The sequence below is a fragment of the Streptomyces sp. NPDC042638 genome (genome assembly GCF_040647235.1).
Classification (GTDB): Bacteria; Actinomycetota; Actinomycetes; order Streptomycetales; family Streptomycetaceae; genus Streptomyces; species Streptomyces rameus.
In genome coordinates this window covers 57,672-142,391 of the sequence record NZ_JBEZBT010000014.1, presented here as the reverse complement: position 1 = coordinate 142,391, position 84,720 = coordinate 57,672, and the positions used below count along the sequence as shown (strand labels likewise).

Annotated in this window: 78 protein-coding genes and 1 riboswitch (1 of these 79 cut by a window edge); of the genes, 58 read left to right on the top strand and 20 right to left on the bottom strand. The window is 72.1% G+C overall.

Going from position 1 to position 84,720, the window contains the following annotated elements; genetic code table 11:
- Positions 1–106 precede the first annotated feature (106 nt).
- Positions 107–754 (bottom strand): MerR family transcriptional regulator, encoded by a 648-nt coding sequence (locus AB0B40_RS14805; protein WP_362264040.1) that lies wholly within the window; start codon positions 752–754, stop codon positions 107–109.
- Between the two features lie 105 nt (positions 755–859).
- On the opposite strand from AB0B40_RS14805, the gene AB0B40_RS14800 reads away from it, so the two are divergent.
- Positions 860–1,345 (top strand): DUF4188 domain-containing protein, encoded by a 486-nt coding sequence (locus tag AB0B40_RS14800; RefSeq protein ID WP_362264039.1) that lies wholly within the window; start codon positions 860–862, stop codon positions 1,343–1,345.
- A gap of 626 nt (positions 1,346–1,971) precedes the next feature.
- Here AB0B40_RS14800 and ndgR read toward each other — a convergent pair.
- Positions 1,972–2,688 (bottom strand): IclR family transcriptional regulator NdgR, encoded by a 717-nt coding sequence (ndgR, locus tag AB0B40_RS14795; RefSeq protein WP_009320373.1) that lies wholly within the window; start codon positions 2,686–2,688, stop codon positions 1,972–1,974.
- A 208-nt stretch (positions 2,689–2,896) separates the two neighbouring features.
- Here ndgR and leuC point away from each other — a divergent pair, with 208 nt between their 5' ends.
- The 4 genes from leuC (at position 2,897) to AB0B40_RS14775 (ending at position 6,222) form a co-directional block, all read left to right on the top strand.
- A complete protein-coding gene (gene leuC, locus AB0B40_RS14790) occupies positions 2,897–4,321 on the top strand; it encodes a 3-isopropylmalate dehydratase large subunit (protein WP_345051012.1) in 1,425 nt (474 codons plus the stop codon).
- 5 nt (positions 4,322–4,326) lie between these two features.
- Positions 4,327–4,920, top strand: coding sequence for a 3-isopropylmalate dehydratase small subunit (gene leuD, locus AB0B40_RS14785; RefSeq protein ID WP_345051014.1), 594 nt, complete (start codon positions 4,327–4,329; stop codon positions 4,918–4,920).
- A gap of 275 nt (positions 4,921–5,195) precedes the next feature.
- Positions 5,196–5,426, top strand: coding sequence for a hypothetical protein (locus AB0B40_RS14780; protein WP_362264038.1), 231 nt, complete (start codon positions 5,196–5,198; stop codon positions 5,424–5,426).
- 136 nt (positions 5,427–5,562) lie between these two features.
- Entirely contained in the window at positions 5,563–6,222 is a 660-nt protein-coding gene (locus AB0B40_RS14775; RefSeq protein WP_345051019.1) for an HU family DNA-binding protein, read from the top strand.
- A 73-nt stretch (positions 6,223–6,295) separates the two neighbouring features.
- On the opposite strand, the gene AB0B40_RS14770 is transcribed toward AB0B40_RS14775, so the two are convergent.
- Together AB0B40_RS14770 and cofC are read right to left on the bottom strand one after the other, a co-directional pair.
- Complete coding sequence (locus tag AB0B40_RS14770; protein ID WP_161294781.1) at positions 6,296–6,499, bottom strand: hypothetical protein; 204 nt, start codon at positions 6,497–6,499, stop codon at positions 6,296–6,298.
- Between the two features lie 157 nt (positions 6,500–6,656).
- Positions 6,657–7,316 carry a 2-phospho-L-lactate guanylyltransferase gene (gene cofC / locus AB0B40_RS14765; RefSeq protein WP_362264037.1) on the bottom strand — a complete coding sequence of 220 codons (660 nt, stop codon included), beginning with the start codon at positions 7,314–7,316 and terminating at the stop codon, positions 6,657–6,659.
- 198 nt (positions 7,317–7,514) lie between these two features.
- Between cofC and AB0B40_RS14760 the strand changes: the two genes are divergently transcribed.
- From AB0B40_RS14760 to AB0B40_RS14750, 3 genes are all read left to right on the top strand, one after another.
- Entirely contained in the window at positions 7,515–8,321 is an 807-nt protein-coding gene (locus AB0B40_RS14760) for a lysophospholipid acyltransferase family protein (RefSeq protein ID WP_362264036.1), read from the top strand.
- Positions 8,318–9,328: an NAD(P)H-dependent glycerol-3-phosphate dehydrogenase gene (locus tag AB0B40_RS14755; RefSeq protein ID WP_345051028.1), complete on the top strand. Its 1,011-nt coding sequence runs from the start codon at positions 8,318–8,320 to the stop codon at positions 9,326–9,328. Before AB0B40_RS14760 ends, AB0B40_RS14755 begins: the two co-directional genes overlap by 4 nt.
- A 127-nt stretch (positions 9,329–9,455) precedes the next feature.
- Positions 9,456–10,613 (top strand): D-alanine--D-alanine ligase family protein, encoded by a 1,158-nt coding sequence (locus tag AB0B40_RS14750; protein ID WP_345051031.1) that lies wholly within the window; start codon positions 9,456–9,458, stop codon positions 10,611–10,613.
- Positions 10,614–10,625: 12 nt separating this feature from the next.
- Here AB0B40_RS14750 and AB0B40_RS14745 read toward each other — a convergent pair whose 3' ends face one another.
- Together AB0B40_RS14745 and AB0B40_RS14740 are read right to left on the bottom strand one after the other, a co-directional pair.
- Positions 10,626–11,150: a DUF3515 domain-containing protein gene (locus AB0B40_RS14745; RefSeq protein ID WP_362264035.1), complete on the bottom strand. Its 525-nt coding sequence runs from the start codon at positions 11,148–11,150 to the stop codon at positions 10,626–10,628.
- A 20-nt stretch (positions 11,151–11,170) separates the two neighbouring features.
- On the bottom strand, positions 11,171–11,404 hold the full coding sequence (locus AB0B40_RS14740; protein ID WP_345051035.1) for an Lrp/AsnC ligand binding domain-containing protein: 234 nt from the start codon (positions 11,402–11,404) through the stop codon (positions 11,171–11,173).
- 268 nt (positions 11,405–11,672) lie between these two features.
- On the opposite strand from AB0B40_RS14740, the gene AB0B40_RS14735 reads away from it, so the two are divergent.
- Together AB0B40_RS14735 and thiD are read left to right on the top strand one after the other, a co-directional pair.
- Positions 11,673–12,638, top strand: a complete 966-nt coding sequence (locus AB0B40_RS14735; RefSeq protein ID WP_345051038.1) for a thiamine-phosphate kinase — start codon at positions 11,673–11,675, stop codon at positions 12,636–12,638.
- Positions 12,635–13,444: a bifunctional hydroxymethylpyrimidine kinase/phosphomethylpyrimidine kinase gene (gene thiD, locus AB0B40_RS14730; protein WP_345051040.1), complete on the top strand. Its 810-nt coding sequence runs from the start codon at positions 12,635–12,637 to the stop codon at positions 13,442–13,444. The genes AB0B40_RS14735 and thiD overlap by 4 nt, the downstream gene beginning before the upstream one ends.
- 231 nt (positions 13,445–13,675) lie before the next feature.
- Here the strand turns inward: thiD and rpmB are convergent, their stop codons facing one another.
- Positions 13,676–13,861, bottom strand: a complete 186-nt coding sequence (rpmB, locus tag AB0B40_RS14725) for a 50S ribosomal protein L28 (RefSeq protein WP_003973430.1) — start codon at positions 13,859–13,861, stop codon at positions 13,676–13,678.
- Positions 13,862–14,118: 257 nt separating this feature from the next.
- Between rpmB and AB0B40_RS14720 the strand changes: the two genes are divergently transcribed.
- Positions 14,119–15,834: a DAK2 domain-containing protein gene (locus AB0B40_RS14720; RefSeq protein ID WP_362264034.1), complete on the top strand. Its 1,716-nt coding sequence runs from the start codon at positions 14,119–14,121 to the stop codon at positions 15,832–15,834.
- Between the two features lie 308 nt (positions 15,835–16,142).
- Here the strand turns inward: AB0B40_RS14720 and AB0B40_RS14715 are convergent, their stop codons facing one another.
- Together AB0B40_RS14715 and AB0B40_RS14710 are read right to left on the bottom strand one after the other, a co-directional pair.
- Positions 16,143–19,175 carry a tetratricopeptide repeat protein gene (locus tag AB0B40_RS14715; RefSeq protein ID WP_362264033.1) on the bottom strand — a complete coding sequence of 1,011 codons (3,033 nt, stop codon included), beginning with the start codon at positions 19,173–19,175 and terminating at the stop codon, positions 16,143–16,145.
- Positions 19,172–21,010, bottom strand: coding sequence for an HSP90 family protein (locus tag AB0B40_RS14710; RefSeq protein WP_362264032.1), 1,839 nt, complete (start codon positions 21,008–21,010; stop codon positions 19,172–19,174). The genes AB0B40_RS14715 and AB0B40_RS14710 overlap by 4 nt, the downstream gene beginning before the upstream one ends.
- Positions 21,011–21,208: 198 nt before the next feature.
- Between AB0B40_RS14710 and recG the strand changes: the two genes are divergently transcribed.
- The 8 genes from recG to mutM all read left to right on the top strand — a co-directional run bounded on the left by recG (position 21,209) and on the right by mutM (position 28,505).
- Positions 21,209–23,428 carry an ATP-dependent DNA helicase RecG gene (recG, locus tag AB0B40_RS14705; protein ID WP_362264031.1) on the top strand — a complete coding sequence of 740 codons (2,220 nt, stop codon included), beginning with the start codon at positions 21,209–21,211 and terminating at the stop codon, positions 23,426–23,428.
- 82 nt (positions 23,429–23,510) lie between these two features.
- Positions 23,511–24,098, top strand: coding sequence for a 16S rRNA (guanine(966)-N(2))-methyltransferase RsmD (rsmD, locus tag AB0B40_RS14700; protein WP_345059584.1), 588 nt, complete (start codon positions 23,511–23,513; stop codon positions 24,096–24,098).
- Positions 24,099–24,124: 26 nt separating this feature from the next.
- Positions 24,125–24,604, top strand: coding sequence for a pantetheine-phosphate adenylyltransferase (gene coaD / locus AB0B40_RS14695; RefSeq protein ID WP_345059595.1), 480 nt, complete (start codon positions 24,125–24,127; stop codon positions 24,602–24,604).
- Positions 24,605–24,661: 57 nt separating this feature from the next.
- Positions 24,662–25,792 carry an ATP synthase F0 subunit B gene (locus tag AB0B40_RS14690; RefSeq protein WP_362264030.1) on the top strand — a complete coding sequence of 377 codons (1,131 nt, stop codon included), beginning with the start codon at positions 24,662–24,664 and terminating at the stop codon, positions 25,790–25,792.
- Positions 25,793–25,926: 134 nt separating this feature from the next.
- On the top strand, positions 25,927–26,571 hold the full coding sequence (locus AB0B40_RS14685) for a YceD family protein (RefSeq protein WP_345059580.1): 645 nt from the start codon (positions 25,927–25,929) through the stop codon (positions 26,569–26,571).
- 2 nt (positions 26,572–26,573) lie between these two features.
- Complete coding sequence (gene rpmF, locus AB0B40_RS14680; protein WP_003951102.1) at positions 26,574–26,747, top strand: 50S ribosomal protein L32; 174 nt, start codon at positions 26,574–26,576, stop codon at positions 26,745–26,747.
- A gap of 19 nt (positions 26,748–26,766) precedes the next feature.
- On the top strand, positions 26,767–27,552 hold the full coding sequence (gene rnc / locus AB0B40_RS14675; RefSeq protein WP_362264047.1) for a ribonuclease III: 786 nt from the start codon (positions 26,767–26,769) through the stop codon (positions 27,550–27,552).
- Between the two features lie 92 nt (positions 27,553–27,644).
- On the top strand, positions 27,645–28,505 hold the full coding sequence (gene mutM / locus AB0B40_RS14670; protein WP_362264029.1) for a bifunctional DNA-formamidopyrimidine glycosylase/DNA-(apurinic or apyrimidinic site) lyase: 861 nt from the start codon (positions 27,645–27,647) through the stop codon (positions 28,503–28,505).
- On the opposite strand, the gene AB0B40_RS14665 is transcribed toward mutM, so the two are convergent.
- Positions 28,478–28,873 carry a helix-turn-helix domain-containing protein gene (locus AB0B40_RS14665; protein WP_345059575.1) on the bottom strand — a complete coding sequence of 132 codons (396 nt, stop codon included), beginning with the start codon at positions 28,871–28,873 and terminating at the stop codon, positions 28,478–28,480. The two genes, mutM and AB0B40_RS14665, sit on opposite strands and share 28 nt — an antisense overlap.
- Before the next feature lie 134 nt (positions 28,874–29,007).
- On the opposite strand from AB0B40_RS14665, the gene AB0B40_RS14660 reads away from it, so the two are divergent.
- The gene (locus tag AB0B40_RS14660) at positions 29,008–29,592 is read left to right on the top strand and encodes a flavodoxin family protein (RefSeq protein WP_345059573.1); all 585 of its coding nucleotides are present in this window, start codon (positions 29,008–29,010) and stop codon (positions 29,590–29,592) included.
- A 20-nt stretch (positions 29,593–29,612) separates the two neighbouring features.
- Here the strand turns inward: AB0B40_RS14660 and AB0B40_RS14655 are convergent, their stop codons facing one another.
- A complete protein-coding gene (locus tag AB0B40_RS14655) occupies positions 29,613–30,977 on the bottom strand; it encodes a CAP domain-containing protein (protein ID WP_362264028.1) in 1,365 nt (454 codons plus the stop codon).
- Positions 30,978–31,175: 198 nt separating this feature from the next.
- On the opposite strand from AB0B40_RS14655, the gene AB0B40_RS14650 reads away from it, so the two are divergent.
- From AB0B40_RS14650 to AB0B40_RS14635, 4 genes are all read left to right on the top strand, one after another.
- A complete protein-coding gene (locus AB0B40_RS14650; protein WP_345059569.1) occupies positions 31,176–31,457 on the top strand; it encodes an acylphosphatase in 282 nt (93 codons plus the stop codon).
- Between the two features lie 379 nt (positions 31,458–31,836).
- Positions 31,837–32,040: a hypothetical protein gene (locus AB0B40_RS14645; RefSeq protein WP_031167290.1), complete on the top strand. Its 204-nt coding sequence runs from the start codon at positions 31,837–31,839 to the stop codon at positions 32,038–32,040.
- A gap of 244 nt (positions 32,041–32,284) precedes the next feature.
- The gene (locus AB0B40_RS14640; protein WP_362264027.1) at positions 32,285–36,028 is read left to right on the top strand and encodes an AAA family ATPase; all 3,744 of its coding nucleotides are present in this window, start codon (positions 32,285–32,287) and stop codon (positions 36,026–36,028) included.
- A gap of 226 nt (positions 36,029–36,254) precedes the next feature.
- Positions 36,255–37,673 (top strand): sugar porter family MFS transporter, encoded by a 1,419-nt coding sequence (locus tag AB0B40_RS14635; protein WP_345059560.1) that lies wholly within the window; start codon positions 36,255–36,257, stop codon positions 37,671–37,673.
- Between the two features lie 157 nt (positions 37,674–37,830).
- On the opposite strand, the gene AB0B40_RS14630 is transcribed toward AB0B40_RS14635, so the two are convergent.
- Entirely contained in the window at positions 37,831–38,802 is a 972-nt protein-coding gene (locus AB0B40_RS14630; RefSeq protein WP_345059558.1) for an LLM class flavin-dependent oxidoreductase, read from the bottom strand.
- A gap of 314 nt (positions 38,803–39,116) precedes the next feature.
- The gene (locus AB0B40_RS14625) at positions 39,117–40,583 is read right to left on the bottom strand and encodes a cytosine permease (RefSeq protein WP_345059556.1); all 1,467 of its coding nucleotides are present in this window, start codon (positions 40,581–40,583) and stop codon (positions 39,117–39,119) included.
- Positions 40,584–40,754: 171 nt separating this feature from the next.
- Between AB0B40_RS14625 and ftsY the strand changes: the two genes are divergently transcribed.
- Positions 40,755–41,966 carry a signal recognition particle-docking protein FtsY gene (gene ftsY / locus AB0B40_RS14620; RefSeq protein WP_345059554.1) on the top strand — a complete coding sequence of 404 codons (1,212 nt, stop codon included), beginning with the start codon at positions 40,755–40,757 and terminating at the stop codon, positions 41,964–41,966.
- Positions 41,967–42,083: 117 nt separating this feature from the next.
- On the opposite strand, the gene AB0B40_RS14615 is transcribed toward ftsY, so the two are convergent.
- Entirely contained in the window at positions 42,084–42,740 is a 657-nt protein-coding gene (locus AB0B40_RS14615; RefSeq protein WP_345059552.1) for a bifunctional DNA primase/polymerase, read from the bottom strand.
- A gap of 458 nt (positions 42,741–43,198) precedes the next feature.
- On the opposite strand from AB0B40_RS14615, the gene AB0B40_RS14610 reads away from it, so the two are divergent.
- From AB0B40_RS14610 to ftsH, 6 genes are all read left to right on the top strand, one after another.
- Positions 43,199–44,677: a hypothetical protein gene (locus tag AB0B40_RS14610; protein ID WP_362264026.1), complete on the top strand. Its 1,479-nt coding sequence runs from the start codon at positions 43,199–43,201 to the stop codon at positions 44,675–44,677.
- 360 nt (positions 44,678–45,037) lie between these two features.
- Complete coding sequence (locus AB0B40_RS14605; RefSeq protein ID WP_345059548.1) at positions 45,038–46,384, top strand: ammonium transporter; 1,347 nt, start codon at positions 45,038–45,040, stop codon at positions 46,382–46,384.
- The gene (locus AB0B40_RS14600) at positions 46,381–46,719 is read left to right on the top strand and encodes a P-II family nitrogen regulator (RefSeq protein WP_039656487.1); all 339 of its coding nucleotides are present in this window, start codon (positions 46,381–46,383) and stop codon (positions 46,717–46,719) included. Before AB0B40_RS14605 ends, AB0B40_RS14600 begins: the two co-directional genes overlap by 4 nt.
- Positions 46,720–46,747: 28 nt before the next feature.
- The gene (locus tag AB0B40_RS14595) at positions 46,748–49,237 is read left to right on the top strand and encodes a [protein-PII] uridylyltransferase (RefSeq protein WP_362264025.1); all 2,490 of its coding nucleotides are present in this window, start codon (positions 46,748–46,750) and stop codon (positions 49,235–49,237) included.
- A 905-nt stretch (positions 49,238–50,142) separates the two neighbouring features.
- On the top strand, positions 50,143–51,693 hold the full coding sequence (gene ffh / locus AB0B40_RS14590; RefSeq protein ID WP_345059543.1) for a signal recognition particle protein: 1,551 nt from the start codon (positions 50,143–50,145) through the stop codon (positions 51,691–51,693).
- 88 nt (positions 51,694–51,781) lie between these two features.
- The gene (ftsH, locus tag AB0B40_RS14585) at positions 51,782–53,722 is read left to right on the top strand and encodes an ATP-dependent zinc metalloprotease FtsH (RefSeq protein WP_362264024.1); all 1,941 of its coding nucleotides are present in this window, start codon (positions 51,782–51,784) and stop codon (positions 53,720–53,722) included.
- Here the strand turns inward: ftsH and AB0B40_RS14580 are convergent.
- Positions 53,719–54,675 (bottom strand): SAM-dependent methyltransferase, encoded by a 957-nt coding sequence (locus tag AB0B40_RS14580; protein ID WP_362264023.1) that lies wholly within the window; start codon positions 54,673–54,675, stop codon positions 53,719–53,721. The two genes, ftsH and AB0B40_RS14580, sit on opposite strands and share 4 nt — an antisense overlap.
- Before the next feature lie 519 nt (positions 54,676–55,194).
- On the opposite strand from AB0B40_RS14580, the gene AB0B40_RS14575 reads away from it, so the two are divergent.
- The 17 genes from AB0B40_RS14575 to AB0B40_RS14495 all read left to right on the top strand — a co-directional run bounded on the left by AB0B40_RS14575 (position 55,195) and on the right by AB0B40_RS14495 (position 68,712).
- The gene (locus AB0B40_RS14575; protein ID WP_345059537.1) at positions 55,195–55,791 is read left to right on the top strand and encodes a hypothetical protein; all 597 of its coding nucleotides are present in this window, start codon (positions 55,195–55,197) and stop codon (positions 55,789–55,791) included.
- A 329-nt stretch (positions 55,792–56,120) separates the two neighbouring features.
- A complete protein-coding gene (gene rpsP, locus AB0B40_RS14570) occupies positions 56,121–56,549 on the top strand; it encodes a 30S ribosomal protein S16 (RefSeq protein ID WP_345059535.1) in 429 nt (142 codons plus the stop codon).
- A gap of 5 nt (positions 56,550–56,554) precedes the next feature.
- Complete coding sequence (locus AB0B40_RS14565) at positions 56,555–56,794, top strand: RNA-binding protein (RefSeq protein ID WP_005479813.1); 240 nt, start codon at positions 56,555–56,557, stop codon at positions 56,792–56,794.
- Positions 56,795–56,955: 161 nt separating this feature from the next.
- Positions 56,956–57,537 (top strand): ribosome maturation factor RimM, encoded by a 582-nt coding sequence (gene rimM, locus AB0B40_RS14560; protein WP_362264022.1) that lies wholly within the window; start codon positions 56,956–56,958, stop codon positions 57,535–57,537.
- The gene (gene trmD, locus AB0B40_RS14555) at positions 57,534–58,367 is read left to right on the top strand and encodes a tRNA (guanosine(37)-N1)-methyltransferase TrmD (RefSeq protein ID WP_345059531.1); all 834 of its coding nucleotides are present in this window, start codon (positions 57,534–57,536) and stop codon (positions 58,365–58,367) included. Before rimM ends, trmD begins: the two co-directional genes overlap by 4 nt.
- A gap of 135 nt (positions 58,368–58,502) precedes the next feature.
- Positions 58,503–58,853: a 50S ribosomal protein L19 gene (gene rplS, locus AB0B40_RS14550; RefSeq protein WP_345059529.1), complete on the top strand. Its 351-nt coding sequence runs from the start codon at positions 58,503–58,505 to the stop codon at positions 58,851–58,853.
- A gap of 46 nt (positions 58,854–58,899) precedes the next feature.
- Entirely contained in the window at positions 58,900–59,601 is a 702-nt protein-coding gene (gene lepB, locus AB0B40_RS14545) for a signal peptidase I (RefSeq protein ID WP_345059527.1), read from the top strand.
- Positions 59,594–60,685 (top strand): signal peptidase I, encoded by a 1,092-nt coding sequence (gene lepB, locus AB0B40_RS14540; protein WP_345059525.1) that lies wholly within the window; start codon positions 59,594–59,596, stop codon positions 60,683–60,685. Before lepB (AB0B40_RS14545) ends, lepB (AB0B40_RS14540) begins: the two co-directional genes overlap by 8 nt.
- On the top strand, positions 60,573–61,586 hold the full coding sequence (gene lepB / locus AB0B40_RS14535) for a signal peptidase I (protein ID WP_345059523.1): 1,014 nt from the start codon (positions 60,573–60,575) through the stop codon (positions 61,584–61,586). Before lepB (AB0B40_RS14540) ends, lepB (AB0B40_RS14535) begins: the two co-directional genes overlap by 113 nt.
- 379 nt (positions 61,587–61,965) lie before the next feature.
- On the top strand, positions 61,966–62,745 hold the full coding sequence (gene lepB, locus AB0B40_RS14530; RefSeq protein ID WP_345059521.1) for a signal peptidase I: 780 nt from the start codon (positions 61,966–61,968) through the stop codon (positions 62,743–62,745).
- Positions 62,735–63,265: an NUDIX hydrolase gene (locus AB0B40_RS14525; protein WP_345059519.1), complete on the top strand. Its 531-nt coding sequence runs from the start codon at positions 62,735–62,737 to the stop codon at positions 63,263–63,265. The genes lepB (AB0B40_RS14530) and AB0B40_RS14525 overlap by 11 nt, the downstream gene beginning before the upstream one ends.
- 56 nt (positions 63,266–63,321) lie before the next feature.
- Positions 63,322–63,630 (top strand): DUF2469 domain-containing protein, encoded by a 309-nt coding sequence (locus AB0B40_RS14520; protein ID WP_014675276.1) that lies wholly within the window; start codon positions 63,322–63,324, stop codon positions 63,628–63,630.
- 96 nt (positions 63,631–63,726) lie between these two features.
- On the top strand, positions 63,727–64,119 hold the full coding sequence (locus tag AB0B40_RS14515; RefSeq protein ID WP_345059516.1) for a YraN family protein: 393 nt from the start codon (positions 63,727–63,729) through the stop codon (positions 64,117–64,119).
- A complete protein-coding gene (locus AB0B40_RS14510; RefSeq protein ID WP_362264021.1) occupies positions 64,120–65,745 on the top strand; it encodes a YifB family Mg chelatase-like AAA ATPase in 1,626 nt (541 codons plus the stop codon).
- Positions 65,746–65,750: 5 nt separating this feature from the next.
- A complete protein-coding gene (dprA, locus tag AB0B40_RS14505; protein ID WP_345059512.1) occupies positions 65,751–66,911 on the top strand; it encodes a DNA-processing protein DprA in 1,161 nt (386 codons plus the stop codon).
- 333 nt (positions 66,912–67,244) lie between these two features.
- Positions 67,245–68,090, top strand: coding sequence for an RNA polymerase sigma factor WhiG (gene whiG, locus AB0B40_RS14500; RefSeq protein ID WP_345059510.1), 846 nt, complete (start codon positions 67,245–67,247; stop codon positions 68,088–68,090).
- A gap of 64 nt (positions 68,091–68,154) precedes the next feature.
- Entirely contained in the window at positions 68,155–68,712 is a 558-nt protein-coding gene (locus AB0B40_RS14495) for a helix-turn-helix domain-containing protein (protein ID WP_362264046.1), read from the top strand.
- 126 nt (positions 68,713–68,838) lie between these two features.
- Here AB0B40_RS14495 and AB0B40_RS14490 read toward each other — a convergent pair whose 3' ends face one another.
- A complete protein-coding gene (locus AB0B40_RS14490) occupies positions 68,839–69,342 on the bottom strand; it encodes a M23 family metallopeptidase (RefSeq protein WP_362264045.1) in 504 nt (167 codons plus the stop codon).
- Between the two features lie 360 nt (positions 69,343–69,702).
- Between AB0B40_RS14490 and rpsB the strand changes: the two genes are divergently transcribed.
- From rpsB to AB0B40_RS14440, 10 genes are all read left to right on the top strand, one after another.
- A complete protein-coding gene (gene rpsB / locus AB0B40_RS14485) occupies positions 69,703–70,617 on the top strand; it encodes a 30S ribosomal protein S2 (RefSeq protein ID WP_345059506.1) in 915 nt (304 codons plus the stop codon).
- A gap of 162 nt (positions 70,618–70,779) precedes the next feature.
- Entirely contained in the window at positions 70,780–71,616 is an 837-nt protein-coding gene (tsf, locus tag AB0B40_RS14480; RefSeq protein WP_345059504.1) for a translation elongation factor Ts, read from the top strand.
- A 216-nt stretch (positions 71,617–71,832) separates the two neighbouring features.
- The gene (pyrH, locus tag AB0B40_RS14475) at positions 71,833–72,588 is read left to right on the top strand and encodes a UMP kinase (RefSeq protein WP_345059502.1); all 756 of its coding nucleotides are present in this window, start codon (positions 71,833–71,835) and stop codon (positions 72,586–72,588) included.
- A 185-nt stretch (positions 72,589–72,773) separates the two neighbouring features.
- Positions 72,774–73,331, top strand: coding sequence for a ribosome recycling factor (gene frr / locus AB0B40_RS14470; protein ID WP_055706853.1), 558 nt, complete (start codon positions 72,774–72,776; stop codon positions 73,329–73,331).
- The gene (locus AB0B40_RS14465) at positions 73,331–74,473 is read left to right on the top strand and encodes a phosphatidate cytidylyltransferase (RefSeq protein ID WP_345059495.1); all 1,143 of its coding nucleotides are present in this window, start codon (positions 73,331–73,333) and stop codon (positions 74,471–74,473) included. The genes frr and AB0B40_RS14465 overlap by 1 nt, the downstream gene beginning before the upstream one ends.
- A 372-nt stretch (positions 74,474–74,845) precedes the next feature.
- Positions 74,846–76,144: a cytochrome P450 gene (locus AB0B40_RS14460; RefSeq protein ID WP_362264020.1), complete on the top strand. Its 1,299-nt coding sequence runs from the start codon at positions 74,846–74,848 to the stop codon at positions 76,142–76,144.
- 97 nt (positions 76,145–76,241) lie between these two features.
- Positions 76,242–77,348 carry a 23S rRNA (adenine(2503)-C(2))-methyltransferase RlmN gene (gene rlmN, locus AB0B40_RS14455; protein WP_345059035.1) on the top strand — a complete coding sequence of 369 codons (1,107 nt, stop codon included), beginning with the start codon at positions 76,242–76,244 and terminating at the stop codon, positions 77,346–77,348.
- A gap of 23 nt (positions 77,349–77,371) precedes the next feature.
- A riboswitch (TPP riboswitch) is annotated at positions 77,372–77,479 on the top strand.
- Positions 77,480–77,558: 79 nt separating this feature from the next.
- A complete protein-coding gene (locus tag AB0B40_RS14450; RefSeq protein ID WP_362264019.1) occupies positions 77,559–78,641 on the top strand; it encodes a thiamine ABC transporter substrate-binding protein in 1,083 nt (360 codons plus the stop codon).
- 47 nt (positions 78,642–78,688) lie between these two features.
- Positions 78,689–80,290 (top strand): iron ABC transporter permease, encoded by a 1,602-nt coding sequence (locus AB0B40_RS14445; protein WP_345059039.1) that lies wholly within the window; start codon positions 78,689–78,691, stop codon positions 80,288–80,290.
- Complete coding sequence (locus AB0B40_RS14440) at positions 80,290–81,309, top strand: ABC transporter ATP-binding protein (RefSeq protein WP_345059031.1); 1,020 nt, start codon at positions 80,290–80,292, stop codon at positions 81,307–81,309. The genes AB0B40_RS14445 and AB0B40_RS14440 overlap by 1 nt, the downstream gene beginning before the upstream one ends.
- 268 nt (positions 81,310–81,577) lie before the next feature.
- On the opposite strand, the gene AB0B40_RS14435 is transcribed toward AB0B40_RS14440, so the two are convergent.
- The 4 genes from AB0B40_RS14435 to AB0B40_RS14420 all read right to left on the bottom strand — a co-directional run.
- The gene (locus AB0B40_RS14435) at positions 81,578–82,291 is read right to left on the bottom strand and encodes an LAETG motif-containing sortase-dependent surface protein (protein ID WP_345055226.1); all 714 of its coding nucleotides are present in this window, start codon (positions 82,289–82,291) and stop codon (positions 81,578–81,580) included.
- Positions 82,292–82,456: 165 nt separating this feature from the next.
- Entirely contained in the window at positions 82,457–83,581 is a 1,125-nt protein-coding gene (locus tag AB0B40_RS14430; protein ID WP_345055223.1) for a Rossmann fold nucleotide-binding protein, read from the bottom strand.
- 36 nt (positions 83,582–83,617) lie between these two features.
- Positions 83,618–84,025: a VOC family protein gene (locus AB0B40_RS14425; protein ID WP_345055220.1), complete on the bottom strand. Its 408-nt coding sequence runs from the start codon at positions 84,023–84,025 to the stop codon at positions 83,618–83,620.
- 134 nt (positions 84,026–84,159) lie between these two features.
- Positions 84,160–84,720 carry the 3' portion of a hypothetical protein gene (locus AB0B40_RS14420; RefSeq protein ID WP_362264018.1) on the bottom strand. The gene runs 954 nt beyond the window's last position, so only the last 561 of its 1,515 coding nucleotides appear in the window; the start codon falls outside the window, past its right edge — the gene reads right to left on this strand; it ends in the stop codon at positions 84,160–84,162.

Genomic DNA, 84,720 nt, shown 5'->3' with positions numbered 1-84,720 from the left:
CCTAGCACGCCGCCCTCTCAAGGCGGTAGCGCCGGTTCGAATCCGGTCGGGGGTACGTACAGGAAGGCCCTCCACTTCGGTGGGGGGCCTTCCTCGTGTCCGGGGATCAGTCCGCCTCGAAGCGCCGGTGTGACTCCCGGGCCTGAGCCAGCCGGCGCAGGCCCATGAGGACCGGTTCGTACAGGACGGTCAGCGCCACGGCCACCTCCACCTGCTCATCCGGCGCATAGCGTTCCACCAGGTCCAGATCGTCGACGGCGATCCGCTCCATGGCCCGGGCGTACGGCTCCAAGTCCGCAGCGGAACAGGGGTATCCGAGCCGGGTCAGCGTGGTGATCGCGGTCACCAGCATCTGGTACGGGGGCGAGTCCGGGGCGTCCGGGGGTTCGCCGCCATGGCTCCAGCCCACGCGTTCGAGCAGCTCGTCGGCGGTGCGCCGGGCGGACGCGGTGGCCGGGTCGGTGTCGTCGGGCGCGGGACCGTGCGGCAGCGCCCACACCGCCGTGCCCAGCTGCCGGTTGCGGCTGAGTCCCTCCTCGTGCAGAGCGGCGAGCACCTCCCGGGCCGAGTTCACGGGGAGCCGGCCCACCTGGATGAGCGCCCGGACCAGCCGCAGCCGGCGCAGGTGCTCCTCGTCGTACTCGGCCAGGGTTGCCGTGATCCGCCGCCCCGGCTGCAGCAGCCCTTCGCGCAGGTAGTACTTGATCGTCGCCATGGAAACCCCGCTGCGAGCGCTCAGCTCCGCAAGTCGCATGCCGTGCCGTGTCCCTTCCCTCTTGCGCTCCCGGTAGGGGAGTGCCACTATCCAAGCATGGATAGCGACACTATCCGCCAAGGGTCGAGAGGGCTGGGGGAGCTCATGGGAGACACGCTGAACGAGGGGCGCACGACCGCCGCGCGCGAGGACGGCGTCGTCGTCTTCCTCATCGGTATGCGCGTCAACAGCTTCGCCGCGGTGCGCAGTTGGTGGCCGGTCGCGAAGGCGATGGGGCCGATGCTCGCGGAACTCCGCCGGGACCGGGACAGCGGACTGCTCGGCTTCAAGGCGCTGCGGGGCGGGCTGCGCGAGGCCTACATCGTGCAGTACTGGGAGTCGCGGGAGAAGCTTCTCGCCTACGCCTCGGCGCCGGACCGGCACCACCGCCCCGCCTGGGCGGCCTTCAACCGGCGCCTGCGGGAGGGGAGGGGCAAGGTGGGCTTCTGGCACGAGACGTACATCGTCCCGGCGGGGGCCCACGAGTCCGTGTACATGAACATGCCCGCCTACGGGCTGGGGGCCGCCACCGGGGTCCTCCCCGTCGGCCGCCGGGGCGAGCGGGCGGCCGACCGCTTGCGCGCCTCCTGACGGGCGGCGCCGACGCCGGCGATCCGGTCGCGGGAGTGCACGGTAGCCGGGCCCGCGACCGGCCGTGCACCGGCGCCGGGCCGGAGCTGAAGGCCGCCCACAGCTCCGGCGCGACGTCCGCCGGCGCCGGGTCGTCGGCCGGCCGGGTCCGCTGGGCTTCGGCGGTTCGCCGGTGTCCTCGACACCGGGTCCCCCTGGGCTCCGGCAGCTCGCCGGTGTCCTCGACCGGGTGTTTGCCGTGCCGGGGTGCCGTGCGCGGGTCCTGGTGCTGGGTTGTCGGCAGGCGGGGTCCGCGTGGGCTTCGGCGGTTCGCTGGCGTCCTCGACCGGGTGTTTGCCGTGCCGGGGTGCCGTGCGCGGGTCCTGGTGCCGGGTTGTCGGTCGGCGGGGTCCGCGTGGGCTTCGGCGGTGCGCCGGTGTCCTCGACCGGGTGTTTGCCGTGCCGGGGTGCCGTGCGCGGGTCCTGGTGCCGGGTTGTCGGTCGGCGGGGTCCCCCTGGGCTCCGGCAGCTCGCCGGTGTCCTCGACCGGGTGTTTGCCGTGCCGGGGTGCCTGCACGCGTCGGAAACGCACGGAGGGCCTGCCGCGGCGCTGGGGCAGGCCCTCTGGGTGTTCCGGGAGTCCGGGCTCAGCCCGAGCGGCGCAGGGCCTCGGAGAGGCGGGCCGCGGCGTCGATGACCGCCTGGGCGTGCATCCGGCCCGGGTGGCGCGTCAGGCGCTCGATGGGGCCGGAGACGGACACGGCGGCCACCACGCGGTTGGACGGGCCGCGCACGGGCGCCGAGACGGACGCGACGCCCGGTTCGCGTTCACCGATGGACTGGGCCCAGCCGCGCCGCCGTACGCCCGACAGGGCCGTCGCCGTGAAGCGGGCGCCCTGCAGGCCCCGGTGCAGGCGCTCCGGCTCCTCCCAGGCCATCAGGATCTGTGCCGAGGAGCCCGCCTTCATCGTGAGCGTGGAGCCGACGGGGACCGTGTCCCGCAGACCGGACAGACGCTCCGCCGCGGCCACGCAGATCCGCATGTCACCCTGGCGCCGGTAGAGCTGCGCGCTCTCGCCGGTGACATCACGTAGGTGGGTGAGCACCGGGCCCGCCGTCGCGAGCAGGCGGTCCTCGCCCGCCGCGGCCGCGAGCTCCGCGAGGCGCGGGCCGAGGATGAAGCGGCCCTGCATGTCGCGTGCCACCATGCGGTGGTGTTCCAAAGCCACGGCCAGGCGGTGGGCCGTGGGTCGTGCCAGTCCGGTGGCCCCGACCAGACCCGCGAGGGTGGCCGGACCGGACTCCAGAGCGCTCAGGACGAGGGCCGCCTTGTCCAGAACGCCGACGCCGCTACTGTTGTCCATGCAACGATACTCACGTCTCACTCTGTGAAACGCAAGTTCAATTTTCGGTGGAACGCGCCACCCTGGAACCACACAGCGGCCCGCAGACCAACGGGCCCGGCGGTGGACGCCCGGAATCACGACTTTCAGGGGCCCCCAAGAAGGGCAGCCACCGCCTCCCAAGATCTCTAGTTGGGTCGGCGGACGTTTGCCGGCCGGAGGGAAAGCGATGGGTAGGACACTCGCGGAGAAGGTCTGGGACGACCACGTCGTCCGGCGCGCCGAGGGCGAGCCCGACCTCCTCTACATCGATCTGCACCTGCTGCACGAGGTGACCAGCCCCCAGGCCTTCGACGGGCTCCGCAAGAGCGGCCGCGCGGTGCGCCGTCTCGACCTCACCATCGCGACCGAGGACCACAACACCCCGACCCTCGACATCGACAAGCCCATCGCCGACCCGGTCTCCCGCGCCCAGCTGGAGACCCTGCGCAAGAACTGCGCCGATTTCGGGGTGCGGCTGCACCCGCTGGGCGACGTCGAGCAGGGCGTCGTGCACGTCGTCGGCCCGCAGCTGGGCCTGACCCAGCCGGGCACCACCGTCGTCTGCGGTGACTCGCACACCTCCACGCACGGTGCCTTCGGTGCCCTGGCGTTCGGTATCGGCACCTCCCAGGTGGAGCACGTGCTGGCCACCCAGACGCTGCCGATGGCCCGTCCCAAGACCATGGCCATCACGGTCGAGGGCGAGCTGCCCGAGGGCGTCACCGCCAAGGACCTGATCCTGGCGATCATCGCCAGGATCGGTACGGGCGGCGGCCAGGGCTACGTCCTGGAGTACCGCGGCTCCGCCATCGAGAAGCTCTCGATGGAGGCCCGGATGACCATCTGCAACATGTCGATCGAGGCGGGCGCCCGCGCCGGCATGATCGCCCCCGACGAGACCACCTTCGACTACCTCAAGGGCCGCCCCCACGCCCCCGAGGGCGCCGACTGGGACGCCGCCGTCGAGTACTGGAAGACGCTGCGCACCGACGAGGACGCCGTCTTCGACGCCGAGGTCGTCATCGACGCCGCCGCACTGTCGCCGTTCGTCACCTGGGGGACCAACCCCGGGCAGGGCGCTCCGCTTTCGGCGTCCGTCCCCGACCCGGCTTCGTACGAAGACGCTTCGGAGCGGTTCGCCGCGGAAAAGGCCCTGGAGTACATGGGGTTGGAGGCCGGCCAGCCGCTGCGCTCCATCGAGGTGGACACCGTCTTCGTAGGCTCCTGCACCAACGGCCGCATCGAGGACCTGCGCGCCGCCGCGGACCTGCTGCGAGGCCGCAAAGTCGCCGACGGGGTACGGATGCTGGTCGTCCCGGGCTCCGCGCGCGTGGGTCTGCAGGCCGTCTCCGAGGGCCTGGACGTGGTCTTCAAGGAGGCCGGCGCCGAATGGCGGCACGCGGGCTGCTCGATGTGCCTCGGCATGAACCCCGACCAGCTGGCCCCGGGCGAGCGCTCCGCCTCGACGTCCAACCGCAACTTCGAGGGCCGGCAGGGCAAGGGCGGCCGTACCCACCTGGTGTCGCCGCAGGTCGCGGCGGCCACCGCCGTCCTCGGCCACCTGGCCTCCCCCGCCGACCTGACCGACGCCCCCGCGCCCGCTGGAGTCTGAGAATCATGGAAGCCTTCACCACCCACACCGGCCGGGCCGTCCCGCTGCGCCGCAGCAACGTCGACACCGACCAGATCATCCCCGCTCACTGGCTCAAGAAGGTCACCCGCGACGGCTTCGAGGACGGGCTGTTCGAGGCCTGGCGCAAGGACGACTCCTTCATCCTCAACCAGCCCGAGCGGCAGGGCGCGACCGTCCTGGTCGCCGGCCCCGACTTCGGCACCGGCTCCTCCCGCGAGCACGCCGTCTGGGCGCTGCAGAACTACGGCTTCAAGGCCGTGATCTCCGCCCGCTTCGCCGACATCTTCCGGGGCAACTCGCTGAAGAACGGCCTGCTCACGGTGGTCCTGGACCAGAAGATCGTGGACGCGCTGTGGGAGCTGACCGAGCAGGATCCCACTGCTGAGGTCACTGTGGACCTCGAGGCGCGTGAGGTGCGTGCCGAGGGCATCACCGCCTCCTTCGAGCTGGACGAGAACTCCCGCTGGCGGCTGCTGAACGGCCTGGACGACATCTCCATCACGCTCCGGAACGAGCCCGACATCGCCGCCTACGAGGGCAAGCGGCCCGCCTACAAACCGCGGACGCTCCAGCTCTGACCCGGACACCGGCCCGGCCCCCGAAGCGGGTCGGGTTTCGGCCACCTCCCACCCCCTCTGTACCCCCGGTCGCCACGATTGGGGGTACAGCCATGTCTGCACCCGAACGGACCTGCGGTGCTGCGGGGAACCGCTCAACTGCCCATGTTACGAAGCATGTTGTTCGGGTAAGTGAGTGCTGTGTTCGCGGTCTCCGCAAGTGCCTGGAAGGCCATTTGAGGCGGTAGTTGCCCCCTGCGCAGGCGACAACTCGCCCCAGATGGCACAATCTGTGCATGGAACACGACGGCCAACTCCAGCTCTATGCGGCGGTCGCGAACCAGCTCAAGGAAGCGCACGCAAAAGTGCGCGCACTGCAAGTCCCGGAGGGCGTACGGATGGCGCTGACCCGGAAGCTGCTGGTCATTACGGCCGCGGCCAAGCACGATCTGGCCGCTGCGGCAAGGCGGCTCGAGCGGTTCAACGCGGACCTCGACGAGGGTCGGATCCCCGACGAGGACCACTGAACAGCCCGAGACCACCGAGTCCGTTGCGGCACAAGGGTGATAAGCCCGTTTCGTGTTTGATTTGCGGTATATATCTGCCTAACGTGCGAAAAAGCTTGAACACTTTCGTTCTGGCGAGGTCTCCGAAGGGGAAGACGTGAACAAGGCGCAGCTCGTAGAAGCGATTGCCGACAGGGTGGGCGGCCGCCAGCAGGCCGCCGAGGCTGTCGATCATGTCCTGGACGCCATCGTCCGCGCGGTCGTCGCGGGCGAGCGGGTCTCGGTCACCGGCTTCGGGTCCTTCGAGAAGGTGGACCGCCCCGCCCGCTACGCCCGCAATCCCCAGACGGGCGAGCGGGTTCGGGTCAAGAAGACCTCCGTGCCGCGCTTCCGTGCCGGTCAGGGCTTCAAGGACCTGGTGAGCGGCTCGAAGAAGCTGCCGCGCGGCGGGGAGGTCTCGGTCAAGAAGGCGCCCAAGGGCAGCCTGACCGGTGGCGCCGCGGCGACGGTCAAGAAGGCCGCCGCGAAGAAGACCACCAAGGCCGCCGCGAAGAAGACCACGGCCAAGAAGGCGACGCCGGCGAAGAAGACGACGACCGCCGCCGCCGCGAAGAAGACCACGGCCAAGAAGGCGACGCCGGCGAAGAAGACCACGGCCACCGCCAAGACCACCGCGGCGAAGAAGACCACCGCCAAGAAGGCGACGGCCAAGAAGGCCCCGGCGAAGAAGGTCACCGCCAAGAAGGCTCCGGCCAAGAAGTCGACGGCCCGCAAGACCACCGCCAAGAAGACCACCGCCCGCAAGGCGACGTCGTAAGGCCGCCGGAGCCGTCACACGCGCCGGGCCGGACTCCCCAGGGGAGCCCGGCCCGCGGCGTGTGTAAGGGCAGTTAGAGGGTTTGAAGGGTTACGAGGGTGATCCGCAGGCCGGTCCCGGCGCCCTCGGTCTCGATCCGCACGCGCTGCCCGGGCCGGAGCAGCCGCAACCCGCCCGCGTCGAACGCCGCGGTGCCGAAGGGCACGGGGGTTCCGTCGTCGAGGAGCACCTGCCCGCTGCGGGTTTCCGGGTCGTACGTGTACGCGGTGGCCTGCATGTGAGCCAGCGTAGTGCCTGCGGCGGCTCACCGTCGGGGCCGCCCACCGCCCGCCCGCCCTCGCCGGTCCCCGGTCGGCCGCGCTCTGCGCGCGATTCCCGCCGCCTGTCAGGACGCGGGGCGTTCGCGCAGGCCCCGCCGCTTTCCGGCGCACTGCTCAGCCACGGGCGCTCGTGCCCTCCCCGAGCGCTTCGAGCAGACCCGCCGACGCCGCGGCCGTGTACCGCCCCACCCCCAGCGCCAGCGCCGCGCGCAGGTCGGCACCGGTGTCCACGTCCTGCCGTACGGAATCGACCCCGGTCAGCAGGAGTTCCACCGCGCCCGAGGCCCGGTGCCGGGCGCGGGAATCGACGCCGAACGCGGGCCGCAATGCGCGATCGCCGGCCGCCGCCAGCAAAGTCGTGCCCAGCTCCGCCGTATCCGCGAGAAAGGCCCGCGGGAATTCCGCGGCGGCTGCCAGCACCCGGGAGAGTTCCGCCGGACGCAGGGCCGGCAGATCGGCGTTCAGTGCCGCGACCGGAGCGCCCGGGCGGATTTCCCGTACCACCGCGGTGCCGTGGAGCAGGGCGGCGTTCAGGCCCCCACGGGGGGCGTCCGGAACGATGCGCGCGCCCAGGGCGGCCAGTTCCCGGCCGGCCAGTTCGTCGTCCGTGACGACCGCCACATCCGACACCGCCCCGCAGGCCAGCGCCGCGCACACCGTGTCCTGAGCGAACGCCAGGGCCAGGCCCGGGCGCACCCCGTCGCCGGCGGCGTCCGCGAGCCTGCTCTTGGCCCGCGTCAGGGGCTTCAGGGGGATGATCAAGGTCCACTGCACCGGCGTACCGTCCCTCTCTCGTTCCGCTCATTGTCACCCGGGCCGTCCGGCGCGGTGCGTATCGGCAGCCGGGCGAAGCGCATTGTGAGGGTGGGGGCGGGTGACGGGCGGGCGTACGGTGTTCTCGACAGACCGGCGGCCCGGGGCCAGACTTGTGCGGCCCCCGCCGGGGTGGCAGTCCTAGAGGAAGGTGTCCTTGTGCCCCGCCGCAGAATCGGCTTCTGGTACCGCTTCGCCGCGGTGATCTGCAAACCGCCGCTGGTGGTTCTGATCAAGCGGGACTGGCGTGGAATGGAGCACATTCCGGCCGAGGGCGGATTTATCACCGTGGTGAACCACAATTCCCACGTGGACCCCTTCGCGTACGCGCACTATCAGTACAACACGGGACGGGTCCCGCGATTCCTGGCGAAGAGCGGCCTTTTCAAGAAGGGATTCGTCGGCGCCGCCATGCGCGGCACCGGGCAGATCCCCGTCTACCGCGAGTCCACGGACGCGCTCAGCGCCTTCCGGGCCGCGATCGACGCCGTGGAGCGCGGCGAGTGCGTGGCCTTCTACCCCGAGGGCACCCTGACCCGCGACCCGGACGGCTGGCCCATGACCGGCAAGACCGGCGCCGCGCGGGTCGCCCTGCAGACCAAGTGCCCGGTCATCCCGGTCGCCCAGTGGGGCGCCAACGAACTGCTGCCGCCGTACGCCAAGAAGCCGAACCTCTTCCCGCGCAAGACCCACCACGTGCTGGCGGGGCCGCCCGTGGACCTCTCCCGGTTCTACGGCCGGGAGATGACCCCGGAGGTGCTGAAGGAGGCCACCGAGGTCATCATGGCCGCCATCACGCGCCGGCTGGAGGACATCCGCGGCGAGAAGGCGCCGGAGACGCCGTACGACCCGCGCCGCGAGCGGATCGAGCAGCGGCGCCGCACCCAGGCGCAGGCGAAGGCGAAGGCGCAGGCACGGGCGCAGGCGCAGGCGCAGAGCAGGCAAGCGGAAGGGCAGAGCAAGTGAGCAAGCCTGTGCGGGCGGCCGTCATGGGCACCGGTTCGTGGGGCACGGCCTTCGGCATGGTGCTCGCCGACGCCGGCTGTGACGTGACCCTGTGGGCCCGCCGGCCGGAGCTGGCCGAGGCGGTCAACTCCACCCGGACCAACCCCGACTACCTGCCCGGCGTGGAACTCCCCGAGAACCTGCGCGCCACCGCCGACGCGGCCGGGGCGCTGCGCGACGCGGACTTCACGGTCCTCGCGGTCCCCTCCCAGACGCTGCGCGCCAATCTCGCCGAGTGGGCCCCGCTGCTCGCCCCGGACACCGTCCTGGTCTCCCTGATGAAGGGCGTCGAACTCGGCTCCACCATGCGGATGAGCGAGGTCATCGAGGACGTCGCCAAGGTCGGCGCCGACCGCGTCGCGGTGGTCACCGGCCCCAACCTGGCCCGCGAGATCGCCGCCCGCATGCCCGCCCTCGCCGTCGTGGCCTGCACCGACGAGCGGGTCGCCCAGCGGCTCCAGGCCGCCTGCCACACGCCCTACTTCCGGCCGTACACCAACACCGACGTGGTCGGCTGCGAACTCGCGGGCGCCGTCAAGAACGTCATCGGGCTCGCGGTCGGTATCGCCGACGGCATGGGGCTCGGCGACAACGCCAAGGGCTCGCTGATCACCCGCGGCCTCGCCGAGACCACCCGGCTCGGCCTCGCCATGGGCGCCGACCCGCTGACCTTCTCCGGACTCGCGGGCCTGGGCGACCTGGTGGCGACCTGCTCCTCGCCGCTGTCCCGCAACCACACCTTCGGCACCAACCTCGGCAGGGGCATGACCCTGGAGGAGACCATCGCGGTCACCCGGCAGACCGCCGAGGGCGTCAAGTCCTGCGAGTCCGTGCTCGGTCTCGCCCGCCGGCACGGCGTCGACATGCCCATCACCGAGACGGTCGTCGGCATCGTGCACGAGGGCAAGTCGCCGGTCGTCGCGCTCAAGGAGCTGATGGCGCGCAGCGCCAAGCCCGAGCGGCGCTGAGAACCGCCCCGCGAGGCCCTGTCCCGGGCCTGCCGGGCAACGCTGTGCGACCGTCCGCGCGACGCTGAGCGACGGCCCGGGAGCGCGCGCTGACTTGGGCGCTACCTCCGGGTACTCTCAACCCGATATGAGCACCGAGAACCTTCCCCAGAGCCCTGAGCAGCCTTCGCGCAAGCCGCGCGTGGCCGTCGTGTTCGGTGGGCGCAGCTCCGAACACGGGATCTCCGTGGTCACCGCCGGCGCCGTCCTGGCGGCCATCGACCGGACGAAGTACGACGTCCTGCCGATCGGCATCACCACGGACGGCCGCTGGGCGCTGACGGCCGACGAGCCGGAGCGGATGGCCATCACCGACCGCCGCACCCCCAGCGTGGAGGAGCTGGCGGAGTCGAGCGAGGGCGGCGTGGTGCTCCCCGTCGACCCGGCCAGCCGCGAGGTCGTCTACACCGAGCCCGGCTCCGTGCCCAAGGCGCTCGGCGAGGTCGACGTGGTCTTCCCGGTGCTGCACGGCCCCTACGGCGAGGACGGCACCCTGCAGGGCCTGCTGGAGCTGTCCGGGGTGCCGTACGTGGGCTCGGGCGTGCTCGCCTCGGCCGTCGGCCAGGACAAGGAGTACATGAAGCGGGTGTTCACCTCCTTCGGGCTCCGGGTGGGCCCGTACGTGGTGATCCGGCCGCGCGAGTGGGCGCAGGACGAGTCCGCCGCCCGCAAGAGGATCGTCGAGTTCGCGGGCGAGCACGGCTGGCCGCTGTTCGTGAAGCCCGCGCGCGCGGGTTCGTCGATCGGCATCACCAAGGTCGACGACCTGTCCGGACTGGACGAGGCGATCGCCGAGGCGCAGCGGCACGACCCGAAGATCCTGGTCGAGGCGGCGCTGCGGGGCCGCGAGATCGAGTGCGGGGTGCTGGAGTTCGAGGACGGGCCGCGCGCCTCCGTCCCGGCCGAGATCCCGCCGCCGGACGCGCACGCGTACTACGACTTCGAGGCCAAGTACATCGACTCCACGCCCGGCGTCGTCCCCGCCCCGCTCACCGAGGAGCAGACCGCCGAGGTGCGCGGGCTCGCCGTCGAGGCGTTCGAGGCGGCCTCCTGCGAGGGCCTGGTCCGCGCGGACTTCTTCCTCACCGAGGACGGCGAGTTCGTGATCAACGAGATCAACACCATGCCCGGCTTCACGCCGATCTCGATGTACCCGAAGATGTGGCAGGAGAGCGGGATCGCCTATCCCGAACTGGTCGACCGCCTGGTGCAGGCGGCGCTGCGCCGCTCGACGGGCCTGCGCTGACCCCGTGGCGGGTCAGTGCCGCATGGAGGCGACCCCCTCCGGGATCGCCTTCTTGACGGCCGACGCCAGATCCATCAGCACCTGGGCGCTGTCGTCCGAGCCGGACAGCTTCTTCGGCAGCGTCACCTGCACATACGCGAGGCGACCGGACGTGGTGAACCGCCACGTTCCGTCGTCCTCCTTCTCCATCAGCCAGTCGACGCCGTTCACTCCGCCGCCGATCGCGTTCGGGTCGTCACCCAGAGCCACTTTGGGATCGACCATCTTCGGCGGCCGGACGATGCCGCAGCGCAGTATGATCGCCGGGCTTCCCCAGCCCGCCGTGTAGGCGGACCGGGGTTCGGGATCCTGGCGGCTCTGCCCGTTCACCGTGCGCGGCAGCACCTTGTCCAGGGCCCGGCAGAGCGGGGCGGTCCTCTTGTCGGGGGTGGGGACCGCCACGGCGTCGCTGTTGTCCGCCGTGGAGCAGCCCGCGACCGCGACGAGCAGGGCGGCCGGCGCGAGCAGGACGAAAGGCCGGTGACGGAAGAAGTTCACCGGCCAAGCGTAGACGGGGGCTACAGATGCACGACCGGACAGGTCAGGGTGCGCGTGATGCCGTCCACTTGCTGGACCTTCGCGACCACCATGCGGCCGAGTTCGTCGACCGTCTCGGCCTGGGCGCGCACGATGACGTCGTACGGCCCCGTCACGTCCTCGGCCTGGATCACTCCAGGGATCTTGCCGATCGTCTCGGCGACTGTCGACGCCTTGCCGACCTCGGTCTGGATCAGGATGTACGCCTGTACCACGGAACCTCCAGAGCGGCCACGAGGATCATGTGGGGGAAAGGAACGCCACGGTATCGCGTCGCCGCTCCCCACGGGGAGACCTGCGGGAACCGGGCTTGCGCGCCAGGGTGCAGGCACCGCGGACGTTGACGGTCACCCGGACCGTGTCGACGGTCGTCACGGCCGCGCGGACGGTCGTGACGACCGCGACGACAGACACCTCGACCGTATCGGGGACACTGATGACGCGCGACTGGGCACGGCAAGGCAGAGAAGGGGAGCAAGGGACATGAAGGGCACTGTTGGTGAGCTCGGGGAGTTCGGGCTCATCAGGGAGCTCACCTCCCGTCTCACCACCACCCCGGCGGTCCGGGTCGGCCCCGGCGACGACGCCGCGGTGGTCGCCGCGCCCGACCGCCGGGTGGTGGCGAGCACCGACATCCTGCTGGAGGGCCGGCACTTCCGCCGTGACTGGTCCACGGCCTACGACGTCGGCCGCAAGGCCGCCGCGCAGAACCTCGCGGACATCGCCGCGATGGGCGCCGTACCGACCGCGCTGCTGCTCGGCCTGGTCGTCCCGGCCGAACTGCCGGTCACCTGGCCCACCGAGATGATGGACGGCCTGCGCGACGAGTGCCAGGTCGCCGGCGCCTCCGTGGTCGGCGGGGACGTCGTACGCGGCGACACGATCATGGTGTCGATCACCGCGCTCGGCGATCTGCGCAACCACGAACCCGTCACGCGCGCGGGCGCCCAGCCCGGCGACCTCGTGGCCGTCACCGGCTGGCTGGGCTGGTCCGCGGCCGGATACGCGGTGCTCGCCCGCGGCTTCCGCTCACCGCGCGCCTTCGTGGAGGCCCACCGGCGGCCCGAGCCGCCCTACCACGCGGGTCCGGCCGCCGCCGGGCTCGGCGCCACCGCGATGTGCGACGTGAGCGACGGCCTGATCGCCGACCTCGGGCACATCGCCGAGGCCAGCAAGGTCCGCATCGACATCCGCTCCGGCGCGATCGACATCCCTACGCAGATGAACGACATCGGGCAGGCCGTCGGCGTGGACCCGCTCCAGTGGGTGCTGACCGGGGGAGAGGACCACGCGATCGTGGCGACCTTCCCGGCCGACACCAAGCTCCCGGCCCGCTGGAAGGTCATCGGCGAGGTCCTCAACCCCTCCGCGCTGCCCCAGGTCACGGTCGACGGGGCGCCCTGGACCAGCAAGGGCGGATGGGACCACTTCGGGGACATCGAGTCATGAGCGCTGTGCGGGTGCCTCCCCGCGTACTGACCGTGGCCGGCTCCGACTCCGGCGGCGGCGCCGGCATCCAGGCCGATCTGAAGACCATGCTCGCGCTCGGTGTGCACGGCATGAGCGTGCTCACCGCGGTGACCGCGCAGAACTCCCTGGGCGTCCAGGGCGCCTGGGAACTGCCCGTGGAGGCGGTCCGGGCCCAGTACCGCAGCGTGGTCGACGACATCGGCGTCCAGGCCGTGAAGACCGGCATGCTGGCCTCCGCCGAACTGGTCGAGGCGGTCGCCGAGTTGATCTCCGGTACGGACGCGCCGGCCGTGGTGGACCCGGTGGGCGTCTCCAAGCACGGCGACCCGCTGCTGGCCGCCTCCGCCCTGGACTCCGTACGCACCAGGCTGCTGCCGGTGGCCACCGTGGCCACCCCGAACCTCGACGAGGTGGCGCAACTCACCGGAGTGCGCGTCGAGTCCGAGGACGACCTGCGGCGGGCCGCGGCGGCCGTGCTGGAGTACGGGCCGCGGTGGGTGCTGATCAAGGGCGGCCACCTGTCCGGGGAGGCCACGGACCTGCTCACCGACGGCTCCGAGGAACTCCTGCTCAGGGCTCCCCGCCACGACAACCGGCACACCCACGGCACCGGCTGCACCCTCGCCTCCGCGATCGCCTGCGGCCTGGCGAAGGGGTGCTCCGTGCCGGAGGCGGTCACAGCGGCCAAGGAGTACGTGACCGGCGCGATCGCCGCCGGGTTCGCCCTCGGCGCCGGCATCGGGCCCGTGGACCACGGCTGGGCCCTCAGGCGGGACACCCCCTGATGCCGAGGGCGGTCGCGGCCCTCACCGCCGGCCGCCCCGGATCCGGCTCCCGTGCGGGCCCGGCGGGGCCCGGTGGCCGTGGATCCCGACCGCTCCCAGGGCGCCGAAACGCATCGCGTGGGATCCCGGCAGGCGGCGGCTGCCTCCGGGTACGGCAAAAAGCCGGCCCACCCTGAGGTGGACCGGCTCAGTGCAGCGAACCAGGCAGTGGCCGCGCGCTCAGCTGTAGCGTCAGCGCGAGACCTTGCCCGCCTTGATGCACGAGGTGCAAGCGTTCACGCGCTTCGGCGTCCCGCTCACCACGGTACGCACACGCTGGATGTTCGGGTTCCAGCGGCGGGACGTACGGCGGTGCGAGTGCGAGATGTTGTTGCCGAAGCCCGGCCCCTTGCCGCAGACGTCGCAGTTGGCAGCCACGGGTCACTCCAAAGACTTCAGATGCACTTACGGTTGATCCCGGCATGCCGGGATCGAGATCTAAGACCTGAGATCTTGAGTGGCGCTGCCAGGGGAATGGCCCGATCAGATCGGGCAACCGGAGCAGCATACAACGGCTGCTCCCGTTCCACGAAACTACCACGGCAGCTCAGGGACCCGCTCCCGGCCCTCTTCCGGAGGACACCCCTCCGGGGTCTACGCTGCGTCCCACGTCCAGCCAGCTCAGGGAGGCGCAGGTGGCGCAGGTGCCGCAGACATTCTTCGATGCTCTCGCGGTGCGCACCTGGTGCGGTCTGGCGCTCAGGGCACTGGGGCGGGCGCGTGAGGAGATCGACGCGATCAACGTCTATCCGGTGGCGGACGGCGACACGGGCACCAACCTGTATCTGACCCTGGAGTCGGCGGCGACGGCCGTGGAGGCGGTGTTCGCGGGCTACGAGACGGGCTGCGCGGAGCCTTCCCTGGCGGACGCGGTACGGGCCATGGCCCACGGTGCGCTCATCGGGGCCCGCGGCAACTCCGGGACGATCCTGGCGCAGCTGCTGCGGGGGATGGCACAGGTGCTCGCGGAGACGGGCGACGCCTCTCACGTCGACGGCTCGGGGCTGCGGCTTGCCCTGCGCCGGGCCGCCGACTCCGCCCGGCAGGCCGTCGCCCACCCCGTCGAGGGCACGGTGCTGACGGTCGCGTCGGCCGCCGCCGAGGCCGCCGAGGGAGCCGAGGGCGACTGCGGGACGGTCGCCAGGGCCGCCTACGAGGGCGCGCGGGCGGCCCTGGCGGCGACCCCGGGCCAGCTGGCCGTGCTGGAGCGGGCCGGCGTGGTCGACGCGGGCGGACGGGGACTGGTGGCGGTGCTGGGGGCGCTGGTGGAGGCGTTCACGGGGGAGGCGGCACGAGAGGCTCCGCTGCGGGCGGCTTCGCACGCGCGCGGGGCGGCGCGAGCGGACTGTGCCGGGCACGCGCGCGCGGAGAGCGATTGCGGTGCCGGTCCGGCCGAGGCCGGACCCTGCGCCGACCCGGCCGGGACCGGCGGGCCCGCCTTCGAGGTGATCTACCTGCTGGAGGCCGACGACGCGGCCGTCACCCGGCTGCGCGCGCGTCTCGACGCCCTCGGGGACTCCCTGGTCGTGGTCGGCGGCGACGGCCTGTGGAACGTCCACGTGCACGTCGACGACGCCGGTGCCGCCGTGGAGGCCGGGGTGGAGGCCGGGCGCCCGTACCGGATCCGGATCACCCACTTCGGGCTCGGCGACGCGCACGCCGGCCGCGGGCGCCCGCCGCGCGAACGCGCCCAGCGGGCGGTCGTCGCCGTCGTGCCGGGGGAGGGACTGGCCGGGCTGTACGGCGAGGCCGGCGCGACCGCGGTCCTGGCCCGCCCCGGGGAGCCGCCGGCCAGCGGGGAGCTGGTGCAGGCGGTACGGCGGGCCCACGCGCGCGAGGTCGTCCTGCTGCCCAACGACGCCGAACTGCGCCACACGGCCGCCGCCGCGGCGGAACAGGCCCGCACCGAGGGCATCCGCGTGGCACTGATCCCGACCCGCTCCGCGGTCCAGGGCATCGCCGCGCTCGCCGTGCACGAGCCGGGGCGACGGTTCGACGAGGACGTCGTCCAGATGACCTCGGCGGCGGGCGCCACCCGCCATGGAGAGGTCGTCGTGGCCGAGCACCGGTCCTGGACCACGGCCGGCATCTGCCAGGCCGGCGACGTGCTCGGCCTGATCGACGGCGACGTGGCGGTGATCGGCGCGGACGTCACCGCGACCGCGCGGATCGTTCTGGACCGCATGCTCCAGGCCGGCGGCGAGCTGGTCACGCTCGTCGTCGGCGACGAGGCACCCCCAGCCGTCGCCGCGCACCTGGAGGCACACGTACGGGAGTCCTACCTCGCCGTGGACACGGTGGTGTACCGCGGCGGCCGACAGGGAGCGCTGCTGCTCATAGGCGTGGAGTGACGGTGGCGTGACGAGCGTGGGGCCGGCGGGGCGTGACCGGCGTCGGCGACTCGGTCCCGCGGCGCCGACCGCACGTCCGGCCGCGCCCCGCGCCCGTCCGGCCCCGCCTCCCTGGCTGTCCCGGCCCCCTGAGCCGCCTGCGCCTGCTGCACCTGCTGCGCCTCATCCGCCTGCTGCGCCGCCTGGGCCGCCTCCCCCCGCGCCGCCTGTGTTCCTTACGCCGCCAACGTCCCCTGGCGCCCCCCGGCGTCGTCTCGCCTCCTGTGCCGCCTGGGGCCCCCGCGTCGCCTGCACCCCCTGCGCCGCTCCTATCTCGCCTCCGCCCCCTGTCCTTCCTCCGTCTCCCGCGCCGCCTCCAGCAGCTGGGCCGCCTCCGTCCGCCGCGCGCGGATGGTCTCGTCGCCTTCGTCGGCGCCCTCGTAGGCCGCGAGCACGTCACGCGCGCGGGACGCCGCCCGCGCCGGGCGGCCCAGGTCCGCCTCCAGCCAGCCCGCGGCCAGTTCGGCGCCGGTACGGCCGTGCAGCCCGGCCGCGCCGAGTGCGGCGAACACCGCCACGGCCCGGGTCATCTGCTCCAGCGCCGCCTCGAACGCGGCCCGGATCGCCGCGTCCTCGGCCTCCTCCGACGCCGAACGGGCCAGCAGCTCCGCGCACTGGCGGTGGGTGCCGCCGAGTTCCTCCGACAGCTGCTCCCGGTCCGCCGGGTCCGCCGCCGTCAGCGCCCTCTCGCACTCCCGCACCGCACGCGCCATCAGCTCGCGCGCGTCCGCCGCACCGGATTCCCGGCCCAGCGCGAGCCAGGCGCGGGCGCGCAGCGAGCGGACCAGGAACTGCGTGTTGCCGAGCGAGCGCCACAGGCCGCCCGCGCGCGCGTAGGCCCTGTCCGCCTCCTGTGCCAGGCCGGCGTTGGCCAGCGACTCGGCGGCGAGGTGGGCGAGCGTGGCGTGGTCCTGCTGCTCGGGCCAGTGCCGGGCCAGCTCGGCGGCCTTCAGGCGCTGTTCGGCGGCGGCCCGGTGCTCGCCCAGCTCGCCCAGGCAGTCCCCGAGCCACCAGCGGGCCTGGACGACCACCCCGTCGCCGTGCGTGTCGGCGCTCAGGTCGGCCAGCGCGGACTCCAGCACCTCGGCGGCCTCCGCGAACCGGCCCCGGCGCAGCAGGAACCCGCCGAGCTGCTGACGCGCCCAGGCGCCCAGGGTGCCGCTCTCGCCGGCCTCGTCGGCCCAGTGCGCGGCCTCCAGCGCGTGCTCGGCCGCCTCGCCGGCCGCGTCCCGGCCGCCGAGCACCTCGGCGAGCTGGAGGTGCAGCTGGGCCCGCCCGACCGGCTCGACGTAGGGCCCGCCGTGCTCCAGGGCCGCTCGCAGCGCCCGCTCGGCTCCGGCCAGGTCACCGGCCTGGTGGGCCAGGGCGGCGACCTGCACCTGGTACTCCACCGAGAACCAGGGGAGCCCGGCGGCCACGTAGGCACCGGCGGCCCGCCGGAACAGCTCCGCCGCCCGTTCCGCGTCCCCGGTGAGTCCGGCCAGCTCGGCGAGCATCGCCCGCGCCTCGGCGGCCCGCGCCGCCAGCCGCACGTCGTCCCCACCGCGTCCGTCGACGAGCGCGAGCACCTCTCGCACAGCCGCCTCGGCGTCCAGGACGGCCCGGCGGGTGTCCGTGGCGTCCCGGTCGGCGTCGCCGGCGGCCGTCCCGGCGGAGGTGTCGGTGCCGGTGCCGGTGTACACCGCGTTCTGTCCGGCGGCCCCGTGGACCCGCCGCATCAGGATCCGCGCCCGGCTCATCACCACCGCCGCGGTCTGGCGCACCCCGGTGCCCTCGTCGGCGTACAGCGCGAGCACCTCGTCGTACAGGCCCGTGACCGCCGTCAGGGCCGCGTCCACCTCGCCCGTCAGGGCGCGGACGTACGCCCCGCGCGCGCGTGCCGCCAGCGCCTCCCCGGGATCGCCCGCCTCCGCGTACAGCTCCGCCGCCCGCTCGAAGAGGGCGAGCCCCTCGGGGCCGCGGGCCATCGCCTCGTGGTCGGTGAGCTCTGCGCGGTCCCGCGGCGCCAGCCCGGCGCCGTCCGGCGCGGCCCGGGCGACCGCCGCCCACGCCTCCAGCGCGTGCGGCCGCAGCGTGTCCGACAGCCGCCGCGCCTCGGCGAGCAGGGCGGCCAGGCCGGGCCCGGCGGCCGGCGCGCCGGTCCCCACGGCGGGCGGGGGCGGGGCGGCCGTCGGTATCACCGGGGGCCGTACCGCCCGCACTCCCAGCGGCAGCCGCTCCGCCAGCGGGCGCTGGGCCATCCGCGCGCGGATCCGGTCCCCGACGGAGCCGGTGCCGTTGCGGCGGTCGAACCGCTCGGCGAGTTCCGTCGCCTCCGCGCGGGCGTGCGCGGCCAGTTCCCGAGCCGTCCAGGTCCGCCCGGCCGGCCCCGGCACCCGCTGGCCGCCGAGGCCCAGCTCGGTCAGCCGGTCCGTCAGCAGGGTCACCACGGCCATGAAGTCGAGCCTGCTGCGCGGCTGCCCGGTGTCCGTGAAGTAGGCGGGCCGCTCGGCCAGCAGCTCGAGGCCGCGCGCCTCGTTCCCGGTCAGCGCGCAGAACTCCACATGGTCGGCGTACGCGCCCCGCATGCTCTCCATGGGACGGACCAGACGCAGCCCGCGCAGGTGGTGGGCGCGCGCCTCGTCCAGGCGGCCGAGGCGCAGCAGCGGGGCCAGCGAGGAGGCGAGCACGGTGTGCGGCTCGTGCGCGCAGGCGAACTCGCCCTCCAGGACCGGCCGCCACAGCTCGAGCGCCTCCGCGTCCCGCCCGCACCGGACCTGCCAGGCGCCCTGCCCCTGCAGCTCGCAGGCGTGGCAGTCGGCCATCCGGTCCCGGTCCGCGGCCAGCCACGCCGCGTACGCCCGCTCCGCGCGCGCGAGGTCCCCGGTGTGCGCGGCCACACTGAACTCGGCGCTGCGCACCGCCCGTTCGGAGTGCCCGGCGAGCCGGTAGCGGTGTGCCATCTCGCCGAGCCACTTCTCGATCGAGGCGAGGGGAATGTGCGGCTGGTCCAGCATGCCCGCCGACATCCACTTGAAGACCCAGTGCAGCGAGTGCGCCTCGTCCTCGTCGAAGTCCTCCGGCCGTTCGTCCCACATGCGCAGCAGCCGCGCGAACGGGACGAACATCTTGTCCTTCTCGGAGCTGTAGTTGTAGACCTTCAGCTGGTGCCCGAGCGCCTCGATCACGGCGAGCGGGACGTCCAGCCGCTCGGCCTCGGCGAGCAGCCGCTCCGCGCGCGCGTTGCGGGCCGGGCCCTCCGGCTGCTCGGAGTTGTCGGCCAGCGCCCGGCGCAGCGAGTCGAAGTCCGTGATCTCACTCATCGTCCGTCCCCCTCCCCGTGGGTCGCCCATTCGAGCAGCCCGATGAACGCCCGGTTGAGCAGTGCCGAGTCGGCCGGCCGCAGCGGGCGCTGCGCCATCAGCAGCGCCTGCCCGTACAGCGACTCGGTCGCGGTGCCGATCAGTTCCGGGTCGCCGATCGAGCCGATGCGCCGGACGAGCGGGTTGAGATGGTTGAGCACCAGACGCGCGCGCGGGGCGCTGCCGCGCAGCGAGCCCAGGATGCCCGCCCACAGGTCGTCGGCCCCCTCCTCGGCCGCCGCACGGGCCTGCTCGTGCCGGGCGGCCCGGTCGTCCAGGTGCAGCGCGGGCACGGACAGCGGGTGGAAGGCCCGCAGGACGACGTCACAGCCCAGCGGGTCGAGCCGGTCCCGGGCGGCGGCCAGGAACCCGGACAGCGCCAGCTCCTCGCCCGGGTCGACGGCGTCCAGGTGCGCCGTCACGGTGTCCGCGTCCAGCTCGGCGACCACCGTCCCGGGCCGCACCCGCGGCAGCGCCTCGACCAGCTCGGTGTCGTACGTGTAGCCGCCGTTGACCACGCCGACGCCCTGCGCCGAGGCGATCGGGGCGACCTGCCGGTACTCCTCGACGGTCCGCGTGAAGTGCACCACGGGATGCCGCCGCGCGAACTCCTCCAGGGAGACCCGCCCGTCGGTGGTCTCGAACGGCAGCCACGGCAGCATCGTGCGCAGCATCTCCCGGTCGTGCCGGGCGAGGGACTTCACGCCCAGGTGGTGCACGGAGAGGAAGGCCGACAGGCGCTCCGGGTCACCGGCGGCGAGCCCGGTGAGCCAGGACCGAATCCGTTCGCCCAGCGCCTCCCGTACCGCGGCCAGGGTCTCGTCCTCGTACAGCGACTCGCGCGAGGCGGTGGGCCGCAGGCTGTCGGTGTCCAGGACGCAGCGCACGAAGAACGCCCAGTCCGGCAGCAGCTGCTCGGCCCGTTCGGTGAGCAGCATGCCCTTCAGGTGCACGCGGTGGGTCGCCCGCTGGGCCGGACTGACCGCCGACGGCAGCACGTAGGCCACCCCGCGGACCCCGGCCAGCGGTACGTGCAGGTCGATCGAGTCCAGCGGCGTGAACCCGAACAGCTCGTGGCAGTGCCGGGCCAGCGCCACCCGCCGGCCGGCCGGACTCGGATGGGCGCGGTCCCAGGGTGCCGGCAGCTCGGTGACCGGCTCGTCGCCGACCCGGACGTCGTAGGGCAGCAGGGAACCGAAGTCCCGGGCCAGGGCGCGGACCCGCTCGGGCGCGAGCCACTCGGCCGCTCCGGCCCGTGCCGTCAGGTACACGGTCGTACCCGGCTCGGGCCGCTCCGCCCCGGACAGCGTCCGCACGGTGTACGACCCGTCGTCCCGGGCCGTCCACTCCACCGGCGGGGCGTCGGGCGTACGGGCGCTGCGGCTGACGACTCTGATCCGCTCGGCGACCACGAAGCAGGCGAGCAGGCCGATACCGAACTGGCCGAGGAAGTCCGAGCGGGCCTCCTGCAGGCCCTCGGCCCGCTTGGAGCTGCGGCCGATGGTCGCCAGCAGGCTGTGCACGTCCGACTCGGTGAGTCCGACGCCGGTGTCCTCCACCCGCAGCCCGCCGTCCCCCGCGTAGAGCCGCACCCGCGCCGGGGCGTCCGGATCGGCGGCCCGCCGGGCGGTGATGGCGTCCACGGCGTTCTGCAGCAGCTCGCGCAGATAGACCTTGGGGCTGGAGTACAGGTGCTGGGAGAGCAGGTCCACCAGACCGCGCAGGTCGACCTGGAACGTGTGTGGTTGTTGAGGTGACTGGGATGCGTGGGGTGCCTGAGGGGTCTGGGAGTCCATCGTCACTGCGCCGGAGGGGGAGTGCGTGCGGCGCGGGGTCGGGCGGTCCCGGCGTGGCGGTGACCGCGAAGGATGGCCGGAGCGCGTCATCCTAGAGCCGGAACAGCCCGCCTGACCAGGGGTTTCCCCGATGTTTACGGCACTTCGCCGGGAAGGCCCAGGGCGGCGTCTACGGCATTGTCAGTGCCGTGGTGTGCAATGGATCCCGTGCCCGCACTGGAAGAATCACTGAAACAGCCGCTGAAGTCAGTGCTCGGCCCCGCCACCGCGAAGGTGATGGCCGAACACCTCGGCCTGCACACCGCCGGCGACCTCCTGCACCACTACCCGCGCAGATACGAGGAGCGCGGCCAGCTCACCCACCTCGCCGACCTCCCCATGGACGAGCACGTCACGGTGGTCGCCCAGGTCGCCGACGCGCGTCTGCACACCTTCGCCTCGGCCAAGGCCCCCCGGGGCAAGGGCCAGCGTCTCGAGGTCACGATCACCGACGGCAGCGGCCGGCTCCAGCTGGTCTTCTTCGGCGCCGGCGTGCACAAGCCCCACAAGGAGCTGCTGCCGGGCACCCGCGCGATGTTCGCCGGCAAGGTCTCCGTCTTCAACCGCCGTCTCCAGCTCGCCCACCCCGCCTACGAGTTGCTGCGCGGAGACGGCGAGGAGGCGGTGGAGACCTGGGCCGGCGCCCTCATCCCGATCTACCCCGCCACCGCCAAACTGGAGTCCTGGAAGATCGGCAAGGCGGTCCAGACGGTGCTGCCCAGCGCCCGGGAGGCCCTGGACCCCCTCCCGGACTCCCTGCGCGAGGGCCGCGGCCTGCTGCCGCTGCCCGAGGCCCTGCTCAAGATCCACCGCCCGCACACCAAGGCGGACATCGCCGACGCCCGCGCCCGCCTGAAGTGGGACGAGGCCTTCGTGCTCCAGGTCGCCCTGGCCCGCCGCCGCCACGCCGACACCCAGCTTCCCGCCGTACCCCGCGTGCCCAGGCCGGACGGCATCCTCGCGGCCTTCGACGGCCGCCTCCCCTTCACCCTCACCGAGGGCCAGCGGAAGGTCTCGAAGGAGATCTTCGACGACCTGGCCACCGACCACCCCATGCACCGCCTGCTGCAGGGCGAGGTCGGCTCCGGGAAGACGCTCGTGGCCCTGCGCGCCATGCTCGCCGTGGTCGACGCGGGCGGCCAGGCGGCGATGCTCGCGCCCACGGAGGTCCTCGCCCAGCAGCACCACCGCTCGATCACCGAGATGATGGGGGAGCTGGCCGAGGGCGGCATGCTGGGCGGCGCCGAACACGCCACCAAGGTGACCCTGCTCACCGGTTCCATGGGCGCGGCCGCCCGCCGCCACGCCCTGCTGGACCTGGCCACCGGCGAGGCCGGCGTCGTCATCGGCACGCACGCCCTGATCGAGGACCGGATCCAGTTCCACGACCTGGGACTGGTGGTGGTCGACGAGCAGCACCGCTTCGGCGTCGAACAGCGCGACGCCCTGCGCGGCAAGGGCAAGCAGCCCCCTCATCTGCTCGTCATGACGGCCACCCCGATCCCGCGCACGGTGGCCATGACGGTCTTCGGCGACCTGGAGACCTCGGTCCTCGACCAGCTGCCCGCCGGCCGGTCCCCGATCGCCAGCCATGTCGTCCCCGCCGCCGACAAGCCCCACTTCCTCGCCCGCGCCTGGGAGCGGGTCCGCGAGGAGGTCGAGAACGGCCACCAGGCGTACGTCGTCTGCCCGAGGATCGGTGACGAGGAGGACGACCCGAAGAAGGCCGGCAAGAAGAAGTCCCCCGAGGACGAGGCCGAGAAGCGGCCCCCGCTCGCGGTCCTCGACGTGGCCGGCCAGCTGGCCGAGGGCCCCCTGAAGGGCCTCCGGGTGGAGGTCCTGCACGGCCGTATGCACCCCGACGACAAGGACGCCGTGATGCGCCGCTTCGCGGCCGGCGAGACCGACGTCCTGGTCGCCACCACCGTCATCGAGGTCGGCGTGAACGTCCCCAACGCCACGGCCATGGTCATCATGGACGCCGACCGTTTCGGCGTCTCCCAGCTCCACCAGCTGCGCGGCCGGGTCGGCCGTGGCTCCGCGCCCGGCCTGTGCCTCCTGGTCAGTGAGATGCCCGAGGCGAGCCCCGCCCGCCAGCGCCTGAACGCGGTCGCCGCCACCCTCGACGGCTTCGAACTCTCCCGCATCGACCTCGAACAGCGCCGCGAGGGCGACGTCCTGGGGCAGGCCCAGTCCGGTGCCCGCTCCAGCCTCCGGGTCCTGGCCGTCATCGAGGACGAGGAGGTCATCGCGGAGGCCAGACAGGAAGCGGCGGCGGTCGTCGCGGCGGACCCGGAACTGGAGCGGCTGCCGGGACTCCGTACGGCCCTGGACGCACTCCTGGACGAGGAACGGGAGCAGTACCTGGAGAAGGGCTGACGAGCAGCGCCCCCACAGGGGCGCGGGGAACCGCGCGACCAGCCACAATGAACGTAAACTCGCCCACCAGAAGGACCAGCACATGACCCGCGTGATCGCCGGCCGGGCCGGCGGACGGCGCCTCGCAGTACCTCCCGGCACCGGAACCCGCCCCACCTCCGACCGCGCACGCGAAGGCCTCTTCTCCACCTGGCAGTCCCTGCTGGGCGGTCCCCTGGACGGCGAACGGGTCCTCGACCTCTACGCCGGCTCCGGCGCCGTGGGCCTGGAGGCACTCTCCCGGGGCGCGAGCCACACCCTCCTCGTCGAGGCCGACGCCCGCGCGGCGAGGATCGTCCGCGAGAACGTGAAGAACCTGGGCCTCCCGGGCGCCGAGGTCAGAGCGGGCAAAGCGGAACAGATCATCCGGACCCCGGCACCGGAAGAGCCGTACGACCTCGTCTTCCTCGACCCGCCGTACGCCGTCACGGACGACGATCTTCGGGAGATCCTGCTCACACTCCGTTCGGAGGGCTGGCTCACCGGGGAAGCCCTCGTCACCGTGGAGCGCAGCACCAGAGGCGGCGAATTCCACTGGCCGGACGGTTTCGAGGCGATCCGGTCCCGTCGCTACGGCGAGGGAACGTTTTGGTACGGTCGCGCCGCCTCTACGTGCGAAGACGCACGATGACCGGACCGGAGAGCGAGGGATCACAAGTGCGCCGCGCCGTCTGTCCCGGGTCGTTCGACCCGATCACCAACGGACATCTCGACATCATCGCCCGAGCCTCCCGTCTGTACGACGAGGTCTACGTCGCGGTGATGATCAACAAGTCCAAGAAGGGCCTGTTCGAGATCGAGGAGCGGATCGAGCTGATCCGCGAGGTCACCTCCGAATACGCCAACGTCCGCGTGGAGGCCTTCCACGGTCTCCTCGTCGACTTCTGCAAGCAGCGCGACATCCCCGCCATCGTCAAGGGCCTCCGCGCCGTCAGCGACTTCGACTACGAGCTCCAGATGGCCCAGATGAACATCGGACTCACCGGTGTCGAAACGCTGTTCGTGCCCACCAACCCCACCTACAGCTTCCTGTCGTCCTCCCTCGTCAAGGAGGTCGCCGCCTGGGGCGGAGACGTCTCCCACCTGGTGCCGTCGCAGGTCCTGGAGGCCCTGAACGGGCGCCTGCGCAAGGACTGATGGGGCTACAGTCGTCCCGTCCGTCTCCAACCCGGCAGTAGAGAGTGGCGAGCACAGGTGGACGTGCAGAAGAAGCTCGACGAGATCGTCTCCGCGGTCTCCGGTGCCCGGGCGATGCCCATGTCGGCGTCGTGCGTGATCAACCGCGCCGAACTGCTCGCGATGCTCGAAGAGGTCCGCCAGGCGCTGCCCGGTTCCCTGGCCCAGGCCCAGGAGCTGATCGGCGGCCGTGAGCAGATGGTCGAGCAGGCCCGGCTGGAGGCCGAGCGGATCATCGAGAACGCCCACGCCGAGCGCGGCTCACTGATCTCCGACACCGAGATCGCCCGCCGCTCCCAGTCCGAGGCCGACCGGGTCCTCGCCGAGGCCCGCCGGGAGGCCGAGGAGATCCGCGCCGAGGCCGACGACTACGTCGACTCCAAGCTCGCCAACTTCGAGGTCGTCCTCACCAAGACCCTCGGCTCCGTCGGCCGTGGCCGCGAGAAGCTCCTCGGCACCGGCCCCGGCCTGGACGAGAACGGCTACGAGGACGAGGACGCCCCCGAGCGCAGCCACGACCCGGAGACCCTGCGCCACAACGCCGACCAGTACGTCGACGTCAAGCTGGGCGCCTTCGAGGCGGTCCTCGCCAAGACCCTGGAGGCCGTCGGCCGCGGCCGGCAGAAGCTGCACGGCCGGATCGCCACCGACGACCTCGGCGCGCTCGCCGACGACACCACGACCTTCCAGCACTCCAGCGACGCCGACTACCTCGCCGACCTCGCGGCCCTCGCGGACAGCGACCGCACGGCCCAGTCGCAGCCGCAGCCGCAGCCGCAGTCGCAGCCGCAGCCGCAGTCGCAGCCGCAGCCCGAGCGGACCGAGCGGCCGGAGCCCTCGTACGAGCCGCAGCCCGCCTACGGCTACCAGCAGCAGCCGGACCCCTACGCCGGCTTCCCGCAGCAGCCGGAGTACGCGCCGCAGCAGGACCCCTACGGCTATCAGCAGGCCGACCCCTACGCCTACCAGGGCTACGACGTCCAGCAGGCCGCCTACGACCCCCAGCAGGCCCACCAGCCGCAGCAGCCCCAGCACCAGCCGCAGCCCCACGCCCAGCAGGACTACGCTCTGGACGAGACCAGCCTCTTCGACACGGGCATGATCAGCGCGGAGCAGCTGAGGGCCTACGAGCAGGGCCGGGGCCTGTAGCCGGGGCACCGGATTGGGCGCTGAGCGAAAGGTCCAGTATCCTGGCTCTTCGGTCGCGCGTATGCCCCGCGATCACCGCTGCCCGGGACTAGCGTCGGGCGGCGTCCCTTCGAGTACGTAGATCGAAAGCAGGAATGGCTTCCAACGCCCGCCTCGACCACCGCAACCCCCTCGTGATCGACACGCACGAGCTGGGTCGGCGTCCGGGTGCGCTGCAGCGCCTGACCCGCGAGATCGACGCTCCCAGGGATCTCGGCATCCAGGGGGTCATCGGAGTGCCGGAAGGCGCGCCGGTGGAGCTCGACCTCCGTCTCGAGTCGGTCATGGAAGGGGTGCTTGTCACAGGCACCGCCCGTGCGGCGACCGAGGGGGAGTGCGTAAGGTGTCTGGAGCCGGTCGAGCTGGAGCTCGAAGCGGACTTCCAGGAGATGTTCTCGTACCCTGACGCCGATGACCGGGGCCGCGTGATCGCGGAACCGGGCGACGACGCCGAGGACGACGAGGACAGGCTCTACATCGAGGACGGTCTGATCGACCTCGAACCTGTGCTGCGTGATGCGGTGGTGCTCGCACTGCCGATGCAGCCGGTGTGCCAGGACGACTGCCCCGGCCTGTGCTCCGAGTGCGGAGTGCGGCTCGCGGACGACCCGGAACACCACCACGACGCCGTCGACATCCGTTGGGCGGCTTTGCAGGGACTCGCCGGTCCGATGACGGACGGCGAGAAGGACGAGATGAGCGGCGCCGATGCGGGCGTCGACGAGAAGCAGGAGAAGTAGCCGTGGCTGTTCCGAAGCGGAAGATGTCGCGCAGCAACACGCGCCACCGCCGGTCGCAGTGGAAGGCTGCGGTCCCCACCCTGGTTGCGTGCGAGCGCTGCCACGAGCCCAAGCAGCAGCACATCGCGTGCCCGTCTTGCGGCACCTACAACAAGCGCCAGGTCCTCGAGGTCTGAGCGGCTGGTGAGAGGCACTGTGTCCACGCCGAAGAAGAACTCTGCGGACCCTCAGGCCTCGTCCCACACGCTTCTGGAAGGGCGGCTCGGCTACCAGGTCGAGTCCGCCCTTCTGGTGCGAGCGCTGACCCACCGTTCCTACGCGTACGAGAACGGCGGTCTGCCGACGAACGAGCGGCTGGAGTTCCTCGGGGACTCCGTGCTCGGTCTCGTCGTCACGGACACGCTGTACCGCACCCACCCCGACCTGCCCGAAGGCCAGCTGGCCAAGTTGCGGGCCGCGGTGGTCAACTCGCGTGCGCTGGCGGAGGTCGGCCGCGGCCTCGACCTGGGCTCCTTCATCCGGCTCGGCCGTGGTGAAGAGGGCACGGGCGGCCGGGACAAGGCGTCCATCCTCGCCGACACCCTTGAAGCGGTGATCGGCGCGGTCTATCTCGACCAGGGCCTCGACGCGGCCTCCGAACTGGTGCACCGCCTGTTCGACCCGCTGATCGAGAAGTCCTCCAACCTCGGCGCCGGCCTGGACTGGAAGACATCCCTGCAGGAGCTGACCGCGATCGAGGGACTCGGCGTACCCGAGTACCTGGTCACGGAGACCGGCCCCGACCACGAGAAGACCTTCACTGCTGCCGCCCGCGTCGGAGGCGTCTCGTACGGCACCGGCACCGGCCGCAGCAAGAAGGAGGCGGAGCAGCAGGCCGCCGAGTCCGCCTGGCGGTCCATCCGGACCGCGGCGGACGAGCGCGCCAAGGCGGCCGAGATGGCCGCCGCGGCGGACGGCGACCCGTCGTCCGCCACCGCCTGAGCAAGACGCAGTACACGAGCGCCCGCCCGGCCGTCGACGCCGGCGCGGGCGCTCGGTTCATCCACCGGTCCGCAGTTCCGACGGGGGTCCCGATGCCCGAGTTGCCCGAGGTCGAGGTCGTCCGGCGGGGCCTGGAGCGCTGGGTCGCCCACCGGACCGTCGCCGACACCGCGGTGCTGCACCCACGTGCCGTACGCCGGCACCTCGCCGGGCCCGACGACTTCGCGCACCGGCTCAAGGGCCACCACATCGGCGTGCCCTCCCGGCGCGGCAAGTACCTGTGGCTGCCGCTGGAGGAGACGAACCAGTCCGTCCTCGCCCACCTCGGTATGAGCGGCCAGCTGCTGGTCCAGCCGCACGACGCTCCGGACGAGAGGCACCTGCGCATCCGCCTCCGGTTCGCCGACTCCCTCGGCACGGAGCTGCGCTTCGTCGACCAGCGCACGTTCGGCGGGCTGTCGTTGCACGACAACACCCCCGAAGGCCTGCCCGACGTCATCGCGCACATCGCCAGGGACCCGCTGGACCCGCTCTTCGACGACGAGGCGTTCCACCAGGCGCTGCGCCGCAAGCGGACCACCATCAAGCGGGCCCTGCTGGACCAGTCGCTGATCAGCGGGGTCGGCAACATCTACGCGGACGAGGCCCTGTGGCGGGCCCGGGTCCACTACGAGCGCCCGACGGCGAACTTCACCCGCCCGGTCACGGCGGAACTCCTCGGCCATGTCCGGGACGTGATGAACGCGGCCCTCGCCGTCGGCGGCACCAGCTTCGACAGCCTGTACGTCAACGTCAACGGCGAGTCCGGCTACTTCGACCGGTCCCTGGACGCCTACGGCCGTGAGGGACTGCCGTGCAAGCGCTGCGGCACCCCGATGCGGCGCCGGCCCTGGATGAACCGGTCCAGTTACTTCTGCCCGAAGTGTCAGAGGCCGCCGCGCGTCTCGTCGTAGCGTGCGCGGGCCGCGAGGACGTCGTCCATCGCGTCCTCCACGCAGTGGATGAGCGACAGCAGGCGCTCGGCGACCTGACGGCCCAGGGCGGTCAGCTCGTAGTCCACGCGGGGCGGGTTCGTGGGCTGGGCCTCGCGGTGCACCAGGCCGTCGCGCTCCAGCGCGTGCAGCGTCTGGGACAGCATCTTCTCGCTCACTCCGTCGACGCGGCGGCGCAGCTCGTTGAAGCGCAGCGAACCCTCGTACAGCGCGCCGAGCGTCAGCCCGCCCCAGCGGCCCGTGACGTGCTCCAGCGTGCCGCGTGACGGGCACGCCTTGGCGAAGACGTCGTACGCGAGGTCGTCGTGGTCCCGGGTGGTGGCGGTCATGGCACCAGGATACGCCCGCACAGCGCTTGCCACCAGGTTGCACTAACTAGAAGTTAGTGCTTTCCTGTGGTTACTGCTTCGGGCTGCTCTCGCGGCCGGGCAGCCTCTTTCCGTTGTCCTTCCGAGGAGTTCTCATGACCGCGCCCGTCGTCTCCATCGCCTATCACTCCGGTTACGGCCACACCACCGTCCTCGCCGAGGCCGTCCGCGCCGGTGCCGCCGACGCGGGGGCCGAGGTGCACCTGATCAAGGTGGACGAGATCACCGACGAGCAGTGGGAGATCCTGGACCGCTCCGATGCGATCGTCTTCGGCTCGCCCACCTACATGGGCACCGCGTCGGGCGCGTTCCACGTGTTCGCCGAGGCGACCTCGAAGCGCTGGTTCGGCCAGGACTGGAAGGACAAGCTGGCCGCGGGCTTCACCAACTCCGCCTCCAAGAGCGGGGACAAGCTGCACACCCTGCAGTTCTTCCAGACGCTCGCCGCCCAGCACGGCATGCACTGGGTCAACCTCGGGCTGCTCCCCGGCTGGAACAGCACCACCGCCTCCGAGAACGACCTCAACCGCCTCGGCTTCTTCGCCGGCGCCGCCGCCCAGAGCAACACCGACGAGGGACCCGAGGGCGTCCACAAGGCCGACATGGCCACCGCCGAGCACCTGGGCCGCCGGGTGACGGAGACGGCGAAGGTGTTCGCGCGGGGGCGCGTCACCGCGTAGGGCGCGGACCCGCGGAGCGTCTAGAACCCGAAGTCCGCGGTCCACCAAGGGCCGCCCGGGCCGAAGTGGACGCCGACGCCGAGGGTCTTGAAACCGCAGTTCAGTATGTTGGCGCGGTGGCCGGGGCTGTTCATCCAGGCGTTGGTCACGGCAGCCGCGTCGGCCTGGCCGCGGGCTATGTTCTCGCCGCCGAGGCCGGTGATGCCCGCCTTCGCCGCCCGGTCCCAGGGCGTCCTGCCGTCGGGGTCGGTGTGGTCGAAGAAGCCCCGCGCGGCCATGTCGTCGCTGAACGCCCCGGCCAGCCCGGTCAGCGAGGAGTTCGCGGCCAGCGGGGTGCAGCCGGCCTTCGCCCGCTCGTCGTCGACCAGCTTCAGCACCTCGGCCGCGGCGGCGGCCTCCCGCGACACCGTCACCGGCGGTGAGGTCGGCGCCGGCGCCTTCGTGGCCGTACGGGACGGGGTGGGCTCGGGCTCGGGCACGGCGGACGTGGCGGACGCGGACGGCTTGGGCGCCTTGGACGGCGAGGACGGCTTGGACGGCGAGGACGGCTTGGGCGGGGAGGCCGGCAGGGACGGCTGGGGAGGCCGGGCGGACCGGGACGGCAGGGGGGACTTGGACGGCTTCGGCGCCGTGGTCCTCGGCGCCGGCTTCACGGCGGCCGTCTTCGACGGAGCCGGCTCGGACGCGGCGGACCCGGCTCGCGCCGGCTTGTGGGACGCCGGCTCGGAGGGGGAAGGGGAGGCGGACGCGGAGGACGACGGGCTCGGGGAGGCGGTCCGCCCGGTGCCGCCGACGGCCGGGCCGCTCGTGCGGCCGCCGGTGTCGCCGGTGGCGCTGCCCGAGGTGCCGCCCTGCGGGCTCGCCGAGTTGCTCGGAGCCGCCGCGGTCTGCACACGGTCCCCGCCGGTGACGTGCGAACCGCCGCCGAGCCGGTAGTTCTCCAGGCCCGGCACCACCCCCGTGGCCACCGCGATCACGCCGAGGGCGACGGCGACGGACACGCCGAGCAGGCCCGCGCGCACGGGTCGGAGGGGTCGTACGACCTTGTTCCGCCGCCGGAGGCCGCCGGACGGCCCGCCGTCCGGGGTGAACCCACCACCCGCGAAGCCACCGCTCCCGGAGCCGGAGCCCGTGTCCGGGTCGGACCCGGGCGGGGCCGGCGCCGCGTCGGCGTCCGTCGCGAAGAGGTAGGCGCGGGCCCTGGCCGTGGCCTCGGCGTACGCCTCGGGGTTCAGGTAGGGCGCTGTGCCCATCGGTATCGGGCGGTGCCCCGGGGACGAGTGCTGGGGGTCTTCGCTCCCCGTGCCGGAGCTTTGCGTATGCGTAACCCCCGTGGAGCGGCCCTTGGCGGCGCGGCCGGCGGCGGAGCGTCGGTGGCGTCCCATGTCCTTGCCCTCTTCCTCGTACGCGCGGTCGGCCCGTTGCCCGCACGGCGAGTGACCCGCCGACGAGTCACTCCCGATGGCCGACCCGACCCACTCGATCGAGTGAGTTTTCATATGCGATGCACTGGGTCCGGACGGTACCTCATGCCACCGGCGGACGGCGTGTCCCGGACCGCACCGGCCGGTTAGGTTGCACCCATGAGTGAGGATGTACGACTGGTCGCCTGGGTACGTGGACGCGTGCAGGGTGTGGGTTTCCGCTGGTTCACGCGTGCCAAGGCGCTGGAGATCGGCGGCCTGAGTGGTTTTGCTCTCAATTTGGCCGACGGTCGCGTCCAGGTGGTCGCGGAGGGGGCGCGGGAGGGCTGCGAGGGGCTGCTGGACTGGCTCCAGGGCGGCGACACGCCCGGACACGTGGACGGTGTCACCGAGATCTGGGACACACCCCGCGGCGGCTACGACGGCTTCGCCATCCGCTGAGGCGGGCGTGCCGAACCCCGGGCGCCGGAACGCGGTGATCTGCCAGCGGCACGTGCGGGAAGCAGAAACGCCCTGGTGGTTGCCAAGACGAGCGTGGCATGGCAGGCTCCGCAGGTACTGCTGGTCGCCACGCCCTGAGGGTCCGGACACGGCGCAGCGCCGCCGTTTTTCCGGCCGCGTGCCCCGGTTACCCACCAATACAGGGCGTGATCGTGTTGACCGTCAAACTTTTTGGTGAGACGCTGAAAGCCCCGCGCACCTTAGCTGTTTGGCATGGAGCAACAGCAGAGCAACACCCGGATGTGCCAAGCACCGCGGGTGCGAATCCCTCACGACCCAACCGCATCGGTCGGTCACTCAGTGTGGAGGACCATCCATCATGGCAAAGGCGCTTCTCGGTTACGTCGGCGGCTCCGACCCTCGACTCCTCGCCGAGATGCGACGGCTGCAACAGCGTGTCCAGGACCTGGAGTCCGAGCTCGTACGGATCCAGGCGGAGAACGAAGCGCTGTCGGCTGCCGCCTCTCAGGACAGGATCATGGAGAGCATCGACGCACACCAGGCGGAGCCTGCGCTGACCTGATCGCTGCATCGCTCCACGACAGCAGTCACAGCGATCGGGCTGCCCGTATCAACCGCTCAGTTGATCCATCCGACTGGAACGCAGTCATCAGAGTTGCAAGGGACGCTTCGGCGTCCCTTCGTCTTTTCCCCCGCATCTTTTCACCTTCTTTAACGTCTGGTGTGCCCTGCGCGTTCAGTGGCGAAACCGTGGGGTTGCGAGTGTTCGTGGAGTGAGATAGCGGCGCCGGGTAGAGTCCAGCGGCGTGCACCTCAAGGCCCTGACCCTCCGCGGCTTCAAGTCGTTCGCCTCTGCGACCACCCTCCGCTTCGAACCGGGGATCACGTGTGTCGTCGGTCCGAACGGCTCGGGCAAGTCCAACGTGGTGGACGCGCTCAGCTGGGTCATGGGCGAACAGGGCGCCAAGTCGCTGCGCGGCGGCAAGATGGAGGACGTCATCTTCGCGGGCACCACCGGCCGCCCGCCGCTGGGCCGCGCCGAGGTGTCCCTGACCATCGACAACTCCGACGGGGCCCTGCCCATCGAGTACGCCGAGGTGACCATCACGCGGATCATGTTCCGCAACGGCGGCAGCGAGTACCAGATCAACGGCGACACCTGCCGTCTGCTGGACATCCAGGAACTGCTCTCCGACTCCGGCATCGGCCGTGAGATGCACGTCATCGTCGGCCAGGGCCAGCTCGACTCCGTCCTGCACGCCGACCCGATGGGCCGCCGCGCCTTCATCGAAGAGGCGGCCGGGGTCCTCAAGCATCGCAAGCGCAAGGAGAAGGCGCTGCGCAAGCTGGACGCGATGCAGGCCAACCTCGCGCGCGTGCAGGACCTCACCGACGAACTGCGCCGTCAGCTCAAGCCGCTGGGCCGCCAGGCGGCGGTGGCGCGCAGGGCCGCCGTCATCCAGGCCGACCTGCGCGACGCCCGGCTTCGCCTCCTCGCCGACGACCTGGTGCGTCTGCGCGAGGCCCTCCAGGCGGAGATCGCCGACGAGGCGGCCCTGAAGGAACGCAAGGAGACGGCCGGGCAGGAACTGAAGAAGGCCCTCCACCGCGAGGCCCTGCTGGAGGACGAGGTCCGCCGGCTCACCCCGCGCCTCCAGCGCGCCCAGCAGACCTGGTACGAGCTGTCCCAGCTGGCCGAGCGCGTACGCGGCACCGTCTCGCTGGCCGACGCCCGGGTCAAGAGCGCCACCTCCGCGCCCCTTGAGGAGCGCCGCGGCCGGGACCCCGAGGACCTGGAGCGGGAGGCCGCCCGCATCCGCGAGCAGGAGGCCGAGCTGGAGGCCGCCCTGGAAGCGGCCCAGCGTGCGCTGGACGACACCGTCGCCCACCGCGCCGAACTGGAGCGCGAGCTGGCCCTGGAGGAGCGCCGGCTGAAGGACGTCGCCCGCGCCATCGCCGACCGCCGCGAAGGTCTGGCCCGGCTGACCGGGCAGGTCAACGCGGCCCGCTCGCGTGCCGCCTCCGCGCAGGCGGAGATCGACCGGCTGGCGACGGCCCGCGACGAGGCACAGGAACGGGCGGTGCACGCGCAGGAGGAGTACGCGGCCCTGCAGGCGGAGGTCGACGGCCTGGACGCCGGCGACGCCGACCTGGCCGGACAGCACGAGGCCGCCAAGCGGCAGCTCGCCGAGGCCGAGGCCGCCCTGAGCGCGGCCCGCGAGGAAGTCACTGCGGCCGAACGCCGGCGCGCCGCGACCCAGGCCCGCCATGAGGCGCTGGCGCTGGGACTGCGCCGCAAGGACGGCACCGGGATACTGCTCGGCGCCCGCGACCGGCTCACCGGCATCCTCGGCCCCGCCGCCGAACTGCTGACGGTCACCCCCGGCTACGAGGTCCCGCTGGCCGCCGCGTTCGGTGCGGCGGCGGACGCGATCGCCGTGACGACCCCCGCGGCGGCGGCCGAGGCCATCACGCTCCTGCGCAAACAGGACGGCGGCCGAGCGGCCCTGCTCCTGGCAGGCCCCCCGGACGACGCCCCCCGCAGGCCCACGCCCACCCCCGACGGGCCGGCGTCCCCACGGTCTGTGGGCAACGGCTTGCCTGGCCCCGACGGGTCGGCGTCCCCACGGGCTGTGGGCAACGGCGCGCCCGGCCCCGACGGGCCGGCGTCCCCACGGGCTGTGGGCAACGGCGCGCCCGGCCAAGACGGCGCCGCCGACGAGGACCCGCCCGGTACCCGCGCACGCGCCCCCCTCTTCGCCGCCGACCTCCTGCGCGGCCCCGCCGAGCTCATGCCCGCCGTACGCCGGCTGCTGGCCGGAACCGTCGTCGTGGACACCCTGGAGGACGCCGAGACGCTGGTCTACGCCCAGCCGGAGCTGACCGCTGTGACCGCCGAGGGGGACCTCCTCGGCGCCCACTTCGCACACGGCGGGTCCGCCGGCGCGCCCAGCCTGCTGGAGGTGCAGGCCTCTGTGGACGAGGCCGCCGCCGAGCTGGCCGAGCTGGCGGTCCGCTGTGCGGAGCTGGCCGAGGCGCAGCACACGGCGGCCGAACACCGCAGGCGTACCGCGGCGCTCGTCGAGGAGCTCGGCGAGCGCCGGCGGGCCGCCGACCGGGAGAAGTCGGCCGTGGCCCAGCAGCTCGGGCGGCTCGCCGGGCAGGCGCGGGGCGCCGCGGGCGAGGCCGAACGGTCGGCCGCGGCGGCGGCGCGCGCACAGGAGGCGCTGGAGAAGGCCGTGCAGGAGGCCGAGGAGCTGGCCGAGCGGCTGGCGGTGGCCGAGGAGATGCCGGTGGAGGAGGAGCCGGACACCTCGGTGCGGGACCGGCTCGCCGCCGACGGGGCCAACGCCCGGCAGACCGAGATGGAGGCCCGCCTCCAGGCCCGTACGCATGAGGAGCGGGTCAAGGGGCTCGCCGGGCGCGCCGACTCGCTCGACCGGGCGGCCCGCGCCGAGCGGGAGGCGCGGGCGCGTGCCGAGCAGCGCCGGGCCCGGCTGCGGCACGAGGCGGCCGTGGCCGAGGCGGTCGCCTCCGGAGCCCGGCAGCTGCTCGCGCACGTCGAGGTGTCCCTGGTCCGGGCCGAGGAGGAGCGTTCCGCCGCCGAGGCGGCCAAGGCCCGGGGCGAGCAGGAGCTGGCCACCGCCCGTACGGCCGGCCGCGAACTGAAGGCCGAGCTCGACAAGTTGACGGATTCGGTGCACCGGGGCGAGGTGCTCGGCGCCGAGAAGCGGCTGCGCATCGAGCAGCTGGAGACCAAGGCGCTGGAGGAGCTGGGTGTCGAACCGGAGGGGCTGGTGGCGGAGTACGGTCCGCGCCGGCTCGTGCCGCCCTCGCCCCCCGCCGACGGCGAGCGGCTGCCGGACGACCCCGAGCACCCCCGCAACCAGCCCCGCCCCTTCGTGCGCGCCGAACAGGAGAAACGGCTCAAGGCCGCCGAGCGGGCGTACCAGCAGCTGGGCAAGGTCAACCCGCTGGCGCTGGAGGAGTACGCGGCGCTGGAGGAGCGGCACAAGTTCCTCAGCGAGCAGCTGGAGGACCTGAAGAAGACCCGCGCCGACCTCCTTCAAGTGGTGAAGGAGGTCGACGAGCGGGTCGAGCAGGTGTTCACCGAGGCGTACCGGGACACCGCCCGCGAGTTCGAGGGTGTCTTCAGCCGGCTGTTCCCGGGCGGAGAGGGCCGCCTGGTGCTCACCGACCCCGACAACATGCTCGCCACGGGTGTGGACGTCGAGGCGCGTCCGCCGGGCAAGAAGGTCAAGCGGCTCTCCCTGCTCTCGGGCGGTGAGCGCTCGCTGACGGCCGTCGCGCTGCTGGTGTCGATCTTCAAGGCCCGGCCGAGCCCCTTCTACGTCATGGACGAGGTCGAGGCCGCGCTGGACGACACCAACCTCCAGCGGCTGATCCGGATCATGCAGGAGCTGCAGGAGGCGTCGCAGCTGATCGTGATCACGCACCAGAAGCGCACGATGGAGGTCGCCGACGCGCTGTACGGCGTGTCCATGCAGGGCGACGGGGTGTCGAAGGTCATCTCGCAGCGGCTGCGCTGATCTCCACCCAAGATCAACTCACTCTGAGTTCACTTCTTGAACACGGAGTGGCTGCTCCTATCGAAAAACTCACAGCCGTTGAACTATTGACTTCGAAACTTGAAGGCATAGTCTCTGCAACGTTGCTTTTACCTTCAGGGGTAAGTGGTGTGAACCTGTGCGCCACTGGATACCTGAAAGGGATCACCCCACCCCGGCAGCGTTGCCGCGGCCCGAGGAGTTTTTCGTGACCAGCACTGCGCAGGCACCTCAGCCAGGAGCCAGGACGGCTCATCCCGAGCATCTCGGGCATGTCATCTTCATCGCTGCGGCGGCCGCCATGGGCGGTTTCCTCTTCGGCTACGACAGCTCCGTGATCAACGGCGCCGTCGAGGCCATCCGCGGCCGCTACGACATCGGCTCCGCGGCCCTCGCGCAGGTCATCGCGATCGCGCTGATCGGCTGTGCCATCGGCGCCGCCACGGCCGGCCGCATAGCCGACCGGATCGGCCGCATCCGCTGTATGCAGATCGCCGCCGTCCTCTTCACGATCAGCGCCGTCGGCTCCGCGCTGCCCTTCGCGCTGTGGGACCTCGCCTTCTGGCGCATCATCGGCGGCTTCGCCATCGGCATGGCCTCCGTCATCGGCCCCGCCTACATCGCCGAGGTCGCCCCGCCGGCCTACCGCGGCCGGCTCGGCTCCTTCCAGCAGGCCGCGATCGTGGTCGGCATCGCCGTCTCCCAGCTCGTCAACTGGGCCATCCTGAACGCCGCTGGCGGTGACCAGCGCGGCAAGCTGCTGGGCCTGGAGGCCTGGCAGGTCATGCTCGGCGTCATGGTGATCCCGGCCGTCCTCTACGGTCTGCTCTCCTTCGCGATCCCCGAGTCGCCGCGCTTCCTGATCGAGGTCGGCCGCAAGGAGCGCGCCCGCGAGGTGCTCAAGGAGGTCGAGGGCGACAAGATCGACCTGGACGCCCGGATCGCCGAGATCGAGCACGCCATGAAGCGGGAGCACAAGTCCTCCTTCAAGGACCTCCTGGGCGGCTCCTTCTTCTTCAAGCCGATCGTCTGGGTGGGTATCGGCCTGTCGGTCTTCCAGCAGTTCGTCGGCATCAACGTGGCGTTCTACTACTCCTCGACGTTGTGGCAGTCGGTCGGTGTCGACCCGACGGACTCGTTCCTCTACTCCTTCACCACCTCGATCATCAACATCGTCGGCACCGTGATCGCGATGATCTTCGTGGACCGCATCGGCCGCAAGCCCCTCGCCCTCATCGGTTCGGTCGGCATGGTCGTCGGTCTCGCCCTGGAGGCCTGGGCGTTCTCCTACGACCTGGTGGACGGCAAGCTCCCCGCCACCCAGGGCTGGGTCGCCCTGATCGCCGCCCACCTGTTCGTGCTGTTCTTCGCCCTGTCCTGGGGTGTCGTGGTCTGGGTCTTCCTCGGCGAGATGTTCCCGAACCGGATCCGCGCCGCCGCCCTGGGCGTGGCCGCCTCCGCGCAGTGGATCGCCAACTGGGCCATCACCGCGAGCTTCCCGTCGCTGGCCGACTGGAACCTCTCCGGCACCTACGTGATCTACACGGTCTTCGCCGCGCTCTCCATCCCGTTCGTCCTGAAGTTCGTCAAGGAGACGAAGGGCAAGTCCCTGGAAGAGATGGGCTGACCCGCGTAGCGAGGACCCCGAGAACTCGGGGAGAAGGGCCAAGTCCCCGCTGCCCCTCTCCTCGTACCGTCCGCCGCCCCCGCCCGGCCACTGCCCGGGCGGGGGCGGCGGTCTCGTTCGCGGTCACCGGACGAGCCCGCCGGACGTCGGTTCCGGTTCAGCCCTCCAGGGCCGGCAGCACCCGCTCGGCGAACAGCCGCAGGCTCCGCCATCCCTCCTCCACCGGCATCCCGCCGGCCAGCGGATGCAGCACCAGGCTGTCGAGGCCCTGCGCCACGCACTGCTCCGGCGTGAGGATCCGGTACACGCCCTCCGCGCGCAGCTGCTCCACGGAGGTGGCGGCCGACCTCACCGCCGAGCGGATCTGCTCCGACTGCCAGGAGGCGTAGGTCCGGGCCTCGTGCAGGAAGTGGCCGCCGTACTCGGCCCACGCCCGGTCCGGGTCCTCGGCGACGTGGAGGAGCGGGGTCTCGGCGGCCGGCATCATCGTCCAGCCCTCGGTCCCGTACTCGGTGAGCTTCTCCTTGTAGTACGCCTCCAGCTCCGGCAGGTGCGCGCTCGGGAAGAACGGCAGGCCGAGCCGGGCGGCCCGGCGGGCGGCGGCCTTCGACGAGCCGCCGACCAGCAGCAGCGGGTGCGGGTCGGTGTACGGCCGCGGGGTGAGCCGCACCCTGCGGCCCCGGTATACGAACTCCTCGCCGCTCCACGCCGTCAGCAGCGTCTCCAGCAACTCGTCCTGGAGCCGGCCCCGGCGCTTCCAGTCGACGCCGAACAGGGCGTACTCCTCGGGCCGGTAACCGATCCCGGCCACGGTGACGAGCCGCCCGCCGCTCAGCAGGTCCAGTACGGCGATGTCCTCCGCCAGCCGCAGCGGGTCGTGCAGCGGGCCGATCACCGCCGACACCGTGACCGCGATCCGCCGGGTGGCCCCGAACACCGCGCCGGCGAAGGTGAAGGGCGAGGGCAGCCAGTTGTTCCCGGCGCCGTGGTGTTCCTCCGTCTGCACGGTGCTGATCCCGTGCTCGTCCGCGTACGCCGCCATCTCCAGCGCGGCCCGGTAGCGGGCGGACAGGGCTGCGGGAGGGGCGCCGGGTGCGACGAGATTGAAACGTACGACCGTGACGGGCATGGGAAGTCCCCCTCCGGTGCGAAGCGGTGGAGAGGGACGGTAACTGACGAAGCGTCAGATGGCCATGGGGACACGAGGGCGGGCCAGGTGTACTGACCCGTGAGGCAGAGGCGGGCCGGGGAAGCGCGGCCCGGGGAGACGCGGGACCGGCCGACGCGGGGCCGGGGAGAGGTTGGTCGGCAGACGCACGGCCGGCGCCGACGGGGAACCGGCGGGCGCGGGCCAGGAGGCGCAGGGGCGCTGCGGGTGCCGCCGCTTGCGGCCGGGCGCCGTCCTGTACCGCAGCGGCACGGACGCGTCGGCTCGGCCCGCGGTCAGACGTCGGCGGTCGCCCGCACCTCGGCGCTCTCCTCGGCGCTCTCCTCGGCGGCCTGCGCCGGAACCGTCACCGCCGGCTTGGGCAGCACCAGGTACAGCACACCCGAGATCACGATCGTCGCGACCCAGCCGAGGCCGTACTCGCCGATCACGTTGTTCGCGGCGAGCGGGCCGGTGAACCAGTCCGAGGTGGTGAACATCAGGCCCGCCAGCAGGCCGATCGCCCAGGCGGCCACGGCCGCGGGGGAGAAGCCGCCCCGGTACCAGTAGGCGCTGGTGCGGGTGGTGTCGGCCATGGCCCGGCCGTCGTACTCGGTGCGGCGCAGCATGTCCGCGCCGAAGACGCCGACCCAGGCGGAGAAGGCGACCGCCAGCAGCGACAGGAAGGCGATGAACGAGCCCATGAAGCTCGTCGCCACCAGCATCAGCACCCCGCCGAAGATCAGCGAGATCACGGCGTTGACCGAGACCGCCCAGTGCCGCGGCACCTTGAAGCCCAGGGTCTGCGCGGTGAAGCCCGCCGAGTACATCGACATCGAGTTGATCAGCAGCATGCCGATCAGCGCGATGCACAGGTACGGCACCGCGATCCACGTCGGCAGGATCTCGCCGAGGAAGGAGACCGGGTCGGTCGCCGAGGCCAGGTCCGGCGTCGAGACCGCCATCACCGCGCCCATCAGGACCATCGGCAGCACGACCACACCGGCACCGCCCACCGCCGTGCCCACGATCGCCTTCGAGGACGCCGTGCGCGGCAGATAGCGGGTGAAGTCCGGCGCGGACGGGATCCAGCTGACACCGCCGGCCGCGATCATGCCGACGCCGGTGATCACCGCGGCCGTGGAGCCGGCGCTGTGGTCCATCACCTTCGACCAGTCGGTGTTCGCCACCAGATACCCCAGGACGAGCACCGAGAAGACGGCGAAGAGGTAGGTCGCGTACTTGTTGCACTTCTGTACGGCGCTGATGCCGAGCCCGGAGATCGCGAAGGTCGCCACGACGAAGACCAGCAGGGTCACCATGTCCAGCACGCTGTTCGTCTTGATGCCGAACAGGATGTCCAGGATGGTGAGCAGCGCGTAGGCGCCGGTCACCGCGTTGATCGTCTCCCAGCCCCAGCGGGCGACCCAGATCAGCGAACCGGGCAGCAGATTGCCGCGCTGGCCGAAGACCGCGCGCGAGAGTGCCATGCCCGGCGCGCCGCCGCGCTTGCCCGCGATGCCGATCAGGCCGACCAGGCCGTACGACACGATCGGCGCGGCCACGGCGACGACCAGCGCCTGCCAGATGTTCAGGTGGTACGCCACGACGAGGCTCGCGCCCATCGTCAGCAGCAGCACGCTGATGTTCGCGCCGACCCACGTGGGGAACAGCTCCCGGGTCCTCGCGGTGCGCTCGTGGTCGGGGACCTGCTCGATACCGCGGGTTTCGAGAGCGCCTTCGGTCTCGACGGATTTGCTCATGAAAGAAGGTGCCAGACGTGGGGGAACAGAGTGACGTGGGGACTCTACGCGCGTGGATAGAGCAGCCACCATCGTACTTTGCTCCGAGTCCTGTCGCTACGTGGCCTTTGTCTCTCAGAGGAACCCACAAACGGCCCTCCGGCGGACCCCATGGCCGATACTGGTCGGGTTATGGAAACCGTCATCCTTGCTGTAGTCATCGCCGTGGTCGTGCTCGGTGCGCTCGGCGGGCTGATCGTGGGCAGCCGACGCAAGAAGTCGCTGCCTCCGCCGCCCCCGAAGACCCCCGACATCACCGCGCCCCCGGCCGAGCCGCACGTCGGCGACGAGGCCGAGACGCCGCGCGACGAACCGCGCCGGACGATCGAGGAGGTGGATCTCCCGGGCGGCCCCGCACCGGTCGTCGTCGAGGAGCCCCCCGCCGTTCCGCCCGTCGAGGTTCCCGAACTCGAGATTCCGGAGCCCACCGCCGGCCGCCTGGTCCGCCTGCGCGCCCGGCTGTCCCGCTCGCAGAACGCCCTCGGACAGGGTCTGCTCACCCTGCTCTCCCGTGAGCACCTGGACGACGACACGTGGGAGGAGATCGAGGACACGCTGCTCACCGCCGATGTCGGCGTGCAGCCCACCCAGGAACTGGTCGAGCGCCTGCGCGAACGCGTCAAGGTCCTCGGCACCCGCACCCCCGACGAACTGCGCGGTCTGCTCCGCGAGGAACTCCTCAAGCTGGTCGGCACCGACGTCGACCGCACCGTGAAGACCGAGCCCGAGGGCCGCAAGCCCGGCATCGTGATGGTCGTCGGTGTCAACGGCACCGGCAAGACCACCACCACCGGCAAGCTCGCCCGCGTCCTGATCGCCGACGGCCGCACCGTCGTCCTCGGCGCCGCCGACACCTTCCGTGCCGCCGCGGCCGACCAGCTCCAGACCTGGGGCGAGCGCGTCGGCGCCTACACCGTGCGCGGGCCGGAAGCCGGCGACCCCGCCTCCGTCGCCTTCGACGCGGTCAAGGAGGGCAAGGAGATGGGGGTCGACGTGGTCCTCATCGACACCGCCGGCCGGCTGCACACCAAGACCGGTCTCATGGACGAGCTGGGCAAGGTCAAGCGCGTGGTGGAGAAGCACGCGCCGCTGGACGAGGTGCTCCTCGTCCTGGACGCCACCACCGGCCAGAACGGTCTGGTGCAGGCCCGGGTGTTCGCCGAGGTCGTGGACATCACCGGCATCGTGCTGACCAAGCTGGACGGCACGGCCAAGGGCGGCATCGTGGTCGCGGTCCAGCGTGAGCTGGGCGTGCCGGTCAAGCTCGTCGGGCTCGGCGAGGGCGCGGACGATCTCGCGCCGTTCGAGCCGGAAGCGTTCGTGGATGCCCTTATCGGTGAGTGACCCCGCCTCCGGCCGCGGAGGTGTCCCACTCATCCTCGGAACCTTTCCAGGATCAAGCGAGAAGCGCCCGCCCCCGAGGTGCAGTCGGGGACGGGCGCTTCGCTTTTCGGCGGCCGGTCACCTGCGCGACCGGTGGGCGACGTACGCCAGCGTGCCGAGCAGCAGCCGCGCCGCCGGCGGCCGGGTCGCCGAGTCCAGCGCGGGCGGACGCAGCCAGCGCACCGGCCCGAGACCGCCGCGGTCGGAGGGCGGGGCGGTGATGTGCGTGCCGGGACCGAGGCCGCGCAGGTCCAGCGCGGCCGGGTCGTCCCAGCCCATGCGGTAGAGCAGCCGGGGGAGGTCGGCGGCGGCGCCGGGTGCGACGAAGAAGTGGGCGCGGCCCTCCGGCGTGGCGGTGACCGGGCCGAGGGGAAGGCCCATGCGCTCCAGGCGGACCAGGGCGCGACGGCCGGCCGACTCCGAGACCTCGATGACGTCGAAGGCCTGCCCGACCGGCAGCATGACCGAGGCGCCCGGGAAGTCGGACCAGGCCTTGCTCACCTCGTCCAGCGTGGCCCCGGCCGGCACGTGGGGGGCGAAACCCAGCGGATGCGCGCCTGGCGCCGGGCAGCCGGACCGCCCGCACGAGCAGACGCTCCCGGCGGCCCGCGCCCCCGGCACCACGTCCCATCCCCACAGCCCGGTGAACTCGGCGACGGCGGTGCACTCCGCGGAGCGGCCGCGCCGACGCGTGCCGGAACGGATCTCGCGGATGCCGCCGATCGTGAAGCCCATGCCCCCTCCAACGGGTCCGGCGCGCCGGTGGTTACGACGCGGAACGGGACGGAAGCGGAACGTAACGCTAGGGCTCCGCCTTCCCAGGCGGTCGCGCGGCCAAGGCGGCGCCTTGGAGCACACCGGGGGGAACGCCGGGAGCCACGCGCCCCCGCGTGCATCACTCCACCGACTTCCAGTCGTCCTATGTCAAGTGAATCGCGCGGAGCCGACCGTGAGTTCATTCGAAGGGGTGGCGAATGGTGGCGTTTCCGGGATCCCCGTGGCTGGACGGGTGATCGTAGAATTACTGTGAGTGTGCGAGTTCTGGCGGCACATGCACATGTGGGTATGCCGGAGGCAAGTCGTCGGCTCGTTCGAAGAGTGAGAACCGGCGGACGGGGAGCCGTATTTACCGGCATTCTGATAGGGCTTGACGCATCAGGGCGACAAGTGGTCTCAGGAATGGGGGCGTTCCAGTGGGCGGCAACGGCGGTAGCGGGACGAACGCTGACAAGCGCCCCAACGAGCTGCTCGGCTCGTGGTTCGTGCGCAGCGGCTGGTCCAAGGGCGAGCTGGCCCGCCAGGTGAACCGCAGGGCACGCCAGTTGGGTGCGAACCACATCTCCACCGACACCTCGCGGGTGCGCCGCTGGCTGGACGGGGAGAACCCGCGCGAACCGATTCCGCGCATCCTCTCGGAGCTGTTCTCCGAGCGATTCGGCTGTGTGGTCTCCATCGAGGACCTCGGCCTGCGCGCGGCCCGCCAGTCGCCCGCCGCCTCCGGTGTCGACCTGCCCTGGACCGGCCCGCGGACGGTGGCGCTGCTCGGTGAGTTCTCCCGCAGCGACCTCATGCTCGCCCGGCGCGGCTTCCTCGGGACCTCGCTCGCCCTGGCCGCCGGTCCCTCCCTGGTCGAGCCCATGCAGCGCTGGCTCGTGCCCACTCCGGCCTCCCCGGTCCCGGCCGAGCCCCAGTCCGCGCTGGACGCGCGCAGGCCGGGCCGGCTGTCCCGGCCCGAGCTGGACCTGCTGGAGTCGACCACGCGGATGTTCCGCCAGTGGGATGCCCAGTGCGGCGGCGGCCTGCGCCGCAAGGCGGTCGTCGGCCAACTGCACGAGGTCACCGATCTGCTCCAGGAGCCCCAACCCGCGGCCACCACGCGCACGTTGTTCCAGGTCGCCGCCGAACTGGCCGAACTCGCCGGCTGGATGTCGTACGACGTCGGCCTCCAGCCCACCGCCCAGAAGTACTTCGTGCTCGCGCTGCACGCGGCCAAGGAAGCCGGCGACAAGCCGCTCGGCTCCTACATCCTCTCCAGCATGAGCCGCCAGATGATCCACCTCGGCCGGCCCGACGACGCCCTGGAACTGATCCACCTCGCCCAGTACGGCAGCCGTGACTGCGCGAGCCCGCGCACCCAGTCCATGCTGTATGCGATGGAGGCCCGCGCGTACGCCAACATGGGCCAGCCCGCCAAGACCAAGCGTGCCGTCCGCATGGCCGAGGACACCTTCGCCGATGCCGACGAGTGGGACGAGCCGGACCCCGACTGGATCCGCTTCTTCTCCGAGGCCGAGCTGTACGGCGAGAACTCCCACTCCTTCCGCGACCTGGCCTACGTCGCCGGGCGCAGCCCCACCTACGCCTCCCTCGCCGAGCCCCTCATGCAGCGGGCGGTGGAGCTGTTCGCCAAGGACTCCGAGCACCAGCGGTCGTACGCGCTCAATCTCATCGGCATGGCCACCGTGCACCTCCTCCAGCGCGAGCCCGAGCACAGCACCCAGTACGCCGCGCGGGCCATGGAGATCGCCAAGAAGGTCCGTTCCGAGCGGGTGAACACCCGTATCCGAAAGACCGTCGACACGGCCGTGCGCGACTACGGCGACCTCGCCGCCGTCGTCGACCTCTCCGACAAGCTCGCCGTCGACCTGCCGGAGTCCGCGGAAGCGGTCTGACGTCCGGCCCGCCCACGCCCACCCCGAGCACCACATGCCCCGGCCGCGGCCGGGCCTCCCGAACTGCCCGACTCGGCTCCCCCATGCCAGGTCATCGAGAGGCCCGCCGCGGCCGGCCCGTCTCCCCGCGGAGATCCCCGCGGAAGGTTGCGCCACGATAACGATCGCCCGGTCCCGTATCCGGCACTTCATCCACGCGTAACACGCCAGGCTCCTTCGTCACCCCGGCGAAACAACGAGGGGCTTCCACCGAAACCGCGCTGCGCCAGTCTCAGGGCGCATAACCGGCCACCCCCTCCACCGACCGGACCGCTCAGGCACCGCCCGCACGGGGCCGCACCAACCGACGAGGAGACGCCGATGGCACCAGCCATCATGCTTGCGGCGGACGCACCCAAGCTGTCGTCCGCCAACACAGGCTTCATGCTCATCTGTTCCGCCCTGGTGATGCTCATGACCCCGGGCCTGGCCTTCTTCTACGGAGGAATGGTCCGCGTCAAGAGCACCCTGAACATGCTGATGATGAGCTTCATCAGCCTCGGGATCGTCACCATTCTGTGGGTGCTCTACGGCTTCTCCCTCGCCTTCGGCACGGGCAACAGCCTCCTCGGCTGGAACGCCGACTGGATCGGCCTCAACAACGTCGGGCTGACGCAGCTCTGGGACGGCTACACCATCCCGATCTACGTCTTCATGGTCTTCCAGATGATGTTCGCGATCATCACACCGGCCCTGATAAGCGGCGCCCTCGCCGACCGGGTCAAGTTCTCCGCCTGGGCGCTCTTCGTCGCCCTGTGGGTCACGATCGTCTACGTCCCGGTCGCCCACTGGGTCTGGGGCGCCGACGGCTGGGCCTACAAGCTCGGCGTGATCGACTTCGCGGGCGGTACCGCGGTCCACATCAACGCGGGTGCGGCGGCGCTCGGTGTCATCCTCGTCATCGGCAAACGCGTCGGCTTCAAGCGGGACCCGATGCGCCCGCACAGCCTGCCGCTGGTCATGCTCGGCGCCGGTCTGCTCTGGTTCGGCTGGTTCGGCTTCAACGCCGGCTCCTGGCTCGGCAACGACGACGGCGTCGGCGCGCTGATGTTCGTCAACACGCAGGTCGCCACCGCCGCCGCGATGCTGGCCTGGCTCGCCTACGAGAAGATCCGGCACGGCGCGTTCACCACACTCGGCGCCGCCTCCGGCGCGGTCGCCGGTCTGGTCGCGATCACCCCGTCCGGCGGCGCGGTCTCCCCGCTCGGCGCGATCGCCGTCGGCGCCGTCGCCGGTGTCGCCTGCGCCGCGGCCGTCGGCCTGAAGTTCCGGTTCGGCTACGACGACTCGCTCGACGTCGTCGGCGTCCACATGGTCGGCGGCATCATCGGCTCCCTGCTCATCGGCTTCTTCGCCACCGGCAAGGGCCAGTCCGCGGCGACCGGTGTCTTCTACGGCGACCACTCCTTCGACCAGCTGTGGAAGCAGTGCGCGGGGGTCTTCGCGGTCCTCGCCTACTCCCTGGTCGTCTCCGCAGTCCTCGCCTTCCTGCTCGACAAGACCCTCGGCATGCGGGTCAGCGAGGACAAGGAGGTCTCCGGCATCGACCAGGCCGAGCACGCCGAGACCGCGTACGACTTCAGCGGCACCGGCGGCGGTGTCATCGGCTCCACCGCCCCCGCCCCGGCCCCGGCCGCCCCGCAGAAGAACAAGAAGGTGGATGCATGAAGCTCATCACCGCGGTCGTCAAGCCCCACCGGCTGGACGAGATCAAGGAGGCCCTGCAGGCCTTCGGCGTCCACGGGCTGACGGTCACCGAGGCCAGCGGCTACGGCCGGCAGCGCGGCCACACCGAGGTCTACCGCGGCGCCGAGTACACCGTCGACCTCGTCCCCAAGATCCGCATCGAGGTGCTGGCCGAGGACGACGACGCCGAGCAGCTGATCGAAGTCGTCGTCAAGGCGGCCCGCACCGGCAAGATCGGAGACGGCAAGGTGTGGTCCCTGCCCGTCGAGACGGCCGTACGGGTGCGCACCGGCGAGCGCGGCCCGGACGCGCTCTGAGCGGGAGCAACGGAACAGGAGTCACTGGGTGACCGGTACGGATGTGCGGAAAGAGACCGAAGACTCGGGACCCGGCGGCTACGCGGCGGCCCGGCTGCGCCTCCTCACCGAGGGGGCGCGGTCCGGGCCGCCGCGCCGTACCGCCCTCGCCGAACTGACCGACGGCTGGCTCGCCGGACTGTTCGGCGCGGCGGTGGAGCGGCTGCCGCGCGGCGACGACGGACGGGGGGAGGGGGGACCGGGCGGGGTCTCCCTCGTCGCCGTCGGCGGTTACGGCCGGGGCGAACTGTCCCCGCGCAGCGACCTCGACCTCGTCCTGCTGCACGACGGCTCCGACCCCGGTGCCGTCGCCGCCCTCGCCGACCGCCTCTGGTACCCCGTGTGGGACCTCGGCGTCGCCCTCGACCACTCCGTGCGCACCCCCGCCGAGGCCCGCAGGACGGCCGGCGAGGACCTGAAGGTCCACCTCGGCCTGCTGGACGCCCGCCATCTCACCGGGGACGCCGGACTCACCGCCGGCCTGCGCACCGCCGCCCTCGCCGACTGGCGCAACCAGGCCCCCAGACGCCTGCCCGAGCTGCGGGAACTGTGCGCCGACCGCGCCGCCCGCCAGGGCGAGCTGCAGTACCTGCTGGAACCCGACCTCAAGGAGGCCCGGGGCGGCCTGCGGGACGCCACCGCCCTGCGCGCCGTGGCCGCCTCCTGGCTCGCCGACGCCCCGCGCGAGGGCCTGGCCGACGCCCGACGCCGTCTGCTCGACGTACGCGACGCCCTCCACCTGGCCACCGGCCGCGCCACCGACCGGCTCGCGCTGCAGGAGCAGGACCAGGTGGCCGCCGAGCTGGGCCTGCTCGACGCGGACGCCCTGCTCCGGCAGGTCTACGAGGCCGCGCGGGTCATCGCCTACGCCAGCGACGTCACCTGGCGCGAAGTGGGGCGCGTACTGCGCTCGCGCGCCGTGCGTCCGCGCCTGCGCGCCATGCTGGGCGGCGGCAGGTCCGTCACCGAGCGCTCTCCGCTCGCCGAGGGCGTGGTCGAGCAGGACGGCGAGGTGGTGCTCGCCCGCGCCGCCCGCCCCGAGCGCGACCCGGTCCTCCCGCTGCGGGCCGCTGCCGCCGCCGCGCAGGCGGGCCTCCCGCTCTCCCTGCACGCCGTACGGCGCATGGCCGCCACCGTGCGCCCGCTGCCCGCGCCCTGGCCCGCCGAAGCCCGTGAACAACTGGTCACCCTGCTCGGCTCCGGCCGTCCGACGGTCGACGTCTGGGAGGCCCTGGAGGCGGAGGGCCTGATCACCGGCCTGCTCCCCGACTGGGAACGGGTCCGCTGCCGCCCCCAGCGCAACGCCGTCCACCTCTGGACGGTGGACCGGCATCTGATCGAGACCGCCGTCCGCGCCTGCGAGTTCACCCGCCGGGTCAGCCGTCCCGACCTGCTCCTGGTCGCCGCCCTGCTGCACGACATCGGCAAGGGCTGGCCCGGCGACCACTCGCTGGCCGGCGAGATCATCGCCAAGGACGTCGCCGCCCGGATCGGCTTCGACCGCGCCGACGTGGCCGTCCTGTCGGCACTCGTCCGCCACCACCTGCTGCTGATCGAGACGGCCACCCGCCGCGACCTGGACGACCCCGCCACCGTCCGCTCGGTCGCCGAAGCGGTCGGCACCCTGAGCACCCTGGAGCTGCTGCACGCCCTCACGGAGGCGGACGCCCTCGCGACCGGCCCGGCCGCCTGGTCCTCCTGGCGCGCCTCCCTCGTCGCCGACCTCGTACGGCGCGTGCGTGCCGTCCTCGCCGGAGACGTCCCCGACGAGCCGGAGCCGGCCGCGCCCACCGCCGAGCAGGAGCGCCTCACCATCGAGGCCCACCGCACCGGCGGGCCCGTCCTCGCGCTGCGCGCCCAGACCGAACCGGTGCCGGACGAGGAGCGGTCCGGCGATCCGGAACCGCTGGGCGTCGAACTCCTCATCGCCGTCCCCGACCAGCCGGGCGTCCTGCCCGCGGTCGCCGGCGTCCTCGCCGTGCACCGCCTCACCGTCCGCACGGCGGAACTGCGCGCCCTGCGCCTGCCGGACGACGTGGACGACGAGGGCACGGTGCTCCTGCTCAACTGGCGGGTCGCCGCCGAGTACGGCTCCCTGCCGCAGGCGACCCGCCTGCGCGCCGACCTCGTCCGCGCCCTGGACGGCTCCCTGGACATCGCCGGCCGGCTGGCCGAGCGGGACGCGGCCTACCCGCGCCGCCGCGGCTGGACCGCCCCGCCGCCCCGGGTGACGGTGGCCCCGGCGGCCTCCCACCACGCCACGGTGATCGAGGTCCGCGCCCAGGACGCGCCGGGCCTGCTGCACCGCATCGGGACGGCCCTGGAGAAGGCGGGCGTGCGGGTGCGGAGCATGCACGTGAGCACGCTGGGCTCCAACGCGGTGGACGCGTTCTACGTCACGACGGGGGCGGGCGCGCCGCTGCCGGTGGAGGACGCGGGGTCGCTCGCGGGGGTGCTGGAGGAGACGCTGCGGGCGTGACCCCCGCGGCAGCCCTCGCCGACCGGGCGAGGCGTGTTCCCCGCGGCCGCGGAGGCGACCCGGGGCGGTCCTCAGAGCCGGTCCGAGGTGGTCGGCGGCGGCCCGGCGCGTTCCGGGGCGGTCCGGGGTGGTCCGAGACGGTCCGGGGTGACCCGGGGGTGGCCCGGGGGTGGCCCGGGGGTGGCCCGGGGTGACCCGGGGTGACCCGGGGTGGCCCGGGGGGTCCGTGGTGGTCCAGGGGTCGCCTGCGGGCGGTCCGGGGTGACCCGGGGGCAGTCCGGGGTGACCCGGGGGTGGCCCGGGGTAGCCCGAGGCGGTCCGGGGTGGCCCGGGGGTGGTCCGAGGCGGTCCGGGATGACCCCGGGGCGGCCCGAGGCGGTCCAGGGTGGCCCGGGGTGACCCGGGGGCGGTCCGAGGCGGTCCGGGGTGGCCCGGGGGTGGTCCGGGGTGACCCGGGGTGGCCCGGGGGGTCCGTGGTGGTCCAGGGGTCGCCTGCGGGCAGTCCGGGGTGACCCGGGGGTGGCCCGGGGGTGGTCCGAGGCGGTCCGGGGGCGGTCCGGGATGACCCCGGGGCGGCCCGAGGCGGTCCGGGGTGGCCCGGGGGTGGTCCGAGGCGGTCCGGGGTGGCCCGGGGGTGGTCCGAGCTGGTCGGGGGTGAGACCCGGGGGTGGTCCGAGCTGGTCGGGGGTGAGACCCGGGGGTGGTCCGGGGGGTCCGTGGCGGTCCGGGGTGGCCCGCGGGCGGTCCGGGGCGTCCCTGTCGCCGCCGGACCGGACGCCTCGTGTCCATGAGGCCGTGGGGAACGGCCCGTCCGCCGATTGCGCCGGGCGGGGACCGTTGCCTTGTCGGGCCAGATACCCTGGAAGACGCTCAGACCGCCCCCGACTCCGAGGACCGAAGCCGCCGTGTTCGATACTCTCTCCGACCGCCTCAGCGCGACTTTCAAAAACCTCCGCGGGAAGGGCCGGCTGAGCGAAGCGGACATCGACGCCACGGCCCGTGAAATCCGCATCGCACTCCTCGAGGCGGACGTGGCCCTGCCCGTCGTCCGCACGTTCATCAAGAACCTCAAGGAGCGCGCACTCGGCGCCGAGGTCTCCCGGGCGCTGAACCCGGCCCAGCAGGTCCTCAAGATCGTCAACGAGGAACTGATCACCATCCTCGGCGGCGAGACCCGGCGCCTGCGCTTCGCCAAGCAGCCGCCGACCGTGATCATGCTGGCCGGTCTCCAGGGTGCCGGTAAGACCACCCTCGCGGGCAAGCTCGGCCGCTGGCTGAAGGAGCAGGGCCACTCCCCGCTGCTGGTCGCCTGTGACCTCCAGCGCCCCAACGCCGTGAACCAGCTGAGCGTCGTCGCCGAGCGCGCCGGCGTCGCGGTGTACGCGCCGGAGCCGGGCAACGGCGTCGGCGACCCGGTGAAGGTCGCCAAGGACTCCATCGACTTCGCCAGGTCCAAGGTCCACGACATCGTGATCGTGGACACCGCCGGCCGCCTCGGTATCGACGCCGAGATGATGCAGCAGGCCGCGGACATCCGGGACGCGGTCTCCCCGGACGAGATCATGTTCGTGGTCGACGCCATGATCGGTCAGGACGCCGTCAACACCGCCGAGGCCTTCCGCGACGGCGTCGGCTTCGACGGCGTGGTCCTCTCCAAGCTCGACGGTGACGCCCGCGGTGGCGCGGCCCTGTCCATCCGGCAGATCACCGGCAAGCCGATCATGTTCGCGTCGAACGGCGAGAAGCTGGACGACTTCGACGCGTTCCACCCGGACCGGATGGCCTCCCGCATCCTCGACATGGGTGACCTGCTCACCCTGATCGAGCAGGCGGAGAAGACGTTCAGCCAGGAAGAGGCCCAGAAGATGGCCTCCAAGCTGGCGTCCAAGAAGGGCCAGGACTTCACCCTGGACGACTTCCTGTCCCAGATGGAGCAGGTCAGGAAGATGGGCAGCATCAGCAAGCTGCTCGGCATGCTCCCGGGCATGGGCCAGATCAAGGACCAGATCAACAACCTGGACGAGCGGGAGGTCGACCGCATCGCCGCGATGATCAAGTCGATGACCCCGGGCGAGCGCCAGGACCCGACGATCATCAACGGCTCGCGCCGCGCCCGTATCGCCAAGGGTTCCGGTGTCGAGGTCAGCGCGGTGAAGGGCCTGGTCGAGCGGTTCTTCGAGGCCCGCAAGATGATGGCCCGCATGGCCCAGGGCGGCGGTATGCCGGGCATGCCGGGGATCCCGGGCATGGGCGGCGGCCCCGGCCGGCAGAAGAAGCAGCAGAAGAAGGCCAAGGGCAAGCAGCGCTCCGGCAACCCGATGAAGCGCAAGCAGCAGGAGCTGGAGGAGGCCCAGCGCCGTGCCGCCGCCGCCGAGAGCGGAGGCGCCTTCGGACTGCCGCAGCAGGGCGGCGAGGACTTCGAGCTGCCGGACGAGTTCAAGAAGTTCATGGGCTGACCGGGCCCGTACGTCACCAGGGGCGCCCCTCCGCCGGAGGGGCGCCCCTGCGCATGCCGGTGCCGGGGCGGTGTCGTACCGTCCGGATATGACCGACCCCGCTCCGCCGCGCAAGTCGCCGGACCAGCCCTGGCGTACCGAGGGCGCCCCGGAGGAGCCGCCGCAGCAGACACCCGGCGGCGGGAGGATGCGGGGCGGCTGGTGGCGGCTCGCCCTCACCGCGCTGATCGTGTACCTGATCGCGAACCTGGTGCTGTCGTACTTCGACCAGGCGAACGAGCCGACGATCTCCTACACCGAGTTCAGCAAGCAGGTGAACGACGGCAACGTCGACAAGATCTACGCCAAGGGCGACTCCATCCAGGGCCAGCTCAAGAAGGAGCGGAAGAACCCGGAGGGCGGCGGGCAGTACACCAAGTTCGACACCGAGCGGCCGTCGTTCGCGGCCGACGACCTGTGGGCGAACCTGACCAGGCACAAGGTCAACGTCACCGCCGAGCCGGTCGTCCAGCACCGGAGTTTTCTCGCCAACCTGCTGATCTCGCTGGCGCCGATGCTGCTGCTGATCGCCGTGTGGGTGTTCATCGCGCGGCGGATGAGCGCGGGGCTCGGCGGCGCGGGCGGCATGCTCGGCCGCAAGGCGCCACCGAAGCCGGTGGAGCTGGTGCCGGGGGAGAAACGCACCACGTTCGCCGACGTCGCCGGGATCGACGAGGTCGAGGGCGAGCTGAACGACGTCGTCGACTTCCTGAAGAACCCCGACGCCTATCGCCGGATGGGCGCCAAGATGCCGCGCGGTGTGCTGCTCGCGGGTCCGCCCGGCACGGGGAAGACGCTGCTGGCGCGGGCGGTCGCCGGAGAGGCGGGGGTGCCGTTCTTCTCCGCCTCGGCCTCCGAGTTCATCGAGATGATCGTGGGTGTGGGCGCCTCCCGGGTGCGGGAGCTGTTCGCCGAGGCCCGCAAGGTGGCCCCGTCGATCATCTTCATCGACGAGATCGACACCATCGGGCGGGCGCGCGGCGGCGGCGCGTCCGTGGGCGGGCACGACGAGCGAGAGCAGACGCTGAACCAGATCCTCACCGAGATGGACGGATTCTCGGGCTCGGAGGGAGTCATCGTGATCGCGGCCACCAACCGCGCCGACATCCTCGACCCGGCCCTGACCCGCCCCGGCCGGTTCGACCGGGTGGTCCAGGTCTCGCCGCCGGACCGCGGCGGCCGCGAGGCCATCCTGGAGATCCACACCCGCGACATGCCGCTCGCCGACGACGTCGATCTCGCGCAGGTGGCCCGTACGACCCCGGGTATGACGGGCGCGGATCTGGCCAATCTCGCCAACGAGGCGGCGCTGCTCGCGGTCAAGCGGAAACAGCAACGGGTGACCCGCTCCGACATGTCCGACGCGCTGGAGAAGGTCCAGCTGGGTGCGGAGCGGCCGCTGGTGATGCCCGACGAGGAGCGCCGGCGCACCGCCTACCACGAGAGCGGGCACGCCCTGCTGGGCATGCTCCAGCCCGGTGCCGACCCGGTCCGCAAGATCACGATCGTGCCGCGCGGCCGGGCGCTCGGGGTCACCCTGTCGACCCCGGACGCGGACAAGTACGCGTACACCGAGGAGTACCTGCGCGGCCGGATCATCGGCGCGCTGGGCGGCATGGCGGCCGAGCACGTCGTCTACGACGTGATCACCACCGGCTCCGAGAGCGACCTGGAACAGGTCACCAGCATCGCGCGCGGCATGGTGTCGCGCTGGGGCATGAGCAAGGTGGTCGGCCGGCTCTCCGCGCTCCCGAACGACGCCCAGCAGGCGTACGGCCTCGCCGCCGCTCCGCAGACCCTCGACGTGATCGACACCGAGATGCGGCGGATCGTGGACGAGTGCTACGAGGAGGCCTGCCGCAAACTCCGCGACCACCGGGGACAGCTCGACGCTCTGGCCCAGGCCCTGCTGGAGAGGGAGACGCTGGAGGAGGCGGACGCGTACCGGATCGCCGGGATCCCCCGCCTGACCAAGGACCGCGACGCCTAGGGCCCTGCGTCTGGACCAGGCTCGCTCCGGGCCCCGCCGGCCCGGCATGATCCGGACGAGGGGCCCTGGGGCACCCGGGCGATCAGATAGCGGAAGACGTTCGGCATCCACACGGTGCCGTCCGGGCGGCGGTGCGGGTGCAGGGCTTCCGCCAGTTCCTTGTCGACCTGCTTGGCGTCGGTCGCCGCGATCGCCGCGTCGAACAGACCGGTCGACAGCAGCCCCCGTACGGCGCTGTCGAGATCGGCGTACCCGAAGGGGCAGGAGACGCGGCCCGAGCCGTCCGGTTTCAGCCCGGCCCGTCCGGCGACCTCCTCCAGGTCGTCCCGCCGGGCGGGCCGCCAGCTGCGCGCGCTGCGCAGCGGATCGGCCAGCCGGGTGGCGACCCGCAGCACCGCGGAGGTGGCGCAGCGCTCCGGCGGACCCCAGCCGGTCAGCACCACGGCGGTCCCGGGCGCGGCGGGCGCGAGCGCGCCGGTGAGCAGTTCCCCGAGGCCCTCGAAGTCGCCCGCGAGGCTGCCGATCGGCTCGAAGACGGTCACCAGCGTGTACGGGGCGGTCCCCGGGCCGGCCGCGTCCGCGGGCGGACCATCGAGGAGTGTCACGGGCGTACCCGCGCGCGTGCCACGCCGTGCGCCGCCGCCCCTGCCGCGCCGGGCGTCCGGCAGCAGCCGCTCGCGGGCGAGGGCGAGCCGTTCCGGGGCGGCGGGGTCGGCACCGGTGACCGCGGCGCCCCTGGCGGCCGCCATCAGCAGGGCCAGCCCGGAACCGCAGCGCAGGCCCAGCAGCCGGGTGGCCGGGCCCACTTCGAGCCGGTCGTACACGGCGTCGAAGAGCGGCACGAGCATCCGCTCCTGGATCTCGGACCAGTCACGCGCGCGTGCGTATCTGTCCACGCGGGGTGGTGCGGAGTCCGCGTGAGACACGTGCTGCCGCACGAGCGTAGGTGTCATAGAAGCGCCCCAATCCGCCGACAGTTCGCCGCTGTGCCCGGTCGTGTGGCCCCCGTGCCGTGCGCGCGCACTTCCCACGTATGCCAGGTAACTCCCGGCTCGCGGTGCCGTCCAGGGGTCGTGGGCCCCCGCTTGGGGCCACGACGCGGGTGTGGCGAGATTTCACATCCCGGCAACCTGGGTGGCCCTACGGTGTCCGCGCCCCGGGACGGGCCGGTGGCAGGGGTCGGAGCGGTGCGCGGTAACGTCACGGAGGCCCGGGACGCTGATCGGGATGAGAACGCGCGCCGAGAGCGGCCGAAACACCTCTTGCGCAGCAGTCGGCCACCGTCGCATCAGGGCTCACGGGCGGTGCGTAGCGCGGACTACGCACCAGCTTGATATGAGCTGTGACGCTTCTCCGCAGATCAGCGCACCCGCCCTCGTCAGGACGCATCAGTGGCAACTGACGGGTACGTGCAAAATATTTGGGATGCCCCGGAATCGGAACACAGCGGCACCTCCGCTCGTTGTCATTACGTGAGCACGACACAGACACCACCTGTCCTCGCCGCAGAGCTGGCGCAGGCGTGGGCCGACATTCAGCGGCACCACCCCGAGCTGCCGGACCTCGCCGCGCCGGAGTCCCTGATCGGAGAGTCGTCGTCCGCGTGCGGTCACGAACTCTCCTTCGAGCGACTGCTCCACGAGGCCGTCCACGGCATCGCCGCCGCCCGCGGCATCCGTGACACCTCCCGGGCCGGCCGCTACCACAACCGTCGTTTCCTCGCGATCGCCGAGGAGCTGGGCCTGAACCACCCCGAGGAGCCGCACCCGAGCAGCGGTTTCTCGCTGGTCACGCTCAACCCGGAGGCGAAGCGGCGCTACCGCCCCACCATCGAGCGACTGCAGCGGGCTCTGAAGGCCCACACCGCGGCCACCTCCGCCGACACCTCCCGTACCTTCCGCGGGCCGGCCGCCCGGCACGGTTCCTCCGGCGGCGGCGTCCGGGTCAAGGCGGTGTGCGACTGCGGGCGCAACGTCCGGGTGGTGCCCTCGGTCCTGGCCCAGGCCCCCATCGTCTGCGGCGGCTGCGGCAAGCCGTTCCGGATCCCGGAGGTCGTGGGGGCGGCATAGGCGCGGACCGCGCACGTACCGGCATCTCGTGGGTGCCGGGGCTGCGGACGACGAGGGGCGCCGATGCCGCGGCGGCCTGCCGGTGCCGGGCAGCGCACCCGACGTGACCTCACCTCCACGCCGGGTGCCGGACCGGCGTGCCCGGGCGCGGTTCACCACCCTCGGCCCGAAGCGACCCGCGGGGTGTGGCAGAATGGCAAGCTGTACTCGACAGTCGCACAGGACCCCTCTCTCCTCCGGCTGACGCGTCCATCGGGCACTCGGGTACCGCAACCCCACGCGGCAACTCGCCGTGCCCAACCACGTCAAAACCAGGAGAACCCACTCCCGTGGCAGTCAAGATCAAGCTGAAGCGTCTGGGCAAGATCCGTTCGCCTCACTACCGCATCGTCGTCGCCGACTCCCGTACCCGCCGTGACGGCCGGGCCATCGAGGAGATCGGCAAGTACCACCCGACCTACAACCCGTCGGTCATCGAGGTGGACGCCGACCGCGTGGCGTACTGGCTGGGTGTCGGCGCGCAGCCGACCGAGCCCGTGCTCGCCATCCTGAAGAAGACCGGCGACTGGCAGAAGTTCAAGGGCGAGCCCGCCCCGGCGCCGCTGCTCGTCGCCGAGCCGAAGGCCACGCGTCCGTCGTTCGAGGCTCTCGGCGGCGACGACGAGGGCAAGGGTGAGGCCATCACCCAGAAGAAGAAGGCCGAGAAGAAGGACGAGGCGGCTGCTGAGTCCTCTGCGGCTGAGTCGACCGAGGCCTGAGCAGCATGCTCGAAGAGGCGCTTGAGCACCTCGTGAAGGGCATCGTCGACAACCCTGACGATGTGCAGGTCGCCTCGCGTGACCTGCGCCGCGGGCGCGTGCTGGAGGTCCGGGTCCATCCCGACGACCTCGGCAAGGTGATCGGCCGCAACGGCCGCACCGCGCGCGCCCTGCGTACCGTCGTGGGCGCCATCGGCGGTCGCGGTGTCCGCGTCGACCTGGTCGACGTGGATCACGTCCGCTGACGCTTCACCGCAACCGGCTCGGGCCGGGGAGGGCCACTGGCCGTCCCCGGCCCGCAGTCGTATGAGCAGGCCGCGTGGCCGTACAAGGTCACAGTCGTACGAGATGCACGACCTGCCACGGGCAACATGCGCGAGCAGCAGATGACAGGAGAATTGGACACGTGCAGCTGGTAGTCGCACGGATCGGCCGTGCCCACGGCATCAAGGGCGAGGTCACCGTCGAGGTACGTACCGACGAGCCCGAGCTGCGGCTCGCCCCGGGCGCCGTCCTGGCCACCGACCCGGCCTCCACCGGGCCGCTCACCATCGCCACCGGCCGCGTCCACAGCGGCCGGCTCCTCCTGCGCTTCGAGGGCGTCACCGACCGCACCGCCGCCGAGGCCCTGCGCAACACCCTGCTGATCGCCGAGATCGACCCCGAGGAACTCCCCGAGGGCGAGGACGAGTACTACGACCACCAGCTGATCGACCTCGACGTGGTCACCGAGGACGGCACGGAGGTCGGCCGGATCACCGAGATCTCACACCTGCCCTCCCAGGACCTGTTCATCGTGGAGCGCCCGGACGGCAGCGAGGTGATGGTCCCCTTCGTGGAGGAGATCGTCAGTGAGATCGACCTGGAGGAGCAGCGGGCGGTCATCACGCCCCCGCCGGGCCTGATCGACGACCGGGCCGAGATCGCGTCCTCCAGGGAAGAATCCGGAGAAGAGCCCGGGGAAGAATCCGGGGACGGCAGCGCATGAGGCTCGACGTCGTCACGATCTTCCCCGAGTACCTCGAACCCCTGAACGTCTCCCTCGTGGGCAAGGCCCGCGCGCGTGGGCAGCTCGACGTCCAGGTGCACGACCTGCGCGCGTGGACGTACGACCGCCACAACACGGTCGACGACACCCCGTACGGCGGCGGCCCCGGCATGGTCATGAAGACCGACCCCTGGGGCGACGCCCTGGACACCGTCCTCGCCGACGGCTACGAGAGCGGCGCCCAGGCGCCCGCGCTGATCGTCCCCACGCCCAGCGGCCGTCCCTTTACCCAGGAACTCGCCGTCGAGCTGTCCGAACGCCCCTGGCTGATCTTCACGCCGGCCCGCTACGAGGGCATCGACCGGCGCGTGACGGACGAGTACGCGACGCGCATGCCGGTCTACGAGGTCTCCATCGGCGACTACGTACTGGCCGGCGGCGAGGCGGCCGTACTCGTCGTCACGGAGGCCGTGGCCCGGCTGCTGCCCGGCGTCCTCGGCAACGCGGAGTCCCACCGCGACGACTCCTTCGCCCCCGGCGCGATGGCCGCCCTCCTCGAGGGCCCCGTCTACACCAAGCCGCCCGTCTGGCGCGGCCGGGACATCCCCGAGGTACTGCTCAGCGGGCACCACGGGAAGATCGCCCGCTGGCGCCGGGACGAGGCCCTCCGGCGTACCACCGCCCACCGGCCCGACCTGATCGAGCACTGCGATCCCAAGGCCTTCGACAAGAAGGACCGCGAGATGCTCTCCATCCTGGGCTGGGAACCGGACCCCGAGGGGGAGCGGTACGGCCGATTTTGGCGCCGGGCCGAGGGCGTGGAAGAATAGACCGCTGTTGTGCGTCCGTCCGGCGTGCGCCCCTGCCACAGGGGGACACGACGCCCGCACCGACCCGCACGGCAGTCCTCCTGAAACCCTAGTTTCCGTTGATGACCTGTGGCATCAGCGAAGAAAGCAGACGAAATGTCTCACCTGCTCGACTCCGTCGACGCCACGTCGCTGCGCAGCGACATCCCGGCCTTCCGTCCGGGTGACACCGTCAACGTCCACGTCCGCGTCATCGAGGGCAACCGCTCCCGTGTGCAGCAGTTCAAGGGCGTTGTGATCCGCCGCCAGGGCTCCGGTGTCCGCGAGACCTTCACGGTCCGCAAGGTCTCGTTCTCCGTCGGCGTCGAGCGCACCTTCCCGGTGCACACCCCGATCGTCGAGAAGATCGAGCTCGTCACCCGCGGTGACGTGCGCCGCGCCAAGCTGTACTACCTCCGTGACCTGCGCGGCAAGGCCGCGAAGATCAAGGAGAAGCGCGACAGCTGAGCGCGCTGAAGGAGTCCATGGCGGGTCGGGATAGCATCTCGCCCCGATGGACACCGAAGCACAGCCGACGGAACGCGACCGCTCCTCCCACCCGGGTACACCGGGGACGGAGGGCCGGTCGCGTTTCGCGTTGGTGGCACGGGCCGCCGACCGGCTCCCGGGCGGCCGGCTCACCCTCTCGATCCTGACCGTCCTGGCGTTCCTGCTGGTCCTCAACGTCTTCGTGGCGCAGCCGTTCCAGATCCCGAGCGGATCCATGGAGCAGGGTTTGAGGATCGGGGACCGCGTTCTCGTAAATAAGTTGGCGTACCGTTTCGGTGCCCAGCCGCGCCGCGGCGACGTGATTGTGTTCGACGGCACCGGGTATTTCGGGGACGCCGACTACATCAAGCGTGTGGTCGGGGTGGGGGGAGACCATGTGGTCTGCTGCGACAGGAAGCGGAGGATCGAGGTGAACGGCCGGGCGGTCGACGAGACGGCGTTCCTCCATCCCGGGGACAGCGCCTCCAGCGTGCCCTTCGACGTCGTGGTGCCCCCGGGCCGCCTGTTCGTCCTCGGTGACCACCGCAGCGACTCCAGCGACTCCCGCGACCACCTCGGCTCGCCCGGCGGTGGCATGATTCCCGTCGGCGACGTCGTCGGCCGGGCCGATTGGATCGTGTGGCCGTACCGCCACTGGACACATCTGACCCGGCCGTCCGCCTACGCGCGCGTGCCCGCCGTCCCGGCGGAGGGCGTCCATGGGTAACCGCGGCAAACCACGCGGGGTGTCCGGCGACCCCGCCGACAACCTGCTGCCCACCGGGGCCCGCCGCACTGCCGCGCCGGGCGGCGGGCGCACGCGCGCGGAGCGCCGCAGACTGCAGCGCAAGGTCAAGCGCAAGCGCAGGCGCTCGGCGGTCCGGGAGATCCCTCTGCTGGTCGGTGTCGCCGTCCTCATCGCGCTCGTCCTGAAGACGTTCCTCGTCCAGGCCTTCGTGATCCCGTCCGGGTCCATGGAGCAGACGATCCGGATCGGCGACCGGGTCCTGGTCGACAAGTTCACCCCCTGGTTCGGCTCCAAGCCGCAGCGCGGGGACGTCGTCGTCTTCCACGACCCGGGCGGCTGGCTCCAGGACGAGCAGACCGCCAAGAAGAACGACCCCGTCGTGGTCAAGCAGGTCAAGGAAGGGCTCACCTTCATCGGCCTGCTGCCCTCCGACAACGAGAAGGACCTGATCAAACGGGTCGTCGGGGTCGGCGGGGACCACGTCAAGTGCTGCGACGCGCAGGGCCGCGTCACGGTCAACGGAGTACCGCTCACCGAGGGCGACTACCTCTACCCCGGGAACTCCCCCTCCTCCACCCCCTTCGACATCACCGTGCCCAAGGGCCGGATGTGGATGATGGGCGACCACCGGGACAACTCGGCGGACTCCCGTGCCCACCAGGACACGCCCTACGGCGGCACGGTCTCCGAGGACTCGGTGGTCGGCCGGGCCATGGTCATCGGCTGGCCGCTCGGCCACTGGACGCGCCTGGACGAACCTAAAACCTTCGCAAGCGTCCCCGACGCGGCGTCGGGGGCGACCGCTGCTCCGCGGCTGTCGCATAGGGTTGAGCCCGAGAATCCGAACGGAATGACACAGCTCCCGACCCCTGCGGAACTCCCGCTCGTTATGGGAGTGGTGGGCCTGCGTCGTGTGTGGGGCAGGCGGCGGCACAGAGTGAGGAGTTGGCGTGGGGGATGTGGCGGTTGGCGCACGGTCGGGACACGACGGCGAGGAGCACCGCGGGCACCCCGTGGGACCGGACGTTCCCGTACCGGACGGCGCCATGACCTCCGGGAATGACGCGGCGGCGGGCGACGAGGGCGAGCCACGGCCCCGCGCCGGCGCCGCGGACGCGGACACGGACGGCGACGAGGGGACACATCGGCCGAGGAAGCCGCGCTCCTTCTGGAAGGAGCTCCCCATCCTGATCGGCATCGCGCTGGTCCTGGCGCTGCTGATCAAGACCTTCCTGGTGCAGGCGTTCTCGATCCCGTCCGACTCGATGCAGAACACCCTCCAGGAGGGTGACCGCGTCCTGGTCGACAAGCTCACCCCGTGGTTCGGCTCCGAGCCCGAGCGAGGCGAGGTCGTCGTCTTCCACGACCCGGACAACTGGCTGGCGGGCGAGCCGACGCCGAACCCGAACCCGGTGCAGAAGGTCCTCAGCTGGATCGGCCTGATGCCGTCGGCGGAGGAGAAGGACCTCATCAAGCGGGTGATCGGGGTCGGCGGTGACACGGTCGAGTGCAAGAACAGCGGCCCGCTGAAGGTCAACGGCAAGGCGCTGAACGAGCCCTACGTCTACCCGGGCAACACCCCGTGCAGCGTGGACGACCAGGGCGGCCAGTTCACGGTGAAGGTCCCCAAGGGCTACATCTGGGTGATGGGCGACCACCGCCAGAACTCCCGTGACTCGCGGTACAACCAGTCCGACAAGCACCACGGCATGGTCCCGGTCAAGGACGTCGTGGGCCGCGCGATCGTCAAGGCCTGGCCGGTCAACCGCTGGGGCACCCTGCCGATCCCGGACACCTTCGACCAGCCCGGCCTGGACCGGCAGTCCTCCTCCGCCGCGTCCCTGACGGTGGCCCCGCAGGGCGTGGCCGTCGCCGCGGTGCTGCCGCTCGCGGTGTGGCGGCGCAGGCGCACGGACCGGACCGGGACCGGGACGGCCCGGACGACGCCCGCCGGCCGCCCCTGACCCACGGCTGCCCGCCGACCGCCTGTGACCCCGGGGTGCGTCGGCCGCCTGTTGACGCACGGGCTGTGTCTGCCGCCTGTTGACGCACGGGTGTGTCGGCCGCCTGTGACCCACGGGGTGTGCCGGCCCCCTGTGACCCACGGGTGCCCGGCGATCGTCTGTGACCCGCGGGGTGTGCCGGCCGTGCCGGGCAGGCACGGCCCCGGCGTGGCAGCGCGGCGCCGACGGGGCGGACGGGGCGGACGCTCGTACACCCGCTCGGGCGACTCCCGTGCCGAATCCCTCCCCACGGCCGTGAGGCGCACGTCCCGGCCCTGCCGGCCGCGGTCGGGCAGGAGGGGCTGCCCCCGTTCGGAACCGCCGGGTAGGGTGCGGGTCCATGGGTGGCGAGAGCATGACGCGTACGGCCCCGCAGGGCGCCGGCACGGCACAGGCCGGCCGCGGCCGGCTCGGGCAGCGGCTGTCCGGACTGGCCGTGGCGCTGGGTCTGGTGTTGTTCCTGGGCGGATTCGTATGGGGAGCGGTGGTCTACCGGCCGTACACCGTGCCCACCAGCTCCATGACCCCCACCATCGACGCCGGCGACCGCGTGCTGGCCCAGCGCGTCGACGGCGGCGAGGTGCGGCGCGGTGACGTGGTCGTCTTCGAGGACAAGACCTGGGTCACCAACGCCAAGGTGGTCAAGCGCGTGGTCGCCGTGGGCGGGGACACCGTCTCCTGCTGCACCGACGGCAAGCTGACCGTCGACGGCAAGCAGATCGACGAGCCGTACCTGCCCAAGGGCAGCCTGGCCGAGCTCAAGGGCTTCGGCACGGTGACCGTTCCCGAGGGCCGGCTGTTCCTCCTCGGCGACGAACGCCAGGGTTCCCTCGACTCCACCGCCCACCTCACGGACGCGGCCAAGGGAACCGTCTCCCGCGGCGCCGTCTCCGCCCGCGTGGAAGCCGTGATCTGGCCGTGGAAGGGCACGCTCAAGAGCCCCACCGGCTTCGAGACGCTCGGCGCCCTCTCCCCGCCCGGGCCGCTGCGCACGATCGAGCTGATGGTCGTGGCCGGTGCGGTCCTGGTCCTCGGCGGCGGCGCCTACGGCCCCGTCGCGGGGCGGCTGAGCCGCTCGCGCGCCCGCACGGCCCGCCCGGAGGCGGCCGGTGCCCGCTGAGACCGCGCGGCCGGCGCAGGAGTCGTACGACGGCGCGGACCGCCCGCGCCGGGTGGCCCGCGTGGTGCTGCTCGACCCCGCGGACCGCATCCTGCTCCTGCACGGCCACGAGCCGGACGACCCGGCCGACGACTGGTGGTTCACGCCCGGCGGCGGCCTGGAAGGCACCGAGACGCGCGAGGAGGCCGCGCTGCGGGAACTCGCCGAGGAGACCGGCATCACCGACGTCGAACTCGGCCCCGTGCTCTGGCGGCGGCGGTGCTCGTTCCCGTTCGCGGGCCGCCGCTGGGACCAGGACGAGTGGTACTACCTGGCCCGTACGAGCCAGACGGCCACCGCGGCGACGGGGCTGACGGAGCTGGAGCGGCGCAGCGTCGCCGGAGCGCGCTGGTGGACGTGTCAGGAACTGACCCGGGCACATGAGACGGTGTATCCGACCAGACTCGCCGAGCTGCTGCGCACGCTGCTCGTCGAAGGTCCCCCGGCCACGCCCGTGACCCTCGACACGGAAATCGTCTGAGGGCCCCGGGGACTGGCGCACAATGGTGGGATCGCACGGCTGAAGGGGAACATGCCATGAGCGCCGAGGACCTCGAGAAGTACGAGACCGAGATGGAGCTGAAGCTCTACCGGGAGTACCGAGACGTCGTCGGTCTGTTCAAATACGTGATCGAGACCGAGCGTCGTTTCTACCTCACCAACGACTACGAGATGCAGGTGCACTCGGTCCAGGGCGAGGTGTTCTTCGAGGTGACCATGGCCGATGCCTGGGTCTGGGACATGTACCGGCCGGCTCGCTTCGTCAAGCAGGTTCGCGTACTGACGTTCAAGGACGTGAACATCGAGGAGCTGAACAAGAGCGACCTGGAGCTGCCGGGCGGCTGATGACCTGCGGCTTCGCATGGCGTTACCCGCCCGGGTGACGGGGTTTTCCACAACCGCCGAACCGTCCACCAAGATCAACATGTGGTGGCGGGACGCGTGACGGTTGGCGCCGGAGGTGGTGCCGACATGAACGCACGAGAGGCAATCGGCAAGTACGGCGAGGACTTGGCCGCGCGGCGGCTCGCCGAGGCCGGCATGACGATCCTGGAGCGCAACTGGCGCAGCGGACGGTCCGGCGAGATCGACATCGTGGCGCGGGACGGTGACGCGCTCGTCGTCTGCGAGGTGAAGACCCGCCGGGGTGGTGAGTACGAACACCCGATGGCCGCGGTGACCCCAGAGAAGGCGGCCAGGCTCCGCCGACTCGCCGAGCACTGGATCCAGGCCCACGGAGGAGCCCCGCCGGGCGGCGTCCGCATCGACCTGGTCGGCGTCCTCGTGCCCCGCCGTGGCGCCGCGTCCGTCGAGCACGCGCGGGGGGTGGCCTGAATGGCGTTCGCCCGTACGTGCTCGGTGGCCCTCGTGGGCGTCGAGGGAGTGGTCGTCGAGGTCCAGGCCGACCTCGAACCCGGCGTGGCGGCCTTCACCCTGGTCGGCCTGCCGGACAAGAGCCTGACGGAGAGCCGGGACCGGGTCCGGGCGGCGGTGGTGAACTCGGGCGGCGAGTGGCCGCAGAAGAAGCTCACCGTCGGACTCAGCCCGGCCTCGGTCCCCAAGGCCGGCTCGGGGTTCGACCTGGCCGTCGCCTGCGCGGTGCTCGGTGCCGCCGAGCGGATCGATCCCCGGGTCCTCGCCGACATCGTCATGATCGGCGAGCTGGGACTGGACGGCAGGGTGCGGCCGGTACGGGGCATCCTGCCGGCCGTCCTCGCCGCGGCCGATGCGGGGTACGAACAGGTGGTCGTACCCGAGTGCGCCGCCGCCGAGGCCGCGCTGGTTCCCGGTGTGTCCGTCCTCGGTGTGCGCAGCCTGCGGCAGCTCGTCGCGGTTCTGACGGAGGAGCCCGTCCCCGACGAGGCCCCGCGGGAGCAGGGGCGGCCCGACCCCCTGCTGGCCGGGCTGCGGGTACCGGGAACGGGCGCCGCCACCGGCATGCACAGCATCGGCGCCGCTCAGCACGACCACGATCACGACCTGGTGGATGTCGTGGGTCAGACCTCCGCCCGAACGGCCGTCGAGGTGGCCGCCGCCGGCGGACACCACCTGTTCCTGGAGGGGCCGCCCGGTGCGGGCAAGACCATGCTCGCCGAACGCCTGCCCGCCGTCCTTCCCCCGCTCACCCGGGAGGACTCACTCGAAGTCACGGCGGTGCACTCGGTAGCCGGGTTGCTGCCCCCGGGCAAGCCGCTGATCGACATCGCGCCCTACTGCGCCCCGCACCACTCCGCCACGATGCAGTCGCTCGTCGGCGGCGGCCCGGGCATCGCCCGGCCCGGCGCGGTCTCCCTCGCCCATCGCGGCGTGCTGTTCCTGGACGAGGCCCCCGAGTTCCGCAGCCAGACCCTGGACGCCCTGCGACAGCCACTGGAGTCGGGGCACGTCGTCATCGCGCGCAGTGCCGGCGTGGTCCGCTTCCCGGCGCGGTTCCTGATGGTGCTCGCCGCCAACCCCTGTCCCTGCGGACGCTTCTCCCTCCGCGACTCGCTGTGCGAATGCCCGCCCTCGGCGATCCGCCGCTACCAGTCCCGGCTGTCCGGCCCCCTGCTGGACCGTGTGGACCTGCGCGTCGAGGTCGATCCCGTCACCCGGGCGCAGCTCACCGAGCCCGGCGCCCGCGGAGAGTCCACGGCGACCGTGGCCCACCGGGTCCGGCAGGCCCGCGGGCGGGCGGCGGCCCGCCTCGCCGGCACCCCGTGGCGCACCAACAGCGAAGTGCCCGGACGCGAGCTGCGGAGCCGGTACCACGCCGCCGCCGGTGCGATGGACGAGGCCGAACGCAACCTGGAGCGGGGTCTGCTCACCGCCCGCGGCATCGACCGGGTCCTGCGCGTCGCCTGGACGGTCGCCGACCTGGCCGGGCACGACCGCCCGGACGCGGGCGACGTGGCCCTGGCACTGCAACTGCGCACCGGTGTACCCCGGGGGGTGCCTATGGCCATCGGGGTGCTGACATGACCGGCATGTCCGGAGCACAGGATCCCGGCGACGAGAGGCTCGGGCGTGTCTTCCTCGGCCGGGTGATCGAACCGGGGGACGAGGCCGGCGGGCGATGGGTGCGGGAACTCGGGGTGGGGGAGGTGGTGCGGCGGCTGCGGTGCGGCGGGGACCCGCTGCCCGGTGTGAGCGCAGGCCGGTGGGCGGGGCTCGCCGCGCGGGCCCGGCGGGCCGAGCCGGAGCGGGACCTCGCGGTGGCCCGGGCCGCGGGGGCGCGGTTCGTGTGCCCGGGGGACGGCGAGTGGCCGCGACAGCTCGACGACCTCGAAGACGCCCGGCCCCTCGGCCTGTGGGTGCGCGGCCGGCCGAACCTGCGGATGTGGGCGCTGCGCTCCGTGGCCGTGGTCGGCGCCCGCGCCTGCACCGGGTACGGCACCCACACGGCGGCCACCCTCGCCTCCGGCCTCGCCGAGCGCGGGTGGGTCGTGGTGTCGGGCGGTGCGTACGGCATCGACGGCGCCGCCCATCGAGGCGCCCTGGCCGCCCGCGGCGCCACCGTCGCCGTCCTGGCCTGCGGCGTCGACCAGCCCTACCCCCGCGGCCACGCCGCGTTGCTCACCCGCATCGCGGAACAGGGACTGGTGGTGGGCGAGTTGCCGCCCGGCGACCACCCCACGCCCAGCCGGTTCATCCTCCGCAACCGTGTGATCGCCGCCCTGACCAGGGGCACCGTCGTCGTGGAGGCCGCCCGCCGCAGCGGCTCGCTGGCCACCGCCCGGGCCGCCCAGCGCCTCGGCCGGTTCACCATGGGCGTACCGGGCCCGGTCACCAGCGTCCTCTCCGCCGGCGTCCACGAACTGCTGCGCGGCGAGGCCGCCCTGGTCACCGACGCCGCGGAAGTCGTCGAACTCGTGGGCGACATGGGTGACCTGGCACCGGCCCGGCGGGGTCCGGTCCTCCCGCGCGACCTGCTGGAACCGGCCACCCGTGACGTGCTCGCCGCCCTGCCCGGCGACCGCGCGGCCCCTGCGGAGGAGATCGCGCTCTGTGCCCGCACCACACGGGACGAGGCGATCGCGAGACTGTACGAACTCCGCGCACTTGGTTACGTCGAACGACACGGCGATGGCTGGAAGTTGACACGCCAGGCGATGATCTCGGTCCGGGGTGGTCGCCGCCCATGCTGACCGACCGTGTTCGGCCGTCCGGGGGAACTCCCGACGCCCTTGGCGTTTCCCGGAGTTGGCGTTTCGAGCCGGTCACGCAGAGCGAGCCGCGGGGCGCGGGCGCACGCCCTGCGCGAGCCCCTCGCGCCGGGGTGGTGCCTCGCTGTTCGCACACCGCGACTCCTCAGTCACGCTACGCTCACGACGGTGGTGGCGCAGAACGCGTCAACCCGGCACGAGACAGACACCTCACCCAGTCGGCCCACGTCAACCGAACGAATCCCCTCCCATCCACCTCTCACCCGCTTCACAGCACTTCACGGCACTTCACGGCAGAACGGCACAAGGCGACGAATGCCCCAGCACACCTCCGGGTCCGATCGGGCGGCGGCGATCCCCCCAACCGCCCGCGACGGTGGCAGCGTGCGACCGCCCGCCCCCTCGACACTCGACGAGCTGTGGCGGTCGTACAAGGCGACGGGGGACGAACGGCTCCGGGAGCAGCTGATCCTGCACTACTCGCCGCTGGTCAAGTACGTGGCGGGCCGGGTCAGCGTCGGGCTGCCGCCCAACGTGGAGCAGGCCGATTTCGTCTCCTCGGGAGTGTTCGGGCTGATCGACGCGATCGAGAAGTTCGACATCGACCGGGAGATCAAGTTCGAGACGTACGCGATCACCCGGATCCGCGGCGCGATGATCGACGAGCTGCGGGCGCTGGACTGGATCCCCCGCTCGGTCCGGCAGAAGGCGCGCAACGTCGAGCGCGCCTACGCCACCCTGGAGGCGCGGCTGCGCCGGACGCCGACGGAGGGGGAGGTCGCCGCCGAGCTGGGCATGGAGGTCGACGAACTCCATGCCGTGTTCAGCCAGTTGTCGCTGGCCAACGTGGTCGCCCTGGAGGAGCTGCTGCACGTCGGCGGCGACGGCGGGGACCGGCTCAGCCTGATGGACACCCTGGAGGACACCGCCGCCGACAACCCGGTGGAGGTGGCCGAGGACCGGGAGCTGCGCCGGTTCCTGGCCCGGGCGATCAACACGCTGCCCGAGCGGGAGAAGACCGTGGTCACCCTGTACTACTACGAGGGGCTCACCCTCGCCGAGATCGGCAATGTGCTCGGTGTCACCGAGAGCCGGGTGAGCCAGATCCACACCAAGTCGGTGCTCCAGCTGCGGGCCAAGCTGGCGAGCTTCGGACGGTGAGTCCTCCCTTTCGGCATGGCGCGTCCGTAAAGTGGTCGACGTGCCAAGGATTCGAGCGGCCTCCGTGGCCGAACACCGGTCGATGCAGCGAGCCGCCCTGCTGGACGCGGCTCGGTCCCTGCTGTCCGAGGGCGGAACGGAAGCGCTGACCTTCCCCGCGCTGGCCGAGCGGACCGGGCTGGCCAGGTCGAGCGTGTACGAGTACTTCCGGTCGCGCGCCGCCGTGGTCGAGGAACTGTGCGAGGTCGACTTCCCGGCGTGGGCCGCGGAGGTCGCGGCCGCGATGGAGCGCGCCGACTCGGCCGAGGGCAAGGTCGAGGCGTATGTGCGCCGGCAGCTGGCGCTGGTCGGGGACCGACGGCACCGGGCGGTCGTGGCCATCTCCGCGAGTGAGCTGGACGCCGGGGCGCGCGAGAAGATCCGGGCGGCGCACGGCGGTCTGGTCGCGATGATCGCGGAGGCGTTGGGGGAGATGGGGCACGGGCAGCCCCGGCTGGCGGCGATGCTGCTGCAGGGGGTCGTGGACGCGGCGGTGCGCAGGATCGAACTGGGGGCGGCCGAGGATCCCACGGCCATCACCGACGCCGCCGTGGCCATGGCCTTGCGGGGTGTGAAGGGCTGAAGGCCGCGCCCCCTCTCACCACCGGACACCTTCTGTCACTCACCGCCTGTCACCCCTTGCCACCCCTGCCACCCCTGCCACCCCTGCCACCCCTGTCACCTCCCGCCACCCGCCGCGGCCCGCGGTTCAGGAAGCCGGTACGGGCAGCAGTCTCGACGGGCCCCTCCCCAGCAGCCAGGGAGGCAGCAGGGACAGGGGGTCCAGGTAGGCCGCGCCTCGGAGCAGTCCCCAGTGCACGCACGTCGCGGTCCCGCAGTGGGAGCCGGCCGGTTCGACCGTACCCACCACATCACCCGGCCCCACCTCCTCGCCCTTGCGCACCGAGGCCCGCACCGGCTCGTACGTCGTCCGCAGATCCGTGCCGGCCAGTTCCACCGACACCACGCCCCGCCCCGCCACCCGTCCGGCGAACAGCACCCGGCCCGGCGCCACCGCACGCACCGGTGACCCGGCCGGTGCCGCCAGGTCCACGCCCCGGTGGCCGGGGCCGTACGCCGTCGCCGGAGGCTCCCAGCCCCGCAGGACCGGCGGGCGGAGACCGACCGGCCAGCCGCGGCCGACGGCCGGAACCGGTGCCCCCGCAGCCGGAGCCGGCGCAGGAGCCGGGAGGGGGACGTCCGCCCAGGCCAGAGGCGTGAGCGTGATCACCGGCAAGCCCAGCAGCAAGACCACCCACAGGGTGGCTGATCGCACCCCTCGTCGCATCACTCGTCGCATGACGGAACCGTCCCGCACATCCGCCGACCGCGGCCGGGCCTGTGGACCACTCGCCGGTTGTGGACAGTGGCGTCACCCGGCGCCTCGCCGGTCCCGTACACTTCTTCTGGCGATCCGGGTCACCGGGTCGACTTCGCACGCCCCGGTACGGCACCCGGCAACGGTTCGTACCAAGCGCCCCTCGGTCCTTCGCGGCACGGCGCATCGCGGGCGTCAGGCGCGACCGCCGTCCGGCGGACGCGGCACAACCGAGAACACCAAGGAGATACGGCCATGGCCGTCGTCACGATGCGGGAGCTGCTGGAGAGCGGCGTCCACTTCGGTCACCAGACCCGTCGCTGGAACCCGAAGATGAAGCGCTTCATCTTCACCGAGCGCAACGGCATCTACATCATCGACCTGCTCCAGTCGCTGTCGTACATCGACCGCGCCTACGAGTTCGTCAAGGAGACCGTGGCCCACGGCGGCACGGTCATGTTCGTCGGCACGAAGAAGCAGGCGCAGGAGGCCATCGCCGAGCAGGCCACCCGCGTCGGCATGCCCTACGTCAACCAGCGCTGGCTGGGCGGCATGCTCACCAACTTCTCGACCGTCTACAAGCGTCTGCAGCGCCTCAAGGAGCTCGAGCAGATCGACTTCGAGGACGTCGCGGCCTCGGGTCTGACCAAGAAGGAGCTCCTGGTCCTCTCCCGCGAGAAGGCCAAGCTGGAGAAGACCCTCGGTGGTATCCGCGAGATGCAGAAGGTGCCCAGCGCCGTCTGGATCGTGGACACCAAGAAGGAGCACATCGCCGTTGGTGAGGCCCGGAAGCTGAACATTCCGGTCGTCGCGATCCTCGACACCAACTGCGACCCCGACGAGGTCGACTACAAGATCCCGGGCAACGACGACGCGATCCGCTCCGTCACCCTGCTCACCCGCGTGATCGCCGACGCCGTCGCGGAGGGCCTCATCTCCCGCTCGCGCGTCGCCACCGGTGACAAGGGCGAGAAGGCCGCTGCCGAGCCGCTGGCCGAGTGGGAGCGCGACCTGCTCGAGGGTGAGAAGAAGGACGAGGCTCCGGCTGCCGAGGCCGCCCCGGCCGCCGAGGCTGCTCCGGCCGCCGAGGCCACCCCCGCCGAGGCCGCTCCGGCCGCCGAGGCCGCCCCCGCGGAGGCCGCTCCGGCCGCCGAGGGCGAGCAGGCCTGACGACAGTCCGTCAGCGTTCGAACGGCGGGGGCGGTGCCATCAAGTCCGCCCCCGCTGTTCACCCGTAGGTCGGCACGCCGTCCGTGATCCGCGGCTACATGTGGATCGACAGACCGTGCGGATCAGAAGATCTTCCAGACTTCGAGAAAGACTCACAGACTCATGGCGAACTACACCGCCGCCGACGTCAAGAAGCTCCGTGAGCTCACCGGCGCCGGCATGATGGACTGCAAGAAGGCGCTGGACGAGGCCGAGGGCAACGTCGACAAGGCAGTCGAGGCGCTGCGCATCAAGGGCCAGAAGGGCGTCGCCAAGCGCGAGGGCCGCTCCGCCGAGAACGGCGCCGTGGTCTCCGTCATCGCCGACGACAACTCCTCCGGTGTCCTCGTCGAGCTGAAGTGCGAGACGGACTTCGTCGCCAAGGGCGAGAAGTTCCAGGCCGTGGCCAACGCCATCGCCGAGCACGTCGCCAAGACGAACCCGGCCGACCTCGCGGCGCTGCTCGCCTCCGAGATCGAGGCCGGCAAGACCGTCCAGGCGTTCGTGGACGAGGCCAACGCCAACCTCGGCGAGAAGATCGTCCTGGACCGCTTCGCGCAGTTCGCCGACGGCTACGTCACCGCCTACATGCACCGCACCATGCCCGACCTGCCCCCGCAGATCGGTGTCCTGGTCGAGCTCGACAAGCCGAACGCCGAGGTCGCCAAGGGCGTCGCCCAGCACATCGCCGCCTTCGCGCCGAAGTACCTCTCCCGTGAGGACGTCCCGGCCGAGGTCGTCGAGACCGAGCGCCGTGTCGCCGAGGAGACCACCCGCGCCGAGGGCAAGCCCGAGGCCGCGATCGCCAAGATCGTCGAGGGTCGGCTCAACGGCTTCTTCAAGGACGCGACGCTGCTCGGCCAGCCGTACGCGCTCGACAACAAGAAGTCGGTCCAGAAGGTTCTGGACGAGGCCGGTGTCGCCCTGAAGCGCTTCTCGCGCATCAAGGTCGGCATCTGAGTCCGTACCGCGATCGACGCGTGACCCACGGGGAAGTCCCCCAGGAATTCCCGGTAGGGTCGACCGCAGTCGTCCGCGCACACCGCCACACCCGGGCGTTGGGCGGACGGCAGCAGATCTGACGAGGAGGCCATTGCCGCGCATGGGAGCGAAAAGCGACCCCATCGGCAATGGCCTTCTTCGTATGTGCAACACATGAAAGAGGCGGGATCCCCCATGACCACCACCCAGACGAGCGACGACGGCAAAGTACACGGCCGGTTTCTGCTGAAGCTGTCCGGAGAGGCATTCGCCGGAGGCGGCGGCCTGGGCGTGGACCCGGATGTGGTGCACAAGATCGCACGGGAGATCGCGGCCGTCGTGCGCGACGGGGCCCAGATCGCGGTCGTCATCGGCGGCGGCAACTTCTTCCGCGGCGCCGAACTCCAGCAGCGCGGCATGGACCGCGCCCGCTCCGACTACATGGGCATGCTCGGCACCGTGATGAACTGCCTCGCCCTCCAGGACTTCCTGGAGAAGGAGGGCATCCAGTCCCGCGTGCAGACCGCCATCACCATGGGCCAGGTCGCCGAGCCGTACATCCCGCTGCGTGCCGTGCGCCACCTGGAGAAGGGCCGCGTGGTCATCTTCGGCGCCGGTATGGGCATGCCGTACTTCTCCACCGACACCACCGCCGCCCAGCGCGCCCTGGAGATCGACGCCGAGGCGCTGCTGATGGGCAAGAACGGCGTGGACGGGGTCTACGACTCCGACCCGAAGACCAACCCGGACGCCGTCAAGTTCGACGCGCTCGGCTACGGCGAGGTCATCACCCGGGAGCTCAAGGTCGCCGACGCCACCGCCATCACGCTGTGCCGTGACAACAAGCTCCCGATCCTCGTCTTCGAGCTTCTCGCCGAGGGCAATATCGCCCGCGCCGTCAAGGGTGAGAAGATCGGCACGCTGGTGGGCGACCAGGGCAGCCGGGACTGACCGGAACGCCCCCGTCGCCCGGGGCACTCCACCTGTCCGAGGGACGGACGGGACGCGCCCTGGCCGGGGGATGGACAATGTCCTGCCGGTCGGGAACCGTGCAGGAAGAAGACGCGACGCAGCCGGCCGCCGCCCCGACAGAGGAACCGGAGCCGGGCCTTACTCAAGACACGCAGGAGCAAGTGGTGATCGAAGAGACCCTCCTCGAGGCCGAGGAGAAGATGGAGAAGGCCGTCGTGGTCGCCAAGGAGGACTTCGCCGCGATCCGCACCGGCCGTGCGCACCCGGCGATGTTCAACAAGATCGTCGCCGACTACTACGGCGCCCCGACGCCGATCAACCAGCTGGCCTCGTTCTCCGTGCCGGAGCCGCGCATGGCGGTCGTCACCCCGTTCGACAAGAGCGCGCTGCGCAACATCGAGCAGGCGATCCGCGACTCCGACCTGGGCGTCAACCCCAGCAACGACGGCAACATCATCCGTGTGGTGTTCCCCGAGCTGACCGAGGAGCGCCGCCGCGACTACATCAAGGTCGCCAAGGGCAAGGCAGAGGACGCGCGCGTGTCCATCCGCTCCGTGCGCCGCAAGGCCAAGGAAGCCCTCGACAAGCTCGTCAAGGACGGCGAGGTCGGCGAGGACGAGGGCCGCCGTGCGGAGAAGGAGCTCGACGACACCACGCACAAGTACGTCGCACAGGTGGACGAGCTCCTGAAGCACAAGGAAGCAGAGCTGCTCGAAGTCTGATGAGCGACTCTTCCTGGGGGGCGCCGCCACCGGCGGGGCAGGCCGGCTACTGGGGGTCCACCGCGGGTGGGCCTGTCCAGGGGGCTGCCCCGGCGGGTCCCGCGTACGATGCGCCTCAGGCGCAGCAGACTCGCCCCATGCCCATCGCGCCCGACGTACCCGACGTACCCGCGTACGGCGGAGACCAGGACGACGACCGGGGGGCCGCTCGGACGGGCGGCCCCTTGTTCCGAGATGAGACGTTCCAGGTCCGGGAACTCCCGGCCGAGATCCAGAACCCGGAGCCCATGCCCGACGTCCCGCAGACGCCGCCGGCGCCGCAGAAGAAGAGCGCGGGCCGTGACCTGAGCGCGGCCATAGGGGTCGGGGTCGGGCTCGGCGTGGTGATCGTCGCGTCCCTGTTCATCGTCAAGGCCGTGTTCGTCGGCGTCATAGCGGTCGCCGTCGTGGTCGGGCTGTGGGAGCTGACCAGCAGGCTCCAGGAGCGCAAGGGCATCAAGGCGCCGCTCGTGCCGCTCGCGGTCGGCGGAGCGGCGATGGTCGTCGCCGGCTATGCGCGCGGCGCCGAGGGCGCGTGGGTCGCCATGGCCCTCACCGCCCTGGCCGTCCTGGTGTGGCGCATGACGGAACCACCGGAGGGTTACCTCAAGGACGTCACGGCCGGCGTCTTCGCCGCGTTCTACGTGCCCTTCCTCGCCACGTTCGTCGCGCTCATGCTCACTGCCGACGACGGTCCCTGGCGGGTGCTGACCTTCCTGCTGCTGACGGTCGTCAGCGACACCGGCGCCTACGCGGTCGGCTGGCGCTTCGGCAAGCACAAGCTCGCCCCGCGCATCAGCCCCGGCAAGACCCGCGAGGGCCTGGCCGGCGCGGTGCTGTTCGCGATGGTCGCGGGCGCGCTGTGCATGCAGTTCCTGATCGACGACGGCGTCTGGTGGCAGGGTCTGCTGCTGGGCCTCGCGGTCGCGGCCAGCGCCACGCTCGGCGACCTCGGCGAATCCATGATCAAGCGGGATCTGGGCATCAAGGACATGGGCACCTTGCTCCCCGGTCACGGAGGCATCATGGACCGCCTGGACTCGCTCCTGCCCACGGCACCGGTGGTGTGGCTGCTGATGGTGGTGCTCGTCGGCAGCGGCTGAGACAGGTCCGCGGTCCGGCTGTCGGTGGTGCCACGCCGGGTGGCGGACCCTGGACGGTCACGGGCTCCCCGTGAGCCGCTGGTCGCCTGAGCTGCTTGTCGTACGACTGGTGGGCTCCCGTCCTGAGTGCAGGGCGGGGGCCCGTCGTCGTACCGGGCGGCAAGCGGTGCCGCTGACGAACCCCCGGACGGGAAGCCGGGGAAGGCGAGGAAAGCCGGAAGGAAGCCGAGGAGAGCGGCACCCGGACGCCGCGGTACGCATCGGCACCCGGATGCCGCAGTACGAATCGGCGGCCGGTGTCCCCGCGCGGCAGACTCCCTCTCAGGGCGGCGTTCCCACCGCCGCCCGGCGACGCAGCAGGGAGTGTGCCCGATGCCCCTCGACCCCGCACCCGCCCGCCCCCCGCTCGACCCGGTCCCGCCGGTCAGGGCCGCCGGTCCGCCCGCACCGCCGGCAAGGGCCGTCGGCCCGCCCGCACCGCCGGTCAGGTTCTGGCCCGTCGACGACCTGCCCGCGCTCGACCCCGATCCGTTCCTGGACGAGCTGCTGCGCGACGAGCCGGTCACCCGCGTCAGGCTGCCGTACGGCGCGGGGTGGGCCTGGCTCGTCACGCGGTACGAGGACGTCCGCTTCGTCACCTCCGATCCGCGCTTCTCCCGGGCGCACGTCGTCGGCCGCGATGTCACCGCCATGCGCCCGGTGCCGGTGGCGTCGCAGACGGCCGGGCTGCAGTACATGGACCCGCCCCGGCACACCCTGCTGCGCCGGGTCGTCGCCCGCGCGTTCACCGGCGGGAACATGCGGCGGCTGCGCCCCCTCGCCGAGCGCCGGGCCGCCGAACTGCTCGACGGGATGGCTCGCGCCGGGGCCCCGGCCGACCTGGTCGAGCACCTGCACGGCCCCTTCCCGCTCGCCGTGCTCCGCGACTTCCTGGGCGTGGCGGAGAAGGACTGGCACCACTGGGCCGCGACGGGCGAGGCCCTGCTGTCCGCAGGCGCCGAATCCCGCGAGCGCGCCCAGGAGGCCGCCGGGGCCACCCGGGCCCTGATCGCCGAGCTGCTCCGGAGCCGCCGCGACGATCCCGGCGAGGACCTGGCCGGGGTGCTGGCGCAGGCCGCCGCCACGGGCGAGATCACCGAAGACGAGGCGCTCTCCCTCGCCATCGCCGTCCAGGTCAGCGGCGGCCACGCGGTCCGCAGCAACAGCGCTTCGATGATGTACGCGCTGCTCACCCACCCCGGACACCTGGACCGGCTGCGCCGCGAGCCGGACCTGTTGCCCCGGGCGGTGGAGGAGCTGTTCCGCTACGTCCCGCACCGCAACGGCGTCGGCATCCCCCGGGTGGCCACCGAGGACGTCGAGATCCGCGGCCGGCTGATCCGCGCCGGTGACGTGGTCTACAACGCCTACGTCGCCGCCAACCGCGACCCCGGGACGTTCCCCGACCCCGACGCCCTGGACTTCGACCGCGAGGACGCCCCCCACGTCGCCTTCGGCCACGGCCCGCACCACTGCCTCGCCGCCGTCATGGCCCGCATAGAGGCGGAGGTCATGATCGGCTCCGTCCTGTCCCGCTTCCCCGGCATCCGGCTCGCCGTGCCCCCCGCGGAGGTCGGATTCCAGCTCCAGGGCCTGATCCGCGGACCGAGGAACCTGCCCGTGACGTGGTGACGGCAACCCCGCGTGCCCGCGGCCGTCAACGGACGACGAACGACGTGCGCACCGGCCCGGCAGGCCACCCGATTGGATCTGCGACACTGGTAAGGCCATGCCTAAGCCCGGAGAACTCACTTTCGTCGCCCCGCGCGGAGCCAAGAAGCCGCCGCGGCATCTCGCCGACCTCACGCCCGCCGAGCGCAAGGACGCGGTGGCCGAGATCGGTGAGAAGCCGTTCCGTGCCAAGCAGCTCGCGCAGCACTACTTCGCGCGGTACGCGCACGACCCGGAGCAGTGGACCGACATCCCCGCCGGTTCGCGCGCCAAGCTCCAGGAGGCGCTGCTTCCGGAGCTGATGACCGTCGTCCGGCACCTGTCGACCGACCAGGGGACCACCCGCAAGACGCTGTGGCGGCTGTTCGACGGGACCCTCGTCGAGTCGGTGCTGATGCGGTATCCGGACCGGGTCACCATGTGCATCAGCTCGCAGGCCGGATGCGGGATGAACTGCCCGTTCTGCGCGACCGGGCAGGCGGGGCTGGACCGTAACCTGTCCACCGCGGAGATCGTCCACCAGATCGTGGACGGGATGCGGGCGCTGCGGGACGGGGAGGTGCCGGGCGGACCGGCGCGGCTGTCCAACATCGTCTTCATGGGGATGGGCGAGCCGCTCGCCAACTACAAGCGGGTGGCCGACGCCATCCGGGCGCTCACCGACCCCGCTCCGGACGGCCTGGGGCTGTCCCAGCGCGGGATCACCGTCTCGACCGTCGGGCTGGTGCCGGCCATCCACCGGTTCGCCGACGAGGGCTTCAAGTGCCGGCTCGCGATCTCCCTGCACGCCCCCGACGACGAGCTGCGCGACACCCTCGTCCCCGTGAACACGCGGTGGAAGGTGCGCGAGGTGCTGGACGCCGGGTTCGAGTACGTCGAGAAGAGCGGGCGCCGGCTGTCCATCGAATACGCCCTCATCCGGGACATCAACGACCAGGCCTGGCGCGGCGACCGGCTCGGCCGGCTGCTGCGGGGCAAGCCCGTGCACGTCAACCTCATCCCGCTGAACCCCACGCCGGGGTCGAAGTGGACCGCGTCGCGGCCGGAGGACGAGAAGGCGTTCGTCGAGGCCATCGCCGCGCACGGGGTGCCCGTGACGATCCGGGACACCCGTGGTCAGGAGATCGACGGAGCCTGTGGTCAGCTCGCGGCCACCGAGCGGTAATCTGGCCACGTCCACACATCTTCATATTCCGACAGGGGAGCGCCACAGCGCTGAGAGTGCGGCAACCGGGCCGCAGACCCTCTGAACCTCGCCCAGGTCATTCTGGGTAGGAAGTTCGGTCACCACTCAAGCTGTTGCGCCCTGCCCGGGCCCCCTCGGGAGCCCGGGCAGGGCCGCGTCTCTTCCTGGCCAACCCCAGGAGGACATCCAGTGCACAACAAGACCTTCGTGGCCGTGGCGGCCGGGCTCGGCCTGCTCGCCCTGCCCGCGTTGACCGGGTGCGGGTCGTCCGACGGCAACGGCTCCTTGGACCCCGGGACCGTGACCCTGGTCAGCCACGACTCGTGGGCCGTCTCCAAGAACGTGCTCAGGGACTTCGAGAAGCGGTCCGGATACAAGGTCAGGGTCCTCAAGGACGGCGACGCCGGGCAGGCCGTCAACAAGGCCGTCCTGACCAAGGACAACCCGCAGGGCGACGTCTTCTTCGGCGTCGACAACACCCTGCTGTCCCGGGCCCTCGACAACGGCCTGTTCCAGCCGTACACGGCCAAGGGCCTCGGCACGGTCGGCGCCGCCTACCAGCTCGACAAGGACAGGCACCGGGTCACGCCCGTCGACTACGGCGACATCTGCGTCAACTACGACAAGGCCTACTTCAGCGAGCACAAGCTGACCCCGCCGCGCTCCTTCGCCGACCTGACCGAGCCGCGGTACAAGAACCTCCTCGTCACCGAGAACGCGGCCACCTCCTCGCCGGGCCTCGGCTTCCTGCTCGGCAGCGCCGCACGGTACGGCGACAACGGCTGGCAGGACTACTGGAAGAAGCTGAAGGCCAACGGCGTCAAGGTCGTCGACGGCTGGGAGCAGGCCTACTCCCAGGAGTTCTCCGGATCCTCCGGCGGCAGGAAGGCCGGCGGCGACCGGCCGCTCGTGGTGTCGTACGCCTCCTCCCCGCCCGCCGAGGTCATCTACGCCAAGAAGCGGCCCGCCACCGCGCCGACGGGTGTGGTGAGCGGCACCTGCTTCCGGCAGACCGAGTTCGCCGGGGTGCTCAGCAACGCCCGGAACACCAAGGGAGCCAAGGCGTTCGTCGACTTCCTGGTCTCCCGGGAGTTCCAGGAGGACATGCCGCTGAACATGTACGTCTACCCGGTGGTGCGCGGCGCGAAGGTGCCCGCCGAGTTCACCGAGTACGGGCCGGCCGCCGAGCACCCCGAGACCATGGCGCCCGACAGGATCGCCGCCAACCGCGACCAGTGGGTCAAGTCGTGGACGTCGCTCGTACTGAAGTAGCCGCCCGCGTCAGGGATCTGCGGGGGAGCGCGGCACGGCTCGGGCTGATGGCCCTGCCCGTCGCGTTCTTCGCGCTGTTCTTCGCCTGGCCGGTGGCCGCGATCGTCGCGCGCGGGCTGAAGGCGGACGGCGCCTGGCGGTTCGGGCGGATCGCGGACGTCGTCACGCAGCCGGACATCCGGCACGTGCTGTGGTTCACCACCTGGCAGGCGCTCGCCTCCACCGCCCTCACCCTGCTGCTGGCGCTGCCCGCCGCCTACGTCTTCGCCCGGCTCGACTTCCCCGGCAAGCAGGTGCTGCGGGCGGTGGTGACGGTTCCGTTCGTGCTGCCGACCGTCGTCGTCGGCAGCGCGTTCCTCGCCCTCGTCGGGCACGGCGGGCTGCTGGACGAGCTGTGGGGCGTACGGCTGGACACCACGGTGTGGGCCATCCTGCTGGCCCACGTCTTCTTCAACTACGCGGTCGTCGTCCGCACGGTCGGGGGGCTGTGGGCCCAGCTCGACCCCCGGCAGGAGGAGGCCGCGCGGATGCTGGGCGCCTCCCCGCTGTCGGCCTGGCGCAAGGTCACGCTGCCGGCCCTCGCGCCCGCGGTGGCCGCCGCCGCGCTGATGGTGTTCCTGTTCACCTTCACCTCCTTCGGTGTCGTGCAGGTGCTCGGCGGCCCCGCCTTCTCCACCCTCGAAGTGGAGATCTACCGGCAGACCTCCGAAATGCTCGACCTGTCCACGGCCGCCGTCCTCACCCTCGTCCAGTTCGCCGCCGTCGGCGCGATCCTCGCCGTGCACGCCTGGACGGTACGGCGCCGGGAGACCGCCCTGCGGCTGGTCGACGCCGCGGTGACCGCGCGCCGGCCCCGCGGGGCCGGTCAGCGGGCGCTGCTCGCCGGGGTCCTCGTCACCATCGCCCTGCTGCTGGTCCTGCCGCTCGGCGTCCTCGTCCGGCGCTCGCTGGACGCGGACGGCTTCGGCTACTACCGGGCGCTGACCGACGCGGACGGCGGTACGTTCCTCGTGGCGCCCGTGCACGCCGTGTGGACCTCGCTGGAGTACGCCGTCGCCGCCACGGCCATCGCCGTGGTGATCGGAGGTCTCGCCGCCGCCGCGCTGGCCCGCCGGGACGCGGGACGGCTGGTGCGGGGCTTCGACGCGCTGCTGATGCTGCCGCTCGGCGTCTCCGCGGTGACCGTCGGCTTCGGCTTCCTGATCGCACTCGACAAGCCGCCGCTGGACCTGCGCCAGTCCTGGATCCTGGTGCCGCTCGCCCAGGCGCTGGTCGGCGCCCCCTTCGTGGTGCGGACCATGCTGCCCGTGCTGCGGGCGGTGGACGGCCGGCTCAGGGAGGCGGCGGCCGTGCTCGGGGCCTCGCCCTGGCGGGTCTGGCGGGAGGTGGACCTGCCGCTGGTGCGGCGGGCGCTGCTGGTCGCGGCCGGGTTCGCGTTCGCCGTGTCGCTCGGGGAGTTCGGGGCGACCGTGTTCATCGCCCGGCCCGACAACCCCACCCTCCCGGTCGCCGTGGCCCGGCTGCTCAGTCGCGCCGGGGACCTCAACTACGGCCAGGCGATGGCCCTTTCGACCATTCTGATGGTGGTGTGCGCCGCCGCGCTGCTCATCCTGGAGCGGCTCCGCACCGACCGGACGGGGGAGTTCTGATGCTGCTGACCCTGGACGCCGCGACCGTGCGCTTCGGCGGGCGGCCCGTGCTCGACACGGTCGGCCTCGACGTCGCCGAGCACGAGGTGGTGTGCGTGCTCGGACCGAGCGGCAGCGGCAAGTCGACGCTGCTCCGGGCGGTGGCCGGGCTGCAGCGGCTGGACTCCGGGCGGGTGCTGCTCGACGGCCGCGACCAGGCCGGCACGCCCGCGCACAAGCGGGGCGTCGGGCTGATGTTCCAGGACCATCAGCTCTTCCCGCAGCGGGACGTCGGCGCGAACGTGGCGTTCGGGCTGCGTATGCACGGTGTCGGCAAGGGTGAACGGGACACCGAGGTGGGCCAGTTGCTGGAGCTGGTCGGGCTGCCGGGAGCGGCCCGGCGGGCCGTGGCCTCGCTGTCGGGCGGCGAGCAGCAGCGCGTCGCCCTCGCCCGGGCGCTCGCGCCCCGGCCCCGGCTGCTCATGCTGGACGAGCCGCTCGGCCAGCTCGACCGCTCGCTGCGCGAACGGCTGGTGGTCGAACTGCGGGAGCTGTTCGGCCGGTTGGGGACGACCGTGCTCGCCGTGACCCATGACCAGGGCGAGGCGTTCGCGCTGGCGGACCGGGTGGTGGTGATGCGGGACGGGCGGATCGCGCAGTCCGGCACGCCGGTGGAGGTGTGGCAGCGGCCCGCCGACGCGTTCGTGGCCCGCTTCCTCGGCTTCGAGAACGTGGTCCCGGCGACCGTCGCCGGTACGGTGGCCGACAGTCCGTGGGGCAAGCTGCCCGTCCCCGACGGCTCCGCGCAGGGCGGCCGTACTCTCCTCGCCCGCCCCGCCGGCGTCCGGCTGGTGCCGGCCGGCCAGGGGCTGCCCTGCACGGTGACCGCCCGGACTTTCCGGGGCACCCACGTGGCCGTCCGCCTCCAGCCGGCGGACGGTCCGCGGCTGGAGGCGGCCTGCGCGCTCCGGGACGCCCCGGAGCCCGGCGCCTCGGTCGGCGTGGAGTTCGACGTGGCGGAGATCGTCGTGCTGGACTGAGCGCGCCCGCCTGTGGGCGCGGCGCGACGCGGCCCGTCAGGCGGGCGGCGCGACGCGGCCCGCCAGGCGGCGGACCAGGTGCGGCCGGCCGCTCCCGCCAACCGCGCCCCACCGGCTCCGGGCCGGCCCCGGACGCCGAGTCGCTCAGCGAGCCGGACGCGACCGCGGCCCGCCCCCCGGAAGCAGGGGGCGGGCCGCGGCGCGGTACCCGGTGAGACGTCAGCCGGTGTGAGGCGCCCGCGCTTCGGGCGCCGTACCACCCCTGATGTCAGCCGTTGCGGCTCGCGCCACGGCGGCGCATCCCGAACCAGACCGCGCCACCGCCGACGACGACGAGCCCCGCCGCGAGACCGGCGATCAGACCGGTGTTGGAGTTCGCACCGGTCTCGGCGAGGTTGGACTCACCGGCCGCCGGGGACGGTGCGTTGTTCGACGTGCCCGCCGGTGCGGAGCTGGACTCGGAGGCCGACGGGGCCGGGGTGGCCGACCCGGGCGGCGCCGACTCGGCCGGCGTGGAGGCGGACGCGGAGGCGGACGGGGACGGCGGCGGCGTCTTGCCGGCCGGCGGCGTCGGGGTCTGGCTCTCGGTCTTGCAGGCGGTGGCGGGGGTCACCAGATCGGGCTGGATGTCCTCGTCGACGGCTTTGTCGGCCTTGACGTGGACCCGATAGGTGGCGGTCGGCTTCCAGTCCTCCGCGAAGGTGATGCCGGTGCCCTGCTTCGACCCCTTGACCGGCTGCTCACCGACCTTGGTCTCTATGCCGCCGACGCCCTTGAGGAAGACGCTGACGGTGGCGTCCTTGGCGGAGGCGTCCCTGTCGGTGACGACGATGACACCCTTGCCGCCGTCGCACTTGGCTTCGGCGGAGAAGTCCTTGATGTTGCAGGCGAGGGCGGAGCCGGCCAGGCCCAGCACCAGCGCCGTCGACCCGGAGGTGACACCCAGGAGGCGCACGGAACGGCGTACGCTACGGCGAGTCATGGACAACGTTTGTCCTTTACAGAGTGCAATTGCGGGGGGTGGAGGGGGAGTCGGGGCGACTGATGAGGTGATGCCCCGGAACCCCGGGAGGCTCACAGATTTATAAGCGCTCCGTCCGCAGTGTCAACGCATATGCCACCAACCGCCGTTGGCTTTGCCCGCTTATTAACCGCCCAGACGTTTGAGCGCCTCCGGCGCCTGCTCGATCCGGTCAACGAGGGCGATACGGGACTCCATCGCCCGCCCCCGCGCCAGCGACCGGAGCAACGGCCAGGCCGGCAGCTCCCGCGTCCAGTGCCCGCCGTCCACGAGCACCATCGGGGTCGGCTCACCGCGCGACTCGTAGTAGTTGGGCGTCGCGTTGTCGAAGATCTCCTGTACGGTCCCGGCGGCGCCCGGCAGGAACACCACCCCCGCGGTGGAGCGGGCCAGCAGGCCGTCCTCGCGGGTCGCGTTGGCGAAGTACTTGGCGAGGTGCGCGGCGAAGGCGTTCGGCGGCTCGTGGCCGTAGAACCAGGTGGGGATGCCCACCGACACCTCACCCCCGGGCCAGCGTTCGCGCACCTCGAAGGCGGCCCGCGCCCAGTCCGTGACGGACGGCCGGAACGAGGGGGCCTTGGCGAGCAGCCGGAGCGCGTCGTCGAGCATGTCGTCGCCGAACGGAGCGGCGTACGCGCCGAGGTTGGCCGCCTCCATCGCGCCCGGCCCGCCGCCGGTGGCCACCGTGAACCCGGCGCGGGTCAGTTCCCGGCCGAGCCGGGCGGCACCGGCGTAGGCGTCGGTTCCGCGGGCCATCGCGTGGCCGCCCATGACGCCCACCACCCGGGCGCCGGCGAGCAGTTCGTCCAGCGCGTCGGAGACGGCGTCGTCGTGGATCGCGCGGAGCATGGAGGCGAAGACGTCACCGTCGTCCTTCGTCCGCTGGAACCAGGCGTAGGCCCGTGCGTCCGGGGTCGCCTCGTACCCCTCGTCCAGCGACGCGAACAGCTCGTCGGGTGTGTAGACGAAGCCCCGGTACGGGTCGAAGGGGAGCCCGGGGACCGGCGGGAACACCAGCGCTCCGGCCGAGCGGACATGAGCGGCGGCAGCGGCGTCCATCGGGCAGCCGAGGAAGACGGCACCGGCGGTGTCGAGACCGAGCAGGACGGTGGTGCGGCCGGTCAGGTCGACGGCCTGGACACGGAACCGGGCGAGTGAGCCGTGTTCGGCGACCACCTCGTCGAACTCGGCGAGGGACTCTATCTCGTGGTCGTGGGCGGCACGGGGCGGCTGGGCGGGTGTCGGATGCACCCGCCCATGCTGGCACGGATGTTCGGGGCGTGGAGATCAGCCCTGGACGGCCGCCGGGTCCATCCACATGACCTCCCAGGTGTGGCCGTCGAGGTCGTCGAAGGCGCGGCCGTACATGAAGCCGTGGTCCTGGGTCGGGCCGCTCTCCGTGCCGCCGGCCGCGATCGCCCTGCCGACCAGCTCGTCCACCTTCTCCCGGCTCTCGGCGCTCAGGCAGACCAGCACCTCGCTGGTGGTCGTCGCGTCGGCGATCTCCTTCTTGGTGAAGGTCGAGTAGAACGGCTTGGTCAGCAGCATGGCGAAGATGGTGTCGCTGATCACCACGGACGCCGCCTTCTCGTCGCTGAACTGCGGGTTGATCGTGTAGCCGAGTTCGGTGAAGAACCGCTTCGAGGCGTCGAGGTCGTTCACGGGCAGGTTCACGAAGATCATCTGCTGGTACATGCGGGCTTCTCCCGTCGGGGTGCTGCGCGGTGTGTCGCTTGCGGAAGGTGGACCGGCGGGCCGCCCCGGACTCATCGGTGCCCGGCATCATTTTTCCCCCGGCCTTCTCCGTGCGGCGGGTCGCCGGCCGGCGGTCAGCGGGCCACGGGCAGCGCCGACAGCCCGGCGATCACCACGGTGAGCGGGACGAACAGCGCCAGCAGGGCGACCGTGCGCAGGGCGGCGGCACCGCGCAGCATGGTGGCGGGCGCGCCGAGTCGCAGCAGCGCGGCGGTGGTGTCGGCGCGGCCCTGGCGGGCCTCCACGGCCGCGGTCAGCAGGGTGGCGAGCGTGGAGCCGGCGACGACGAGCGCGCCGAGGGCGGACAGCGGCCCGACGGCACGGGCCGAACCGTCGCCCAGGGCGGTCATGGCGTAACCGGCGGACGCGACCGCGCAGACCACGCCGAGGGGCCGGCCGATCCGGGCGGCCTCCGTCATGAGGACCCGGCCGGCGAGCAGCCGGAGCGCGCCCGGGCGGGTGGACTGCAGGAGCAGGCCGCAGAGGTGGGTGAGGCCGGGACCGGCCAGGACGAGCCCGGTGCCGGTGAGGAACCACCCGAGGAGTACGGCGAGCGCGGGGGCGGGACCGGAGCGGCCCGCGTACGACTGCACGGCCAGCCCGGCGGTGACGAGGGCCACGCCCCAGGGGAGGCC

What these genes read in the sequence shown, in the direction of transcription:
- recG (WP_362264031.1), top strand. Translation starts at nt 21,209, where the DNA reads ATGGATCCCGTGCCCGCACTGGAAGAATCACTGAAACAGCCGCTGAAG.
- trmD (WP_345059531.1), top strand. Translation starts at nt 57,534, where the DNA reads ATGAGGCTCGACGTCGTCACGATCTTCCCCGAGTACCTCGAACCCCTG.
- AB0B40_RS14805 (WP_362264040.1), bottom strand. Translation starts at nt 754, where the DNA reads ATGCGACTTGCGGAGCTGAGCGCTCGCAGCGGGGTTTCCATGGCGACG.
- AB0B40_RS14770 (WP_161294781.1), bottom strand. Translation starts at nt 6,499, where the DNA reads ATGCAGGCCACCGCGTACACGTACGACCCGGAAACCCGCAGCGGGCAG.
- leuD (WP_345051014.1), top strand. Translation starts at nt 4,327, where the DNA reads ATGGAAGCCTTCACCACCCACACCGGCCGGGCCGTCCCGCTGCGCCGC.
- AB0B40_RS14780 (WP_362264038.1), top strand. Translation starts at nt 5,196, where the DNA reads ATGGAACACGACGGCCAACTCCAGCTCTATGCGGCGGTCGCGAACCAG.
- AB0B40_RS14460 (WP_362264020.1), top strand. Translation starts at nt 74,846, where the DNA reads ATGCCCCTCGACCCCGCACCCGCCCGCCCCCCGCTCGACCCGGTCCCG.
- AB0B40_RS14660 (WP_345059573.1), top strand. Translation starts at nt 29,008, where the DNA reads ATGACCGCGCCCGTCGTCTCCATCGCCTATCACTCCGGTTACGGCCAC.
- AB0B40_RS14710 (WP_362264032.1), bottom strand. Translation starts at nt 21,010, where the DNA reads ATGGACTCCCAGACCCCTCAGGCACCCCACGCATCCCAGTCACCTCAA.
- AB0B40_RS14650 (WP_345059569.1), top strand. Translation starts at nt 31,176, where the DNA reads ATGAGTGAGGATGTACGACTGGTCGCCTGGGTACGTGGACGCGTGCAG.
- AB0B40_RS14580 (WP_362264023.1), bottom strand. Translation starts at nt 54,675, where the DNA reads ATGACACCTACGCTCGTGCGGCAGCACGTGTCTCACGCGGACTCCGCA.
- AB0B40_RS14440 (WP_345059031.1), top strand. Translation starts at nt 80,290, where the DNA reads ATGCTGCTGACCCTGGACGCCGCGACCGTGCGCTTCGGCGGGCGGCCC.
- AB0B40_RS14685 (WP_345059580.1), top strand. Translation starts at nt 25,927, where the DNA reads ATGGCTTCCAACGCCCGCCTCGACCACCGCAACCCCCTCGTGATCGAC.
- AB0B40_RS14445 (WP_345059039.1), top strand. Translation starts at nt 78,689, where the DNA reads ATGGCCCTGCCCGTCGCGTTCTTCGCGCTGTTCTTCGCCTGGCCGGTG.
- leuC (WP_345051012.1), top strand. Translation starts at nt 2,897, where the DNA reads ATGGGTAGGACACTCGCGGAGAAGGTCTGGGACGACCACGTCGTCCGG.
- lepB (WP_345059527.1), top strand. Translation starts at nt 58,900, where the DNA reads ATGGACACCGAAGCACAGCCGACGGAACGCGACCGCTCCTCCCACCCG.
- mutM (WP_362264029.1), top strand. Translation starts at nt 27,645, where the DNA reads ATGCCCGAGTTGCCCGAGGTCGAGGTCGTCCGGCGGGGCCTGGAGCGC.
- AB0B40_RS14665 (WP_345059575.1), bottom strand. Translation starts at nt 28,873, where the DNA reads ATGACCGCCACCACCCGGGACCACGACGACCTCGCGTACGACGTCTTC.
- lepB (WP_345059525.1), top strand. Translation starts at nt 59,594, where the DNA reads ATGGGTAACCGCGGCAAACCACGCGGGGTGTCCGGCGACCCCGCCGAC.
- AB0B40_RS14435 (WP_345055226.1), bottom strand. Translation starts at nt 82,291, where the DNA reads ATGACTCGCCGTAGCGTACGCCGTTCCGTGCGCCTCCTGGGTGTCACC.
- AB0B40_RS14600 (WP_039656487.1), top strand. Translation starts at nt 46,381, where the DNA reads ATGAAGCTCATCACCGCGGTCGTCAAGCCCCACCGGCTGGACGAGATC.
- AB0B40_RS14800 (WP_362264039.1), top strand. Translation starts at nt 860, where the DNA reads ATGGGAGACACGCTGAACGAGGGGCGCACGACCGCCGCGCGCGAGGAC.
- AB0B40_RS14605 (WP_345059548.1), top strand. Translation starts at nt 45,038, where the DNA reads ATGGCACCAGCCATCATGCTTGCGGCGGACGCACCCAAGCTGTCGTCC.
- AB0B40_RS14630 (WP_345059558.1), bottom strand. Translation starts at nt 38,802, where the DNA reads ATGCCCGTCACGGTCGTACGTTTCAATCTCGTCGCACCCGGCGCCCCT.
- AB0B40_RS14425 (WP_345055220.1), bottom strand. Translation starts at nt 84,025, where the DNA reads ATGTACCAGCAGATGATCTTCGTGAACCTGCCCGTGAACGACCTCGAC.
- ftsY (WP_345059554.1), top strand. Translation starts at nt 40,755, where the DNA reads ATGGAAACCGTCATCCTTGCTGTAGTCATCGCCGTGGTCGTGCTCGGT.
- AB0B40_RS14565 (WP_005479813.1), top strand. Translation starts at nt 56,555, where the DNA reads ATGCTCGAAGAGGCGCTTGAGCACCTCGTGAAGGGCATCGTCGACAAC.
- thiD (WP_345051040.1), top strand. Translation starts at nt 12,635, where the DNA reads ATGAGCGCTGTGCGGGTGCCTCCCCGCGTACTGACCGTGGCCGGCTCC.
- AB0B40_RS14465 (WP_345059495.1), top strand. Translation starts at nt 73,331, where the DNA reads ATGAGCGACTCTTCCTGGGGGGCGCCGCCACCGGCGGGGCAGGCCGGC.
- AB0B40_RS14520 (WP_014675276.1), top strand. Translation starts at nt 63,322, where the DNA reads ATGAGCGCCGAGGACCTCGAGAAGTACGAGACCGAGATGGAGCTGAAG.
- lepB (WP_345059521.1), top strand. Translation starts at nt 61,966, where the DNA reads ATGGGTGGCGAGAGCATGACGCGTACGGCCCCGCAGGGCGCCGGCACG.
- rplS (WP_345059529.1), top strand. Translation starts at nt 58,503, where the DNA reads ATGTCTCACCTGCTCGACTCCGTCGACGCCACGTCGCTGCGCAGCGAC.
- ndgR (WP_009320373.1), bottom strand. Translation starts at nt 2,688, where the DNA reads ATGGACAACAGTAGCGGCGTCGGCGTTCTGGACAAGGCGGCCCTCGTC.
- tsf (WP_345059504.1), top strand. Translation starts at nt 70,780, where the DNA reads ATGGCGAACTACACCGCCGCCGACGTCAAGAAGCTCCGTGAGCTCACC.
- rsmD (WP_345059584.1), top strand. Translation starts at nt 23,511, where the DNA reads ATGACCCGCGTGATCGCCGGCCGGGCCGGCGGACGGCGCCTCGCAGTA.
- AB0B40_RS14510 (WP_362264021.1), top strand. Translation starts at nt 64,120, where the DNA reads ATGGCGTTCGCCCGTACGTGCTCGGTGGCCCTCGTGGGCGTCGAGGGA.
- AB0B40_RS14735 (WP_345051038.1), top strand. Translation starts at nt 11,673, where the DNA reads ATGAAGGGCACTGTTGGTGAGCTCGGGGAGTTCGGGCTCATCAGGGAG.
- whiG (WP_345059510.1), top strand. Translation starts at nt 67,245, where the DNA reads ATGCCCCAGCACACCTCCGGGTCCGATCGGGCGGCGGCGATCCCCCCA.
- AB0B40_RS14750 (WP_345051031.1), top strand. Translation starts at nt 9,456, where the DNA reads ATGAGCACCGAGAACCTTCCCCAGAGCCCTGAGCAGCCTTCGCGCAAG.
- AB0B40_RS14715 (WP_362264033.1), bottom strand. Translation starts at nt 19,175, where the DNA reads ATGAGTGAGATCACGGACTTCGACTCGCTGCGCCGGGCGCTGGCCGAC.
- dprA (WP_345059512.1), top strand. Translation starts at nt 65,751, where the DNA reads ATGTCCGGAGCACAGGATCCCGGCGACGAGAGGCTCGGGCGTGTCTTC.
- AB0B40_RS14625 (WP_345059556.1), bottom strand. Translation starts at nt 40,583, where the DNA reads ATGAGCAAATCCGTCGAGACCGAAGGCGCTCTCGAAACCCGCGGTATC.
- AB0B40_RS14645 (WP_031167290.1), top strand. Translation starts at nt 31,837, where the DNA reads ATGGCAAAGGCGCTTCTCGGTTACGTCGGCGGCTCCGACCCTCGACTC.
- rlmN (WP_345059035.1), top strand. Translation starts at nt 76,242, where the DNA reads ATGCCTAAGCCCGGAGAACTCACTTTCGTCGCCCCGCGCGGAGCCAAG.
- rpsB (WP_345059506.1), top strand. Translation starts at nt 69,703, where the DNA reads ATGGCCGTCGTCACGATGCGGGAGCTGCTGGAGAGCGGCGTCCACTTC.
- AB0B40_RS14615 (WP_345059552.1), bottom strand. Translation starts at nt 42,740, where the DNA reads ATGGGCTTCACGATCGGCGGCATCCGCGAGATCCGTTCCGGCACGCGT.
- AB0B40_RS14655 (WP_362264028.1), bottom strand. Translation starts at nt 30,977, where the DNA reads ATGGGACGCCACCGACGCTCCGCCGCCGGCCGCGCCGCCAAGGGCCGC.
- pyrH (WP_345059502.1), top strand. Translation starts at nt 71,833, where the DNA reads ATGACCACCACCCAGACGAGCGACGACGGCAAAGTACACGGCCGGTTT.
- ftsH (WP_362264024.1), top strand. Translation starts at nt 51,782, where the DNA reads ATGACCGACCCCGCTCCGCCGCGCAAGTCGCCGGACCAGCCCTGGCGT.